Genomic DNA, 113,678 nt, shown 5'->3' on the forward strand with positions numbered 1-113,678 from the left:
GCGCCGTCGGCGAGAACGACGTGCTCATCGACATCGCCTACTCCGGCATCTGCCACTCCGACATCCACACGGTGCGCGGCGAATGGGGCAAGGTGCCGTACCCGCTCGCCCCCGGCCACGAGATCGTCGGAACCGTCGCCGAGGTCGGAAGCGGCGTCACCAAGCACAAGGTCGGCGACCGCGTCGGCGTCGGCTGCATGGTCAACTCCTGCCGCGAGTGCGACAACTGCAAGGCCGGCTCCGAGCAGTACTGCACCAACGGAAACGTCATGACCTACGGCGGCAAGGACCGCGACGGCAGCATCACGCAGGGCGGCTACGCCACCAACGTGGTCGTCGACGCCGACTTCGTGCTCAGCGTGCCCGAGAGCATCCCCTACGAGAAGGCCGCCCCGCTGCTCTGCGCCGGCGTCACCACCTACTCGCCCCTCGCGCACTGGCAGGCGGGCCCAGGCAAGAAGGTCGCCGTCGTCGGCATGGGCGGCCTCGGCCACATGGCCGTGAAGATCGCCGTCGCCATGGGCGCCGAGGTGACCGTGCTCTCGCAGACCCTCAGCAAGCAGGAAGACGGGCTGCGCTTCGGCGCGAAGCACTACTACGCGACGAGCGACGAGGCCACGTTCACCGAGCTGCGCAACACGTTCGACCTCATCATCAACACGGTCAGCGCGAACCTCGACATCGACCAGTACCTGAACCTGCTGACGCTCGACGGCACCATGGTCTACGTCGGCGCGCCGGCCCAGCCCATCCCCGTGACCGCGTTCACGCTGTTCAACAACCGCCGCTCGTTCGCGGGGTCGACGATCGGCAGCATCCGCGAGACGCAGGAGATGCTCGACTTCTGCGCCGAACACGACATCGCACCCGAGGTCGAGCTCATCGAGGCCACCCAGATCAACGAGGCCTACGAGCGAGTCCTGAAGTCGGACGTCCGCTACCGCTTCGTGATCGACGCGACGACCTTCTAGCGGCGGCGGGATTTCGGGGTGGGTTGCACGCATGCAGATGGGTTGCAATCCATCCCGAAGCGCGCAACCCATCCCGAGATACGCCAATCGGGTCGAAGCGTGGAACCCATCCCGGGGCTGGAAGTCGATTCGCGACCCGTCCGGCCTTGCGCGCACTGGTGTGTGCTGCTCGTCTCGGGATGGGAAAGTCGCTTCGTGCTGGATAACTCTCGGCAACGAAGTGAGTTCCCCAGCCCGAGACTCGTCGGGGGGAGTGCCGCCGCAGTTACGCGCGGGCGGGGACGTCGTGCCAGCGGCCGTCTTCGATGGAGGCCTCTGCGGCCTCGACGATCTGCGCGGCGACGAGCCCGTCGGCGACCGACGGCGCGACCTGCTTGCCGGTGACGACGCTCTCCAGGAAGCGGGCGGCCTCGATGGTCTTGAGGTCGTCGAAGCCCATGCCGGTTCCTCCGCCCGGCTGGAAGCGGTGGAACTCGCCGTGGCCGGGGGACATGTAGACGGTCGTGTAGCCGTACGGGTTCGACGAGTCGAGGCAGACCTCGAGCTCGTTGAGGCGCTGGAAGTCCCACCGCAGCGAGCCGCTCGTGCCGTACACCTCGAGGGCGTATTCGGCGCGCGGCCCGCGCATGATGCGGCTCGAGTCCATGATGCCGATGGCGCCGTTGTCGAAGCGCATGAGGAGGGCCGCGTAGTCCTCGTTCTCGACGGGCTTCAGCTCGCCGGTGCCCGGCGCTGATCGGTCGACGATGCCCGTGCCCGGCGCGGGGCGCTCGGTGATGAACGTCTCCGCCGTCGCCGACACGCTGCCGATGCGGCCGACGACGTGCTGCGCGAGGTCGAGGCCGTGCGAGAGCAGGTCGCCGAGCACGCCGGATCCGGCGCGTTCGCGTTCGAAGCGCCACGTGAGCGGGGCGAGGGCGTCGGATGAGTAGTCGGCGAGCAGTGCGCCGCGCACGTTCGTGACCCGGCCGATCGCGCCCTCTTCGATGAGCTGCTTCATGTGCGCGATCGCGGGGGCGTTGCGGTAGTTGAACCCGACGGCGGTGACGATGCCGGCTGCATCCACGGCGGATGCGATGCGCCGCGAGTCGGACGCGTAGCGCCCCATGGGCTTCTCGATCCAGAACGGCTTGCCGGCCTCGGCTGCCGCGATGGCCATCTCGGCGTGGAGGAAGTTGGGCGAGCAGATCGAGACGACGTCGACCTCGGGGTCGGCGAGCACTTCGTGGTAGTCGGCGACGGTGCGCTCGAACCCGAGGCGTTCCTCTGCTTGCGCGCGCGCTTCCGGCACGGGGTCGGCGGCGACCACGAGCCGGGTCTTGATGCCCAGCTCGGGGAAGTGGTCTGGCACGGCGCGGTAGGCGCGCGAGTGGAGGCGGCCCATCCAGCCGACGCTGATGAGGCCGACCCCGATGGTGCGGGGGCTGGTGGCGGTCTGGTCGGTCATGGGAACTCCTTTGTCCAGGTTGGAGCTGTCATATGTTCGGACAACGAGACATTTCTACTCTGTTCGCCCACGTCGTAGCTCTGCGTAACCTTGCGTTACCTGAAGGCGCCCAGTTTCGACGCACGCACGGCCGTCATGCTGGGTCGATGGTTTTCGCCGAGGGACAGACGTCAGCTGGGGCACCGGATCGAGTGGTCGTGCGGGGTGCCCGCGAGCACAATCTCCGCGGTGTGGACGTGGACATCCCGAGGAACGCGCTGGTCGCGTTCACGGGCGTCTCCGGTTCGGGGAAGAGCTCGCTTGCCTTCGGCACGCTGTACGCGGAGGCGCAGCGCCGCTACTTCGAGTCGGTCGCTCCGTACGCGCGCCGCCTCATGAACCAGGTCTCGCCGCCCGACGTCGACTCGGTCGAGGGGCTGCCCCCGGCGGTGGCGCTCCCGCAGCAGCGCGGTGGTGGCAGTGCGCGCTCGACGGTGGGGAGCACCTCCACGATCGCGAACGTCGTGCGGATGCTGTTCTCGAGGGTGGGCGAGTACCCGGCTGGCGCGCCGATGCTGCTCGCGGAGGACTTCTCGGCGAACACCGTGCAGGGCGCCTGCCCGAACTGCCATGGTCTCGGCCGCGTGTACGAGGTGCCGGAGTCGCTCATGGTCCCGGATGCCTCCGTGAGCATCCGGGATGGGGCGATCGCCGCCTGGCCGACGGCCTGGCACGGCAAGCAGCTGCGCGACAGCCTGGTCTCCCTCGGCTACGACATCGACATCCCGTGGCGCGAGGTCCCCGCCGAACAGCGCTCCTGGCTGCTGCACACGACCGAGAAGCCGCAGGTGCCGGTGTACACGGGCAGGACACCGGCGCAGGTTCGCGCGGCTGTCGCGGCGGGCGACGAGCCCTCGTACATGAGCACGTTCGTCGGCGTGAAGCGGTACGTGCTCGATACATTCGCGAACTCGAAGAGCGAGCGGATGCGCGAGAAGGCAGCCGCGTTCATGGAGAGCGTGGTCTGCCCCGACTGTCGCGGGACGAGGCTGAAGCCGGATGCGCTCGCGGTGACGTTCGAGGGGCACGACATCACCCAGATCGCGGCGATGCCGCTGCGCGAGCTCGCGACGCTCATGAACACGGTGCTGGGGCCCGAGTGGGAGCGCTCGCGGGGAGCAGTGCTGGCCCCCGAGCAGGTGCTCGCGGCCCGCCGTCTCGCCGGTGAGCTCGGCGCGCGCCTCGCGCCCCTGTCGGATCTGGGGCTCGGCTACCTCTCACTCGACCGGCAGACCGGCACGCTGTCCGGCGGCGAGCTCCAGCGGCTGCGCCTCGCGAACCAGCTCCTCGCCGGCTTGTTCGGCGTCGTGTTCGTGCTCGATGAGCCCTCGGCCGGCCTGCATCCCGCGGACACCGAGGCGCTCCTGGGGATCCTGCGCGGTCTCAGGGACCGCGGCAACACCGTCTTCTACGTGGAGCATTCGCTCGACGTCATCCGCGAGGCCGACTGGATCGTCGACATCGGCCCCGGGGCTGGCGCCTCGGGTGGGCGCATCGTCTACTCCGGCGACCTCGACGGGCTGAAGGGCGCCGAGGAATCGGTGACCCGTCGCTACCTGTTCGACAGCCCCGACTCACCGCGGCCGACGATCCGCGCGCCGCGGCCGCGTGACCAGCGGGTCGCCCTCGACGGGGTCGTGCGCAACAACATCCGGGGCCTCTCGGTGGAGTTCCCGCTCGGCTGCCTGACCGCGGTCACCGGCGTCTCGGGCTCGGGCAAGACGACGCTCGTCAACCAGGCGCTCCCCGACCTGCTGCGCGCGAGTCTCTCGAGCGAGGTCGGGGAGACGACCGCCGCCGACGAACCGGAGCGGGGCGACCCGATGCTCGCCGTCGAAGCGGCGGCGACACAGGGCCGAGCCGTCGGGCCAGCCGACCGCCTCAAGCGGATCGTGCAGGTCAGCCAGGCCCCCATCGGTCGCACCTCGCGCTCGAACGTCGCGACGTACACGGGACTGTTCGACCGCATCCGCTCGCTGTTCGCGTCGACGGACGAGGCGAGGCGACGCCGCTACAGCGCCAGCCGCTTCTCGTTCAATCTGCCGAGCGGCAGGTGCCCGACGTGCAAGGGCGAGGGCACGATGGAGGTCGAGCTGCTCTTCCTGCCCACGGTGCAGGCGCCATGTTCGACGTGCGGCGGCAGGCGCTACAACGCCGAGACGCTGGAGGTCGAGTTCGAGGGGTCCTCGATAGCCGACGTGCTGGACATGAGCGTCACCGCCGCGCGGGAGAAGTTCGCCGGTCGCGCCGACGTGCTCCAGCATCTGGACGCGCTCGCGGATGTGGGCCTCGGCTACGTGTCGCTCGGCCAGCCTGCGCCCGAGCTGTCGGGAGGGGAGGCGCAGCGGGTGAAGCTCGCCGCGGAGCTGCGTCGCGCGCAGCAGGGGGACACCCTCTACCTGCTCGACGAGCCGACGTCCGGGCTCCACCCCGCCGACTCCGATCGCCTGCTCGGGCACCTGCACGACCTCGTCGACCTGGGCAACACCGTCATCCTCGTCGAGCACGACATGCGAGTCGTCGCGGGGGCCGACTGGGTCGTGGACATGGGCCCCGGTGCAGGGGATGAGGGTGGCGAGATCGTCGCGCAGGGCACCCCGAAGGAGGTCGCCGCGGTCGAGGGCAGTGCAACGTCCGCGTACCTCAGGGCCGCGGTGGTGCGGCTCGTTGCGACCGGGGTGTGAGGGCGGCGCTGCCGGCCTCTGGCGTCAGCTCCGCGTCGAGTTCGCGGACCTCCGTCTTGAGGATGCGCATCGATTGCCCGACGCTCTTCGCGAGGGCCGGCAGCTTCGAGGCGCCGAAGATGAGCACGATGATGGCGAGCACGGCGATGCCGTGCCAGCCCGTGAGGTTCGCGAGCATGATGGTCGCCTTTCGTCGTGGGGTCTGCTTGGGGCCGCGGGCGGCTGAAGTGCTCCGCCTGATGGGATGCGCGGGGCTCAGCTGCCTGGGCCGCTCGAACCTCCGGAACCTCCGGAACCTCCGGGCCCGCCCGCGCCACCGCCTGACGGCGCGGCTCCCGCGGCCGGTGTGGTCGTCGTGTCGACGCGCACGGTGAGCGCGACGTCGTAGCCGCTTGTCGCGTCGCCCGTGACCGTCGCGAGTTGCAGCGCGCCGCCGTCGTCGCCGAAGACGTTGTCCGAGTCGAGGCTGACCTGCGCCAGATTCGACGCCGATCCTTCGTACCCGGAGAGCGCGTACACGGTCTTCGATGCGTACTCGGGCAGGGCGACCTGCGAGGTCGAGATGGCGCTCGTCGACTCGGTGATGTCGTCGATCGTGGGGTACACCTCGAAGTGGATGTGCGGCCAGCGGCCCGTGTAGCAGGCGGGGAAGATCGAGGTGAAGGTGACGCTCCCCGAGCTGTCGGCGATCTGCACGCCGCGCAGGAACGTCTCGTTCTCGATGCCCTCCGAGTACATGGAGTAGCCACCGGTCGCGTCGCAGTGCCAGACGTAGACGGCGACGCCTTCGAAGGGCCGGTCGCCGTTCGCCATGTCGAGCACCGTCAGGGTGAGCGTCATGGGCGCACCGGCGGCCGCGGTGCTGCTGCCGATGCTCGTGCGAATGTCGCTCCGCACGACGCCGGACTGCTCGAGCACATCCGCGCCGTTCGATCCGTCGCCCGGGTAGGGGCCGGCCGTCTCGTCGGGGATCTCGCTGGCGGGCAGGATGCCGGCCGTCGCGCTCGCGGTCGGGGAGGCGCTCGCGGTTGCTGCGGAAGTCGCCCCGGCGCTCGAGGCACCTGATCCCGTCGGCGCGCAGGCGGCGAGTGCGACCGTCCCGACTCCGACGCCGAAGATGCTGAGCAGTCCCCGCCGCGACATGAGCGTGCCGAGGTCGAACGCGACGCCCTGGTCGACGACCTCCTCGTCTGCGCGGTCGAGGAGCCTGCCCTCGTAGGCGGGGCCATCCGGCGTGAGGTCTGGTTCGGGGATCTTGCTCATGGTGGCTCTCCTGGTCTGTTTCACGGAACTCGGGACAGCCTCGGTTGCTCCCCAGGCAGGCGGCTATGGCGCAGCTAGGTGTGGCCTATGGCGCAGGTCCCAGCCCGAATGTCCGTGGCTCGTGCTTAGCTATGCGCACACTTCAGGGAAGACGTGAACGGGGGAGCGACGTGACCGAGCAGCTCGATGTCCGGGAACAGCGATCGGGCAGCACGGCGGCGCCGGGGCCAGCTGGTCTGCGGCGTGCGTCGAAGCTGCGGCAGTCCCTCCTGCGGCTCGGGTCTGGCGCGCTCACGAAGACCTACGACCTGTACCACCTGCATCCGGCCGTCTGGCGCTGGACCGCCCGCCACTATGCGCCTGCCATGGGTGACTTCGCGAAGTTCAACGCGTGGATGATCTGCCAGCGCGCGAACCTCGACGTGCCCGCCTACCAACGGTGGCTGCACGAGAACGACTTCAGGTTCCGGTGGTGGCAGCTCTCGAGCTACCCCGAGACGAACAAGGACGACTACGTCAAGCGGTACACGGAAGACGAGCGCTGCTGGGGCGGTGAGATCGACACGATCGGCACCGTGGTCGACGAATCGAGCGGGTCGAGCGGCTCGCCCTTCAACTGGATCCGCGGGCGGCACGAGCTCAAGACCATCCACAACAACGTGGCCGGGTACATCACACTGCTGTTCGGCACGAAGAAGCTCTTCGGCATCAACGCCTTCTCGATGGGGGCGTGGGCGACCGGCACCAACACCGGACACGCGCTCTCGAAGATCTCCATGGTCAAGAACACCGGCCCCGACATCGACAAGATCGTCGACACCATCCGCCACTTCGGGCCGAAGTACCAGTACCTCGTCAGCGCGTACCCGCCGTTCCTCAAGCACCTTCGCGACCGGCTCGACGGTGAGGAGTGGTTCGACTGGTCGAAGCACCGACTCAACGGCTTCGTCGGCGGCGAGGCGATGACGGAGGGGCTGCGCGACTACCTGGAAGAGCGCTTCGGGCGCGTCTACTCGGGCTACGGGGCGTCCGACCTCACGATCGGCATGGCGGGGGAGTCGGACGCGTGCGTCTGGCTTCGCCGCGCGATGTTCGCCGACGAGCGGCTGCGGCGGGCCCTCCTCGGCGAAGATGAGTCGCGCATCCCGATGGTCTTCCAGTACAACCCGCTCGAGACCTACCTCGAGACGAACGACGACGACGAGCTCGTCGTGACGCTGAACTCGTCTGCCGTGCTGAGCCCGAAGCTGCGCTACAACATCGGCGACGAGGCGAAGATCCTCTCGTTCCCCGAGGTGCGCGAGACCATCGCCGCGCTCGACCCGGCCCTGTCGAGGGCGTTCCACCGGGCGTTCGCGGTGCAGCGGATGAAGCTGCCCTTCCTCCTGCTCTTCGGCCGGAAGGACTCGACCATCTCCTACATGGGCGCCAACCTGTACCCGATCGACATCGAGAACGGGCTCTACCGCGACAACCCGCACGCCGCCGACATCGAGTCGTTCAAGCTCGGTCTGCTCGAGCTCGACGGACACGAGCAGCGGCCGGTTGTGCACCTCCAGCTGCGCGACGGAGCGACGCTGACGGACGACGAGATCGCGAGGCTCAGCGAGACGACCCGGCTCGGCATCGTCGAGCACCTGGCCACCGTCTCGCGCGACTTCGCGCAGTCGCTCGACGAGGACCCATCGACGGGAGACCTCCGCATCGAGGTGCACCCGTTCGGCACGGGGCCGTTCACCGGGGGCAACGCGAAGATCAAGAACGTCTACGTCGTCAAGAACGCCGAGTAGGCCGTGTTCACCACGGACTTCTCGAAGGCGCCCATCCAAGGACGGGCCGAGGCGCTGGTCATCGTCGAGGGGCGCAGCACCGACAGCGATGGCGCGATCTGGCGGCACCGCTTCCGCGACCGACGAGTCGTCGGCGAGCTCCTGCTCTTCGAGAGCGTCGGGCGAGCGCGAGAAGTTGCTGGCGCGCATCGCGGACGCACGAAGCTGCTGCTCGCTGAGACCCGCGGCTACTCGAACGGCATCTGGCGGGCCGATCCGGAGCCGCCGCCCGGCGAGATGGCGCACAACCCGCACTTCGCGCCCGTCTCCACCGAGCGCGCGCAGGGGCGCACGCCACCGCTCGTCGCGGAGCCCACGCGGAAGCCGAGGAAGCTGACCACTCCCATCCCACCGCCATCGCACACGATCTTCGACACTGCATCGATGTTCGTCGGTGCGACCCGATACACGACACCACTTGCCTGGGCCGTGACGGGGCGCCTCTGGGGCCAGATGACCGGCAAGATGCGACGGATGCCCGACTACTGCTGGCACGGCATCTACTGGGAAGCACCGTGGACGCTCGGGACCCTCGCGAACTTCTCGACGCGCGACGCCCTCATCCGCTTCGCGAGGATGCCCGAGCACCGCCACCTAATGCAGTGGATCGTGAAGGACACGAAGAACGCCAACGCCGGCTTCATTCGCCTCTTCGCGAGCGAGGAGGAACTGGCGAGCGTGGAAGGTGGCACGACGCAGGCGGCTGAGGGGGTGGGTTCTGGCGCGCGCGCCAACAGCGGCGATGGCGTCGGCGATGGCGACGGCGCCGCTGGCGGTGACGGTCGGGTGGACGCGGCCGATCGCCGGAACAGCGTCGTGACGGGCGGGGCCGCCCGGTCCGGTCCCCATCGCGGCATCGAGGTGAAGCGCGTGGAGTCGGAGCTCGAATTCCTGGAGTTCGTCGAGCTGCCGGGACGCGTGTCCGACCCGAGCCGCGAGGTGCCCGTCCTCGAGTCCACGCTCCGTTCCTGGTGGAAGGGCAAGGGGGCGCACGAGTCCACGGTCGAGCTGCTCATCGCCTACCGAGGCGGGGAGCCGGTGGCCCGCGCGGTCGCGCACACGAGCGACGCATTGGACGCGAAGCTCGACTCGAGTCTGCAGCTGTTCGGAGCCGTCGCGGCCGCCGACGCGGAGTCGCTCGGCGCGATCATCGCCGCCGTCGAGGAGCGCGCTGGGAAGGCCGGGCGGCGGGAACTGCTCGGCCCCGTCACGCTGCTCCCGAACCAGGTGGGCGGCGTGATCACGAGCGGCTTCAGCGAGCGGGGCTTCGTGGAGGGAGCCTGGAACCCCGACTGGGTGCCCGCCGCCTACGAAGGGCTCGGCTTCACAACCTGGAACGAGTCGGCGACCTGGATCGCACGCCTCGAACAAGGTCGCCTCGGGCAGATCGAGAGCGACGCCTTCACCGCGCCCACCGATGGGGAGCTCGCAGCCGCCGGCGTCGTCATCGAGCGGGCATCGCGGCTGCGGTTCCCGCGCGCCGTCGCGCGCCAGCGGAAGCTGGTCAACGCCGCGTTCGCCGAGCTGCCCTACTACACGCAGATCTCGCCGGCCCAGATGCGCGAGGCGACCAGCGGGCTCGTCGCCATCATCGATCCCAGCATCTGGGCGTTCGCCGTCGACGCGAAGACCCGCAAGCCACTCGGGTTCCTGCTCTGCGTCCCCGACGTCACGCGCATCGTGCAACGCTCCTCCGGTCGCATCGGGCCACGACAGCTGCTCGAGATCTGGCGGCAGAAGCGGGAGCCGAGGGAAGCCGTGCTCACCATCCAGGGCACCGTCCCCGAGGCGCGGGGCCGGGGCATCAGCACGCTCCTCGGTCGAACGGTCGGGGAGGCGCTCATCGAGGGCGGGTACACGGCGCTGCGCTCCACCTACATCGGACACGACAACCCAGCGTCAGCGCGGCAGCTCAGCCGGATGGGCGGCGACGCGCTGCACCACACGGTGTTCTACCGGAAACGAGTGGGCGGCATGCCCATCCCGCGCCCAAGCAACGAGGGGGAGCAGCGATGACCAGCATCCACACGCTGAACCGGATCATCGCCGACGCGGCGTCGGCGCCGTCGGCCCACAACACCCAGCCCTGGTCGCCGCGGATGATCGGCGACGGGGCGGCTCTCGAGCTCCGGGTCGCGCGCAAGCGGACCCTGCCGGCCTCGGACCCGACCGGGCGTGACACCCTGCTCGGGTTGGGCGCCTGGCTCGAGGCGTTCAGCGTCAGTGCCGCCGCGCACCGAGTGGACTTCGAAGTCGAGCTCCTGCCCGCGCTCGCCGACCCGGAGGCGATCGTGCACGCGAGGAGCGACGACCCCGTGCTCCGCATCCAGCTGCGCCAAGGCCGAGAAAGCACAGGCGACGGCACAGGGGACGGCACGGGCGACGGCACAGAGGGTGGCACCCCGAACGTGCGCACCACCGACGCCGACGGGCACGACGGCTCGACAGACGCGCCCGGCAGCCGACTCGCGCCTGCTGGCGCCGCGTCACCTGCGTCGTCAGGCGGCCCGGATTCCGACCGACACCTGCTGGCATCGCGGAAGACCGTGCGCAGTGGACTCGAGCCCGCGAAGGGACTCGTGCTCGAGCTCGCGAACGCGTTGCCTGCCTGGTTGCGGCTCGTGCCGGTCGACGCGGACGACCTGCGGCACTTCTCGGCGCTCGGCACCGCCGACACGGTGCGCGAACCCGGCGTTGCGCGCGAGCTGGCGCACTGGCTGCGACTGCACCCCTCGCATCCGCGGTACGACGTCGACGGGCTCAACGACCGCGTGCTCGGGGTTCCCGCGGTCGCCGCGCGGTTCGCGTCGGCGTTCACGCGGAACCGCCGCCTGCGGGAAGCTGCGGTGCGCGTCGTGACCCCCCGTCGGGGAGCTGTGGCGCCGCGCGCTGCTCGAGGTGCCGGTCTCGGCGGCGGGTGAGGACGCGCCCGCCGCGGCGACGGCCTTCGCTCTGGTCGCCGACACGAAACTGCTCGACATCGGATCGGGTGCGGAGGTGACCCGCGTGCTCAACTCCCCGCTCGGGCTGCCCCCAGAGCGGGTGCTCGAGGCCGGCCAGGCGCTCATGCGGCTGTGGCTGCTGGCCACGGCGCGCGGGGCGGCGTTCGCGCCAGCCTCCGAGATCATCGACTCGTCGCTCGCGCAGGGCGAGCTGCGCTACCGACTCGGGCTCTCGCGCCGCGACGTGCCGCTCTTCGTCACGCGGGTCGGCGTGCCCAGGGACCCGAACCCGCCGCGCGCGCCTCGACGCTGACCTGCACCTGCACCTGCACCTGCACCTGCGGCTGCGGCCGCGGAAAGCCGGGAGGCTGTTCAACCCGCGCGACGTCTGCTCAGCCCAGCCCGCGCATCCACTCGGCGATCAGGTCGACGCCGCGCGTGAACGCGGGGTCGCGGCGCCGGTTCAGGAAAGCGTGCGTACTGCCGGGCAGCACGCGGTACTCGGTGTCGACGCCCGCCGCAGCGAGCTCCCTCGCGAACAGGGAACCGGATGCGCGCATCGCGTCGCGGTCCGCGTCCACGACCAGCGACGGCGGCAACCCGGTGAGATCGTGCCCACCGGGAAACGCGTCGGGAAGCGACAGTACGTCCGCGCTGCCCGCATAGTTGAGGTTCATCGCGCCGATCAACCAGGGCGTGTGGACGTAGCGGCGGCTGCCGCGCAGACGACTCATCAGCTCGGGCGAGCGCTCCGGCAGCTCAGCGTGGAACGTGCCGTAGGCGAGGAAGAGCCCGCGCAGGGGAGACGCCCCAGCGCGCTCGTAACGGTACGCCGCGGCCGCCGCGAGGCACGCCCCGGCGCTCGCTCCGCCGAGCACGACCCCATCGTCGCTCCGGGCGCTGACCCAGTCGACGACCGCCATCGCGTCGTCGAGCGGGATCGGGAAGCGGACCTCCCGCCGGAGCTGACGGCCGGCGCCGGCGCTGCTCGGAACCGGCGCGCCCGCGCGTTCTGCCCGGTCCCGGCCGCCCAGGGGCACGAGTCGATAGTCGACGGTCGTCACCTCGAATCCCGCCCGAGCCAAGGCAAGAGCGACCTCGTGCGTCTCCGGCTGGTCGAGGCCGCCGGAGTAGAAGCCGCCACCGTGCAGCCAGACGACAGGGCGACGCGGTGAGCGCGCAGCACAGCCGTCGGCGGGGGCATAGGTCCGCACCGGAACCCGGCCGTGCGGTCCGGCAACGGCGGAGTTCGTCGCATCCACCCCGTGCGGTGCGGTCAGCGAGCGTCTCGGCATCCGCCCACGATACGGGCACACGCCCTAGGCTCTTCTGATGCACGAGCTACGCCTCTCCGAGGAAACCCAGCGCCGCGCCGTCGCGCTGAACGCGCGGCAAGCCTGGATCAGCCTCGCCTTCCTCGCACCGATCCTCCTGGCGCTCGTCGTGATCTTCTCGCTCCAGGACTTCTGGCTCGGTTTCGGCTACGGGGTGCTCGTCGTCGTGCTCGTGGGCGGGTCGCTGCCGTTGTCGATCTGGCTCGCGCGCTGGGCGATGCGGGAGACCTACATCCGGTTCGGCGACGGCTGGATCGAGCACAAGTGGATGTTCCGCACCCGCCGGTTCGCCGCGGCCGAGGCCGAGGCCACGAGCGTCGTCACGGTCGACCGCATGTCGTTCGGCGGCTTCTCGGGGGCTCCGACGCACCACCTCATCGTCACTGGTCGCGACCGTCGTCTGCTGATCCTCGTGGGGCAGATGTGGACCACCCAGCAGCTGTCGGCCATCATGCACGACCTCGCGAGCCGCGGGGTGCCGTGGATCTCCGTCCCCGAGCCGATCACCCCTCCGCAGCTGCGCGCCCGCGACCCGCGCCTCGTGCCCTGGTGGCAGGCGCATCCCGTCGCCTTCGCGCTGCTGATCGCCGGCGCCGTCTTCGTCCTCGCGATCATCCTCATCACCGTGCTGGCGTTCGTGGTCTTCACGGCGGTCATGGGCTGACCCGTCACTGGGCGCGGGTGGCCGGCCGGGCCGCCGCCTCGCCGAGGCAGCCGTGCCGCTGGGCGACGCCTGGGCGTGGCCGCCGCCCGGCGTCCTACGCTGAACTCGTGCGCTCCCTCACCCGTCTCACCGGCCTCGACCGGATTCAGGCGAGCAAGCGCGTGCCCGCATTGCAAGTCGCGAAGACAGCCATCGCCGCCGTCGGAGCATGGCTGCTGGCTGGCTGGCTCATCCCAGGTCCCCTGCCCGTGTTCGCGGCCGTCGCCGCGCTGCTCGTCGTGCAGCCGAGCGTCAACCAGTCGTTCGCGAAAGCCCTCGAGCGCAGCGCCGGAGTGGTCATCGGCGTCGCCGTCGCGAGCGCCATCTCGCTCGTCCTCGGCCCGCAGTCGTGGGTGATCCTCCTCGCGATCGTCGTCGCGATGCTCGTCGCGTGGCTGCTGCGCATGACCTCCACGACCAGCAACCAGGTCGCCATCAGCGCGATGCTCGTGCTGGCGCTCGGCGCATCCACCCCGGAGTACGCGCTCGACCGCATCCTCGAGACCCTCATCGGCGCCGCCTTCGGTCTCCTCATCAACGCCGTCATCCTGCCGCCCGTGCTCGTCGCCCCGGCCCAGCGCGACACGGCGATGCTCGGCAACGAGATCGCCGCGTCGCTCGAACGGCTCGCCGACGCCATCGAGCAGCCGCAGACCCCCGCGAGCCTCACCGAGCTGCTCATCAAGGCGCGTCTTCTCAGACCCATGGCGGGTGCCGCCGAGAACTCCATCGCCGACGGGCTCGAATCGCTCACCTTCAACCCGCGCAAGTCCAGGCATCACGAAGAACTCGTCGAATGCCAAGAGCTGCTCGACCGCTTCCGCCCCATCGTCACGCAGCTCACCGGCATGACCCGCGCCGTCGCCGAGCACTGGGAGCCGACGCTCGCCGAAGAGCCGCAGGCCATCGCCATCGCCGAGCAGCTGCGGCGGGCCGCGCACGACACGCGCATCCTGATCCCAAACGAACCGGGGGAGCCGCAGTCGTTCATCCTCGAACCTCCTGCGCTCACCGCGCCGCTCGTCGTCTCAGCACCGAAGGGCGGCAGCTGGGTGCTCATCGGCTCGCTCATCGAGGACCTGCGCCGCATCCACGAAGGGCTCACCGGCGAGGCGTAGGCGTGTCGTGCAGGGCGCTGTCCTGGCCCGAGTCGCCGCGTCCGCCCGCCTCTGCTGGCCACCCTCCGGGATGCGACGGCCCCGGATGCGCCCTTCGCGCCCGGCGAGCTCGCATCAACATGGAAGCCGACCACAGTCGCCCGCGCCGACGCAGCGCCGTGCCTCGCACGGCCTGTCCAACATCAGTGCACTATCGGCCCCTGAGTCGCGAAAACGTCGCCCGCAGCCCGAATCTGCACGCATGTTGGACATGCGTCGTTGGCCCACCGTCCCAAGCAGGCAATGCCAGTACCTGGCACGCCGGCCCCTCCCGGGCGCAGGCTGGAAGCGATCCAATGGAGGAACGGCGGCGGCCGGTGCTCCAGAGAAGGGCGGCGGGACCCGCCGCCGTCCCCGGAACCGCAACGAGAGGCACCCATGAAGGCAACGTTCATGTACGCAGCAGGCGACGTCCGAGTCGAGACCGTCGCCGACCCGACCATCCAGCAGCCGACCGACGCGATCGTCCGCGTCACGCAGGCGTGCATCTGCGGCTCGGACCTGCATCCGTACCACTCGATGCAGGCCAGCGAGCAGGGCTCCCCGATGGGCCACGAGCTCATCGGCATCGTCGAGGAGATCGGCGCCGCCGTCACAACCCTCAAGGTCGGCGACTTCGTCATCGCCCCGTTCGCGTTCCAGGACAACACGTGCGTGTTCTGCCGCGAGGGCGTGCAGACGTCGTGCATCCACGGCGGCTTCTACGGCAGCCCAGAGATCGGCGGCCTGCAAGCCGAGCTCGCACGCATCCCGCAGGCCGACGGAAGCCTGGTCGTCGTGCCCGGCGTCGACGCCGCCGCCCTCGGCCGCGGGGAGAACGCACAGCTCGCCGCGAGCCTCCTCACGCTCTCCGACGTGTACCTCACCGGCTACCACGCAGCCCACATGGGCCGTGTCGAGGCGGGCAAGACCGTCACCGTCATCGGTGACGGCGCCGTCGGACTCTCCGCGGTGCTCGCCGCCAAGCAGCTCGGCGCCGAGCGCATCATCCTCATGGGCCGTCACACCTCCCGCACCGACCTCGGCGTCGAGTTCGGCGCAACCGACGTCGTCGCCGAGCGCGGTGACGACGGCATCGGGAAGGTCATGGACCTCACGAACGGCGAGGGCAGCCACGTCGTCCTCGAGGCCGTCGGCCACATGCCCGCCTACGAGCAGGCCTACGGCATCGTCCGTCCCGGCGGCGTCATCTCGCGCGTCGGCGTGCCCCAGTACGAGGACGCACCCATCGGCTTCGGCTCGCTCTTCGGGAAGAACGTCACCCTCACCGGTGGGCCGGCCCCTGTGCGCGCCTACATGGAACCCGCGATCCAGCAGGTCCTGAACGGCGACATCAACCCGGGTCGCGTCTTCGACCGCACTATCGGCATCGACGAGGTGCCGGCCGGCTACGCCGCCATGGACGCGCGCGAAGCCCTCAAGGTGCTCGTCCAGATGTAGTCGGCCGCGGCCGTGCGCGCACCACCAGACGAGAGGAACAGAGTCATGACCACAGAACTCCAGCCAAAGAGCCCGACCATCAAGGGCCCAGCAGAGTGGTTCACCGGCGACGTCTTCTTCAACGCCTACTACGCGGGCACCGAGCCATCGCGTACCCGCCTCAACCTGGTCCGCTTCACCCCTGGTGCGCACACGGCCTGGCACCGCCACGCTGTCGGCCAGACGCTGCACGTCACCGAGGGCTACGGGTACGTGCAGTCGCGGGGCGAAGAGCTCATCGAGCTGCGGCCAGGCGACACCGTGTACACGCCAGCCGGCGAGTGGTACTGGCACGGCGCATCCGCCGACAACTTCATGTGCCACCTCGCGCTCTGGGAGGCGCCAGGGCCCGACTCCGACGAACCCGAGACGGTCTGGGGTGAGCTGCTGACGCCCGAGGAGTACCCGCAGGCCTAGCGGCTCAGGAGCAGCGACGAGGGGCAGCGATACCGCTGGCGCTAATGCTCTGTTGGCCGGACTTGGCCCCGCAAGAGTGAGCCAGACGCATCCGTGACCTTCGGTGGTGGGTGCTTCCGGCTCACACTTCCTGCTGGCACTCTTCCGGATTGGCGGGGCTGTGCGTCGCGTTCCGTCCCCGTAGGAGTGAGCCAGAAGCATCCGGAAGCAGCGACTCCGGATGCTTCTGGCTCACTCTCCTTGCCTGAGAGGGGGCGCCGGGCAGGAGGCGCGCCGCCACGTGCTCGCGCTACTGCTGCTGGTGGGTCAGCGAGACGCCTGCGGGGAGCTCCGTGGCAGCCCAGGACGCGAGCATCCGCAGCCCGTCCGCGCTCGGGCTGCCCTCCGCGGCCGTGTAGACGTTCATCGTCAGGCCCGGCTCGCTCGGCAGCGGCAGCGACTCGAAGTTCAACTCGAGCAGGCCGACGACCGGGTGGTTCAGGCGCTTCACGCCGCTGCGATGGAACTTCACGTCCTTCGCAGCCCACATCTCGCGGAAGAGCTCGCTCTGCGTCGACAGCTCACCGATGAGCTGGTGCAGCTTGGGGTCGTGCGGGTTGCGGCCCGCCTCCATACGCAACATGGATGCGGCGTCCGCGGCGATGCGGTCGAAGTCGACCCAGAAGTCACGGGCGGCGGGGTTCAGGTAGATGTACCTCGTCGTGTTCACCGGGCGGCGCGGGTCGTCGAAGACGGGGGAGTACAGTGCCCGACCGAGACGGTTGGCCGCGAGCACGTCGTGCCGGTCGTTGCGCACCCACGCCGGGGCCTCCGAGAAGGCGTCGAGCATCTGCCGGACCGCTGGACGCAGCTCCCCACCGGGCTGCTTCTTCGACGCTCGGCGCGACGGTGCGCTCGCCCTGGCGAGGTTGAAAAGATGCTCGCGCTCCGCCTCGTCGAGCTGCAGGGTCGAGGCGATCGCGTCGAGCACGCTCTCGGACGCACCGGAAAGGTTGCCGCGCTCGAGCCGCACGTAGTAGTCGACCGAGACGCCCGCGAGCATCGCGACCTCCTCGCGACGCAGCCCCGCGACTCGGCGATTCCCACCGTACGCCGGCAGGCCAGCCTGTTCGGGGGTGATCTTCGCCCGGCGGGAGCTGAGGAAGTCCTTCACCTGCTCGCGCACATCGTTCATGCGTCCAAGCTACGCCTGGCGGCGCTGCCAGGGGAGGTCCCGCGAGTACCTGTCACCCGTGCGAGTGAGGGCTTCCTCGTGAGTTGACAGCCAGGGTGACGTCAGGGGCATCGGGAGTACGGGAGGGTGGGATCTCCCGCTCACGTCACCTTCACTGTCACGACCGGAGAACGAGAGGCTGTGGGTGGGGCTGCCGAGGTTGGAGGCATCTCCAACCGAAGGCCCAGACGTCACAGCCTTCGCGAGCCGACAGCCAGGGTGACGTGGGTCTGCGTGCGGCCAGGTAGCTGCGCATGCCTTCGCTCACGTCACCTTGACTGTCAGCAGTATGGGAACGCAACAGTGCGTCAACTCGGCAGTGCGTGAACTCGGCAGTGCGTGAACTCGGCAGTATGGGAACTCAGCAGTGCGGGAACTCAGCAGCGACAACGAATCAGTGCGGGCCACATCGAACTGCGGCCCGCACTGCGAAAAGTGTCGCACTTGTGCGCACCGGTCGGCCCGTAGCTGTCAGGAGCGGGGCTGACGCGGAGCAGCCTCGTGGAGCTCTCGCCTACAAGGCACGCCCTGAACGTCAGTTCGCGGACGCCGACTGCCCGCGGCGTGCGACCTCGGCGATTTCCGCCGGGAAGGCGGCAGGCTCCCGGTCGAGGGGGAGCGTGTCGGGGTCGAGGGCTGCGTCCAGCGCGCCTTCGGCGTCTGCCTGCAAGGCTGCGAAGACGGGGTCGAGGTCGGGCTGACGGGGGCCACGCTCTGCGACGAGTTCGAGCGTCTTCCGGCTCGCCGCCGCAGCCGTCACGCTCTCGATGAGCACCCGCGCGATCTGCGAGCGGGCGACCGAGTCGTCCTCGGGCGAGCCAGTGCGCCGCGTATCGCCCCGCAGGAACAGCGGCTCGGGATGCGCGGCGGCGCTCTCGTCGAACCGCCCCGGACGCACGATCGTGTCGTCGCTGCCGCTCGCGCGCACGAGGCGCTCAGCGCGACGCTTCCAGTCGTGCGACTGCGAGGCCCGGTTGTAGCCGCTGTCGTGGACGGTCGCCCCGATCGAGGTCATAAGCGCGACACTGACGCGTCGCCCGGCAAGGGCCTCGAAGGTCGCGCGCACGATGCCGGAGTCGATGGCTTCCGCCTCAACGGCGGGGTGGCTGGCCAGCTTCCGGGACCAGACCGGTGCAGGCGCACGTTTCGGGCATGTGCTTGAGGTCTCGTCCCGGAAGCTGGACCCCCGCGGAGGAGCCAGCGCCGCGACCCGGGTTCAGACGCGCCCCGCCGCCGATCAGGCCTCGGGGATGGGCATGCCGTAGGCCTCGAGCGTCAGCGACTCGGGCTCGGGCCCGCGGCGCACCGCCTTGTCGAGCGCATCGATCTGGGCGACCTCGTCGGCGGTGAGCTCGAAGTCGAAGATGTCGAAGTTCTCGGCGATGCGGTGCGGCTTGACCGACTTGGGGATCACCGAGCGCCCCTCCTGCACGTGCCAGCGAAGCATGACCCGCGCCGGGCTCTTGCCGTGGGCTTCGGCGATGGCGCCGATGGTCGAGTCCTCGAGGGTGCTCCCGCCGTTGCCGTCGCGGTAGAACGTGATGCCGCCGATGGGCGACCAGGCCTGGTCGAGGATGCCGTGGCGCGCATCCGCGTCCTGCACGTCTCGCTGCTGGAAGTAGGGGTGCAGCTCGATCTGGTTGAGGGCTGGCGCGACGTCGGTCGCCTCCAGCAGCGCCGCGAGGTGGTCCGGCATGAAGTTGCTCACGCCGATCGCGCGCACCTTGCCGTCGGCCAGGAGGCGCTCGAGGGCACGGTAGGCGCCGATCGTCTTCTCCCAGGCGGTCGGGAGCGGCTGGTGGAGGATCAGGAGGTCGATCTGCTCGACGCCGAGCTTGGCGGCAGACTTCTCGAAGCCGTGAAGGGTCTCGTCGTAGCCGTAGTCGCTGATCCAGATCTTGGTCTCGATGAAGATCTCGTCGCGGGGGAGCCCGGATGCGGCGATCGCCTGCCCGACTTCCCGCTCGTTCCCGTAGGCGGCCGCCGTGTCGATGTGTCGGTAGCCGACGCGCAGCGCCTCGGCGACTGCGGCCGCCGTCTCCTCTGGTGCTGACTGGTACACGCCGAATCCGATGGTGGGCAGTTCGACGCCGTTGTTGAGGGTCAGGTTCGTGGTGCTCATGCCGAAACGCTACGCCGAGCGACCGGTGGGAGACAGGTTCTGTCAGTGCCCGTCAGCTGAATCGAAGTCGTTTCGAACAGCCGCAAATCTCCTCTTGCGCGAGGGGGCGCTCGTGCCTACACTTTCGGCAGGTGCACAAACGATCAGATCTATTTGCAACTTCGTGCACACCCCGACAAAGGAGTCAGAACATGCGGTCTAAGTCGCCGCTCGCCGCCCTCGCGGCCAGCACCGCCGAGCACAGCTCGGCGAACACGTCGGGAGGGAAGCCGGCATGGAAGTAATCACCTGGATCGCCGAGAACTTCATCGGCCTCTTCAATGCCTCCGCCGAGAGCCTCATGGGTCTCATCACCGGCATCCTCCCTCTGCTCCTCGTGCTGCTCACGGCAATGTACGCCGTCACCACGTGGATCGGTGAAGAGCGCGTCACGCGCGCCGTTCGCTGGGCAGGCAAGTACGCGATCACGCGCTACACGGTCATGCCGATCATCGCCGTGATCATGCTGACCAACCCCATGGCGTACACGTTCGGCCGCTTCCTCCCGGAGCGCTACAAGCCGGCCTTCTACGACTCCGCGGTGTCCTTCGTGCACCCCGTCACAGCGTTCCTCCCGCACGCCAACGCGGGTGAGCTGTTCGTCTGGACCGGCATCTCCGCAGGAGTCCTCTCCATCGCGCCCGACAAGTACGCGACCCTCGCCGCCCTCTACTTCATGGTCGGCATCGTCGTCATCTTCATCCGCGGCATAACCACGCAGTGGATCACGAAGGTGCTCATCAAGCGCGGCGGCCACGAGGCGACGTTCGCTCGCTTCGACGAGATGTACGCCGAGGGCCACCTCCAGGGCTCCAAGACCGAAGGTGGTGTCCTGTGAGCACAGACGCTGACAACACGAACGCAGGCACGGCCGACAACGGCGGAGCAGGAACGGCCGACTACAAGGGCGTCAAGGTCAACCGCGGTCGCGGTGGCTGGGGCGACGGCCTGACCCTCGTGCCGAACGCCGAGAAGAACATCGTCCTCTCGGTCACGGGCGGCGGCATCCACCCCGTCGCGCAGAAGATCGCGGAGCTCACGGGCGCCGAGGCGGTCGACGGCTTCAAGAACAACGTGCCAGACGCGAACGTGCTCTGCGCGGTCATCAACTGCGGCGGCACGGCGCGCATCGGCGTGTACCCGAAGAAGCGCATCCCGACCGTCGACGTGTACCCGGGTGAACCAGGCGGCCCGCTCGCCCAGTTCATCACCGAGGACATCTTCGTCTCCGACGTCGCGCCCCGCGACGTGATCTCGCTCGACGCCGACGCCACCGCGGCGGCCGGCGCTGCCGCCGCGCAGGAGAAGCCGGCGCAGAGCCCCGAGGAGATCGCGGCAAAGGCCAAGGCGGATGCGCGCGCCAGGGTCGCAGCTCAGGGAAGCGGATTCACGGGCTTCGTCGTGAAGTTCGGCAACGCCATCGGCTACTTCATCAACACGCTGCTCTCCTCGGGCCGCCAGGCGATCAAGCTGACGCTCAACACGATCCTGCCGTTCATGGCGTACGTGTCGCTCCTCATCGGAGTCGTCACGTACACGGGTGCTTCGGACTTCATCGCCAACGCGGTGTCGCCGCTCGCGTCGAACCCGATCGGCCTGATCCTGCTCGGCGTCATCACAGGCCTCCCGTTCCTGTCGCCGATCCTCGGCCCAGGTGCCGCGATCGCCCAGGTCGTCGGCGTGCTCATGGGCACGCAGATCGCCGCCGGTGCGCTGCCGGTGCAGTACGCGCTGCCGACGCTCTTCGCGGTCAACGGCCAGGTCGGCTGCGACTTCATCCCCGTCGGTCTCTCCCTCGGCGAGGCGGAGCCGGAGACGGTCGCGGTCGGTGTTCCCGCCGTGCTCTTCTCCAGGCAGATCACGTCGCCCCTCGCGGTCGTGCTCGCCTACTTCGCCTCCTTCCTCCTCGTCTAGGTGCTGCCGGGCGGGCCGCACGCCGGCCCGCCCGCGCATCCACTGAACCTGAACCAAGAAAGGGACCACAACGTGTCCACGACCATCTGGCAGTCAGAAATCGCCCGCATCGGACCCGACGCGAACGACATGTTCGAGGGCGGCGTCTACATCCTCTTCGGAGAACCCGTGCCGGACGCCCTCGCCGAGGTCAGCCTCGTGCACAAGGGGCACACGGGAGAGTTCGTGCCCGTTCAGGCGGGCGACGAGTTCGTGATCGGCGACGAGGCCGTGACCGTCACCGCGGTCGGCGACCTCGCCAACCCGAACCTGCAGGAGCTCGGCCACGTTGTGCTCTATCTGAACGCGGAAGACACCGCGCTCCTCCCCGGCGCCATCCAGGCGTCCGGCTCCCTCTCCACCCCCACCGAGGGCGCATTCGTCAGCGTGCGCCGGAACGAGGCCTAGATCATGGACTGGAGATTCCCCGCCGTCCTCGTGCTCGCACTCGTCGTGAGCATGCTCATGTCGGTCGTGCAGATGCGCGCCTACATGCGCCAGGTCAACGAGATCGCGAAGGCCAACGCGGGCAAGAACCTCAACCTCGTGAGCGGACGCGGCAAGGGCGCCTTCCGCGGCGCGATCGTCGTCCTGCTCGTCGACCCAACGACCCTCGAGGTCGTCGAGGCTCGCGCGCTCGTCGGCTTCAGCGTCTTCGGTCGCCTGAAGCCAGCCCCCGACCTCGAGGGGCCACTGAAGACGGTCTTCGACCGCGCGGCCGCCCGCCACAAGCACCTCGGAACCGCCGTGCGCCAGGCGATCAGCATGCTGCCCCACCAGGTGCGCGCGCAGGTCCCGCTGCCGCCCGCGAAGGGCAAGGCCAAGCGCGGTCAGCCGACCGCCATCAAGGGCGCGGCGCCGAAGCAATTCGCCGGCCTCTCCCGCGTCAGCAACTAGCCCGTACCAGCCACCAGGCCCACGAACCACGCACAAAAGGAACGCACATGAACTACACGCAGCGCCTCATCCAGCGCGAAGCCGAACTCGGCCGACCCATCCGCGTCGGCGTGGTGGGGGCAGGTCAGATGGGCTCAGGCCTCATCGCCCAGATCGAACGCGCCAAGGGCATGGAAGTCGCGGTCGTCGCCGACATCGCCGTCGAGCGCGGAGTGGATGCGTACACCCGGGCCGGCCGCACGGATGTGCAGGTCGAGAACGACCTCGCCGTCGTCGCCGAGCACATCGAGGCCCGCCGCCCCGTCGTCATCAACGACGGCCTCCTCATCCCGAAGCTGCCAGTGGACGTGGTCCTCGAGGTGTCCGGCGTCACCGAGATCGCCGCGCAGGTCGCCTACGCGTCGCTCCTCGGCAAGAAGGACGTCGCCCTCATGACCGTCGAGGCCGACGTGACCGTCGGCCTGTTCCTCGCGAGCATCGCCAACGCCGGCGAGCAGGTCTACACGATCTGCCGCGGCGACGAGCCCGTCGAAGCCCTCAAGCTCGTCGAGCACGCCACCGACCTCGGCCTCACCGTCGTCGCAGCGGGCAAGGGCAAGAACAACCCCAACCGCCCCACCGACGTGCCGGAAGACGTCATGGAAGAGGCGAAGGCGAAGAACATGAACCCGCGCATCCTGTGCGAGTTCACCGACGGCACCAAGACGCAGATCGAGATGGCGTCGCTGTCGAACGCCACCGGCTTCCCCGTCAACAAGCCGGGCATGCACGGCCCCGCCGCCGACATCGCGACCCTCGCGACGACCCTCATCCCCGTCGAGGACGGCGGCGTGCTCACCTCCACCCCAGCCGTCGAGTACACCGTCGAGGGTGACGTCGCACCAGGCGTCTTCGTCGTCGTGAAGTCGGAAGACGACGTGGTCACGCACGAGCTCGACTACCTGAAGCTCGGCAAGGGGCCCTACTACGCCCTCTACCGCCCCTACCACCTCGCATCCGTCGAGGCGATCCTCTCGATCAGCGAGGCCGTGCTCGAACGCCGCGCCGACTTCCAGACGATCACCTGGCGCACCGAGGTCGCCTCCAAGGCGAAGTTCGACCTCGCCGCCGGCACGAAGCTCGAGGGCATGGGCGGGCACCACGTGCACGGCTGGGCCGTCGACGCCGACGAGGCTCGCGCCAACAACTCCATCCCGATCGGCCTCATCTCCGGCGGCATCCTGAAGCGCGACATCAAGGCGGGCGAGATCGTCTCCTACGACGACGTCGAGCTCGACGAGACCCGCCCGCTCATCGCCATGCGCCGCCTGCAGGACTCGCTCGTCGCCGCCGGAGTCATCGGCGTCTGAGGGCCTCCTCATCCTGCCGCGCCGTTGCCGCTCGGTAGGATCATGTGAACCGGACCACCGGTGCCGCGCCCCGCGTGCGGTGCCGGAACGGCTCCCGAGCAGTGCGGACGCACAGTTCGGGAGCCGCGGTCGTCCAGGGCCTCGCCCGCACGCAACATCCACCGCCGCCGCCGCACCACGACGAAGGAGCAGACGGGATGCCAGCACCTCGCAACGCCGAGACCCTCGTCCGAGCAGCGCGCCTCTACTACCTCGACGGGCTCTCCCAGAGCGACGTCGCGAGCGCCCTCGGCGTCTCCCGCGCGAGCGTCTCCCGCATCCTCTCGGCAGCCCGCGACCAGGGCATCGTCGAGATCCGCATCCACGACCCGCACGTCGTCGGCCGCGTGAGCGAGCTCGAGCAGCAGATCGTGGATGCGTTCGGCGTCGGCGCCGCCGTCGTCGTCGCGAACCTCCCGGGACGGCATCCGCTCGACGTGGTGGCGGGTGCGGCGGCCGACTACTTCGCGGAACGAGTGCCATCCGTCGGCTCCGTGGGGCTCAGCTGGGGCAAGTCGATCGACGCGTTCGTCGAGCAGATCCACGTCGAGTCCACGGGGCGCGCGCTGACACTCTGCCCGCTGGTCGGCGGCATGCCCTTCGACTCCGGGCCCGCCGGAAACACCGCCCTCGAGCGCCTGTCGCAGAAATCGGGTGCGAAGGCGTTCCGCTTCGAATCGCCCGCCGTCGTCGAGTCGCCGCAGACCTGGGCCGCGCTCACCCGCGAGTCGTCGATCTCGTCCGCCATCAAGCGCGCGACGGATGTGCAGCTCGCGTTCGTCGGCATCGGCTCGTACGGCCTCCACGCGTCGCGCCACATCGTCTCCGCTATGCGCCTCAGCGACGACGAGCGCGCCGACCTCGACGCGCAGCAGCCGGTCGGCGACATCTGCGGTCGCTTCTTCGACGCATCCGGCCGCGCCCTCGGATCGCCCGTCTCCGAGCGCGTCATCGGCATCACCCTCGAACAGCTCGCCGCCATTCCCGAAGTCGTCGGCTTCGCGGCCGGCGCCGAGAAGGCCCCAGGAGTCGCAGGCTCGCTGCACACGGGCGCCCTCGACAGCGTCATCCTCGACGAAGACCTCGCCCGCGCCCTCGTGGACCTCGTCTAGCCGACCCGCTGCCGCTGCCGCGCTGCCGCTGCTGCGCTGCCGCTGCCGCGCTGCCGCTGCCGCGCTGCCGCTGCCGCTGCCGCGCTGCCGCTGCCGCGCTGCCGCTGCCGCGCTGCCGCTGCCGCTGCCGCTGCCGCGCTGCGCTGCCGCGCTGCCGCGCTGCCGCGCTGCCGCGCTGCCGCGCTGCCGCGCTGCCGCGCTGCGCACCACCGCTGCCGCGGGGGCGATCAGTGCTGGTGGCTGCGGTCCCGGGCTCGGTGCGAACGCTGCCAGGCAAATGGCCCCTTGCTGCGGCGTGGCTGCCATCACTGCCAGTGATGTGGCCCTTCTCGCGCGGGCTTTTGGGCCAGTTGGCTGGCAGCGCTCAACGCGCAGGCTGCGCAGTCGTGCGGAGTCGGGACTCGTGGCGGAGCCCAGGGCGCAGAGCGCAGAGCGCAGGGCCCAGAGCGCTGAGCGCTGAGCCCAGAGCCCAGAGCCCTGAGCGCGGAGCGCTCAGCCCAGAGCCCAGAGCCCAGAGCCCCGAGCCCAGAGCCCAGACCGCAGAGCCCGGAGCGCAGAACGGCAGAACCAAGAGCCCAGGACGTAGAACACCGCCGGCGACGTTGGCGGCGTTCAGGAGCGAGGAAGCCGGCGGCCTACTCGCCCATGACGACGACCTGGCACTTGCGCGCGCGGGCGCGTGTGCGGTCGAAATCGACGAAGTAGATGTAGCCGGTGACGCCGACGCCGAGCTTGCCGTCGATGACCGCGAACACCTCGCTCGACCCGAGGATCGTCGCCTTGATGTGCGCTTCCGCGTTGAGCAGCGCCGTCTTGTCGCCGCCGGGCAGGTACACCTCGGCATCCGGCCACGACTCCACGTCGGCGTAGTGCTCCGGCCCCGGGTACCGGTACTCGCCCTCGGGTGGCACGGCGGTCTGGTTCGGGGTGATGCGCTCGAGGACATCATCGAGGTCGGCCTGCAGGAACTCCGTGCCGTCCTCGAGGCGGTCGTGCACGAACTCCTCGAAGAACACGGCGCACGTCGTATGGGGCGAGATGACGGTGACCGTGCCGGTCGTGATGCCGCTCGCGGTGATCGCCTCCTTCACCTGCGCGGTGACATCGATGTAGCTGGGGGTGCCCCCGTGCGACTGCAGCTGGAGGGTGGTCTGGGTGACGGTCATCGGTGTTCCTTCGTGGTCGTGGATGCGCGTGCTTCGGCGCACGGACGGGTGTCAGTGGGGAGTTGGCCGGGGAATCGGCTGCCGCCGCTCAGGCGCCGGGTCGAAGCGCCTGGATGAACTCGGCGACGTCGCCTTCGACCTGCGCCGAGACGGCTTTCGCGACCTTGGGGAACAGGATCGTGTTGGGCTGCTCCGCGGCCCGGAGTGCCGCATCCAGTGCCGCCTTCGCCGCGTACGTGTAGTAGTTGATCTTGCGGACGCCGCGGGTGATGGACTGGTGGTACTCGTCGAGGCTGAGGCCGGAGCCGCCGTGCATGACGATGGGTACGCCTGTCGCGTCGCGCAGCTGCTCGATGAGCGCGTAGTTGAGCTTCGGCTCCTGGTGGTACATGCCGTGCACCGTGCCGAATGAGGCGGCGAGCGCGGTCACGCCGGTGCGCTCGACGAACTCCTTCGCCTGCGCTGGCTCGGTGTACAGGGTCTCGTCGGCGATGCCCTGGCTGGGGTCGCCGTTCTCGTTGCCGGTCATGACGCCGAGCTCGCCCTCGACGCCGACGCCGCGCGCCTTCGCGAGCTTCACGACTTCGGTCGTGCGGGTGACGTTCTCCTCGTAGGGGAGGGTGGATCCGTCGATCATGACCGAGTTGAACCCGATGTCGAGGCCGCGCGCGATGTAGTCGATGTCCTCGCCGTGGTCGACGTGCAGCACGAACGGCGCCTCGCTGCGGGTTGCGAGGGCCAACATGGCCGGGCCGATGTCGTCGATGGAGAGGGTGCTCTCGTGCACCTGCGCGTGCTGCAGGATGACGGGAACCCCGGCCTTCTCGGCGGCGGCGATCGTGCCGAGCAGCCCCTCGAAGTAGGGGGTGTTGACTGCCGCGATGGCGATGTTGTTCTTCTGTGCGTAGCGGAGCGCTTCGTCGAGTCCGATGAGCATGTGCGGGTCTCTTCTCTGAGGGAGCGGGCGTTAGTTGGCCGGGGCGGCTGTGGATGCGGCGGTACCCGTCGCTTGAGCGTCTCGGTGGTCGGCGAGCGCCTGGAACATCTCGGTGAGGATCTCGCGCCAGTCGGGGTGCTTGATGATGCCGCTCGTTCCGCCTGAGCAGTCCGCGCCCTGCTGCAGGACTCGCGTGATGTCGGCGCCGCGGCTGACGCCGGCTGCCTGCACGACGAGGATCGCCGGGTCGACGTTCTTCACGATCTGGGTCGTGCGCTCGATGTAGTCGCCCGCATCCATCTGCCCTGTGCCGATGTTGGCGGTGGGCTCGCAGATCATGCCGGACGGGTCGAGGTCGGCGACGGCTCGGCACTGGAGGTCGGAGTCGGCGCAGACGATGGTTGCAAGACCGACCTCTTCGCAACGGCGCATCGTCCGGTCGAGGTCGGCCAAGGTGAGGGGATGCTCGGCGTGGTTGAGCACGACGGCCTTGACTCCGGCTTCGGCGAGCCCCTCGGCGAGGATGTGCCCCATGCCGCGGCCTGGCACGATCGGGTCGACGTGCTGCGCGGTGACGCAGAGGTTCGTCGTCTCGGCCACGACTGACCGGAGGTCGATGTGCTGCGCGGTGAAGACGACGTCGATGTTGAAGTCTCCGGCCAGCTCGTCGGTGAGGTGGGCCAATCTCATGAGCTCGCTGCCCGTCAGGTAGGCCTTCGGGTTGACGATGAGAAACGGGCTCCGTACAGGGATGGGGACAGCCATTGTCAGTTGCTCCTAGCGGATGAATGCACAAAGTTGCACTATGAATCGTACGAACGTGCAGTGAGGTAAGTATCGCACCCGCGCAGAGCAACTGGCAAGGGCCGGATGCGGGGAGCGGATCCGGCCCCGCGCGCGTGCAGAAATCGTCCCAGGTGCCGCGAATAAGGTGGCATCCCACACCTGGACCAGGGAGCCCCCATGACTCGCGAACCCGTCTACTCATTTGCCATCGGGGTCGGTCGAACAGTGTTCGCAGCGCTGCGCGTTCGCCACACCGTTCGCGGTGGGCAGCACATCCCCGACACGGGCGGCGCGGTCATCGCGATGACCCACTTCGGCTACCTCGAGTTCGCACTCGTCGAATGCGCGACATGGCTGCACAACCGCCGCCGCATCCGCTTCATGGCGAAGCAGAGCGTCTTCGAGAAGCCAATCGTCGGCCGGCTCATGCGCAGCATGCGGCACATCCCCGTGAACATGAAGGCGGGTGGCGACGCCTTCGCCGAGGCCGCCGACGCCCTGCGCGACGGAGAGCTGATCGGAGTGTTCCCGGAAGCGGGCGTCAGCGCGTCGTTCACGATCCGCGACTTCAAGACCGGCGCCGTCCGACTCGCGGCCCAGGCCGGAGTGCCGGTCATCCCGGTGGCCGTATGGGGCGGGCACCGGCTGCTCACCAAGAACCGCAAGATCAGGATGAGGGAGCGCATCGGCATCCCCGTCCACTACTCCTTCGGCGCCCCCATCCACGTGGCCCCTGACGACGACCCCGCGGCCGCCACAGCTGCGTTGAAAACGACCATGGAGGAGCTGCTCGGGGAGCTGCAGGCGAGCTACCCCGAAGACGGCACCGGCAAGTGGTGGCAGCCGCGCGTGCTCGGCGGCACTGCGCCAACACCGGAGGAGGCCGCAGCGGCCGACGCCGCGCGCGACCTCAGGCGCGAGGCGGCCCGGGCCGCGCAGACCGCCCGGAAGTAGGACGCACGTCGGCAGTGCGTCGCAGTCGCGCGGCGAGATCGTCGCCGCGAAGGGCGGCAGGAGCGTGGCCAGCTTGCGTTATGGATGGGCGCTTCCAGCCCCGAAAGCCACGTCCGCGGGGCGTTCGTCACGGATGTCGGCCGAAGGACGAGGGCTACGGACGCTGGTGCGGCGGCGGCGATCTGCTCCTGGGCGGCAGCGGTGGTGCGGTTACCCGCGATCCGTGTCCAACATGAGTGCAGATTTGGCCCATCCGGGACAGAAACCGGGCCGAGGGCCAGATATCGCCCTCATGTTGGACAGTGATCGGCGGCACACGGAACCCGGTGCCAGACTTGGCGCATGAACCGTGAGCTTCCCGGAACCCTGATGAGCATCGGCGAGTTCTCGCGCTACTCGGGGCTGAGCGTGCGCATGCTTCGGCATTATGCGGAGCGGGGCGTGCTTGCGCCGGCCGAAGTCGACGAGTTCAGCGGATACCGACGCTACGCACCCGGGCAACTTCAAGATGCAGGACGGGTGCGGATGCTCCGTGACTCGGGCTGCGGTATCCCGGCGATCGCCGAGCTCCTGCCGCTCTTCGACTCGCCTGACATGCTTCGGCTTCGGCTGCAATCGCACCTCGACGAGCTGAAGGCAGAGGCGCGACGGGTGGCCGAGCAGCAGGCGCTCGCAGTGAACCTGCTTGGGGAGCTCGAGGCGCGAGCGCGGCGGCTGGACGTCGTCGAGCGCACGTTCCCGGCGTTGCGCGTGCTCTACCTGCGGCGGACCGTCGCCGACTACCCGTCTGAGGGGGCACTCTGGGTCAACTTCCGCGGCCCGGTCGCCGAGCTCACCTCCCACGACCCGGAGGCCTTCGGTGACCTGGGCGGTGCCACCTACTTCGACGACGAGTACCGCGATGCCGACGTCGAGATGGCGATCTGGCGCGAGTACCGCGGCGCCTCCGTACCCGATGGGTATGAGGTCGTCGAGCTTCCCGAGCAGCGCGTCGCGACGGTCACACATCGGGGCGGTTTCGAGACGATCAGCGAGGCGACTGCCACCGCGGGTGCCTGGATTGCCGATCAGCAGCGCACGAGAACCGGGCCGATCTTCAATGTCTACGTGCACGGCCCCGGCCGCGACCCAAACCCCGAGAACTGGGTCACCGAGGTGAACGTGCCGATCGCGGTGTGAGGTCTGCTTGGCGCGGCTTTCTCGTGAGCTGCCCAGAATGCTCGGGATGTGGCGTCGCCTTTTCGCCAATCGCCCCACAAGGTCGCGACTTGGCGCGCCATTCTTGCGAGTCGCGTCAGAGGGTTGCTATCACGGCGCCTTGACGCCCGTTTGAGGCGACTCGCGGCGCTGCGTGCGCGCACCCGCCGAGCGCATCGCTTGACTCTCACACTGTGTGAGACCTCACGATCGGTTCACCGGCGCACGAGGCCGGCTCCGCGGCGCAGGGGCGCGGCGGTGGATCCGAACGAGAGGACAACGACCATGTCGGACAACGTGAACTACTTCGAGATCGGCACCACCGATCCGGAGGCCGTGAAGGCCTTCTACGGCGACACCTTCGGCTGGACGTTCGGCTCGCTCGAGCCGGGTGGCTACGGGATGGTCGACGGCGCCGGCAACGGCGGCGGGCTCTGGGATTCGAACGCCGTCGGCGGGGGCAGCTGGGCGGTCTTCTACGTCGAGGTCGACCACATCGAGGCGAAGCTCGAGCAGGCGGCTGCCAACGGTGCGGAGACCGTCATCCCGCTAGTGGACAACGGCACCATCAAGTTCGCGCACCTGCGCGATCCGCTCGGCAACCGCTTCGGTGTCTGGGAGCGCAGAGCGCAGGGCTGAGCGGCGCGATCGTGCAAGGAGAACCCCGCCCGCGAGAGACTCGCGGGCGGGGTTCCGTCGGTGCTGAGACGAACCGAGGTTCGCCGATCAGGTGTCGTGTGTGACCGGGGCGTGCTCCGCTCGGCCGTCGTCGTGACCACCCGCCGGGTAGTCGGCGCGTTCCGGGTGCCGACGGAGCGCGATGACGGAGGCTGCGCATCCGCCCCACACGATCCCGATCGCGACGATGAGCATCGTGATGGCTTCTGGGGTCATCGGACCGTCTCCTTCTCGCGCAGCTCAGCCGACGTCGGCCAGGCGGTGAACTTGTCTGGGCTGTTGCGCCAGCGGATCAACGTCATGAGCGCGCTCGCGAGCAGCATGACGAGCACCGCGCCCCAGCCGAAGACGCCGATGTACCAGAGCGGGTACCCCTCGTAGCCGTCGACGATGAGCGTCCTGATCTGCTCGATGAGCATGTACGTGAGCACGACCGGCGCGATGATTCCGGTCAGCACGAGCCACCACTTGCCGACCTGGAACGTCGACACGGAGTTGAGATGCAGGCGCATCTCCTCGCCGCGGCGGGCGACCCAGATGACGCCGACGCAGGTTGCGATGGCGGACGCGATGATGCCGATGTTGTTCGTCCACATGTCGACCGTGTCCAGGGCGATGAGGCCCGTCGTCGTCGAGAAGAGGAGGATCGAGATGACGGCGCTCACGCTGCCGAGGATGACCGCCGCCTTGCGGGGCGACCAGCCGAACTTGTCCTGGAAGGCTGACGAGACGACCTGCAGGATCGACAGCAGGGACGTGAATCCCGCCATGACGAGCGACCCGAAGAACAGCGCCCCGAAGATCTGCCCCCCGGGCATCTCCGAGATGATGGCGGGGAAGGTCACGAACGACAGAATGGGGCCGGTCAGCCCCTCCAGCTCGCCCACCGCGACGTTCTGCTGGTGCGCCATGAATCCGAGCGTCGCGAAGACGCCGATGCCCGCCAGGATCTCGAACGACGAGTTCGAGAAGGCGACGACGAGTCCGGGTGACGTCATGTTCGAGCGACGGTTCCGGTAGGACGAGTAGGTGACCATGATGCCGTAGGCGATGGACAGCGAGAAGAAGATCTGGCTGTACGCGGCGATCCACACGCTCGGGTCGCCGAGCGCGACCCAGTCGGGCGTGAACAGCGCGTTGAGCCCATCCGCGGCACCGTCCAGGAAGAGCGCGCGGACCACGAGGATGAGGAACGAGATGAGCAGCAGCGGCAGGAAGATGAAGTTCGTGCGTTCGACACCCTTCGCGATACCCGCCGCGAGCACGAAGATCGTCACTCCCCAGACGGCGACGAGCGGGATCAGGACCGAGGGCACGAACTGCATCGAGACGCCGGGGTCGCTGAGCTGCAGGAAGTCACCGGTGAAGAACGCGGCCGGGTCGTCGCCCCAGCCGAGGTTGAACGAGAGCACGAAGAAGCTCAGCGCCCAGGCGATGATCGCCGTGTAGTACAGGCCGATCACGAAGCAGATGAACACCTGGAACCAGCCGAGGCTCTCCATCCACTTCGCGACGCGACGGAAGGCGGTCGGTGCGGCCCCGCGCATCCGGTGCCCGATCGCGTAGTCGAGGAAGAGGATCGGGATGCCCGCGGTGATGAGTGCGACGAGGTACGGGATGAGGAACGCGCCCCCGCCGTTCTCATACGCGACCCCAGGGAAGCGCCAGATATTGCCGAGGCCGACGGCGGAACCGATGGCGGCGAGGATGAACCCGGTCTGGCCGGTCCATTGCTCGCGAGGCTTGACCTCGGTTGTTGTGGATGTCGTCATTGAGAATCCCCCAAGAGCGTCGTGAGCGGGTGCGCCTGCGACGACAAGCGCTCTGCTTGCCCGACGAGCCTAGTGAATGCGAGGTGCACCTCGCATGCCTGGCATCGAATCGTGATTCGCGACGGGGCCGCGTCGGCCGAATGTCGGGCGTCAGCGCTCCAGGAGGTGGAGGCGGCTGACCATGCGGAACGCATCTGCGCGGCCCGCCGCGGCGGCGACGAACTCGTCGAACGCCGCATCCGCGTGGAAGTGCGCTTCGATGTCGTAGTCGACGAGCACGTCGACGGCGTTCACGAAGCGCTGCTGCGGGTCGCGACCGACGGATGCGAGCAGGGGCACGTCGAGCACGTGCCACGTGTCGAAGTCGCGCGCCCACTGCAGGTACTCGAGCGACGACGTCTTCACGACGAACAGCTCCGCGAACGTCGCCCACAGCTCGCGGCCGCGCACGGCCGTCACCTCAAAGGTGCGCCCGCCGAGGTCGAGCGACGTCGCCTCGGCCGGCGACGGCCGCTCGGATGCGGATGCGCTGGGCACGTGTCGCCACGAGCCGGTCGCGAATCCGCGGCGCTCGACCGTTTCGACTCGCGAGCGGCGGTAGTCGACCTCCCCCGGAAGCTCGACGACGTCGAGCTCACGCTCGATGACCTCGATGCCGGGTTCGAAGATGTGGTGGTAGACGGGGCTCGGGAGGAGACCCTGCGGCGGGTAGTTCGAGGTCGCGACGACCGTGATGTCGCGCTCGAGGGCGAAACGCAGCAGACCGGTGAGCAGCGTGGCATGCCCGGGGTCGTGCACATGGAACTCGTCGAACAGCAGCAGGCGAGCATCGCCGATGAGCTCTTCCACCGCATTCGAGAAGACGGCGTCCGAGCCCCGGTTCGCGAAGATGCGCGAGTGCAGCTCGTTGAAGAACGAGTGGAAGTGCACGCGCAGCTTCCGCTCCATCGGGACGGCATCGTAGAACGCGTCGAGGAGCCACGACTTGCCGCGGCCGGCTGGCCCCCAGAGATAGAGGCCACGGGGAGCATCGGACGCCTCTGCGACTGCGGTGGCGTGATCGGCGTTGGCGTCGGCATCCGCTTCGGCGCCGGCGACAGTCTCGCGCCCGACGATCTGCGCGCCGAGGCCTGCGAGCCGCACGGCGACCATCCGCTGCCCGTCGTCGAGCGCGAAGCCCGCGGACGTGGCTGACGCAAGGATGCTCGCGAAGACCTCGGCCGCCTCGACAGTTTCGGGATGGGTTTCTCGCTTCGGGACGGGAAACAACCCATCCCGAAGCGAGGAACCCATCCCGAGACTCACAGCGCGGCGGTCCTTAGGAGATCGCGGCCGCGACGGCGGCGGAGATCGGCGCGGAGTTCGGCCCGACGACGTCGCCAAAGCGCTTCGGCAACGTCGCGCCGCGCGCCTCGGAGAGCTCGGCGAGCGTGAACTCGAAGAGGCCCTGCACTTCGAGCTTCGCGTCGGCACCCATGCCGTCGCTCACGCCGACACGGGTGACGGGGAAGTCACGCGCCTCGCACATCGCCTGGAAGCGCACGTCGTCGTCGTGCGGGACGGAGACGAGGATGCGTCCCGCCGATTCGCTGAAGAGCGCGGTAGCCGCATCCACCCCCTCCTTCTGCATGAGGCCGTCGAGCACGATGCGCGCGCCGACGCCGAAGCGGGTCGACGACTCGACGATCGCCGCTGCGAGGCCACCCTCGGAGAGGTCGTGCGCCGAGGTGAGGAGGCCCTGCTGGCCGGCGCCGATGACGAGGTCGGCGAGCGCCTTCTCGCGCTCGAGGTTCACCTGCGGGGGCAGGCCGCCGAGGTGGCCGTGCACGACGTCCGCCCAGACGGAGCCGGACAGCTCTTCGAGGGTCGTGCCGAGGAGGTAGAGGTTGTCGCCCTCCTCCTGCCAGCCGGACGGGACGCGGCGGGCCACGTCGTCGATGAGGCCGAGCACCGCGACGACGGGCGTCGGGTGGATGGGCACATCACCGGTCTGGTTGTAGAACGACACGTTGCCGCCCGTGACGGGGATGCCCAGCTCGAGGCAGGCGTCGGCGAGGCCCTCGACGGCCTGCGCGAACTGCCACATGACCTCGGGGTTCTCGGGGCTGCCGAAGTTGAGGCAGTCGGAGACGGCGGCCGGGCGTGCGCCCGTGGCTGCGACGTTGCGGTAGGCCTCGGCGAGCGCGAGCTTGGCGCCGGCGGACGGGTCGAGCTGCGCGTAGCGGCCATTGGCGTCGAGGCTGATCGCGAACCCGAGCCCGGACTCCTCGTCGATGCGCACCATGCCCGCGTCCTCCGGCGTACCGAAGGCGGTGTTGCCGAGCACGTAGCGGTCGTACTGCTGCGTGATCCACTCGGGGTTCGCGAGGTTCGCGGACGAGATGAGGGCGAGCAGCTGCTCGCGGAGCTCCTCGCCCGACTGGGGGCGGGGGAGCGCGGATGCGGAGTCGGCCTGGAGCGCGTCGATCCACGTCGGGTAGGCGACGGGGCGGTCGTAGACGGGGCCGTCGATCGCGACGGTGCGCGGGTCGACGTTCACGATCTCGACGCCGCGCCAGTTGATCACGAGGCGACCGGTGTCGGTGACCTCGCCGAGCACGCTCGTCTCGACGTCCCACTTGTCGACGATCGCCATGAACGCGTCGAGCTTGTCTGGCGCCACGACCGCCATCATGCGCTCCTGGCTCTCCGACATGAGAATCTCCTCAGCCGTGAGGTTCGGGTCGCGCAGCAGCACCTTGTCGAGCTCGATGTACATGCCGCCGTCGCCGGCCGCTGCGAGCTCGCTGGTTGCGCAGGAGATGCCGGCGGCGCCGAGGTCCTGGATACCTTCGACGACCTTCTCGCGGAACAGCTCGAGGCAGCACTCGATGAGCACCTTCTCGGCGAACGGGTCGCCGACCTGGACTGCGGGGCGCTTCGTGGGGCCCTTCTCGTCGAACGAGTCGGAGGCGAGGATGGAGGCACCGCCGATGCCGTCGCCACCCGTGCGAGCACCGAACAGCACGACCTTGTTGCCGGCGCCGCGCGCGTTGGCGAGGTGCAGGTCCTCGTGGCGGAGCACGCCGACCGCGAGGGCGTTGACGAGCGGGTTCGCCTGGTAGACGCTGTCGAACCAGGTCTCGCCGCCGATGTTCGGCAGGCCGAGGCAGTTGCCGTAGAAGGAGATGCCGCTCGTGACGCCGTGCACGACCCGCGCAGTGTCGGCCTCGTCGATGGCGCCGAAGCGCAGCGCATCCATGACCGCGACCGGGCGGGCACCCATCGAGATGATGTCGCGGACGATGCCGCCGACGCCGGTCGCGGCGCCCTGGAACGGCTCGATGTAGGAGGGGTGGTTGTGCGACTCGACCTTGAAGGTCACCGCCCAGCCCTCGCCGGCGTCGATGACGCCAGCGTTCTCGCCCATGCCGACCATGAGGTTCTTCTTCATCTCGTCGGAGACCTTCTGGCCGAACTGGCGCAGGTAGTTCTTCGAGGACTTGTAGGAGCAGTGCTCCGACCACATGACCGAGTACATGGCCAGCTCGCCCGACGTGGGGCGGCGGCCGAGGATCTCGCGGATCTTGTCGTACTCGTCAGGCTTCAGCCCGAGGGCGCCGTACGGCTGCTCCTTCTCGGGAGTCGCCTTCGCGTTGTCGACGGTGTCCGGGACGTGGGTGGTCTGGCTGCTCACTGGCGAGGCTCCTTCTGGCGGCGCGATGCGGAGAAGTCGGGGCGTGTCCGCACCGGACGAGTCTACGGCGTCCGCGGGCGCCCGCGCGAAGGGCTGTGGATGGGCGCGGGGGCGGGTTCTGTCCGGCGCTGGCCACGCGCGCTCGCGAGGTCTGTTCGGGCGGAACCGCTCTGACCAAGATCAGTGCGATATCTGCCGTATCTGGCGTCTGGGGGTCTGAAACGGCCGATATCGCACTGATGTTGGACAGCCACGGGCGGCACCAGAGTTGACGCGCACGGGGTGCGGTGCCGACCGGCCCGGCGCGGGGCTGCTAGACCAGCCGCACGTCGCAGCCCGCCGCGCGAAGCGCCGCGACCTCAACAGGGTCTGCCTCTGCGCCCGTGATGACCGTCTCGAACTCGTCGAGGCCGCCGATGACACCGACGTGTGCTCGGCCGAGCTTGCTGGCGTCGGCGACCACGACAGAGCGGTCGGCGGTGCGCAGCATCGCGCGCTTGAGCTCGGACTCCGGCAGGTTCACGTTGGTGACGCCCGCGCCGACCTGCACACCCGTGCACCCGATGATGGCGAGGTCGGTGTGGATGCGCTCGAGCATCGCGGATGCGTACGGTGCGACAAGCGAGTGCTGCAGCGGGCGCAGGGTGCCGCCGGTCACGACGACCGTGAAGCGGGGGATGGCCGACTCGAGGGCGAGCGCGATGGACAGGCCGTTGGTGATGATGACGACGTCGTCGAGATCGTCCCGCGCGAGCAGGGCCTCGGCGACGGCCGTGGTGGTCGTCCCGACGTCGAGGAGCACGCTGGAGCCGCTCGTGACGAGGGCCGCCGCGGTGGTGCCGATGCGGCGCTTCTCGTCGGCGGCGCTCTGCTGGGCGGTCTCGAAGGAGGTCTCGAGGCCGGCGGGCCCGTGGCCGAAGATCGCACCGCCGTGGACCCGCCCGAGGATCCCCGCTCGCTCGAGCGCGGTGAGGTCCGAGCGAACCGTGACCTCCGAGACGCCGAGCTCGCGGCTCAGGTCCGCGACCCTGGCGAAGCCGGTACGTTTGACGAGCGCGACCACGTCGGCTCTGCGTGCCTCCGCGGGGCGGTCTGGGGTCGAGTCGTTGTTCACCACGATCTAGAGCTTACGCCTTCGCAAGCGGATTGACACTTGACTTTCGAAAACGAAAGTGGCGTAATCGGAGCGTGCACTCCCTCACCAACAACATCGTCAAGCGCGAGACGCTGCTCTCCGACGGTCGCGAGCTCATCTACTTCGACGACGCCGACACGACCCTCGACCCCGAGCGCGCGCTCGACAGTCGCATCCCCGCCGATCGTCCACCGGTCGCCGAGATGCGCCAGGACCCGCTCACCGGTGAGTGGATCTCGATCGCCGCGGCGCGCCAGAACCGCGTCATGCTGCCGCCCAAGCACCTCGACCCCCTGGCGCCATCGAGTCCGGCGAACCTCACCGAGGTGCCGAGCACCTACGACGTGGCCGTGTTCGAGAACAAGTCGCCATCGTTCGGCCCGACGCTCGCCGGCGACGGCTTCAGCCCCGAGGGCGAGCTCGAGGAGCTCGCATCCCTCGGCCTCGGCCGCACGAAGCCGTCGATCGGCCGGTGCGAGGTCGTCTGCTTCAGCCCGGAATCGGAGGGGTCGTTCGCGTCGCTCTCCCTCTCGCGCGCTCGCACGGTCGTCGAGGCATGGGCGGACCGCACCGCCGCGCTCTCGCAGCTGCCCGGCGTGCAGCAGGTCTTCCCGTTCGAGAACCGCGGCAAGGACATCGGCGTCACGCTGCACCACCCGCACGGCCAGATCTACTCGTACCCCTACGTCACGCCGCGCACCGCTGCGCTCATCCGCTCTGTCGAGAAGTACGGGCCGACGCTCTTCCAGGACATCCTCGACTTCGAGCAGGCCTCCGAACGGGTGCTCATCCGCGGCGAGCACGTCACGTTCTTCGTGCCGTTCGCCGCGCGGTGGCCACTCGAGGTGCACATGCTCCCGCACCGCCACGTCGCCGACCTCGCCGAGACGAAGCCGGAGGAGCGCGACGAGATCGCCCGCGAGTACCGCCGCGTGCTGCGCGCCCTCGACGCGATCTACGACACCCCGACCCCCTACATCGCCGCCTGGCACCAGGCGCCCGTCAACGTGCATCGGAATGACATCAGGCTCATGCTGCAGATCACCTCGCCTCGCCGCGCGGAGGACAAGCTCAAGTTCCTCGCCGGTTCCGAGTCGGCGATGGGCGCCTTCATCGGCGACGTCCCGCCGGAAGCAACGGCCGGTCTCCTGCGCGCGGCCCTCGCGAAGGTGGACGCGGCGTGACCCGGCCAGAGCTGGTGACGGCGGCGACGGATGCGTTCGCGCGCATCCACGGCGGTTCGCCGGACGGCCTCTGGTCGTCGCCGGGACGAGTGAACCTCATCGGCGAGCACACCGACTACAACGAGGGGTTCGTGTTCCCCTTCGCGATCAACCGGCACACGGTGGTCGCCGCGAGGCAACGTGATGACCGGCTCGTGCGGGTCTCGAGCGGACTGCGGGACGGTGTCGAAGAGATCGGGATCGACGATCTGGCGCCGGATGTGCTCGCAGGCTGGTCCGCGTACGCATTCGGGGTCATCTGGGCGGCAGGCCAGCTGGGCGCCGACCTCAGCGAGGTACTGGGACTGGACCTGCACGTCGAGTCGGACGTGCCGCTCGGAGCGGGACTGTCCTCATCCGCCGCCCTGGAGGGTGCCGTGGCTGTCGCGATCGACGAACTGTGGGGTCTTGGGCTGGACCGGCGCACGCTCGCCCGCGTCGGGCGCCTTGCCGAGAACGAGGCAGTCGGAGCTCCCACGGGGATCATGGACCAGTCGGCCGTCCTGCTCGGCCAGCGCGACTCGGGTGTGCTGCTCGACTGCCGCTCGCTCGAGTCGACGATCGTGCCGCTCGCGTTCGAAGCACAGGGGCTCGCGGTGCTTGTCATCGACACCCGCGTCGAGCATGCCCACGCCAACGGCGGCTACGCCGAACGGCGCGCGTCCTGCGAGCGCGGGGCTGCCGGCCTGGGCGTATCGTCGCTGCGCGATGTGTCCGTCGGCGACCTGGAGCGCGCCGAGCAGTTGCTCGACGAGGAGACCTTCCGCCGCGTTCGGCACATCGTCACCGAGAACGCCCGGGTGCTCGCCGTCGTGGATGCGCTCCGCGGCAGCGGCCCGCGCAGCATCGGCCCGCTGCTCGCCGAGTCGCACACATCGATGCGCGACGATTTCGAGATCTCCGTGCCGGAGCTCGACCTGGCCGTATCGACGGCCGTCGCTGCAGGGGCCATCGGCTCACGCATGACGGGCGGCGGCTTCGGGGGAGCGGCGATCGCGCTCGTGGAATGCGGCGAGCTTGCCTCGATCTCGCGCAGCATCCACGAGGCCTTTGCCGCCGCGGGGTTCACGGAGCCGGCGACGTTCGAGGTGCTCCCGTCCCAGGGCGCCGGCCGGACGTGACTCGCGCCGCGGCGCGGCCTGCTCTCTGCTGAGCTGCTTGGTCTCCGCCCAGCCGCTCGGCCCGCGCCCCGTGCCAGACCCCGGCCTCGCGCATCCGCTCCAAGTCCGGCGGATGCGCTTGCCACAGGTCTGCGCGCGTGCCGGGACTTCTCGGAGCAGACGTCGGGCTCGCGCATCCGCTCGCCGGAAAGCGGATGCGCGCGGCCCAGGTCTGCGGCTCGGGCGCCCGCTGCTACTCGCGCGGGGCGAGCGACACGATGAGGTCGGTGCGCAGATCGTCGGGGTTCATGTCGGGGTTCGGCTCGGTGACGTAGATCTCGACCATCGATCCGGGGGCGTCGCCCGAGTCCTGCACGTCCTGCATGAGGCGACCCCACGATTCGCCGAGGCCGTCGAACGAGCCGAGGTGCGTGGCGCCGGCCGCCGGACCGGCGGGCAACCACGAATTCTGGATGGCGATGTCGCCGACGATGATCTTCTCCCGCACCGACTCCGAGACGGGGAAGCCGATCTCCACATCGAAGGTCTGCGATGGGTCGCCGTGGTAGACCGCCAGCGCGGGCCCCGCCGGATGCACCTTGTCGGCGCCGATCGCGGCCCCCATCGCCTGGAACGTCGTGTCGAAGAGCGTGCGCAGGTCGCCCATGCTGACGTTGTCGTAGCGCGCGACCGCGAGGGGGACGGCGGCCAGCTCGAAGCGCTCGACGCCCTGACGGGGCGATTCGGGAAGCGGAAGTGTCTCTGGCATGGTGTCCTCCTCGACGTCCCGCGCAGGCGGGGGCAGATGCTTGACGCCAACCTAGGGCAAGCAGCCGTGTGCGAACGCCAGGTTCGGCGTACTCGCGGGAACTTCTCCACAGGGACCGAAGCTCGACGCGCTCGGTGCGCGGCCGAGGCGCTACGATCGCGCAGGTGGCGCGCCGGCGCAGGAGACGGTCGGTGGATGCGCCACCTGAACCACGAGAGACACGAGCTGCGCATGGACACCGTCGAGAACACCGGCATCGACACCGGGGCGACGCAGAAGCGGCCCCTCGCGCGGGCACTCACGGCCCGGCACATCCGCTTCATGGCGCTCGGCTCGGCGATCGGAACCGGCCTCTTCTACGGCTCGTCCGCCGCGATCCAGGCAGCAGGCCCCGCCGTGCTGCTCGCCTACATGATCGCGGGCGCCGCCGTCTTCATGGTGATGCGGGCGCTCGGCGAGATGACCGTGCGTCACCCGGTGACGGGGTCGTTCGGGCAGTTCGCGAACCGCTACCTCGGCGCGCGCTGGGGCTTCATCACGGGTTGGACGTACGCGTTCGAGATGATCGTCGTCGCGATCGCCGACGTCACCGCCTTCGGCGTCTACATGGGCTTCTGGTACCCGGACGTGGCCCGCTGGGTCTGGATCGTGGCTGTCATCCTCTTCATCGCCGCCATTAACCTGCTGGGCGTGCGCGCGTTCGGGGAGCTCGAGTTCTGGCTCGCCCTCGTGAAGGTCACGGCGATCATCGCGATGATCGCCGGCGGCATCGCGATCATCATCTTCGGCTTCAGCAACCAGTCACCGGACGCATCCGGCATCGGCGCGCTCTTCAACCCCGCGACCGGCGGATTCTTCCCGATGGGCGTCGAGGGCCTCATCGCCTCCTTCGCGATCGTGGTCTTCGCGTTCGGCGGCATCGAGATCATCGGCATCACGGCGGGTGAAGCGCAGGACCCGAAGCGCGTCATCCCGAAGGCCATCAACAGCGTGCCGCTGCGCATCCTCCTCTTCTACGTGGGCGCGCTCGCGGTCATCATGATGCTCGCGCCGTGGAACACGATCACGGGAGACGCGAGCCCGTTCGTCTCGATCTTCGACGGCCTCGGGATCCCCGCGGCCCCGCACATCCTGAACTTCGTGGTCATCACGGCGGCACTCTCGGCCATCAACTCGGACGTGTTCGGGGCCGGCCGCATGATCTACGGCCTCGCCGAACAGGGGCAGGCGCCGCGCGTGTTCCTGCGCGTCTCGAGGAACGGAGTGCCGTGGGCGACGGTCGCGCTGATGGTCGCGGCGCTCGCGGTCGGCGCGTGGATGAACGCGGTGATCCCCGAGGACGTGTTCCTCGTGATCGCGTCCATCGCGACGTTCGCGACGGTGTGGGTGTGGATCATGATCGTCTGCTCGCACATCGCGATGAAGCGGGACATCGCGCGCGGCGGGCGCAGCGCATCCGAGTTCCCCGTGCCGCTGTGGCCCTACGCCTCGTGGGCGACCCTCGGGTTCCTCGTGTTCGTGCTCGGGGTGCTCGGCTGGTTCGAGAACACGCGTGTCGCCCTCGTGGTCGGAGCCGTCTGGTTGGCGCTGCTGCTCGTCGCCTACCAGTTCGCCGTCGGCACGGCCGGCAAGCGCCGCGCCGACCTCGTCGACGAGACGCGAGCAGTGGAGGTGCAGGCCGGCGGGCCTACGCCGCAAGTCAAGGGCACCCCGCGCAACTGACCCGCCCCGATACGATGGGGGCGCACACTCCCGGCACGACAGACGACTGAGGCGCCAGATCTTGCAATTCATCTCAACACGCGGCGGCACGCTCGGCGCATACTCCGACGTTCTTCTCGAGGGCCTCGCCCCAAACGGCGGGCTCGCCGTTCCGGAGCTGCTGCCGCAGTTCACGAACGACGACCTCGAGCGGTGGCGGCCGCTCGACTACGCGGGCCTCGCGACCGAGGTGCTCGCGCTGTTCGCGACCGACATCCCGCGCGACGACCTCGAGCAGCTGACGGCGCACGCGTATGGCGGGGGACGCTTCGCCTCCGAGGACGTCGTGCCGCTGCAGAAGCTGGACGCGCAGCTCACGCTCGTGGGCCTGTCCGAGGGGCCGACGCTCGCGTTCAAGGACATGGCCATGCAGTACCTGGGCCAGACGCTCGACTACGTGCTCGCCAAACGCGACCGCGTGCTCAACGTGCTCGGCGCGACCTCTGGCGACACCGGCTCGGCCGCGGAGCACGCGCTGCGCGGACGCGAGCGCGTCTCCGTCTTCATGCTCTCCCCGCAGGGCCGCATGAGCGCGTTCCAGCGCGCGCAGATGTACTCGCTGCAGGACGAGAACGTGCACAACATCGCCGTCAAGGGCGTCTTCGACGACTGCCAGAACCTCGTGAAGCGCCTCGCGGAGGACATCGACTTCAAGCGCGGCAACAACATCGGCGCCGTCAACTCCATCAACTTCGGTCGCATCTCGGCCCAGATCGCCTACTACGTGTGGGCGTGGCTGCGGGCGACCGACGAGCTGTCGGCGGATGCTCGAGACGGCTTCGAGGTGTCGTTCGCGGTGCCGTCCGGCAACTTCGGCAACATCCTCTCCGGCCTGTACGCGAAGCTCATGGGCCTGCCCGTTCGCAAGCTCGTGCTCGCCGTCAACGAGAACAACGTGCTCGACGAGTTCTTCCGCACGGGCTTCTACCGCCCGCGCAACGCCGAGAACACGCTTGCCACGTCGAGCCCGTCGATGGATGTGTCGCGCGCGTCGAACCTTGAGCGCTTCGTGTTCGAGCTCCTCGGTCGCGACGGCGGACGCACGGCGGCCGCGTGGAGCGAGCTGGCCGAGACGGGCGAGATCGACCTGTCGGTGGCGCAGCACACGTTCGAGCCGCTCTTCGGCATCGTCAGCGGAACGAGCACCCACGCCGACCGTCTCGCGACGATCCGCGGCGTGCACGACGCATCCGGTGTCACCATCGACCCGCACACGGCCGACGGCGTGAAGGTCGCGCGTGAGCACCTCGAGGACGGCGTCCCCATGCTCGTGCTCGAGACCGCGAAGCCGCAGAAGTTCGCCGACACGATCTCCGAGGCGCTCGGCTCGCCCGTCGACGTGGATGCAGAGACGCAGGCTCTCCTCGACGCCCCCCAGCGGGTCGTCGAGCTCGACGACGACGAGCAGCTCCTGCGCGACTTCATCGCGGAGCGCGTGCTCCGCTAGCCGCTTCATCCGCCGGCGCGCAGCCGGCCGCAAACATGCGAGAGATGCATGCTTCTGTTGCCGGGAGCCTGCATCTCTCGCATGTCTGTCTCGGGGTCGACTGATGGCGTAGGCCGGCGGCAGCAAACGTGGGGCAGATGCATGCTTCTGTTGCCGGGAGCCTGCATCTCTCGCATGTCTAAGCCGGACTATGCCGGGACTCGCCTTCGGCGCGGGCACCTACTTGTAGTGATGCTCCCCGCGGGCTGCCTTCTCGACGACGTCCTGGATGCGCGCGGCCCGGATGGCTGGCGTCTTGATGCCGGTGATGCGGAAGATGACCTGGAAGCGCTCCTGCTTCTTCATCGCCTCGAAGAAGGCGAGGGCGGCTGGGTTCGCGTCGAGTGCCGCCTGCAGGTCGGCCGGAACAACCGCGTCCTTGACTCGGTAGGCGGCGTCCCAACGGCCGTCGGCCTTCGCCCGCTCGATCTCCGCGAGGCCGCCCGGCTGCATGCGCCCCTCCTCGATGAGGCGGGCAACGTGCCCGACGTTGATCTGCGACCACGGGCTGTTCTTCCGCCGTGGAGTGAACGCCTGCAGCGTGTAGTCGTCGTCGAACCGCGCCGACTGGCCGTCGATCCACCCGTAGCAGAGCGCCTCCTCGAGCGCCTCCTGCCAGGTGATGCCCGGCGCCTTCGAGAGCTTCTTGCGCAGCTTCAGCCGCACGCCGCCGTCGTCTGGGCTTGCCGCGAGGAACGCCTCCCACTGCTCGAGCGTGAAGTCGTGGATGGGTTTGTCGGCAAAGCTCACCATGCCGTCATCCTAGGAGGCCGTCGGTCCGGCTGGCGCTGTCCAACTTCCGTGATGGATGCGCTCCACCGACCACCGGGAACGCATCCTGGCCCGTTTCATCACGCAAATCGGTCAGGGCCCGCGCCCAGCAGAGAGCTGAGCACGGGCCATGATCGTCGGCCCAAGCCGCCGAGGTGCCGAGGCCTCGCCTACCCGGCGATGAAGCTCATGAGCAGCCGCACGGAGAGCGCGAGTACCGCGGCCAGGCCGAGGACGCCGAACGCGTTCTGCCACCACTTGTTGCGCATCTCGCCCATGAGGGAGCGGCGGTTCGCCATGACGATGATGAGCGCGGCCAGGATGGGCGCGACGAGGATGGTGAGGGCCTGGGCGAGCACGATGAGCTCGACGGGCGAGGTCTGGAAGATGAGCGTCACTGCCAGGCCGAAGGCGAGGATGAAGCCGCTGGTGACGCGGGCCGTGATGGTGTTCGCGGATGCGCCCCTGCCGAACGCGTCGGACAGCATCGTGCCGCCGGCGATCGCGTTGGGGATCATGGAGGAGAACGCTGCTCCCGCGAACCCGAGGGCGAAGATGAAGCCGCCGACGGGGCCCGCGAGCGGTTCGAAGATCGCCGCCAGACCGGTGATCGAGGTCGCGGTCTCTGCAGTCTTGCCGAGTGCGCCCGCCGCGACGACGATGACGAGGCCCGTCATGATGCCTGGGGCGATGATGCCGGGGATCGTGTCGACGAGCGTGACGTCGCGGTAGTCCTCCTCCGTGCGGCCGCGCTCCTTCGTGCCGTACGAGGTGTAGAAGGCGGCGTTGATGGAGAAGTTCGTGCCGACGAGCGCGACGATGAGCAGCCAGGAGCCTTCTGGTGCGGTCGGGATGAGCCCGCGGCCCGCCTCCGCCCAGTCGGGGTTCACGACGAACGCGCTCACGACGAAGCAGATCGCCATGAGGGCGACGATGCCGATGAGCACCTTCTCGATGACGTTGTAGATGCTGCGGATGAACAGCACGGCCGCGACGCCGAGGGTGCAGATGGCGGTCCACATGACGGGCGACGAGCCCTCGACGAGCATCGACAGTCCGAGGCCGGAGCCGACCGCGTTGCCGACGGAGAAGCAGAGCGTGATGAGGAAGACGCCGACGCCGGCGACGACCCCGAGCGGCTTGCCCAGGTGGTCCTTGATGGAGGCGATGAGCGATACCGGCGACTTGATGCCGAGGCGCACGCTCATGTCGGTGAGGAAGATCATGAGCACCGTCGAGACGGCGATGACCCAGATGAGCGTGTACTGGTACGAGCTTCCCGCCTGGACGGCGGTGGTGAGGTTGCCAGGCCCGAACTGCCAGGCGCCCGCGACGAAGGCGGGGCCGATGAGCGCCAGCTGCTGCCAGAAGCGGCGGCGAGTGCGGCGGGATTCGACGATCGTGCGGACTGCTTCGGTCGAGATGCGTGCGTGGCCGGTGCCCGGCGTCGAGTGGAGGCGGGTGTCGCCCATGGGGGTCTCCTTCGTGGAGTGCGGCTGGTCGGATGCGGGGCATCCGGCCGCGAAGTCGTCATTGACTTGGGGGTCGCGCAGGTTGGGGGAACCGGCGGGACCGGTGCCGCTTCCGTGGTGTGCGTGGCGGCGTGTGTCGTCGATCGTCGAGCAGTCGACGTCAAGCGTATGGGGCAGCGACGCTGTTGTCGCCGCCCCTCTCTGCTAGGAGGCGACCGTCACGCGGTCGAGCCCTGCGAGGGCGAACGCTTCCGCGATCTCGCGGTCCGCGCCGTCCGCGAGTGGCAGGAGCGGGGTGCGGACGGTGGCGTGGTCGAGGATGCCGCGGTGCACGAGACCCCACTTGAGGGCGACCGTGCCCTCCATGTGGGAGCCGCGGTGGTACACGTTCTTCGTGACGGGAAGCAGGCGCTCGTGGATCTCGTGCGCCCGGTCGTAGTCGTGCGCCTTGCCGGCCTCGATGAGCTCGACGAGCGCCTCGGGGGCGATGTTGCCGTAGCCGACGAGCAGGCCGTCGACATCGAACATCGTGGGCAGCAGGTACTCGTCGTGGCAGGAGAGGATCTGCAGCTCAGGGTAGGCGGCACGGAGCGCGGGGATCTCGGTGTACCAGCGGCGCATGTTGCGCACGCCGTTCTTCGTCGCGAAGACACCCTCCTGGCCGGCGATCTCGAGCTGCGTGTCGAGGTTGTAGCTGGCCTTCGTGTTGTCGGGGTACTGGAAGAGGATCAGTGGCAGTCCGCTCTCCTCGTAGATGTCCCGGTACCGCGTCTGGGGCGCGCCGTCCTGGTAGCCGAAGCGCAGCCACCCGTGGGACGGGTACACGAGGCCGGCGGACGCGCCGGCATCCACTGCCCGCTTGGCTTCCTCGGCGGCGACGGCGTTGCCCTCCTGGGTGATGCCGGCGACGATCGGGATGCGGGAGTCGACCGATTCGCGGAAGGCCGTGATGACCTTGGCCTGCTCGGTCTGCGTGAGGAACGTGCCCTCGCCGGCGTGGCCGAGGACGACGAGGCTCTTGACGCCGTCGACGGAGCCGAGCCAGGACCCGAGGCGCTGGATGGCGTCGTAGTCGACGGCGCCGTCCTCGGTGAAGGGGGTGACGGGGGCGGGGGAGAGGCCGCGGAGATCGATCGACATCTTGTCTTCCTTTGCTCATCGTTGAGGTGGTGGGTCCCGGGCGTTGCGAGCTGGCGTAGCTTTTGCTTCTGCTTGTGCCGGGTTGCAAACGTTTGCGGGAACGATTGCAAGTCTTGATGCAAACGTTCCCGGTGTCAACCCCCGAATCCTGGGATTCCTGCCGGAGGGGCGGCAGCGACCGGGATACACTCCTCCGCATGAGGCGAAACGACAGTGCTGTTGCCCCCGCAGCGGGCGAGCGCCGAGTCGTGACCCTCAAGGAAGTCGCCGCCGAAGCCGGCGTCAGCATCTCGACGGTCAGCCGCATCCTCGACGAGCGCACCGCGCAGTCGCAGTCGGCGACCGCCGTGCGCGTCCGCGAGATCGCCAACGAGCTCGGCTACCGGCGCAACGTCTTCGCGTCCCAGCTCCGCCGCGGCTCGACGAGCACGATCGGAGTGCTCGTCCCGCGCCTCAGCGACACGGTCATGGCGCTCATGTACGAGGCGATCGAGCGCGCGGCGGCCGCACGCGGCTACGTCGCCGTCGTGGCGACCACCGGCGACGACGCCGAAGGCGAGCAGCGCGCCGCACAGGTGCTGCTCGACCGCAACGTGGATGCGCTCATCATCGCCTCGTCTCGACGCGTCGACTCCTTCCCGCAGTCGCTGCAGGAATCCGGCATCCCGCTCGCGCTCGTCCTGCGCACCGACGGCGTGAGCCCGTCCTCGCTCGGCGACGACGAAGTCGGCGGCTACCTCGCCGTGCGCCACCTCATCGACCTCGGCCACCGCGACATCGCGCTCGTCACCGGCCCCGACTTCACCTCGAGTGCGCGCGACCGCCTCGCCGGGGCGCTGCGTGCTGCTCGCGAGGCCGGCATAGAGATCCCGCCGCACCGCATCGCCGGCGACGGGTTCCGCATCGAACACGGCGCCGCCGCGGCCGAGCGCATCCTCGACGGGGCCGACACCCCGCCGACCGCGATCTTCGCCGCGAACGACAACCTCGCCCTCGGCGTCATGGCCGCCTCGCACCGCCACGGCCTGCGCATCGGCACCGACCTCGCGCTTGTGGGCTACAACGACGTCCCCCTCGCCGAGGCGCTGCCCGTGCCGCTCACCTCGGTGCGCACGTCGTTCGACCAGATCGCCACGACCGCGCTCGAGCTGCTGCTGACTCCCGGCGCCGGACCCGTCATCCGGCGCGCGATGCCGACGCTCATCCCGCGCGCGTCCAGCTGTCCGCCGTCGCGCTGACCGCGGCGCCGTTGCCCCGCCGCGGCTGCCGATTGCGCCCGCCCCTGTCCAACATCAGTGCGATATGGCGACATTCTGCCCGTAAGGCCGTCGTTCGCGCGACTTCTGCACTGATGTTGGCCAGGTCCGCCGCTCGGCGGCTGGGTCGACCGGCGCTCCGGGGCTTCGTGCCTGGTGCTCGCGCCCGTGCTCTGGCCCCGCCCTCTGTGGCCAACTTCCGTGATGGATGCGCGCCCGTGGCGTTCGTGGTGCCGTACGAATGCGTTTTGTCCCGCAGCTTGGCCAGGTGAACGTCGCTACTCGTCGAGGAGGTCGAGGAGCGTGCGGATGATCGCCTCGCGCTCCCCGTCGCTCGGCAGGAGCTTCGCGGCCTCGGGGAGGCTCTCGCGTGACTCGCTCACGAACGACGTCGAATGGTAGAGGCCGTCGCCGAGGAGCTTGGTCATGTGGGCGACGAGTGGACTGCCGGTCGACTCGAGGATCGCGTCGTGCCACGAGCGCTCGAGTTCGAGCACGGCGCGGGTGGCGCTCTGGTTGCCGTTGCGGGAGAGGTTCATGACGGCGAGCCAGGCGGTGTCGAGCTCGTCGCCCACGGAGCTGCTCATCTCGATGAAGTGGCGGACGGTCGTAGCCGCGTCGCCTTGCAGCTGGTCCGCGCTTGTCCGTGCCATGCCGGTGAAGCGCTCGATGAGCGCATCCGCCAGCGCCTCCTTCGAGGGGAAGTGGTAGATGAGCCCGCCCTTGGAGACGCCCGCGATGCGGGCGACGGCGTCGAGGGTGGTCGCGGCGACGCCCACGGTGGTCAGGGACTCCTCGTAGGCGTCGAGGATCTTCTCTCTGGCGGAGGTCATGGCCGACATCCTACAGTTGCCAACTGTACCGGCTGGTCGGTATAGTCCTCTTTCATGACCACACTGATCGAACAGCGCGCAGGCCGGAAGGAGTGGCTCGGCCTCGCGGTGCTGATGCTCCCCGTCCTCCTCGTGTCGATCGACAACACGGTCCTGAGCTTCGCCCTTCCCTACATCGCGCTCGACCTCCAGCCGAGCGCCGCGATGCAGCTCTGGATCATCGACATCTACCCGCTTGTGCTCGCGGGCCTCCTCGTCACGATGGGCTCCTTCGGCGACCGCATCGGCCGCCGCAAGTTGCTGCTCATCGGCTCGACGGGCTTCGCGCTCGTCTCTGTGCTCGCGGCCTTCTCCGTCTCTGCCGAGATGCTGCTCCTCTCGCGCCTGCTGCTCGGTGTCTTCGGCGCCATGATCATGCCGTGCACGCTCTCGCTGCTCCGCGGCATGTTCCACGACCGCGCCCAGCGCCGCCTCGCCATCGCCATCTGGGCGACGGGCTTCTCCGCGGGCACCGCCATCGGGCCGATCGTCGGCGGCGTGCTCCTCGAGCACTTCCACTGGGGCTCCGTCTTCCTCATCGCGGTGCCGTTCCTGCTGCCGCTCCTCATCTTCGCGCCGCTGCTCGTCACCGAGTCGCGCGACCCGAACCCTGGCCCCATCGACGTGCCAGCGATCCTGCTCTCCATGGCTGCGCTCGCGCCCGTCGTCTTCGCCATCAAGCACACGGCGACCGACGGTCTCGACCTCATCTCGGTGGGCTCGCTCCTGGTCGGACTCCTGTCGGGGTGGCTGTTCGTGCGTCGACTCCTGAAGCAGGAGAACCCGATCCTCGACATGCGCCTGTTCGCGGTGCCCGCCTTCACCGGCTCGGTGCTCGTGAACCTCGTGAGCGTCGTCGCGCTGGTGGGTCTGCTCTTCTTCCTCTCGCAGCACCTCCAGCTCATCCTCGGACTCACGCCGCTGCAGGCTGGCCTCATGCTGCTCCCCGGAACGGTCATGATGATCGTCGCCGGCCTTCTCATCGTGCGAGTCGTGCGCCGCGTGAAGGTGCATATCGCTATGGCGTTCGGCCTCGGCCTCGCGTTTCTCGCCTACCTGTCGCTGGCGATCACGGGCGGCTCGGCTCCGCTGTGGATGCTCGTGGCCGCGTTCACGCTGCTCGCGGCGGGAATCGCGATCGCTGAGACGCTCTCGAACGACGTCATCATCGCGAGCGTCCCTCCCGCGAAGGCTGGCGCGGCGTCTGCTGTCTCGGAGACGGCGTACGAGGTGGGCGCGGTGCTCGGCACGAGCGTTCTCGGTGGCGTCCTGACGGCAAGCTACCGTTCCGGGATGGTCGTCCCGGACGGCGTGACGGCGGAGCAGGCGGATGCGGCGCGTGAGACCCTCGCCGGTGCCGTGAACGTCTCGAACGAGCTCGAAGCCGGTGGCATGGCGTCGCAGGCGCAGACCCTCCTCGACTCGGCCTTCCATGCCTTCGACGCGGGCAGCACGGTCACCTCGGCAGTCGGCGCTGTGCTGATGGTCGGCGCGATCTTCCTCGCGCTCCGCATGGTCAGCAAGACGCCCGCGTAGTCGGCGTCGCCGGCAGCTGTCGCTCGCATCGCGCGGACCCTCGGTGGGTCGTAGGGCTGTGCTGCCAGTCAGGGTGACGTGAGCCCCGAACCGGGGGTCGGGCTCCAGATTCGGAGCCCCACGTCACCTTGACCGGCAGCGCGTGCGTGGCAGACCGACCCACATCGTCGCTCGTCAGAAATCGCGCGAGACACCGCGACCCGGTACTGTCGCTGTCGAGCCGTCTTCCAACGCAGGAATCCGCTTCTGCACTGAATACGTTCCGCAGTGGGTGGGCTACTCGACCGTGATGGCTGTTTGCGTGTATTGCCACACCCAGAGGAGAACCAACGCATGAAGATCGGACTGCTGACCAGCGGCGGCGACTGCCCAGGACTCAACGCTGTCATTCGTGGCAGCGTGCTCCACGGCATCAAGACCTATGACAACGAGTTCGTGGGCTTCCGCGACGGCTGGCGTGGCGTCATCGAGGGCGACGTCATGGATCTTCCTCGCACGAAGGTGCGTGGCCTCGCGAAGCAGGGCGGCACGATCCTCGGCACCTCGCGCACGAACCCGTTCGACGGCCCCAACGGTGGCCCCGAGAACATCGCCGTCATGATGGAGCGCCACTCGGTGGATGCGCTCATCGCGATCGGCGGAGAGGGCACGCTGGCAGGCGCGAAGCGTCTCGCCGACGCCGGCATCCCTGTCGTCGGCGTGCCGAAGACCATCGACAACGACCTGCAGGCCACGGACTACACGTTCGGCTTCGACACGGCCGTGCAGATCGCGACCGACGCCATGGACCGCCTCCGCACGACCGGTGAGTCGCACCACCGCGTCATGGTGGCCGAGGTCATGGGCCGCAATGTCGGCTGGATCGCGCTGCACTCCGGCATGGCGGCTGGCGCTCACGCGGTGCTCATCCCCGAGCAGAAGGTGCCGATGACGCAGGTCGCCGAGTGGGTCTCCGAGGTGCACCAGCGTGGGCGCTCGCCGCTCGTCGTGGTCGCCGAGGGCTTCATCCCCGAGGGCATGGACGAGGTGCTCTCGCAGGGCACCGAGGTCTCCGGCCGGCCGCTGCTCGGCGGAGTCGGCGACTACGTGACCGCCGAGCTCGAGAAGCTCACGGGCATCGAGACGCGCAACACGACGCTCGGCCACATCCAGCGTGGTGGCGCGCCGACCGGGTTCGACCGCGTGCTCGCGACCCGCTTCGGCCAGTACGCCGTCGACATGGTCAACGGCAAGCAGTGGGGCAACATGGTCGCGCTGCGCGGCACCGAGATGCAGACCGTGGCCTTCGAGGAGGCCCTCGACGGTCTCAAGACCGTCCCCCAGGACCGGTGGGACCAGGCGAAGATCTTCTTCGGCCGCTAGGCCGTCGGGTCGCTGACCCGAGATGCATGAAGAGGGCGGATGCAGGCGCATCCGCCCTCTTCGTGGTCGCGCAGGGTGCTCAGTGGGCGCCGGTGGGTCCGACGAGGGCGCCGCTGAGGGAGCCGGTCAGGATGACGACGGCGAGCACGATGACGGCCGCGCCCATGGTGATCGGCCGGTCCACGAACCAGCGGACGATGCGCTGCAGCGAGAAGCCCTTGGGCGGTGCGTCTCGCCAGCCGCCCTCGAGGGCGCCGCGGCGCTCAGCCCACCAGTCGTAGACGAGCGTCGCGAACGGCGGGATGGCCGCGAACCAGCCGAGGCCGAACATCCACCACGGCCAGCGCTGGTTGACGCCGACGAACGCCGTCACGACGAGGTAGACCATGAACATGGCGCCGTGCAGGGATCCGCCGACCGACACGAGCAGGTCGGTGGTCTGCGTGACGTACTTGAGGAACATGCCGGTGAGCAGCAGGGCCCACGTGATGGCCTCGCCGATCGACACGGCCCGCAGCAGGACTCGCGGCGTGAGGCGTCGGCCGTCGGAGGGGGTCGTCGATCCGGTCGCCGTGGCCTGCGCCGTGCGCCCGGCCGTCGTGCTCGCTTCTGACACCGTCTAGACGCGGGCGAGCAGCGCCTCGACGGCGCTGCGGAAGATCGGGAGGCCGTCGAGGCCGGAGGCCATGTGGGTCGCCGTGTCCGGCCCGAAGCCGAGCTCGACCGCGTGCTCGGGGTGCGGCATGAGGCCGACGACGTTGCCGCGCTCGTTCGTGAGGCCCGCGATGTTGTTGCGTGAGCCGTTCGGGTTGACGTCCACGTAGCGGAACGCGACCTGGCCCTCGCCCTCGATGCGCGCGAGCGTCTCGTCGTCGGCGATGAATCCGCCCTCGCCGTTCTTCAGCGGGATGGTGATCTCGGCGTTCTTCTCGTACGCGTTGGTCCATACGGTGTCGTTGTTCTCGACGCGCAGCACCTGGTCGCGGCAGACGAACTTGCCGTGGTCGTTGCGGATGAGCCCACCGGGCAGCAGGTGCGCCTCGGTCAGCATCTGGAAGCCGTTGCAGATGCCGAGCACGGGGAGGCCGGTGTTGGCGGCCGTGATGACCTCGGCCATGATCGGGGAGTGGCTCGCGATCGCGCCTGCGCGAAGGTAGTCGCCGTAGCTGAAGCCGCCGGGGAGGATGATGGCGTCGACGCCGTGCAGGTCGTGCTCGCCGTGCCACAGGGCGACGGCTTCGCCGCCCGCGAGGCGCACGGCGCGCTGCGCGTCGCGGTCGTCGAGCGAGCCCGGGAACGTGATGACGCCGACGCGGGGGCTCATGAAGCGGAGCCCTTCGACTGGACCTCGGCCGCGATGACCGATGCGAGGGACGCCTCGGTGTCGGCTCCGGCGACGTCGTCGATCTCGTCGGCGTCTTCCGCCGTCTCGGTGCCGTCTGGCAGCACGTCGATCGAGATGACGTCCTCGATGACCCCGTTGGCGAGCAGCTCGTCGGCGACCTGCGAGATCTCCTCCATGAGCTCTGCCGTGACCTCGCGGTCAGTGGTGATCTCGAAGCGCTTGCCCACGCGCACGTCGTGCAGGTGGTCCTTGCCGAGGCGCGAGAGGGCACCGGCGACGGCCTTGCCCTGCGGGTCGAGGAGTTCCTGCTTTGGCATGACGATGACGACGATCTTGGGCATCGGGAGCGGCTCCGATCGGTGGAGGAAAGAGACGCCCCCAGCTTACCGTCAGGCGCGGATGCGCGAGGCTCGTCCAGAATGTCGGTGCACACGCATAGCCTTGACCAACATTCGCGGCCGCTGGCATCCCCGCCGGCCGCATCGCTGACATCTTGGGAGCATCCATGCGCGACAAGCTCAAGCGCCTCTTCAGCGGCGACAAGCGGGTGGGGCGTCCCACGCCAGTGCTGCCCGCGCCCTCCGCGTCCTCCGTCGCTGCCCAGCTTGCGGCGCAGTCGTCGCCGCCCATCGAGCACCTCGATGCTCCGGCGCGAGATGAGGTCATGGTCGGCGGCAATGCGGTCCAGGCGTACGCGCCAGACGACGGCGAGGGTCGCGGACGTCGCCCCACGAGCGTCGGCGTCATGTGGACGGACCAGCTGGGTCGCGTCGCGACTCGCGCGCTGCAGGGGCTCGTCATCGTCGCTGCTGCGACCCTGCTCATCTTCGCCGGGCTGCAGGTCACGATCGTCGTCATCCCGGTGCTGCTGGCGCTCATCGTGTCGGCCGCCGCGTGGCCGATCATCCGATTCCTCACGTCGAAGAGATGGCCGCCGGCGCTCGCGACCATCACCGTGCTGCTGGCCATCATCGTCTTCCTCGGCGGGGCGCTCACGATGGTCGTGCTGCTCGTGCGCAACCAGTGGTCGGAGCTGTCGGAGCAGGCGGTTCAGGGCTTCAACCAGGCCATCGAGTGGGTGAACGCGACGTTCCCGATCACGATCGACCAGGACCAGATCAACGAGTGGATCGGGCAGGCTCAGGACTTCATCTTCACGAGCCAGTTCGGCAACGCGGCCGCGACCGGGCTCACTGCTGGCATCTCCGGCGTCACCACGTTCATCACGAGCGGCGTGCTCTTCGTCGTCATCCTGTTCTTCTTCATGAAAGACGGGCCGCTCATCTGGGGGTTCCTCACGAAGCCGCTCAAGGGCGCGAACAAGCGCCGCGCGCGACTCATGGGGTCCCGTGCGGTGGAGGTCATGGGCGGGTACGTGCGAGGCACGGTCATCGTGGCGCTCGTGGATGCGGTGTTCATCGGCATCGGGCTCGCCATCGTCGGCGTGCCGCTCGCGTTCCCACTCGCGGTGCTCGTGTTCATCCTCGCGTTCATCCCGATCGTGGGAGCGACACTGGCCGGCATCCTCGCGGCGCTCGTCGCGCTCGTCACGAACGGGCTCGTCCCCGCCATCGTGGTCGTCGGCATCGTCGTGCTCGTCAATCAGCTCGAGGGCAACTTCCTCCAGCCGGTCGTGCTCGGCAAGTCGCTCAAGCTGCACGAGCTCGTCGTGCTCATCGCGCTGACGGTCGGCACGATCCTGGGAGGCATCGTCGGCACTCTGCTGGCCGTGCCCGTCGCAGCGGTCAGCTGGGCGCTCATCCGCGCCTGGTACGAGCCCCTCGAGAAGCTGCAGGAAGACGACGCCCTGCCTGATGACATGCGAACGAGGCTGCCCTGGCGCAAGAACCTCGACGAAGACGATGCCCCGGCCGGCGCCGCCTCAGGTGCCAAGGGCTCGAGCATCGACGTCTGATGTTCGAGCGGCTGACCCGGGGCGCTCGGGAGAAGGGGGTGCTGGCTGAACTCAGCTCGGCGAGCATCGCTGTGACGGTCCTCGTCGGCGTCTGGACGCTGTACACGGTCGCGGACATCTCGCAGTTCCCGTACGACGCGTCCACGTGGTCGTATGTCGGCATGGGTGCACCAGCGCTCCTCGGCATCTGGCTGAGCGTCGAGCTGCTGGGCCCGCAGACCAAGCAGCCGTTCCTCGGTCGCTTCATGGTCCGAACCCTCGTCGTGGGTCCGCTCCTCTTCACGGCGGCGCTGCTGGTCGGCGCAGTGCTCCTGGTGGTGCTCACGCTCACCGGCGGCATCGTGCCGGTCCTCAACGAGGCGAGCAGTCCGGTCGCCGAAGTGCTGCTCAACGTCTTCCTCACGTGGCTCATCGGCATCGCCGCCGTGATGCTCGGGGCTCTTGTCGGTCTCGTCTTCATCGTGCTGCCGGTCCTCTCCTGGAGGGACCCGGCCAGAGCCGCCGAGATCAATGGCGAGGAGGTGCCGAAGGGCAGGCTCGCACAGGCGCGGATCGTGCGTCTCACCTTCTCTGGCATGCTCATGCTGGTCTTCCTCGCGCCAGCGTTGTGGGTCGCCGGCGAAGACAACGCTCGTGCCGACAGTGCTCCGGAAGCGTTCGTCAACGTGTGGCGCGCAGTGGTCGAGTTCGAGCCGTCATGGTGGGACCGCTACCTCTACGACGTCCTCTGGGTGCTCGGGATGCTGAGTGCACTGCTGCTCGTGGCGTCCGTCGTCGCGGTCATCATCCTGCAGCGTCCGAAGAAGGGCATGTCACGCGTGGAGCGTGCGACGTATCGAGGCGGCAAGTAGCGGCACGTGCCCGGAGGTCTCCGGCCCGGCTCCGCAACCCTTCAGTCGCGCATCCACTTGTGCTAATGTCAGGACATAGGCGGCGGTGTGCTGATGCCGAGGCGGACTCGAGGGCGAGCTTCTGCGTCGGTGCTGGCGCACGAGACTCGATGTCCCGAAACCTCGGGTTCGCGTCTGCCGCGGCGCCGGCGAACCCGGCCCACAGCCACCGATGAGGAGACCAGCATGACCCTGCTCGACACCGTGCCTTCCAACGACAACGGCACGCCAGCGACGAAGCTCGCGCCCCTCGCCTGGGCCGCGCAGAACACGAAGACCGCGTTGTGGAACGACTCGGCGGACCCCGATGAGCTCACGAAGTCCATCGAGTTCGGGGCTGTCGGTGCGACCTGCAACCCGGTCATCGCGTTCGCGGCCATCAAGAAGCGCCCGGACGTCTGGGGTCCGCGCATCACCGAGATCGCCGCCCAGAACCCGACGTGGGGCGAGTCGGAGATCGGCTGGCAGGCTGTTCGCGACCTGTCCATCGACGCGGCTCGACTCCTCGAGGCGGAGTTCGAGCGAAGCGGTGGGCGGAACGGCCGCCTCTCCATCCAGACCGACCCGCGCCTGCACCGCAACGCCGCAGCCCTCGCCGACCAGGCCGAGGAGTTCTCCAAGCTCGCGAAGAACATCATCGTCAAGATCCCCGCAACGAAGACGGGCATCGAGGCGATGGAGGAGGCCGCCTACCGCGGTGTCAGCATCAATGCGACCCTCAGCTTCACCGTGCCGCAGGCTGTTGCCGTCGGCGCCGCGCTCGAGCGTGCCCTCGACCGCCGTGCGGCCGATGGCCTCCCCGAGCAGGAGTTCGGCCACGTCGTGACGATCATGGGTGGGCGTCTCGACGACTGGCTCAAGAAGTGGACGACCGCGAACCGCATCCTCGTCACCCCCGGCATCCTGGAGTGGGCAGGAGTTGCTGCGCTCAAGCGCGCGCACGCCGTGTTCCAGGAGCGCGGCTACCGCAGCCGCGTGCTGTCGGCGGCCTTCCGCAACCAGCTGCAGTGGTCCGAGCTCGTCGGCGGCGACGTCGTCGTCTCGCCGCCCTTCGACTGGCAGGCCCGCATCAACGAGAACAACATCGCCGTCTCCGAGCGCATCCACGTGCCCGTCGACGCCGCGATCCTCGAGGAGCTGGGCACGCTCAGCGAGTTCCGTCGCGCCTACGAGGTCGAAGGCATGGCGCCGGAGGAGTTCGAGAACTTCGGCGCGGCACGCAACACGCTCCGTCAGTTCCTCGACGCGGATGCGCAGCTCGACGCGCTGGTGCGCGAGATCCTGGTGCCAGCCGCGTAGGGCATCCACGGCGGCTCTCCGCCACCATCCGCTTCCTGAACTGAGCTCGGCCGCGCCGCGTCGCGACACCCGGAGCGCGCCGAGCTCATTTCGCCTGCTGCTCAATCAGCGTGGCGGCGCAGGGGAGGGTCCGTAGTTTTCTCGCGAGGAGAACCGACGGGCTCTCCCCTTTCGCGTGCGTGCGCACGTCAGTGCGCTGGGGTCCCGCGATGGGCGGCTGGAAGCACGACGTCGTCGATGATGCCGATCAGGAAGTCGCGATCCGGAGACTGGCGCAGGATGAGCGTGCGGAACGCGGCCATGGCTGGCGCGATCATGCTCAGGGTGTCGAGGTTCACGTCTGCGGCGATCTCGCCGCGCGTGATCGCTCGCTCGAAGATGACGCGGTTCGCGGCTGCACGGGGAGCGACGATCGCCGCTTGCGCGGCGGCGGCCATCTCCGGGTCGCGCGCGATCATCGACACGACGCCGGTCATGACGTTGAGCTTGCGCTCGGCGTCGCGGATGTTCGGGGGGCGAACCAGGGCGATGAGGTCGCCCCGCAGGGTGCCCGTGTCGGGGAGCGCGTCGAGGTCGAGGTCCTTCGATTTCATGCAGGCCACCGCATCGAGCACGAGGTTCGATTTCGAGGCCCAGCGACGGTACAGCGTGGCCTTGCCCGCCTTCGCCCGGGTCGCCACCATGTCGATCGTCATGCCCTCGTACCCCGTCTCGGCGAGCACGTCCAGTGCGGCCTCGAGGATGTCGGTGTCGCGCGTGTGGTCGCGCTTGCGTCCGAGCCGTGGCTTCGCTTCGCCGTCGGAATGACCCGATGCTGCTGCCGTCGCTGCCTCGTCTGGTGTCGCCGGCGCTTCGGGGGAGCTGTCGGCGAGGTCTGTCTTCGTCATCGAAACCGCCTCTCGTCGTTGCACAGACTAGCCGTGCACATTACGGAACTGAGTGTATCCGAAACCGCTCAGTCTCGGATATGGTGATGCGCATGTCTGAATCCTCTGCACTCGCGACGGACCGCCGCCGCTGGTTGACGCTGGTCGTCGTCGGCCTCGCCCAGCTGATGGTCGTGCTCGACGCGACCGTCGTCAACATCGCCTTGCCGTCCGCGCAAGCAGACCTCGGCTTCTCCGATGGCCAGCGGCAGTGGATCGTCACGGCCTACTCGCTCGCCTTCGGCAGCCTCCTGCTCCTCGGCGGTCGTCTGTCCGACCTCATGGGGCGCAAGCGCACGTTCGTCATCGGGCTCATCGGCTTCGCGGTCGCCTCCGCCCTCGGTGGCGCTGCCCCGTCCTTCGAGCTGCTCGTCGCGGCGCGCGCCCTGCAGGGCGTCTTCGGCGCACTGCTCGCGCCGACGGCCCTCGCCGTCCTCACGACGACCTTCACGATCCCCAAGGAGCGCGCCAGGGCGTTCGGCGTCTTCGGTGCGATCGCTGGCGCGGGTGGAGCTGTCGGGCTGCTCCTCGGTGGCGTGCTCACCGAGGCGTTCGACTGGCGCTGGAACCTCTACATCAACGTCGCGATCGCTGCCGTCGCGCTGGTCGGCGCCTTCGTCTTCGTGCCGTCGATCGCCCGCACGGGTCCACGCCCCAAGCTCGACATCCCCGGAACGCTGCTCGTCTCCGCCGGCCTCTTCGCGCTTGTCTACGGCTTCTCGCACGCCGAGACCGACGGATGGGGTGCGCCGCTCACGTGGGGCATGCTCGCCGGCTCAGTGGTGTTCCTCGCGGCGTTCGTGCTCTGGCAGACCCGCGCCGGGCATCCGCTGCTGCCGCTGCACATCGTCCGCGACCGCAACCGTGGCGCCGCCTACCTGTCGGTCATGATCGCGGGTGCCGGCATGTTCGGCATCTTCCTGTTCGTCACCTACTACCTGCAGCTGACGCTCGGCTACTCGCCCATCCAGACGGGGCTCGCGTTCCTGCCCATGATCGCGATGCTCGTGCTCGCCGCACAGCTGGGCACGAACATCTTCGTGCCCCGCTTCGGCCCGAAGATCCTCGTGCCGATCGGCATGACGATCGCCGCGAGCGGCATGGTCCTGCTCACATTCCTGGACGCGACGAGCTCGTACGCGGCGCACGTCATGCCGCCGCTGATGATGATCGGATTCGCGATGGGCACGATCATGCCGGCATCCATGCAGACGGCAACGCTCGGCGTCGACCGCGAGTTCGCGGGGGTCGCGTCGGCGATGGTCAACACCAGTCAGCAGGTTGGGGGCTCGGTGGGTACCGCGCTGCTCAACACGCTCGCCGCGACGGCCGCCACCGACTATCTGCTCGAGCATGGCCGGGATGCTGTCGGCGACGCCATGATCGCCAGCTACGCCGCCGCCTACTGGTGGGGTGGAGGCTTCTTCGCCCTCGGGGCCATCGTCTCCGCGTTGCTGTTCCGACGCCGGAACCAGGGGCTCTCACTCAGCCGGGAGATCGAGGCGGAAGACGCCGCAGAGCCGGCCCTTTCGCACTAGTCCCTCCGGCTCCGGGTGCGCGCCTCGAGCGAGCACGGTCCGCGCGCACCCGGCGCATGCTCAGGTGTCTCAGGTCACCGCTCCTCGAGGTCGACGAGACGCACCTTGCCGACCACCGGCGCATCCAGTTCGAGCCCTTCGGCTTCGCGCACGGCCTTCTTGATGGGCAGGATGTAGGCGTCGTCGCTCGGGAAGATCGACGTGCGCCAGGTGGAGCCCCCGACCGTCGCTTCCACCCGCACCGAGCCGAAGCCGTGCGTGAAGCGCTCCGTGGCGGCCGCGATCCTGTCGGACGCGTCCTCGCTGAGGCTCACGAACGTCCACAGCTCACGCCGCTTGTCCCATCTCCACAGCGGATTCGAGAACGAGAACTCCATGCGACCATGATCGCGCACGAGAGCGGCCGCGGCGAGGCCCCGGCGCGAAGGGCTAGTGCCCGCCGCCCGGCAGCACGTCGCGCATCCGCTGCAGGCGGGTCTCGCTCTCGGCGTTCAAGCCGATGACCTCCACGGTCGTGCCGTGCCTCTCGTACTTCTCGATGACGGCATCGAGCGCGGCGACGGTCGACGCATCCCAGACGTGCGCCGCGCTCAGGTCGATGACCACCCGCGCCGGGTCGGACGCGTAGTCGAACTGCGCGTACAGGTCGTTCGAGGAGGCGAAGAACAGCTGGCCCGTCACCGCGTACGAGGCGAGCGCGCCGTCATCCGACAGGGTCCGCCGCACGTCGACGACGTGCGCGACACGACGCGCGAAGAGCAGCACGGCGCACAGCACGCCGGCTCCGACGCCGATCGCGAGGTTGTGTGTCGCGACCGTCGCGACCACCGTCACGAGCATGACCGCCGTCTCGCTGAGCGGCATCCCGCGCAGCGTCGACGGGCGGATCGAGTGCCAGTCGAACGTCGCCCAGCACACGAAGATCATGACGGCGACCAGCGCGGCCATCGGGATGAGCGCCACCACGTCGCCCAGCAGCACCACGAGCAGCAGGAGGAAGACCCCGGCGAGGAACGTCGAGATGCGAGTCCGAGCACCCGACGCCTTCACGTTGATCATCGTCTGCCCGATCATCGCGCACCCGCCCATGCCGCCGAACAACGCGGTGATGACGTTCGCGGCGCCCTGCCCCCACGCTTCGCGGGTCTTGCTCGAACGGGTGTCCGTGATGTCGTCGACCAGCTTCGCCGTCATGAGCGACTCGAGCAGCCCGACGAATGCCATGGCGAGCGCAAACGGGAAGATGACCTGCAGCGTCTCGAACGTGAGCGGCACATCCGGCACGAAGAATCCGGGCAGGGTGCTCGGCAGCTCGCCCTTGTCGCCAACCGTCGGAACGCTGAGCGACGCGAGCACCGTGATGAGCGTCAGCACGACGATCGCCACGAGCGGGGCAGGCACGACCGTCGTCAGCCGAGGCAAACCGAACACGATGACAAGCGCGAGCAGAGTCAGCGGATACACGAGCCACGGGACCCCGAGCAGCTCCGGCACCTGCGCCAGGAACACGAGGATCGCGAGCGCGTTCACGAACCCGACCATCACCTGGCGGGGGATGAACCGCATGAGCTTCGCGACCCCGACCACGGCGAGCAGCACCTGCAGCACACCGGCGAGGAGCACCGCCGCGATCAGGTAGTCGAGGCCGTGCGAGGCCATGAGGGGTGCGATGACGAGAGCCACAGCACCGGTCGCCGCCGAGATCATGGCGGGTCGGCCGCCCAGGATGGCGATCGAGACCGCCATCGTGAACGAGGCGAAGAGGCCCACCCGCGGGTCAACGCCCGCGATGACCGAGAAGGCGATCGCCTCCGGAATCAGCGCGAGCGCCACGACCAGGCCACCGAGCACCTCCACCTTGAGCAGGCGAGGGGAGCGCAGCGTGCGCAGCACCGACTGCCGCTCCTCGGGCGAGATGGCGACCGGTGCGGCCGACGCCGGTGCGGATGCGGGGGAGGAGGGCACGGCGGGTCCAGTCTCGAGGGTGAGGAAGCAGGAAGACCCGCGCGTCCAAGAGGGGCAGCGGAATTCCAGGGCGGTGTTGAGGTCGTTGAGACCGCGGAATGACGACCATAGGTCCGCTGCGCGCGCCGAGCAAGGGCGCGCTCGTCCGCACGGGAGCGGCCTGGCCGTCGAGGCTCGGGCTAGGCGCCGACTCCGAGGCGGTCGAAGAGCTCCGCGTACCGGGCCTGGGTGCGCTCGATGATCCCGGACGGAAGCGCGGGCGGCTCACCCTGCTTGTCCCAGTTCGAGGACAGCCAGTCGCGGACGATCTGCTTGTCGAACGACGACAGCCGCTGCTTCAGGGGCAGCGCCGTGTCGGCGTACAGCTTCGCGTCCCAGTAGCGTGACGAGTCGCTCGTGAGCACCTCGTCGCCGAGCGTGATCTCACCGTTGGCGGGATTGCGTCCGAACTCGAACTTCGTGTCGGCCAGGATCACGCCGCGCTGCTCGGCGATCGCCGACGCTTCGCGGAACACGCGCAGCGACCGGTCACGCAGGGCGACTGCATCGTCGAGACCCACGAGCTCGATCATCTTCTCGAAGCTGATGTTCTCGTCGTGCTCGCCCTGGGGCGCCTTGTAGGCCGGAGTGAAGATCGGCGCCGGAAGTCGGTCGCCGTCCTCAAGACCCGTCGGCAGTGCGATTCCGCACACGGTGCCGTGCTCGCGGTACTCGATGAGCCCCGAACCGGTCAGATAGCCGCGCACGACGCACTCGACGGGGAACATCTCGAGACGCACGACGCGCATCGACCGCGCCGCCACGTCGGCCGGGAGGCGGGCATCCCACCCCGACGGCTCGCGCAGGTGGTTCGGCACTGCAATGCGGTCGAACCACCACCGGCTCAGAGCCGTGAGACGAGCGCCCTTCCCGGGAATGCCGGGCGACAGGATGTGGTCGAATGCGCTCACGCGGTCGCTCGCGACCACGAGCAGCACACGGTCATCGACCGGTGATTCGTACACGTCGCGCACCTTGCCGGACGAGACGTGCGACCACCCTTCGAGCGTGGGAGTCAGCGCGGCGCCGGTCACGACTGCTGCTCGCGGGCCGCGAGCTCGGCGATGTCTGCGCGGTACTGCGCGCCGTCGACGTGGATGCGCGAGAGCCCCTGGTACGCGAACGCCCGAGCCTCGGCGATGGTCGCGCCCGTGCCGACGACATTGAGGATGCGGCCTCCGCTCGTCACGAGCGTGTCATCGTCCCGCTGGGTCGTGGCCGCCTGCAGCACCTTCACGTTCGGCTCGGCCAGCGCATCCTGCACACCTGTGATGGTGCGGCCCGACTGGACGTCCTCCGGGTAGCCCTCGCTCGCGAGCACGATCGTGACCGCCGCGTTGGCGGCGATCGCGAGCTCCTCCGGCAGGTGCCCGAGGGTGCCGGTCGCCGACGCGTACAGCAGCTCGGAGAGCGGCTGGCCGAGGCGCTCGAGCACGGCCTGCGTCTCGGGGTCACCGAAGCGCGCGTTGAACTCGATGACGCGGATGCCGGCGCTCGTCACGATGAGTCCGCAGTAGAGGAGCCCCGCGAACGGCGTTCCGGACGCGCGCATCTCGTCGACGACGGGCTTCGCGACCTGGTCGACGATGAGCTTCGAGAAGGCACGCTCGCCACCGAAGCGGTCGCCGAGGAACGGGACCGGCGTATACGCGCCCATGCCGCCCGTGTTCGGGCCACCGTCACCGGCGAGGAGGCGCTTGAAGTCCTGCGCGGGCGGGAGGGCGCGGACGTTGACCCCATCCGAGAAGACGAACTGCGACACTTCCTGGCCGTCGAGGAACTCCTCGACCAGCACGGGGCCGGCCGCGAGCCAGTGCTCGGCGTGGATGAGCGCGTCCTCGCGGCTCTCCGTCACCATGACGCCCTTGCCGGACGCGAGGCCGTCGGCCTTCACGACGTACGGAGCGCCGAACTCGTCGATCGCCGCCGCAGCCTCGTCGAGCGTCGTCGCGAGGCGCGCACCGCCCGTCGGCACACCGGCGCGGGACATGACGTCCTTCGCGAAGGTCTTCGAACCCTCGATCTCGGCGGCGGCCTTCGACGGACCGAAGACGGGGATGCCCGCGTCGCGCAGCGCGTCGGCGACACCCGCGACGAGCGGCGCCTCCGGGCCGATGACCACGAGGTCGAAGCCCTCGTCCTTCGCGAACTCCGTCACGAGGGACGGGTTGTTCACGTCGAGCCTGATCACCTCAGACTCGGCGGCGATACCCGGGTTGCCCGGGGCCGTGACGATCGAGTGTGCGCGCTCGCTGTGGAGAGCGGCAACAATTGCGTGCTCGCGGGCACCGGATCCGAGGACGAGAATTCTCACCGCACCAGCCTAACCGGGGACGACGGCTCCCGCTCCCGCGTGAACGCAGATGACCGGCCGGCGACACCCACGGCGCTTCTCTCGGCGTCTCGTCGCGCACCGGTCGCCAGGTTCGGTGACTGCGTCCCCGGATCACGGCGTCGGCGGAGCGAAAACGCCGAAGAGCCACCGAAGTTGGCAGCCCGCCCCGGCGAGGTGCGTCGCTCACCGACTCCGTGGGTGCGGCTGGAGCACAATGAGGACGTGCCGAAACCCCGAATCGCTGACGCCGCTGGCCTCGGAGCCATCACCGCCTGGTCCGAAGCTCGCGCCCAAGGGCGCCCGACCCCTCGCGCCGATGCCGCGACTGCCGTCCGTTACACCCTGCAGGCCCTCGAGGACCGCGCGCCTGGAGCGAGCGTCGAGGTGCGCGTCCCGCCGTTCGGGGCCGTGCAATGCGTCGAGGGCCCGGGCCACACGAGGGGCACACCGCCGAACGTCATCGAGCTCGACGCCGACACCTGGCTCGAGCTGGCAACGGGCCGGACCTCATGGCGGGAGGCCTTCGACGCGAACCGCGTGCGCGCCTCCGGGACCCGCGCCGACGTCTCGGCCTGGCTGCCGCTCGTGCGCCGCTGAGGGCCTCGTGCCGCGACTGGGCCGCCAGCTCGGCCACCGCGCATCCTGCGCGCACTCACCGGGAACTGCGCGACAATGGATGCATGCTCCGCGAGAACGAACCCACGCCGCCGCGACCTGAAGGTGGTGCCGAACCGACGGCTGACCGCACGGTCCAAGCCGGCGGCGAGCTGGACGGCTACGAGGCCGAGTTCGCCGAGCTCATCGACGAAGACGAGGATGACGGCGTCCGGGAGATGGACGCGAAGGTGCACCGGGTCCCTCGCATGAGCAGCTTCCTGGTGCTCGGTGCCATCGTCGGCGTGGTGCTCGTGACGATCCTCACGTTCGCGTTCCCTCCCAACGAGGCGTTCACTCGCATCCAGGTGTTCGCGTTCCTCCTCGCATTCACGGTGCCCGTCACGCTTGCACTCGGCGGGCTCGCCGGGTACATCGCGGGTCGGGTCTCCGCGAAGCAGTCGGTCGACGCGCGTCTCATTCGCGCCGACGAGCTCGAGAACCGCAGCTAACCCCCGCACGGCCGCGGCAACCGTGGCCGTGCGCGCGCCTCCCTCCGGATCTGACTGGTGTTCACGGACCCAGTTCGTCGCGTCGTGACGATTCGAGGCGGGGGGTGTTGCCACTCAAGGTGACGTAGGACTGAAAATGCGGGCGGTGCGGCGGCGACGCTCCCCACGTCACCCTGACTGTCAGCAAATGCTGTCAGGTCCCGGTCCGAGCCAGGTGCGGAAGAGCGCGAGGACCTCTCGGTTCGCTCAGTCGTCGAGGCCGCGTGCGCGGAGCGCGTCTGACATGGCGTCGGCCCGGCGCAGCGCTCGCACGACGAGCGGCACGGCGAAGGCGCGGGGGCTGGCACGGCGTCCGCGTGCGTACTGCGCCTGCCTCGCGGTCTCTGCGAGCTCGGCGATGAGCGGCACCGCCCGCACGCCGAGTGCGAGCTGCAATGCGATTCGGTCGGGGTCCACGCCGACGCGTCGGAGCGGCCGGAGCAGCCACACGATGGCGTCGATCATGTCGCTCGTGCGGGTTGTGAGGCTGACGAGGGTGGCCGCGAGAAGCAGCGCGACGATGGATCCGACGACCCCCACGGCACGGGAGAGGTCGGCGCTCCACCACTGGAAGGCGAAGATGCCGATGAGGAAGATCCAGGTCGGGCGCACGCCACGCCAGGCGTAGCGCAGGCTCAGGCGCGCGAGCGCGAACCCGAGCAGGGCAGTCGCGACCGCGATGCCGGCGGCGAGCGGCGACGCGATCGCGAGCACCGCTGCGCCGGCGGCGACGAGCGCGAGCAGCTTCGCCCCTGCCGGCAGCCGGTGGACGACGGATGCCCCCGGCACGTAGACCGCGAGCGGCGACGAGCGGTCAGCCACGGGCTGTGCCCGGCGAGAGCGGGTGCCCCACAGCGCGCCCTTCGCCGTCGAGGCGGGCGTCCCAGAACCCCGTCTGCCGGGATGCGGGCCTCACAGTGCCCCATCCGCATCGATGGCGGCCCGGTACGCGGCGATGGCATCCGACGGCGACCCGTCGAAATGGATGCGCCCGTCGTGCACCACGAGCGCGCGATCGAACGTGCGGAGTAGGTCGAGGTCGTGCGTCACGAGGACCACCTGCTGCGGCAGGCGCGCGATGCGGGCCGCGATGGCGCGCGAGTTGCGCAGGTCGAGGAGGGTCGTGGGCTCGTCGAGGACGAGGATGCTCGGCTCGGTCACGAGGACCGCCGCGAGGGCGAGCAGCTGCTTCTGCCCGCCGGAGAGGAGATGCGCGGGGTGGTCGGCGCGGTCGGCGAGCCCGACCTGCTCGAGCGCGTCGGCCGTCCGTGCGGCGATCTCTGCCTTGCTGAGGCCCCGCCGCCCGAGACCGAAGGCGACGTCCTCGCCGACGGTCGGCATGATGATCTGCGAGTCGGGGTCGGTGAAGCAGAACCCCACGCGCCGTCGGACCTCTCGCCCGTCCCGCTTCGTGTCGAAGCCGTCGACGGACACCGTTCCGCTCGTGGGGAGCAGCAGCCCGTTGAGGAGTCTCGCGAGGCTCGACTTGCCTGAGCCGTTGGCGCCGATGATCCCGATGCGCTGCTCGCAGAGCACGACCGAGATGTCGTCGAGCACCCACCGCAGTTGGGCGCCGTCGCCGAACGCGACGCTCACGCCGTGCAGCTCGATCATGCGCAGCCCCCGTTCATCGGGCGGGCGTGAGGGGATGCGGGAGCCGAGCGGTCACGCATCCACGGCCGGTGCCGACGCCGGACTGGGCGCGGCCTTCCGCCGGTGCCGACGACCGGAGATGAGCCCCGGGTACGCCTTGTGGACGCCGCGCGCGATGAGCGCCGCGATGACCGCCTTCGCCAGGTCGCCCGGCAGGAAGGCGAGCGCAGAGAGCGCCGCGGCGCCGACGCCGATCTTGGCCATGAGGGCGACGCCGATGATGCCGGGAACGTAGAGCACGAACACACCCCCGACCACGGTCGCAAGGATGCCGGGCAGAAGGCGGAACGGGGTCCCGAAGCGTTCGACGAGCCATCCGACGGCGAAGGCCGCGATGGGGAAGCCGATGAAGTAGCCGACAGTGGGGCTCGCGAGCACCGCCAGCCCGCCCCGGCCGCCGGCGAGCAGCGGGAGCCCCGCGAGCACGAGCACGTTGAAGAGCAGCATCGCGGAGAACCCGCGCTTCGACCCGAGTACTGCGCCCGCGAGCATCACGCCCAGCGTCTGCAACGTGATCGGCACCCCGGGGCCGGGGATCGTGATCGCCGGCACCACGCCGAGGGCCGCCACGATGCCCGCGAACACGGCGATCTGCGTCAGGTCCCGGGTTCGGTTGCGGGGTGCGAGGGGTGCGTCGGTCATGCGAGGACTCTACCGGCGCCCCGCCCTGGCGCCCGCCCCGCGCCCGGCGTCTCGCGTCCCGCGACACATGTGGAAAACGCATGCTCGTTTCGCAACGAGCATGCGTTTCCCAGATGTCTGGCCCCGTCGGGCGGCAAGGATGCGCGGGCGCGGGCGCGGGCGCGGGCGCGGCCTGCAGCGTGCCGCCGTGCTGGCTAGCTCTTCGTGTTGAGCTCGAGCCAGGCGAGGTACTCGGGGGTGACGGTTCCGGTGACGTAGGTGCCGTCGAAGCAGCTCATGTCGAGCTCCTTCACGTTCGAGCCCTCGGTGATGGCCGTGAACAGGTCGCTGACCTCCTGGTAGACGAGGCGGTCTGCGCTGATGACCGACGCGATCTCCTCGATCGAGCGGCCGGATGCGACGAGCTCGCCGCGCGATGGCATGTTGATGCCGTACACGTGCGGGTAGCGGACCGGGGGAGCGGCGGAGGCGAACGTCACCGAGTTGGCGCCGGCCTGCCGGGCCATCTCGACGATCTCCTTCGAGGTCGTGCCGCGCACGATGGAGTCGTCGACGAGCAGCACGTTCTTGCCGCGGAACTCGGTTGGGAGCGCGTTGAGCTTCTGGCGCACCGACTTCTTGCGCACCTTCTGCCCAGGCATGATGAACGTGCGGCCCACGTAGCGGTTCTTGTAGAAGCCCTCGCGGTAGTCGATGCCGAGGGTCTTCGCCATCTCCATCGCCGTGGGGCGGCCCGAGTCCGGGATGGGCATGACCACGTCGATGTCGCCGGCGCTGATGCTGCGCTCGACGTTCGCGGCGAGGGTCTTCCCCATGCGCAGGCGCGATTCGTAGATGGAGATGCCGTTCATGACGGAGTCGGGGCGCGCGAGGTACACGTACTCGAACGAGCAGGGCACGAGGCGCGGGTTCACGGCGCACTGGCGTGAGAACAGCTCGCCGCCCATGGAGATGAAGATGGCCTCGCCGGGCTCGACGTCGCGGACCAGGTCGTAGCCGCCCGACTCGAGCACGAGCGACTCGGACGCGACGACCCACTCGTCGCGGCCGTGCTCGTCGTCGCGGCGACCGAGGACGAGGGGGCGGATGCCGAACGGGTCGCGGAAGGCGAGCAGCCCGTATCCGGAGATGAGGGCGACGGATGCGTACGAGCCCTCGACCCGGTCGTGCAGGCGGGAGATCGAGTCGAACAGGTCGTCCGGGGTGAGGTCGTCGCCGTTGATGCCGTGCTGCAGCTCGTTCGCGAGGACGTTGAGCAGCAGCTCGGTGTCGCTCGACGAGTTCAGGTGGCGGCGGTCGACGTTGAAGAGCTCCTTGCGCAGCTCTCGCGTGTTGGTGAGGTTGCCGTTGTGCACGAGGACGATGCCGTACGGCGCGTTCACGTAGAACGGCTGCACCTCGTCGTCGCTCTTCGCGCTGCCAGCCGTCGCGTAGCGGACGTGGCCGAGGCCGACGTTGCCGAGCAGGTTGCGCATGTCACGGGTGCGGTAGCCCTCGCGGACCTGCCCCTTGACCTTCGCGATGTGGAACGTGTCCCCGTCAGCCGTCGCGATGCCGGACGAATCCTGGCCGCGATGCTGCAGGAGCAGGAGGGAATCGTAGATCTGTTGGTTGACGGGACTGGTCGAGACGTGACCAACAATGCCGCACACGCTGGGGGAGCTCCAAGCACAGGTAAGCGCGCCCGTGAGGGCCCGATTTCAAGGAGGCCCACGAGGGGCCCTGAACGATGTTTCGATTTTGTCACAGCTGGCGGGTCCGCGCGCACCAGCGTGGGAAGGGTTCGCTTCCGGCGTCACCCTCGCGGCGGGCTAGGCTGTTGGGCGCATCCCCCCGAGGAAAGGGCATCCCTGTGTCAGGCAACGACCTCTACGCCGCCGCTGGCGTCGACACCCGCGCGGGCGACACCGCCGTCGAGCTCATGAAGCGCGCCGTCCAGGCGACCCACGGACCAGAAGTGCTCGGCGGCGTCGGCGGATTCGCGGGCCTCTTCGACGCGTCGCGTCTGACGTCGTTCACGAAGCCCATCCTCGCCACGTCGACGGACGGCGTCGGTACGAAGGTCGCGATCGCGCAGGCCATCGACAAGCACGACACCATCGGCCAGGACCTCGTGGCGATGGTCGTCGACGACATCATCGTCGTGGGCGCGGAGCCCCTCTTCATGACCGACTACATCGCCTGCGGCCGCGTGGTGCCTGAGCGCATCGCCTCGATCGTCGAGGGCATCGCGAAGGCGTGCGCCGAGACCGGCACCGCGCTGACCGGCGGCGAGACGGCAGAGCACCCCGGCCTTCTCGGGCCAGACGATTACGACGTGGCAGGTGCCGCAGTCGGCGTCGTCGAGGCCGACCGGATGCTCGGACCAGAGCGCGTGCAGCACGGCGACGTCGTCATCTCGATCGCGTCGAGCGGCCTCCACTCGAACGGCTACTCGCTGGTTCGCCGCATCATCGCCGACCAGGGTCTCGCCTTCACGGACACCTCAGCAGAGCTGGGCGGGGTCGTCGGCGAAGTGCTCCTCGAGCCGACGCGCCTCTACACCGGCCCGCTCGTCCGTCTTCTTGCCGAGCCAGCGCTCGACGGCGCCGTGCACGCCTTCAGCCACGTCACCGGCGGCGGCATCGCCGCGAACCTCGCCCGCGTCCTCCCGCAGGGAGCGTGGATCGAGCTCGACCGCGGCGCCTGGTCCCCGAACGACATCTTCGTCGTCCTCTCGGGCTTCGCCGGCACCGACCTCGAGTCGACGGAAGGCACCTGGAACCTCGGCATCGGCATGTTCGCGGTCGTCGACGCGCAGCGTGCATCCGCGGTCGTCGAGTGGCTCGAGGCCGCTGGCCTCCCCTCCTGGGTCGCCGGCACCATCTCGACCGAGGCCCGCGACTTCGACGGCTTCGAGCAGGGCGCCAAGGGCGTCGACGGCGGCGCCGTGCGTCTCGTCGGCAGCTACGCCGGCTAGCAGGACGGGAGTCGCCGCTTCTCTCGGACGCGCGAGGTGGCGCGGGCACGGGCACGGGCACGGGCACGCTGGTCTTCGCGCGGCCTGACCAACATCAGTGCGATAAACGTGCTTCGAGGGCGTTTCGGCGCTCTCGGGCCCGATATTGCACTGATGTTGGACAGGCGTTCGCGCAACGTCGAAGCGGCGCCCGGAAGATCCGCGCCCACCTGGCCAAGGTCCGTGATGAAACGGCCGGGTTCGCGCGTTGCGGCGTCTCCGGCGCTCATCGATCCCGGAAGTCGGACAGGCGTCCGTGATGGCTGCGCTCAGCCGCGGCGCCCGCCGCCCGACTACTCGGCGGCGAACGCCGCCGCGATGTCCTCGCTCGTGGCCTCGTTGGCGAGGAGGGCGGCGAGCAGGATGCGCGCCTGCCCGGCGCGCAGGACCGCCGCGTGAATGGCGCCGACGACCGCGAGGTCGTGCCCGCCCCCGCCTCCGCCGTAGCTGGCCTTGAGGACGCCGAAGGGCACCCGGCTGGACACGACGAGCGGGATGTCGGACGCCTGGCATTCCCATGCGGCGGAGACGATGCTCTGGCTGGCGTTGCCGGAGCCGAGGCCGACGAGCACGATGCCCTGCACGCCGGCTTCGAGGCTCGCGTGCAGGTGCGTGGCGTCGCCGCCCGGCATGACGGCGACGGTGTCGACGCGCATTCCGGTGACCGGCGCCGGCAGATGCAGCCGGCGGGCGGGCCTGTCGGTGACGCTCCGGAACGCATCCGCCCGGTCTGCGGATGCCTTCGTGAGGCCCCACGCCTTGAGCAGTCGGCCGCCGAACGCGACGAGCACGCCTCGCCCGCGATTGGCGGGGTCGAGCGCGGCGGCGAGGGCTGCGGCGACGTTCGCGGGACCGTCCGGCGCCTCAGACTCGGCGGTGAACTGCGAACCGGTGAAGATGACGGGCTTCGAGCTCTTGAGCTGCAGGTCGGTGAGCAGCGACGACTCCTCCATGGAGTCGGTGCCGTGCAGCACGATGACGGCGCTGACCTCGTCATCCTCAACCTGGCGGCGCACCTCGTCGCTGATGGACTGCATGTCGCCGAGGGTGAGGCTCGACGAGTCGACGGCCATGAGGTTCACGGGCCGCAGGCGGGCGCCGGGCGCGTCTGCCCCTGCGAGCAGCGCATCCGCGCCGAGACTGGGCGTCGTCGCCCCCGAGGCGGTTGTCGTGCTGGCGATGGTGCCGCCCGTCGCGATGACGGCGATGAGGGGAAGAGGCGCAGTGGTCGTCACGGTCACATGTCTACCCGGTTTCGCTGGGGCGTGCGCTGGGGACGGCTTCGCCGACGTCGCCGAGATCCAATCGAGATGCGCGGCGCGAGTCGAGGGAACACGGGTGCTTTCCCGTGCGTTGGGCACGTAACACAGAGTTAATTCGCGCCTTCCGGGAAGCGCGTCCCGAATTCATGGGGCACATTCCTAAGATGGCCGCACATCACTGATGTTCTGGCTACCGCCGAAGATAGGGAAACCCCAATGCAGAAGACACGCCTGATCACTGGAGGCATCGCCGCGCTCGCAGCGATCGGTCTCCTCTCAGCCTGCTCGAACCCGACCGCCCCCGACGCTGGAACGGACGAGGGAGCAGCGTCCGGCGACACCATCGTCGTCTCCTCGGCGAACTTCCCGGAGTCGGAGATCATCGGCAACCTGTACGCGGAAGCGCTCAAGGATGCCGGCTTCACCGTCGAGACGCAGTTCAACATCGGCTCGCGCGAGGCGTACATCCCGGCGCTGTCGGACGGATCGATCGACCTGATCCCCGACTACACCGGCAACCTGCTCATCTTCCTCGACCCCGAGGCGGACACGGCGGACGCGGAGACCATCAACACGGGTCTCACCGCGGCACTCGAGGCGGAGGGCCTCACGGGCCTCACCCCGGCCGAGGCCGAGGACAAGGACGCGGTCGTCGTCACGAAGGAGACCGCTGAGAAGTGGAACCTGACGACCATCGCCGACCTCGCCGCGCACAACGCCGAGATCACCTACGGTGCCCCGGCGGAGTTCCAGGAGCGCCCCCAGGGCCTGCCCGGCCTGAAGGCGAACTACGGCGTCGAGCCCAGCGCCTTCACCCCCATCGCCGACGGTGGCGGACCGGCAACGGTCGACGCGCTCGTCAGCGGACAGGTGCAGGTGGCGAACATCTTCACCACGTCGCCCGCGATCGTCGAGAACGACCTGGTCGTGCTCGAGGACCCGAAGAACAACTTCCCGGCGCAGCAGGTCGTCCCTGTCGGCAACACCGAGAAGCTCACCCCCGAGGTCGCTGAGGTCATCGACGCCATCTCGGCGCAGCTGACCACTGAGGAGCTCATCGCGCTGAACACGCGCGTCTCGGGCGAGGAGAAGGTCGAGCCGACCAAGGCCGCGACCGACTGGCTCACCGAGAAGGGCCTCCTCGGCGCGTAAGCACCGGGGCACCCGCTCGACCGCCCGGAGGGTGGATGCGTCCGGCCACGCGCCGTCCGCATCCACACCTCCTGGCAGCACCACCAGGCACGACCGCCGAACCCACCTCCCCCGCTTTCTTCACCCCTCCAGTTCCAAGATCCACCAGAAGCGAGTTCCGGATGCAGCAGCACGCAGACGCCGAGCAGCGGCCGCAAGTGCGCCCCACGATGCGCCCCAACAGGCGTGCCGCGCAGGCGAAGCGCTCGGTCACGGACGGGTCGTCCGCTGGCGTCAACGCGCTCGCGGGGACCAGCGCGGACGCGTCGCTGCCGCTCTCGAGCTTCGTCATCGGCCGCGACCGCATGACGCCGCGCATCCTGGAGCGGCTGGCGGTCACGGTCGGCCACCTCGACATCGACCCGCACGTCCGGGTCCGGCTCGCGGAGGCCCGCGGCGTCATCGAGAGCGTCATGGCGCGCGGCGAGCCCGCGTACGGCGTGAATCGCGGCCTCGGCCCGCTGCGCGACCAGGAGATTCCCGAGGAGCTGCAGCACGCGTTCCAGCTGTTCGTCCTCGCGTCCCACGACGCGGCGGTCGGCAGGAACCTCACCCCGATCGAGGCTCGCTCCGTCATGCTCGCGCGCCTCGCCGTCATGGCGCAGGGCAATTCGGGTGCGACGACGTCGCTCTTCGAGGGGCTGCGCTGCCTCCTCGAGTGCGGCGTGACCCCCGCCATCCCGTCAGAGGGCTCTGTCGGCGCGGCGGACCTCTCCATGCTCGCGGCGATCGGCAACGTGCTCGTCGGCCGCGGCCGGGTGCTCGACGAGACGGGCACGCAGACCGTCCCCGCTCGCGAGGCGCTCGCGACGGCAGGGCTCGTCCCGCTCGAGCTCGCCGCGAAGGACGGCCTCGCCCTCGTCGGCGCGAACGCCGCCTCGGTGGGCATCGCCGCCCTCACCTCCGTGCGACTCGACCGCTTCACCGCCTCAGCGGACCTCGTCGTCGCCCACACCTTCGATGCCCTCAACGGCAGCGTCAAGGGCTTCCAGGAGAAGGTCGTCGCGGCGCGACCCCACCCCGGTCAGATCCGCGCCGCCGCCCGCTTCCGCTCGCTCCTCGGCTCGAGTCGCGCCTACGGCCCCGCCACGGCAGGCTCACTGCAGGACCCCCTCTCCATGCGCACCGTCCCGCAGGTGCACGGCACGCTCATCGAGCAGGCGGATGTGCTGCGCGAGTCGGTCACGGTCGAGCTGAACGCGCGCAGCGAGAACCCGTACATCGACGTCGACAACGACGTCATCATCTCCAACGGCAACTTCTCGACGATCCAGATGGCGATCACCGCCGACTCGGTCCGCCTCCTCCTCGCGCACTTCGGCATCATGAGCGAGCGGCGCTGCTCCCTCATGATCAGGCGCCTCCGCTCCGAGCGCTCGCTTGTCGAGCAGGTGCTGTCGATCGACGACGCCGAGCATCCCTTCGTGCCCGTCATCCTCGCGAACACGGCCTCGTCGCTCATGGCGCGACTCCAGCAGCTCGCGGCGCCCGTCTCGCACCTCGGCGGGGTCGTCGGCGACGGCGTCGAAGACCACAACGCGCAGGGCTACCTCGCCGTGCGCCTCCTCGAGGACAGCCTGGAGGCCGCCGAGCGGCTCCTCGCCATCGAGGCGCTGCTCGCGGTCGGTGTGGGCGTCGCAGCCCCCGCGCCCTCCATGAAGGACCGCGCACCGCTCGTGGTGCAGCTCTCGAAGCGCATCCGTGAGACGCTCGCCCTCAACGACCCCGCCATCATGACCTCTCAGCGAATCGACCGCGTGCGCGCCGACATCGCCGAGCTGAGCGAGCACGTGCAGGACGCGTGAGCCGTCGGCTCTCGCACCAAGATCACCCCGTCCCCAGCCAAGGAGCAGCATGATCACCTTCGAGAGCGTCACCAAGACGTATCCGGACGGCACCACCGCGGTCAACGACCTCAGCCTCGACATCGAGGAAGGCTCCTTCACGGCGTTCGTCGGCCCCAGCGGATGCGGCAAGACGACGTCGATGCGCATGATCAACAAGATGATCGACGCATCGAGCGGCCGCATCACGGTCGCGGGCAAGGACGTCGCGGATGTGCCCTCGACGCAGCTGCGCCTCGGCATCGGCTACGTCATCCAGAACGCGGGACTCTTCCCGCATCGGACCGTGCTCGACAACGTCGCGACCGTGCTCCGGCTCAAGGGCGTGCCCGCGAAGGAGGCCCGCGCCAAGGCGATGGACGCCATCGAGCGGGTTCGCCTCCGCCCCGAGCTCGTGCACCGCTACCCCGCCGACCTGTCGGGCGGCCAGCAGCAGCGTGTGGGCGTGGCCCGCGCGCTCGCGGCCGACCCGCCCATCCTGCTCATGGACGAGCCGTTCAGCGCCGTCGACCCGGTCGTGCGTGACGAGCTGCAGCAGGAGATGATCCGCCTGCAGCGCGAGCTGAAGAAGACGATCGTGTTCGTGACGCACGACATCGACGAGGCCCTCATCCTCGGCGACAAGATCGCCGTCTTCGGCCCTGGCGGCGTGCTGCACCAGTACGCGGCGGCCGAGGAGGTCATGACGCGGCCGGCGAACACGTTCGTGTCCAGCATGATCTCGAAGGACCGCGGCTACCGCGCCCTCACGTTCCGGGATGCCGCGCTCACCGCGGAGCCCCTCGCCGAGCCGGTCGCCGGCATCATCAGCCTCGACCCCCACAACTCCGAGTGGTCGCTCGCCGTCGACGACAACGGCCGCCCCGACGCCTGGCTGCACCGCGCGAGCTCGCTGCGCGTCCCCGTCGGCGCGGTCGTCACCCTCGACGACAACCTGCGCCGGTCGCTGGATGCGGTGCTCGCCTCCCCGGCGGGCCTGGCCGTCGTCGTCGACGAGGCCGGCGTCGCCGCCGGCGTCGTGCGCGGCGAGACGGTGTTCGCGCGCGTCGCCGACTCGAGCGGCGACCGGTCATGAACTGGCTCATCGCGAACTGGGACACCGTCTGGCCCATCATCATCCAGCACGCGCTGCTCTCCGTCGTGCCGACGGTCCTCGGCCTCGTCATCGCGCTGCCGCTCGGGATGCTCCTCGTCGGGCGCCCCCGGGGTCGCGCGGCCGCCATCGTCGTCGCGAGCATCGTGTTCACGATCCCGTCCCTGGCGCTGTTCGTGGTCATCCCCTCGATCGTCGGCACGCCCATCATCAGCCCCCTCAACGTGGTCATCGCGCTGACGCTCTACTCGACGGCGCTCCTCATCCGCACCGTGCTCGAGTCGCTCGACGCCGTGCCCGCCGACGTCAAGGACGCGTCGAGCGCCATCGGCTTCTCGGCGATCAAACGGGTCATCGAGGTCGAGCTGCCCCTCGCCATCCCCGTGCTCGTCGCCGGCCTCAGGGTCGTCGCCGTCACCAACGTCTCGCTCGTCTCGGTCGGCGCCGTCATCGGCGTCGGCGGCCTCGGTCAGCTCTTCACCGCCGGCTTCCAGCGCGACTACCCAGACCAGATCTTCGCGGGCATCATCACGATCCTCGTCCTCGCGTTCATCTTCGACCGCATCATCGCCCTCATCGGCGTCGCGACCACGCCGTGGCTTCGCAGCGGTCGCGTGAAGGCCAAGCGCGCGTCGAAGCGCGCACCCAGCGAGCGCACGGAGACCGCCATGCTCGACACCGTCATCGGACTCGATTCTCCGGAAAAGAAGGCAAACGTCTGATGTTCAACGAGATGCTGTCCTACTTCCTCGACCCGGCCAACTGGGTCGGCTCCGCGAGCATTCCGGCCCGCGTCGGCGAGCACCTCTGGTACTCGCTGCTCGCCGTCGCACTCGCGGCCGTCATCGCGTTCCCGCTCGGCCTCGTCATCGGCCACACCGGCAAGGGCACGACCTTCATCGTCGCCACCGCCAACGTGCTCCGGGCGCTCCCCAGCCTTGGCCTCATGACGCTGCTCGTGCTGCTCATGGGCCTCGGCCTGTTCCCGCCCGTGATCGCGCTGGTCATCCTCGCCGTGCCGCCGCTCCTCGCGGGCGTCTACTCGGGTGTCGCCAACGTGAGCCGCGCGACCGTGGATGCCGCACGAGCCATGGGCATGACCGAGTGGCAGATCGTGTGGCAGGTCGAACTGCCCAACGCCATGCCGCTCATCGTCGCCGGCCTCCGCAGCGCGGTGCTGCAGGTCATCGCAACCGCGACCATCGCGGCCTACGTCAACCTCGGCGGCCTCGGACGCTACATCTTCGACGGCCTCGCCGTCACCGACTACGGGCGGGTACTCGTCGGCGCGATTCTGGTGACCGGGCTCGCGCTGGTCGTCGATGGCATCCTCGCGCTGCTCGGGCGCCTCGTCGTCCCCGGCCGCAAGAAGCGGGGTCCGAAGGGTTCCGGGTCGGGTTCCAGGCCGGGCTCGAGCGCCGGTGCCGTCTCCGGTGCGACCGTCGCATCCACGAGCGTCGCCACGACCAGCGCGTAGCTGTCCGGTCGGAGTCTGCGCGGGTGCCCTGGCCTGCGCGGATTCCCTGGCCTGCGCTGGCTCCCCGGTCGCCGGCCCGGCCGGCCTGCGCTGGCTCCCCGGTCGCCGGCATCCCAGCCTGCGCTGGCACCCCGGTCGCCGGCATCCCAGGGGCCGGCGCGCGCACCCGCCCCGCAGCTCGATCGCTGCCAGCCAGGTGGCCCTTCTGGATGCTCCAGAAGGGCCACCTGGCTGGCGGCGTTTGCGTTGGCTCGGGGCTCAAGGGCCATTCGGCTGGCAGCGATTGAGGCGCGGGTCGCGCTCAGTTAGCGTTCGCCTCGGCGCACACGGGCGGAGCGGACCCCGTCGACGTGGCGGCTGCTCGGCGGCGAGGACGTGTTGACGCGGCGGCTACTCGGCGGAGCGAAGCTCGTCGACGGGGGGACACTCGGTGGGACGGTCCCCGTCGACGCGGCGGTCATTCCGCGGCGAGGACCTCGTCGACGGGGCGGTACTCGAGGCCGAGGGCCGTCGCGACACCGCGGTTGGTGATGTGCCCGCCGTGCACGTTGAGGCCGAGCGCGAGCGCCGGGTTCTCCTGCATGGCGCGCTTCCACCCCTTGTCGGCGATGGCGGTCACGTACGGCAGCGTCGCGTTCGTGAGCGCGCGCGTCGAGGTCTCCGGCACGGCGCCAGGCATGTTGGCGACGCAGTAGTAGATCGAGTTGTGCACGGGGAACGTCGGGTCGTCGTGGGTCGTCGGGTGGGAGCCCTCGAAGCATCCGCCCTGGTCGATGGCGATGTCGACGAGCACCGACCCGTGCTTCATGCCGGCGACCATCTCGTCGGTCACGAGCTTCGGTGCGGCGGCACCGGGGATGAGGACGGACCCGACGACGAGGTCGGCCTCGGCGAGCTGCGCCGCGATCTCGTACGCGGATGACGCGCGCGTCTGGATCTTGCCCTGGAACTGCACCTCGAGCTCCCGGAGCCGGGGGATGTTGAGGTCGATGATGGTGACGTCGGCGCCCATGCCGACGGCGTTCGCGGCCGCATGCTCGCCGGCGACGCCGCCGCCGATGACGACGACCTTCGCCTTCGGCGTTCCGGGGACGCCGCCGAGCAGCATGCCTCGCCCGCCGGCGGCCTTCATGAGGTGGTACGCGCCGACCTGGGTCGCGAGGCGGCCAGCGACCTCGCTCATGGGGGTGAGCAGCGGCAGTGAGCGGTTCGTCAGCTGCACCGTCTCGTAGGCGATCGCGGTCGTGCCTGCGCCGGCGAGCGCCTCCGCCTGCGCCCGGTCGGCGGCGAGGTGCAGGTAGGTGAAGAGCACGAGGTCTGGCCGCATGTGGCGGTACTCGGAGGCGACGGGCTCCTTGACCTTGAGGAGCAGCTCTGCGCGCGCCCACACCTCGTCGGCGGTCGCGAGGATACGTGCACCGGCGGCCTCGTAGGCGTCGTCGGTGATGGCGGAGCCCAGCCCGGCGCCCGACTCGATGAGCACCTCGTGGCCGTGCCGCACGAGTTCGTGCACTCCGGCGGGCGTGATGGCGACGCGGTTCTCGTTGTTCTTGATCTCGGCAGGGATCCCGATGCGCATGATGACCTCTTTGTGTTCGTGCTGATTCGGTGCTGTTCTTCGGAAATCATGTGCAGAAAGTGTTTCGAACGGATTGAGAGCCGCAGGAATCACGGTTTTTGGGCCAGTATTGGTAGAAATCTGTGATCGAAGGGGACGCGCATGGCTGGAACACCGAAGGAACTTCGGGGCGTGGATGCCGGGTTGCTGGACGACGTCGACCGTCGGCTCGTGGATCTGCTGCAGGCGAACTCACGCCAGTCGAACACGCAGCTCGCGAATGCCGTTGGCATCGCGCAGTCGACGTGCATCGCGCGCGTGCGCTCGCTCGTCGATCGGGGCATCATCACGCGCTTCACCGCCGATGTCGGGCTGCCGCAGCTTGGCCTCGCCCTCCAGGCCCTGATCAGCGTCAACATCCGCTCCGGGCAGCGTCAGGAGCTCGCCCACTTCGCAGATGAGATGCGGGGCCTGCCCGAGGTGGTGCAGATCTTCTTCCTCGGCGGTTCGGAGGACTTCATCGTGCACGTGGCCGTGCGCGACTCGAACGATGTCCGTGAGTTCGTGGTGGCGAACCTCTCGACGCACCCGGCAGTCGCGTCCACGCGCACGAGCATCGTCTTCGACCACCACCGCATCCGCTGAACTGATCTGCCTGCCTGCCCAGAGCTCAGGCACAGACGTTGGGGTTGCGCATGCTCGGCGCAGCTATTGCCTGCCGAAGCCCCAGGTCTGCAGCCAGCAGGTTCTTCACCTTCTCTGCCCGCCTCGCCTCCGCCACGCCACCTGCATCCGGACTTCATCCCGTGATCTAAGAACGCACTAGTCGAAACCGCCGTTGCGTTCTTATTCTGTGTGCATGGAGCCAGCAGCGCAGCCGCAGGAAGACCTCGTCGCGACCCTCATCGTGCGCGGGAGGATCCGGGATGCGCGCGGCGTCTGGGGGCCCGGCGAGGTGTGGGCCGCGGGGCCCCGAATCGTTGCGGTGCACACCGGCGCGTCTCGCTCCCCGGCACCCGCAGGTGCCAGGCTGGTCGATGTCGGAGACTCCTACGTGCTGCCCGGTGTCGTGGATGCGCACGTGCACTCGCTCTCGCACGGCGGCGAGGGCATCGCCGCGTCGACGAGGGCCGCGGCCGCGGGAGGCGTGACGACGATCGTGGAGATGCCGTACGACGGCACCGGCCCCATCAACAGCCTGGACAGGCTGCGCGCGAAGCAGGATCTCGCGAACGACGAGGCGCACATCGACGTCGCGCTCCTCGGCACCCTCGCGCCAGGGGGCGGGTGGCGCGCGGCCGGCGAGCTCGCCGAGGCGGGGGCCGTCGGCTTCAAGGTCTCCCTCTTCCACACGCACGAGACGCGCTTCCCCCGCATCGACGACCGTGAGCTGCTGAGCGTCATGGCCGCGGTCCGGGACGCTGGCCGCACCCTCTGCACGCACGCGGAGAACAACGAGATCATCCAGTCGCTCCTCCGGGAGGAACGGGCGGCGGGCAGCACCGACCCGCAGTCGCACTCGCGGTCGCGTCCGCCGGTCTCGGAGACGCTCGGCGTGCTGACGGCGCTCGAGGTCGCCGCGAACACCGGCGCCCGCCTGCACGTCTGCCACCTGTCGCTGCCGCGCAGCGTCGACCTCGTCGAGTGGTACCGCTCGCAGGGCGCAGACGTCACGCTCGAGACGTGCCCGCACTACCTGACCTTCACTGAGGACGATCTCGAGACGCAGCGCGGGCACCTCAAGATCAACCCGCCGCTGCGCGATGCCGCCGCACGTGAGGGCCTGTGGGACCGCATCGGGCGTGGCGCCGTGAGCGTCGTCAGCTCCGACCACGCGCCGTGGTCGCGCGAGCTGAAGGAGCACGACGTGATGCTCGACAACAGCTCGGGTGCTCCCGGCGTGCAGACGCTCGTCGCCGCGACGCTCGGCGGGGCGCTGCGTCGCGACGCGTCCGAGGCGCTGCTGTCGCAGGCGGTGGATGCGCTCACCATCGCGCCAGCGCGCCGGTACGGTCTCGACGCGCGCAAGGGCTCGCTCGAGGTGGGCAAGGACGCGGACATCGTCGTGTTCACGCCGGGCGACGTATCCATCGAGCTCGAGCGGATGCTCTCGAACGCCGGCTGGACGCCGTACGAGGGCATGTCGCCGGGTGGCAGCGTGACGCACACGTTCTCCCGTGGTGAGCTGGTCTACTCCGACACCGCGGGGCTGCTCGCGGGCGCTGGCCGGGGAGAGGTCCTGGTCTGATCATGAGCGACCTGCGACCGAAGGCGGACCCGAACGGGCGACCCATCTCAGGGGGAGCCGCCGCATCCGGCGGTGGGAGCGGCACCGGTGGAGCGGCGTACAAGTCGCTGCACCGTGGCCTCGAGATCCTGCAGCTCATCCAGGGCCGCGGGCGCCTGAAGATCTCCGAGATCAGCAGCGAGCTCGGCATGCCCCTCTCGACCGTCTACCGCTACGTGACGGTGCTGCGGGATGCGGGGTTCGCGATCGAGATCGACGGGTACCTCATGCCGTCGAGTCGTCTCGCGGAGAGCGATGACGCCTCGCCGCACCTCGTGCGCTACGCGGCCCCCGTGCTTCGGCGCCTCCGCGAGCTCACCGGCATGACCGCGATTCTCGCCGTGCGGGTGCACATCACCGCCGTGTGCCTGGAGGTGTCGTACGCGCATCCGCAGCATCGCATCCCGTTCGGACGCGGCAAGGTGCGCAGCCTCTACGCGGGTGCCACGGCGCTGCCGCTGCTGGCGTACGCGCCGAAGAAGGTCGTCCGAGAGCTGCTGTCCGGCGGTCTGCGCGCGTACACGACGGCGACCATGAGTCCAGAGATGATCGAGCCGTACCTGCGTCAGGTGCGCGCCGAGGGGCACGCCGTCTCGTACGGGCAGATCACCCCTGGCATGGTCGGCATCGGCGTTCCCGTCTTCGCGGGCGGCCGCGTGCTGTGCTCACTGTCGCTTGTCGGTGACGAGCGGCAGACTGGGGCACTGGATGAGCGCATCGCGCTCCTCAAGCAGGGAGCCACGGAGCTCGCCGCGAAACTGCCATCGAACGTCGACCTCGAAGTCTGGAGCGATCAGAGTGCCTGAATCAGCCGCGACCCCCGCGAACAGCCAGACCCGCGTGGGCGGCGAGACGTCCACGAACGGTGGGACGCCGCCGCCGGCATCCGCGCCCCTCGCCAGCCCCATCCTCGCCCGCGGCACCCAGCCCATCACGGCGCAGCGCGGCACGAAGCTGCGGGCCAGGAACTGGCGGGCCGAGGGTCTGCTTCGCATGTTCGAGAACGTGCTCGAGGTCGGCGAGAACGCGGCGGAGCTCATCGTCTACGCATCGCTCGGCAAGGCCGCCCGCAACTGGGACGAGGCCTGCCGCATCGTCACCTCGCTGCTCGAGCTTGACGAGGCGGAGACGCTCATCCTGCAGACGGGCGCCGCAGTCGGCGTCATGTCGACGAAGCGCGACTCGCCCATGGTGCTGTCCGCCGTCAACAACACGGTCGGCAACTGGGCGACCAGCGACCGCTTCTACGAGCGGTACCGCGCCGGCCAGACCATCTGGGGCGGCCTGACCGCCGCGGCCTGGCAGTACATCGGCCGCCAGGGTGTGCTGCAGGGCACGTACGAGCTGCTGCGCGAGGTGCTCGTCCAGCACTACGACGCGACGGCAGAGGGCAGGTGGATGCTCACGGCGGGCCTCGGCGGGATGGGGTCGGCCCAGCCGATCTCTGCTCGCATCCTCGGCCTCTCGTCGCTGACCGTGGAGATCGACCAGGTCAAGATCGACCGCGCGCTCGCGGTGGGCGGCATCGACGTGCAAGCGCCGACTCTCGACGACGCGCTCGCGCTGATCGAGGCGGCGCGCGCCGAGGGGATCCCGGCGGCGGTCGCGCTGCACGCCAACGCGGCGGCCGTGTTCACCGAGCTCGCATCCCGCGGCGTCACGCCGGACATCGTCACCGACCAGACCGCCGCGCACGACGCGCGGTACGGCTACGTGCCCCTCGAGTACACGCTCGACGCGTGGATCTCGGCCCGCGAGACGGAGCCGGAGCGCGTCGAGGCGCTCGCACGCGCATCCATGGCGCAGCAGGTCGAGGCCATGCTCACGTTGCAGGAACGCGGATCGGTCGCGTTCGAGAACGGCAACAACCTGCGCGTGAAGGCGCTCGAGCACCTGGGGGAGGGCGAGACCGCCCGGGTCAACCGCATCCCCGGCTTCATGGAGGCGTACCTGCGGCCGCTCTTCGCTCGCGGCATCGGCCCGTTCAGGTGGGTGTGCCTGTCGGGCGACGTCGACGACCAGCTGACGATGGATGCGCTCGCCTCGTCGCTCTTCCCCGACCGCCCCGAGGTCGCCGAGTGGCTGGCGCTCGCGGGCGTGCATGTGCCGCAGCAGGGGCTGCCGGCCCGGTCGTGCTGGCTCGGCCACGGCGAGCGCTCGCGCCTCGCGCAGGCCGCGAACGAGCTCGTCGCCGACGGACGCCTCACAGCTCCCGTGCTCTTCAGCCGCGACCACCTCGACTCGGCTGGCATGACGCATCCGCGCATCGGCACGGAGGGCATGCGAGACGGCTCGGACGGGGTCACCGACTGGCCGCTGCTCGACGCCATGCTGCTCTCGACCGCGGGTGCCGACCTCGTCGCCATCCACTCTGGCGGCGGCGGCTACACGGGGTGGATGCAGTCGGCTGGCGTGTCGATCGTCGCCGACGGCAGACCGGAGACCCTCGAACGGCTCCGCCTCGCCCTCGACCTCGACACGGGCCTCGGCGTCATCCGCCACGCGGCCGCGGGGTACGAGGAGGCGAGCGTCGCCATCGCGCGCGGAGGCGAGACGGGGGATGCGCCCATCGCGGCCCTCGGGCTCGCCGCGCACAGCGCATCCGCTGGGCCAGCCACGCCCGCCCCGGAACCCCAAGCACTCTCAGCCAGCTCTGACACCGACCCCGAAGGGAACGCTCGTGCGTGAACTCACCCAGGAAGACGCCATCCACGGAGTGCTCGGGGGCGGTGTGCTCGCGTGCGGTGGCGGCGGGTGGAAGCACCACGGCGAGCTCATGGGTCGCATGGCGACCGAGCTGAACCGGCCGGTGCTCGCGAGCATCGACGAGCTGCCGGAGGACAGCTGGGTGGCGACGGTCACGGCTATCGGCGCCCCGGCGGCGAAGAACTGGGAGATCCGGCCGGTCGACTACGTGCACGCGCTGCAGGAGCTCATCAGGGCGACGGATGTGCCCATCGCGGCCGTCATGACCGCCCAGAACGGCTACTCGACGACCCTCAACGGGTGGATCCAGTCGTCGGTGCTCGGCGTGAAGGTGCTCGACGTGGCCGGTGACGTGCGTGCGCATCCGACCGGCAAGCTCGGCTCGCTCGGCCTCGCCGAACGCGAGGGGTACGTGGCGACGCAGGTCGTGTCTGGCGGCAACCGCGCCCTCCACGGGCACTTCCTCTCGGTGAACACAGGCACGATCAACACGTGCGACGACGTGCTGCGCGACATCTCGGTGCGCACGGGCGGCTTCATCGCGGCCGCCCGCAACCCGGTCGAGCTGAGCTATGTGCGCGAGCACGCCGCGCACGGCTCGATCTCGCTGGCCCTCGACCTCGGGCGCGACATGGCCGCCGCGCTGCGCAAGCGGGGCGCCGGCAAGCAGGAGGCGTTCGTGCAGGCCGTGGTCGAGCGCCTCGGCGGCACCGTCGTGTCACGCGGCCCGCTCGGCTTCGAGGTGCTGACCGAGACCCACGGCGGCTGGGACCACGGCACGTTCCGCATCGGCGACTTCACGGTGCCGTACCTCAACGAGTACATGGCCATCGAGTCGGGCGGCGAGCGCATCGCGACCTACCCGGACACGATCATCATCCTCGACGCCAAGCTCGGCGAGGCCGTCGCGGTCAAGGACGCCTACGAGGGCGAGGAGGTCGTGCTCGTCTCGGTGCCCGCATCTGCGCTGCCCGTGTCGTCGTCGGCCATCGACGAGACCGGGCTCGCGGAGATCGAGCGGATCATGGGCATCGACTTCCTGAAGTACCGCGACTCGGGTCTCGTCGGCGGGACGGTCGGCTATGTCAGCTGACACCGCGGATGCGCTGCTCGGCGCCGTCGACCCGTCCAGTCTCCGGCCCGACCAGCAGCGGGTCCTCGCCGACCTGACCGAGCTCGCCGGGCTCGTCGAGAGCGCCGAGCCGGGCTTCTCGCGCCGCGTGTTCTCCGACGCGTACCGCGCGGGGCGCGAGTGGGTGCGAGACCGGATGCGCGCGGCGGGCCTCGAGGCGCACATCGACCCGGCAGGCAACGTCGTCGGCGTGCTGCGCGGCGCGAACTCGGCGCTCAAGCCCCTCATGACCGGGTCGCACACCGACACCGTGCACGCGGGCGGACGCTACGACGGCATCGTCGGCGTGCTCGGCGGCATCGAGGTCGCGAGGCGGCTCCGCGAGGAGGGCATCACCCTCGCGCGAGACCTGTACGTCGTCGACTTCCTCGGCGAGGAGGCGAACTCGTTCGGCGTCTCCTGCATCGGGTCGCGGTCGATCGCCGGACTCCTGCTGCCAGAGCATCTCGAGCGCACCAACGGCGACTCGGCGCTGCGGCTCGGCGACGCCATGACAGGCTTCGGCCTCGACACCGGCGGCGCGCTCGGCCAGGCCTGGGCGCCCGGCTCGCTGCACGCCTACCTCGAACTGCACATCGAGCAGGGCCCGCAGCTCGAGCGCAGCGGCAAACAGATCGGCGTCGTCACGGCGATCGCCGGCATCGAGCGGCTCATGGCCGCCTTCTCCGGCCGCGCCGACCACGCAGGCACCATGCCCATGCAAGGCCGGCAGGACGCGCTCATCGCGGCCGCCGAGGCGATCCTCACGATCGAGCGAGAAGCGTGCGGCGCCCCCATCCACGGAGTGTCGACGACCGGCCGCATCGAGTCGTCACCCGGATCCTTCAACATCGTTCCAGACGAGGCGCGCATCTGGGCGGAGATGCGCAGCGTGGATGCGTCGTGGCTGCACGGCGCGAAGCGTCGCGTCGCCGAGGACATCGCGGCGGGCGCCGCCCTGCGCGGCGTCGAGACCGCCATCGAGTGGCTCAACGACCAGGATCCGGTCGCGGCAGACCCCGACGTGCAGCGCCTCCTCGGTGACGCAGCCGACGCGCTCGGCTACACGTGGGAGGCGGTGCCCTCCGGTGCAGGCCACGACGCCGCGCACCTCGCCCACCTCGGACCGATGGGCATGATCTTCGTGCCATCCGTCGGCGGGCGCAGCCACGTTCCCGAGGAGTTCACGGAGGCAGACGACATCACCGTCGGCATCCACGTGCTCGCGACAGCACTTGTCGCCGCCGACCGCAGCGAGCGCCCCCTCGTCGCGAGCTGAGCCCGCGGCCCTCGCCGAAGTCTCGGGATGGAAACTTCGCTTCGTTGCGGGAAGTTCCCCAGTACGAAGTGAGTTCGCCAGCCCGAATCCTTGGGCGCTGCCTCAGACCCCACCTTGGGCCCCACCTCCGGCCCTACCTCCGCTTCGGGATGGCTTGCAACCCATCTGCGTGCGTGCATCCCATCCCGAGACTCACGGAGTCCACGCCGAAACGCACGGAATCCGCGCCGGGACGCACGCAACCCACCCCGAGACCGCTCGGACGGCGTCGAGTCGGGCGAAAGTCCAGGCTCGGCCCCCAGGCTTGGCAGTCGGATGCACGTGCATCCGCTCACAGACAACTGATGCGGAAGCGGGGAACACCATGGCGACGTTTGTGCTCATCCACGGTGGAGGATCGTCGAGCTGGGACTGGCACCTCGTCGTGCCGAAACTCGAGGAGGCGGGGCATCGCGCGGTCGCCGTCGACCTGCCGGTCGAGGAGCCGGGCCTGTCGCTCGTCGACTATGCCGATTCGGTGTCGGCGCAGCTCGACGAGGCGAGGGGCGACAGCTCCGACGGCGACGGGCAGGGCGAGCAGCTGGTCATCGTGGGCCATTCGCTTGGCGGCTTCACGGCCGCGCTCGTGGCTGAGCGCCTGGACGCCGACGGGCTCGTGTACGTCGCCGGGATGATCCCGAAGCCGGGGGAGACGATGCAGGAGTGGTGGGATGCCACGGGCCATAGCGCGCTCGGTGTCGATTCCGAGGACGAGCTCGTCTTCTACAACCTGGTCCCAGACGACCTGGTCGTCGATGCGAAGGCGCACGTCCGCGAGGAGACGGGGTCGTGGATGGATGCGCCGTGGCCCGGAGTGGGCCGGGAGACGCCGACGGGGTTCATCGCCGCCGAGGACGACCTGTTCTTCCCGCTCGAGTTCGCGAAGCAGCATGCGCGCGACCGCGCCGGGGTCGAGGCGGTTGTCGTGCCGGGTGGTCACTACGTCGCCATCGGCGCGCCGGACCCGCTGGCGAAGGCGCTCGCGGAGTTTGCTGACGGCCTCTGACCTCGAGGGTCGGTACGCTCGTCGGATGCAGCAGCTCACCGAGGCCCAGATTCGGGATGCGTTCGTGAACGCCTCGCGCAAGGAGGTCAGCGACGTGACCCTGCCGCCCGGCTTCCACGATGTCGACTGGGAGAGGCGCGACTACCTGGGCTGGACGGACCCGAAGCTGGGGCGTCGCGCCTACGCGGTGGTCCCCGTCGACGGCGAGCTCGTCGGGATCGTGTTCGAGCGGGCGCGCAAGCTGCCGACGCGTCGGGCGATGTGCTCGTGGTGTGAGGACGTGACGCTGCCGAACGACGTCGTGTTCTACAGCGCGAAGCGCACGGGGGAAGCCGGTCGGCGCGGCGACACCGTCGGGACGCTCGTCTGCGCTGCGTTCGAGTGCTCGGCGAATGTGCGCCGCCTGCCCCCGTCCGCGTATATCGGCTACGACCGGGATGCGGCGCGCGAGCAGCGGAAGGAGAACCTGCGGACGCGCGCGGCGAGTTTCGCGCGCAACCTGCGCGACGGGGTCTGATCCTCGTCGCGGAGCAGGTGCGTCTCGATCCGGTCACTCCCTCCTTCCGGAGGTGGCGAGTGTCGGTGGCATGGTCCATCGTGGATTCCACGACAGCCACTCGACGAGGAGCGACCTGTGAGCCACGACGCGAAGAACAGCGGATCAGCACTCCGCGACCCCGAACTCCCACCTGTAGCGGTGGAGGATCTCGACCCAGACGCTGAGAAGCCGAGGTGGACGCCGGCGAAAGTCGCCCTCTGGGTTGGCATCGGACTCCTGGGCGGGCTGGCCTGGACGATGCTCGCGATCGTCCGCGGCGAGACGGTCAACGCGATCTGGTTCGTGTTCGCCGCCGTCTGCACCTACCTCATCGCCTACCGCTTCTACTCGAAGCTCATCGAGCGCAAGCTCACGCGTCCCGATGACCGCCGCGCCACACCCGCCGAGTACAAGGCGAACGGTAAGGACTTCGTTCCGACCGACCGGCGCGTGCTGTACGGCCACCACTTCGCCGCGATCGCCGGTGCCGGTCCTCTGGTCGGGCCGGTGCTCGCCGCGCAGATGGGATACCTGCCAGGCACCGTGTGGATCATCGTCGGCGTCGTCCTGGCGGGGGCTGTGCAGGACTACCTCGTGCTGTTCTTCTCCACCCGTCGCGGTGGGCGCTCGCTGGGGCAGATGGCGCGTGACGAGCTCGGCGTGATCGGCGGCATCGCGGCGCAGATCGCGACGCTCGTCATCATGATCATCATCGTCGCGATCCTCGCGCTGGTCGTGGTCAACGCGCTCGGCGAGAGCCCGTGGGGTGTCTTCAGCGTTTCCATGACCATCCCGATCGCCCTGTTCATGGGGCTCTACCTGCGCTATCTGCGCCCGGGCAAGATCACTGAGATCTCCATCATCGGGTTCGTGCTGCTCATGTTCGCGATCGTCGCCGGCGGCTGGATCGCCGACACCGAGTGGGGCACGCAGATCTTCACGCTCGACCGCACGACCATCGCCTGGGGCATCATCATCTACGGGTTCGTCGCGGCCGTGCTCCCCGTCTGGCTGCTGCTCGCTCCCCGCGACTACCTCTCGACGTTCATGAAGATCGGCGTCATCGTGATGCTCGCCGGCGCGATCGTGGTCGTGCGACCCGAGATCGAGGTCCCTGCGTTCAGCGAGTTCGCGAGCCGCGTCGACGGCCCGGTCTTCTCCGGTTCGCTCTTCCCGTTCCTCTTCGTGACGATCGCGTGCGGCGCCCTCTCCGGGTTCCACGCGCTCATCGCATCCGGAACCACCCCGAAGCTCGTCGAGAAGGAGAAGCAGACCCGCTTCATCGGCTACGGCGGCATGCTCATGGAGTCGTTCGTCGCCATCATGGCGCTCGTCGCGGCGCTCTCCATCGACCGGGGCATCTACTTCGCCATGAACTCGTCGGCGGCCGCGACGGGCGGCACCATCGAGGGCGCCGTCGCCTTCGTCAACTCGCTCGGGCTCACTGGCGTCAACCTGTCGCCGGACGCGCTCTCTACGATGGCGACGAACGTCGGCGAGGAGAGCATCGTGTCCCGCACGGGCGGCGCGCCGACCCTCGCCGTCGGGCTCGCGCAGATCATGCAGCAGTTCATCGGCGGCGTCGGCATGATGAGCTTCTGGTACCACTTCGCGATCATGTTCGAGGCGCTCTTCATCCTCACCGCCGTCGACGCCGGCACCCGAGTCGCCCGCTTCATGCTGCAGGATGCGATCGGCAACTTCGTGCCGAAGTTCCGCGACCCCGACTGGAGGCTCGGCGCCTGGATCGCCACCGCCGTCATGGTGGCGGGCTGGGGCGCGATCCTCATCATGGGCGTCACCGACCCGTTGGGCGGCATCAATACGCTCTTCCCGCTGTTCGGCATCGCCAATCAGCTGCTCGCCGCCATCGCGCTGGCGATCTGCCTCACGATCGTCGCCAAGAAGGGCCTGTTCAAGTGGATGTGGATCGTCGCGCTCCCGCTGGCGTTCGTCGCGGTCGTCACGATCACGGCGTCTGCGTTCAAGATCTTCTCGCCGGTCCCCGCCGTCGGGTATTGGGCGCAGAACGCAGCCTTCCGGGACGCGCTTGCGGCTGGCGAGACGAGCTTCGGCAACGCGAAGACCGTCGAGGCCATGGAGGCGGTCGTGCGCAACACGACCGTGCAGGGGTCGCTGTCGATCCTGTTCGTGACGCTGTCGATCATCGTCATCGTCGCCGCGCTCGTCCGCACCTTCCGCGCGGTGCGGGGCGACCTCGGTCAGAGCACGGAGGACCCGGCGACGCCGTCTCGCCTGTACGCCCCAGCTGGGTTCCTGCCGACGAAGACCGAGCGCGAGTTGCAGCGCCAGTGGGACGCGGTCCCCGCCGACAAGCGCCCCGACCTCGTGAGGCACTGACGTGACGAACCCCCCGAACTCCGGGATGCGCCTGGCTGTGGCCACAGTCGGGCGCGTCCTGCGGGCGGTCCGCTGGTACGTGACATCGATGATGGGCGACAACGCCTACGAGGTGTACGTCGCGCACCAGCGCCGCGCGCATCCGGGCGTCGAGCCGATGGGCGAGCGCGCGTTCTGGAGGGAGCGCACCGACGAGCAGGACAGAAACCCGCAGGGACGCTGCTGCTGAGGGGGCCTACAGGCCCGCGACACCCTTCGCCGCGCGGTGCGCGATCACCAGGCTCGAGATGACGCCCGCCAGCGTCGCGACGACGGCGAGGGCGAGCGAGACGAGGTACGGCGCGACCGTTCCGGCGGAGAGCACGGACACGACCGCGAAGACCATGCCGGCCCCAGCTCCCGTGTTCGCGGGCCGAAGCGCAGCTTCGTGTCCAGCGCGCCAAGCCTCATCGGAGGAGCGGGTCGCCGCCGTCCGCAGCCCCGCATACCCCCAGCGGTCGAGTCGGCCGTCCGCACCCCAGCGAACCGTGAGCATGCTCACGAGGTTGCCGACGATGAGGATGACCGCCACAGCGATGGCAGCGGGAAAGCTCGGTGGCTGGAGTTCGATCACTGGGGGTTTCGGGTTCGGCTCAGAGGCAGACGGCGACTGCGGGGCTCGGGGGAGCCGTGCGCAGACGCCTACGCGCGCTTCTGCTCGTAGCCGCTCGCGTCGTCGTCGTCTTCGTCGGCGTCATCATCGTCGAGGTACTCGGACCACTTCGAGAGGATGTCGTCGGCTGGTTCTTCAGTCACTGGCTGCGTCACCGGATAGCTCGAGGAGCCACCGGACAGTTCACGTGCCAGCGCGTCATAGTTCGTCTCATGTACGGAGTACTTGAGCTCACGGGCGACCTTGGTGTGCTTCGCCTTTTGACGGCCACGCCCCATGCGTAACCCCCTTATAAATCGGGCCGGGCAGGAATGGCCACCCGGTCGCAAGTCGTTAACGAAAATCTGACGCTCACATTACCACGGCGGCCGAGCTAATCTTCGGTGCGCCGACCCGGCCACGTCACCCTGCGTCTCTAGACTGACCCCTACCGGACGGAAGCTCGTCGACCGCCCGAGTGACCGCACAGGTGCGCCCCCAGCGCCTCGACAGGAAGCCGGACGTGCTCAGCGTGAAGACCGACATCGACCTCGTCGTCATCGGCGCGGGCGTGCCAGGTGTGACCGTCGCCGCGACGCTCGCCGAGATGGGTCTGCGTCCGCTGCGGGACTTCGTGGTCTTCGATGCAGAGCCCCAGCCCGGCGGGTCGTGGGGACGCGGCTGGGATTTCCAGACGGTCGGTCACACGCCGCTCCTCACGGGGCCTCCCGGGTTGTCCGAGCTGGGTATCCGGCTGAGCGACCAGGATCCCGAGGCCATCGTCCGCGACATCATGCCGCCGCTCATGCGCCGGTACGAGGACGCCTACGACCTGTACGTGGCGCGGCCCGTTCGCGTGCTGAGGGTCGAGGCGATGCGTCGGTCCCCGCATCTGACGGTGCACATCCAGGTGCGTGATCGTCCGCCCCGGACCATCACGACGCGGTACGTCATCAACGCGACGGGCGACTGGTCGTCGCCGTTCGTGCCCTGGTATCCGGGCGCACTGGACTTCGCCGGCGAGCAATTGCCATCCGCCCACATCGAGTCGTTGGCCGGATTCGCGGGGAAACGCGTCATGGTCGTCGGTGGCGGCCGTTCTGCTGTCACGATCCTGCGCGAGCTCGAGCCGATCGCGGCGGCGACCGCGTGGTCGACACGACGCGAGCCCGACTTCCATGAGCTCCCGCGCCTCACGCTGCCGTCCCGCACCGACTCGCGGCAGCGTGAGATGGATGCGCGCCACGAGGCGGAGTTCGTGCGCTTCGTCGAGCGCGGGGAGCGCCTCCCGAGCGAGGTCAGCGTCCGAGGCATCCCGCTCTCGAGGGGGACGCTCGCCGCGATCCGCCGCGGGCTGCTCGTGTCCCGCGGGCCGCTCGCGAGCATCCAGCCGGACGGCGTGACGCTCGCGAGCGGCGACCGATTCGAGGCGGACGCGATCATCTGGGCGACGGGCAGTCGTCCCACGATGCGGCACCTCGCGCCCCTGCAGCTGCGCGAGCAGGGAGGCATGGCTCGCCTCCGCGACGGATGGAGCCGCCGCGACAACCGTGTGGCGCTCCTGGGCTACGGCACGAACCGTCGCAACCCCGTCGCGGCTCGGCTCGACGCCGAACGCCTCGCCGAGGGCGTGTTCGACCGCCTCGGCGAGACCCCCGCCGACGTCAAGTAGGGCCTGCACGGCGGCCCGTGCCCCAGCGCTACCCGCGGTGCGGCGAGGCGAGCACCGAGGTCACCACGGGGCGGGTGCCGATCAGGGCCAGCCAGACGGCGCCGAACCCGAGCGCGAAGCACAGCGCCATCGTGAGCATCGCGAGTGGCGCGACGATCAGCGATGCGCCGACGATCGGCAGCACCAGGGCGACCGCCGCGCCTGCCCCGCCGAGGGCGGCGAGCAGCAGGGGCGCCCAGACCTGTGCCCGTTGCGCCTTCTCGAAGACCCTGCGCGGCATGCCTGTGCGGTCGAGGGAGATGAGCAGCTTGCGCTCGTCGAGGATCGCGGCGGCCTGCGAGACCCCCACGGTGCACGCCAGCATGAGGAAGGCGATGAACAGCGTCAGGAAGACGCCCGTCCGGAGGTCGGTCATGAGCGTGAGGTCCTCCGCTGAGACGCCCTCGGTGCCGCCAACCATGTCCAGCAGCGCGAGTCCGCTGCCGCTGATGACGGCGACGAACGCGATCATCGCAATACCGGACACGCTCCGCCAGGCCACGCCGGGCGCCTCTGCGAGGCGGCGTCCAGCGATGAGGCGAGCCGGCGTCTTCGCGCGCTTCGCCATCTGCCGGCCGATCAGCCCGACGAGCGGGGAGCCGATGAGGTTGATGGCGAGCATCCCGATCGCGAACGGCACGAACAGGGCGAGGACGATGCCGACGATGCCGAGCGCCGAGACGAACCCCTGGGCCATGCCGACGAGGCCGAGCGCGACGAGCAGCGCTACGGCGCCGCCGGCGAGTGCGAGCCACTTCACCCGAGGCGCCTTGTCGCGCTTGCGCACGCCGAGGGGTGTGACGCGTACGGCGGCGAGTCCGGCGAAGGAACTCGCGGCTGCGAGCACGGCGATGCCCGCGGCGGTCGCGGCGAGGATCGGGAACCCGACCCACAGGGACGCGGCTCCGACGGCCCCGCCGTAGAAATGCAGCATCCCGACGAGAGGGAGCAGCGCCGCGTAGAGCGCCGTCCCGGCCAGGATGCCCACGACGGCGATGAGCGTCGCCTCGGCGACCGCGAGCACCGTCACGACGGTCGTGGACGCGCCGAGCAGTCTCAGCGTCGCGAGCCGGTCGTCGCGTCGCCTCGCGGAGAGACGCGCGGCGGCGACGCCGAGCGTCAGCAGCGGCACGGCCAGCAGGGTGAGCGCGAAGATGGCGAAGAAGCCGTGCGACTGCATGCCGGCCGGCGGGTTGAAGAGCATGATGGTGCCGCCGACCACGATCAGCGTGAGGGCCGTTACGACGGCGAACGCCACGGCGGGGAGGGCGACCGCGGCGATGCCGACCGTGTCGGGCCGGGTGAGCATCCGCAGGAGCGTGAGCACCGGGACGCGTCCGGTGCCGCGAGGCGCAGGGCCTGGGATGCGCGGCGCTTGAGCGGCCGCTGAGCCGACGGCTGGCTTCGCGTCGGCCGACGGGAGCGTGTCGGCGGTGGGGTCGAGGAAGCCCGCCCCTTGCGCGGCGGTCATGCGCGGGCCGCCGAGTCGTCGAGGATGCGGCCGTCGCGCATCCGCACCGTGCGGTCGCAGCGGGCCGCGACCTCTGGGTCGTGCGTGACGACGACCAGGCTGCGACCGGCGCGCGAGGTCGCGGCCAGCAGCGCCGTCATGACGTCGGAACTCGTTGCCGAGTCGAGTGCACCCGTCGGTTCGTCGGCGAACACGATGCGGGCACCCGTGACCTGGGCGCGGGCGATCGCGACGCGCTGCGCCTGCCCGCCGGACAGCTCGCCGATGCGACGCGACTCCATGCCGCGGAGGCCCATAGCCGCGAGCCACTCGCCGGCGGCGTGCTCGGCGCGCTTGCGTTCGATGCCGCACAGCATCGCCGCGAGGGCGACGTTCTCGAGTGCGGTGAGCTCGGGGAGGAGCATCCCCTCCTGGAACACGAAGCCGAACTCGGTGCGGCGCAGGTCGGTGCGCTGCGCCTCCGACATGTCCGTCATCTCACGCCTGCCGCCGTCGCCGTGCAGCTCGATGCTGCCAGAGTCCGGCGTGATGATGCCGGCCAGGCTGTGCAGCAGCGTCGTCTTACCGGAGCCGGAAGCGCCCATGATCGCGAGCGCCTCGCCCGCCCGCACCGCGATGCTCACGCCTGCGAGCGCGACCGTCGCACCGTAGGTCTTGGTGAGCGCGTGTGCCGCGAGCACGGCGCCGGGCTGGTGGGCGCCGGCGGTGGGGTGAGCGCCCGGATACGGCTGGTGGGCTGCCCTGTCGAGACCGGGCTGCGCGTACCGGGTCTGCTCTGCGGACTGCTGCCGCGTGTTCTGCTGCGGCGCTGCTGGTGTCTGGAAGCCTGGGTGAGAAGTCATGGTTCCAAGGTGCTTGCAAGGGTGGCCGTGCCTCGACCGTCTGCGGGCTCATCCGCCCCCTCCTGGAGGAGGGCATTCCGGGATGCGCGTCATCCGCCAGGATGACCTCCTGCGTCATGCCACCGGTGAGGTCACTGCCAGGCGAGGGCGCCGAGGCCCAGGCTGACGCCGAGCAGCTGGCCGACCGTCACGCCGATCAGAGCCGCGAACACTCCCCAGAGCATCTGAACGACCACGATGATCGCGGTCTTGCCGAGCTTCCTCGCGCTGAGCGCGTTCGACGCGTCGAGCATCGCGGAGCTCCAGGAGCTCAATCCCCCGCAGAAGCCCGAGATGACGATCATCGACGCGACCGTCGGGAGCGGCAGCAGTCCCGCCGCGAACCCGGCGATCAGCGATGCGACCACGTTCACGATCATGAGACGCCACTCTGGGGCCACGCGGCGGGGGAGCCCAGCTTCAGCCGTCGCCGCAGAGCCGGGCCCCACGACGGCCGTGCGGGGGGTGGTGCCGCGCGGCCAGCCCTCGACCGCGACGTAGCGGATGCAGGCCCCGACACCGCCGGCGAAGGCGACCGCCAGGATGAAGAGGACGTCCATCAGCTCGCTCCACCCATCGCCGGCGGCGGAGCGATGCGGCGGCCGAGCGCCCGCCCCAGGATGATCGCGAGGACCCCGCCGAGTGTGCCGAGCACGAACGCGGCGATGGCCCACGCGGACGTGGAGAAGACGAGCGCCAGCGCCAGTGCGATGAGCGAGAACGTCGTGAAGCCTCCGCAGAAGCCAGGGCCGAGGGCAGCACGCCACGCGGCGCGCTGCGCAGGCCAGTGGGCACCCGCCACGATGCCGAGAGCCAGCGACCCCGCGAGGTTGGCGATGAGGGCGGCCACGATGTCTGCATCGAGCACGTGCACGCTCCCGGCTGACAGCTCGACGAGGTTCGCGGAGCCCTGCTGCATCGTCGCGGTCGAGACGACCGAGCCGAGCCACACCCGAGCGAGCGTGCCGAGGGCTCCGCCGAGGAACACGGCGAGGAGGAGTCGGGCTGGCGTTCGCACGCGGCAACCGTACTCCCGGGCCGAGAGCGGCGCCAGCCCGTGTCCGCGGGTCCCGCCCGCTGGCCAACTTCGGTGACTCACGGCGGCTCCCGGCGCCGAATCGTGCCAGAACCCGCGTCTCGTCACCGAAGCTGGACGGGTGAGGTGGCAGTCCTCCGTGCCGTCGGCGCGGGTTGCCGGGGTCGCTCCGGGCGCGAGTCGCCGCGGGTCGCCGGGGCCGCCGGGGACGCGACGGACGCCGGAGGGCCGCCTCCCGTTTCGGGAAGCGGCCCGCCGGCGTCCGTGATTCAGGCGCCTGGCGCGTCCCTCTCGTCGCGAGCCCCGAGAGCATGCGAGATGCGCTCGCGGACTCGTTCGAGCTCCTGGTCGAGGAACGTCACGATCCCGGGTGACAGGTGCTGGGCGCTCTGCGCGGCGCGGAGCTCTTGCCGAAGCTCGTGCCTGAACCTGTTGAGCACGAGGTCCGCCTGGGACATGGCCTCGAGCTGCTCACGACCGGCGTCACGCCGCGGGTTGCTCGCGGAACTCGTGTGCCCGGTTCTCGGAGCCTCACTCGTGCTGCTGCCGCTGTCGTCGTTCCAGACGTGCGAGCTGGTCGCCGATGCCCAGGTGTCGAACCTGCCGTGCGTGCGGTGCCCTGAGCTCGATGCACCGGGCGCAGCTGGTGCACCGGGGGCCTCGGGCGTCGGCGGAGCCTGTGGCGGGTCCTGCGGGCGAGGCTCGCCGGACGCCGTCGTGCCGTCGGTGGATCCAGGCGCGGAGGATCCCGGAGGCGTCGTGCCCGGGGTGGAGATCGGGGCTTCGCGGGGGTCGTTCCAGCCCTTCGCCGCGCCGGCGAAGAACCCGCGGGCAGATGCCGCTCCCGCTGCGCCCGCGCTTGCCGCCTTCTCGAAGCCAGAACGTGCGTCCGGCCCGAGTTCTTGGGCGAGGCGCGCGAACTCGGCGCGGAGCTCTTCGCGTGCGCTGGCGAGGCCGTGCCGGACGTCGGCGGCGAGTCGGCGTACGGACGAGTCGACGTCCTGCTCGATGGAGGCGAGCTCGTCGCGTCTCGAGTCGAGTTCGCGGCGCCCAGCTTCGGTGATGCGATAGACGCTCTTGCGGCCGTCGTTGTGCTTGGTGACGAGGCCTTCCTCTTCGAGCTTCGCGAGGCGCGGGTAGATGGTGCCGGCACTCGGCGAGTAGGTGCCGTCGAAGCGCTCGGAGAGCGCCTGGATGAGCTCGTAGCCGTGGCGTGGCTGGTCCTCGAGGAGGCTCAGCAGGTAGAGGCGGAGGTGCCCGTGGGCGAAGACTGGCGGGGTCACTCGGTGCCTCCCGGCGTGTTGGTGTCTGGTTCTGCGCTGGCGTCGACCTCGATGTTGCCGCCCGGTTCGGGGTCGGCCCCCGCGGCTGCGCGGTCGCCTGCACCTGTGCCGCCGGTCGTGGTCGGGGGTGCGAGGCGGGCGTCGATGCGTTCGTCGAAGTCGGCGGGGGCATCGCCTGCTCGCGGGGTGCGCGTGGAGAGCATGACGGAGACTCGGCCGGTGACGGTGCTGATGCGCACGTCGGTGACCTCGCCTTCGACGGGCTCCGAGCGGTAGGTGGTTCCGCGAAGCGGCTCGACGTGGAGGCCGTCGAGCTGCACGGAGGAGCCCACGGTGGAGACCTGGTAGCTGGGGTGCGTGTCGCCGGGGAGGCGCACTGTCGTGGCGCCGCTCACGGACTTGGTGGCGATGAGACTCGGCGAGCCGGACGTGACGTCGACGATCGTGGCGCCCGAGACGGTGCTGCCGTCGAAGCTCGCGAGGGGGCCTGTCGCGGTGACGTCACCGGATGCCGTCTTGACGACGGCCTGCCCCGCGTGGCCGCGCACGCTGATCTCGCCGCCGATCGAGTTGAGGTGCAGCTCGCCGCGGGTCGCGTCGAGGAACTGCTCGCCGCCGACGGTGTTGACGTCGATGCGTCCGTCGATGCCGGCGACGAGCACTTCGGAGCTCACGCCGAGGATGTCGACGTCGACACCTGCCGGGACGAGCACGCTCACGACGACGGTCGGCTGGTTCCAGAGCGTCTTCGCGGATGTCTGCACGTCGGTCCACGACAGCTGGGGGTGGTCGATGAGGAGCTGGTCTCCGTCGATGGCGATCTTGAGGTCGCGTCCGGTGATGGCGGACACCTCGATGCGGGTGCTCGGCTCGTTGTGCGCGAGCACGCTGATGGCGCCGCCTGCGAGTCTCGCGCGAACGCTGCGGACGGTCTGCACGTCGATGACGCGGGGCCCGTCGACGATCCACTGTTCAATGGCCATGGCTGCTCCTCGGAGGTCGTGAAGATGCGCTGCCGGGGTTCCGCGCGGCACCTGCGAGTCAAGTTATATCGCGAGTCTGGACGTTCGCGCTATAGCTCGATGGTCGCGGCTGTGTGCGGGGTCGTGTGCGTCATACTGGTGCGGTCCGGCAGCCCCGACGGATGCAGACGGAGGGAGCGCGACGACATGACGCAGGATCTGACATGGGTGTCGGTACTCGCCGCTCTCGTCGCCGGTGGCCTGCTGTCCTTCACCGCCGTGCACCGAACGCGGGCGGAGCCGCGCCGGTTGAGCAACGGCGTGTGGATCGTCGCGGCGGGTGTGATCTCGCTCGCCGCGGTCTCCGGCATCGACGGGCAGGTCTCTCGGCTCGTCGCCGCCCTCACCTGGCTGCCGCTCCTCCTGTCGCCGCTGCTCCTGTTGGTCCTGATCGTGCTGCTCGTCGTCAACGGTGCTCGCATGGTGCGGCGGGAGGGGCGCTCGCTCGGCAACCTGCTCTCTCTTGTGCTGGCGTTGCTGCTGACCGCCCTGGCCGCCCTGCCGTTCGCGGCTTTCCTCGCGGGAAGTGACGTGTTTCTCGCCGTCGCATTGTTCTTCGCGCTCGGCGCCGCCTACCTCGGGGCGGCGTTCGTGCTGTTTCTGGGGTACTCGTGGTTCTACGGACGGCTCGTCCGCGGGGCGGTGGGCTCCTGGGTCGTCGTGCTCGGCTCAGGGCTGTCCGGGGGTCGCCGTGTGCCGCCGCTCCTCGCCGCGCGCATTCGTGCGGGGCTGGATGCGGCGGATCGTGTCGGGGCGAGTCTCGTCGTCATGTCTGGCGGCCAGGGGAGTGATGAGGCGCTGGCCGAGGGGCACGCCATGCGCGAGTGGGCGCTCGACCCCGTCAACGTGCATGGCCGCCGCGCCACCGTCGAGACCGCACCCGCGGTGGCGGGCCCGCGCATCCTGAGCGAGGAGAAGTCGACGAACACCGAGGAGAACCTGCGGTTCACGATGGCGATCCTCGAGCGTGAGGGCGTGACGGGACCGGGGATCATCGCCACGAGCAACTACCACGCGATGCGAGCGGCGATGCTGGCGCGCGAGCTCGGCATCGACGCGCAGGCCGTGCAGGCGCCCGTCGCCCGCTACTACTGGCCGAGCGCGATCCTCCGCGAGTTCGCGGCGATCCTCAGACGGTATCTGCTGCTCAACCTCCTGGCCGGGCTCCTGTTCGCGCTGCCGCTGCCGCTGCTCAGCCTCTGGGTGGCGTTCGGGGCGAGCTGACCTGGGCGCGCGATGAGCCCGCCCCGGCGCATCGGCGCACCGCATGGCGCTCCCCGACACGAACTCTCGTGAACTCTTTCCCGTCGAACCTGCAATACCTGTTGTGAGCACTGACACCCAGATCATCGAACGCTCGCGGCGTGAACCCGCGGCATTCGCGGAATTGTACGACCGGCACAGCCGGCTCGTGCACCGGTATGCCGCGCGAAGAACGAACGAGCAGATCGCCGACGACGTCATGTCGGAGACGTTCCTCGTCGCCTTCGAGCAGCGCGTCCGCTTCGACACGTCAAGAGGCGAGGTGCGGGCCTGGCTGCTCGGCATCGCGACGACGCTGCTCAAGAAGCATCGCCGCGTCGAGGCGCGCGAATGGCGCAGCTTCACGGCGTCTGACGCCGCCGCGCTGGCCGAGCACCGCGACTTCACTCCAGATGCTGAGGCCCGCCTGGATGCGGGCGCGCGCATGCGAAGCCTCGGTTCCGCGGTCGCCTCGCTCTCCAAAGGAGACCGGGACGCGCGGCTCCTCTACGCGCTGGGGGACCTCGACTACGAGGGTGTCGCGGCGGCGCTCGGCATTCCGGTCGGGACCGTCCGCTCACGCCTGAATCGCGCGCGGAGGAAGCTCCAGCGCGCCACTGAACTGCAGGAGAGCCGGCGCGCGAACGCGAAGGCCGCACACGGATTGGAGACACGCGATGGACGAGATCGAACTGCTGCGCCGAGTGCGCGCTGACCAGGCCGAGCCGAGCCGAGCGGCCGTCGAGAGCGGACGGGACGCCCTCGTCGAGCGAGCGAGATCCGCCGGCGGCGCCGCGACAGTCGGGCCGAGGGCGCGCAAGCGGATACGGGTCGGGTGGTCGTTGTTGACGGCCATCACGGTTGGCGCGGTCGCGACCGCGGTCATCGTCACCGGCGGGTTCTCGAACGACACCGGACCTGCAGCTCCTCCTCCTGCCGCGGCCGCGGTGCTACAGGATGCGGCGGAAGCTGCCATCGCCACGCGCGACCCCGTTGTGCAACCTGGGCAGTACCTGCGCATCGAGACCCAGGCCGTCTACAGCTCCACGGCCCTGCTCAGCGACACCGAGGCGGTGAGCTGGCTCGAGGGCACCCACGATGTGCTCTACGTGCCTGCGAACCGCGACGAGGACTGGGTCCTCGAGAAGTCCGCGCGCGAGGTCGTCGAGACGTTCGGTGCGGAGTCGGAGCGGCTCGCGGAAGAGCAAGCCGCGTCCGGCATGCAGGGTCCGGGGTTCGTCGATGAGCTGCTGCGGGCACCGGGAGGCACGTTCTACGGCATGCCGGCGACGGAGGACATCTACGACTTCGAGTCCCTCCCTCGTGACCCCGCGGCCATGTACGCGCACATCACCGCTGCCAACGCGGACCACGGAGGCAATCCGGACGCGCGGGCCCTCGTCTTCATCGCAGACCTGCTTCGGAGCGGGCCCGTGCCCGCGGACATCAGGGCCGCGCTCTTCGGCGCTGCTGCACTTGTCCCGAGCATCACGATCACCGACCAGGATGCGCGACAGGGTGGACGCAGCGGCGTCGCGATCGGCATCGAGCAGGCCGGCACCGGCAACAGCCAGGAGATCGTCATCGACCCGGACACCGGGGAGTTGATCGGCGAGCGGCAGGTCCAGAACGACGGACTCGGTGGGATCCCTCCGGGGACGACGGTCGGCTCGACGACGGTGACCACAACGGTCGTGGACGACGCGCCCGCGGGCGGAACCCAGGGTGGGGCGCTCGGGGACTTTTGCGAACACGATCCGGCCACGGGGGCCATCACCTGCACCTGACCCGAGCGCCTGATCGTCTGATCGTCTGATCGTCTGATCGCTTCCCGGACCACGGATTCGGGAAGCGCTCAGCGGGGTTCCGGGGACTGTCGGTGGTGCGTGCAAGACTGGCCGAGTGCACAAACTCGCTGAGATGAGCTTGAGAAACCGCGCGCTGATCGCCCTTGTGACGCTCTCCGTGCTCCTCTTCGGTGGCCTGTCGATGACCTCGCTCAAGCAGGAACTGATTCCATCGGTCTCCCTGCCCATCGTTTCGGTCGTCACGAGCTACCCGGGTGCCTCACCCGAGATCGTCGACGAGGACGTGTCTCGCCTCGTCGAGACGTCGCTCCAGGGGCTTCAGGGGCTCTCGTCGACCCAGGTCACCTCCAGCGCGAACCTCTCGTCCGTGACGGTCGAATTCGAGTACGGCACCGACACGGTCTACGCAGAGCAGCGCATCCAGCAGGCCCTCAACCGCATCGAGAGCCAACTCCCCGAGGGCACCGAGACGACCGTGCTCAGCGGGTCGATCGACGACTTCCCGGTCATCCAGATCGCGGCCACGGGCGGCACCAACACCGAAGAGCTCGCCGCGAGCCTCGAGAGCTCGACCGTGCCAGGCCTGACCGAACTCGACGGGGTCCGCGAAGCGGCGGTCAGCGGCGCACCGGTCTCCCGCATCGAGATCACCCCAGACCAGGCGGCGCTCGCGGGGGCAGGAGCCAGCATCCAGAGCATCCGCGACACGCTCGACGCCGCCGGCACGCTCATCCCCATCGGCCAGATCACCGAGGGCGAAGACGCCCTCACCGTGCAGGCCGGGACGCTGCTGGACAACGTCGACGCCATCGCCGCCCTTCCGCTGAGCGGCGCGACCCCTGCCACGACAACCCTCGGCGACGTCGCCACGCTCGAGCTCGGACCGGAACCCGCGAGCTCCATCTCCCGCGTCAACGGCGAAGACGCCCTCACTGTCTCCGTCACGAAGCTCGCCAACGCCAACACCGTCGAGGTCTCCCAGGCAGTCCGCGATGCGCTGCCCGCGCTCCAGGCATCCATCGGCGGGGGAGCGACCCTGCAGATCGTGTTCGACCAGGCCCCCTTCATCCAGCAGTCCATCGACACACTCGTCGTCGAAGGACTCCTGGGTCTCGTCTTCGCCGTCATCGTCATCTTCGTGTTCCTGCTGTCGTTCCGCGCGACGCTCGTGACCGCGATCTCCATCCCGACCTCGCTGCTCGTCACGTTCATCGGCTTGCAAGCCGCCGAGTACTCCCTCAACATCCTCACGCTCGGGGCGCTCACCATCGCGATCGGTCGAGTCGTCGACGACTCCATCGTCGTCATCGAGAACATCAAGCGACACATGGCGATGCACCCAGGCGCCAGCCTGCGGGGCAGCGAGCGAGTGCGGGTCATCTCGGAAGCGGTCCGTGAAGTGGCCACCGCCGTCACGAGCGCCACCATCGCGACCGTCGCCGTCTACCTCCCCATCGCGTTCGTCGGCGACATCTCCGGCGAGCTCTTCCGGCCGTTCGCGCTCACGAGCGTCATCGCGCTGCTCGCGTCGCTGCTGGTCTCCCTCACCATCGTGCCCGTGCTCGCCTACTGGATGCTCGGCGGACGGCACCTCAAACGTCCCGCCCGCGTCGGCACGGCGGAGACCTGGTCAGGCAACGCCAACGGCGACGCCAACGGCAACGGCACCGAGCCCGGCGACGCGTCCACGCGTCCGGAGCCGAGCAGAGAACGCGAGCATGTGCTCGCCAGTGAAACCGCACCCGCCACCGGCGGCGTCGCCATGCAGGACTCGACGACGGCCACCGAGACGGAGGCTGCAGGCAGCGACAGCACCGTCGAGGCCGTCCGCGTGCGCCCGCGCCGCGAACGCGCGCAGCGCGACGCCGGAAGGTTCGCGCCCCTCGGTCTGCGCAGCGACGACGAAGAGCTCCACCCGCGCCGAGCCCGCCGCCGCCAGGCAGAACAGGAAGCAGGCGTCGCCGGTCGTGCAGAGCACGGCCCCGACTCCGAGCTCGCGACCACGCACGAAGAATCAAGCTGGCTGCAGCGCGGCTACGAACCGGTACTGGGGTGGACCCTCCGTCGCCCCTTCATCACCCTCGGCGCGGCCGTCCTCATCCTCATCCTCACGGGCGCCCTCGCTCCCCTCATGAAGACCAACTTCCTCGGCAACACCGGCAGCAACAGCTTCACGGTGACGCAGGCCCTCGAACCCAACCTCACGCTCGCCGCCTCCGGAGAGGCCGCCTCGCAAGTGGAAGACATCCTGCGGGCCAAGCCAGGCGTCGAGACCGTGCAGCTGACGATCGGCGGAGGCGGCGCGGCCTCGCTCTTCACTGGCGGCGGCGCCTCGCGCGCCAGCTTCTCCGTGACCACGTCGACGGACGCTGACGCAGACGCGATCCAGGCGGAACTGCGCGAAGAACTCGACGCCCTCCCCGAGGAAGCCGGCGAGATCTCCGTCGGCGGGGGCGGAAGCGCCGGGTTCTCAAGCGCCATCAGCGTCGACCTCACGGCTCCAGACGCGGAAACGCTCCGCGAGGCGAGCGACCAGGTCGTCGCCACCCTCAGCGGCGTCGAAGAACTCGGGGAAATCACGAGCGACCTCGATGAGACCCGCCCCTTCGTGCAGATGGACATCGACCAGGCGACCGCCGCCCAATACGGGCTCAGCCAGACCGCCATCGGCGGCATCGTCGCCCAGCAGCTCCAGCCCACCCCCGTCGGCTCCCTCACCGTCGACGGCTCCAGCGTGCAGGTCGTGCTGCTCGGGGCGGAACCGCCCGCCAACATCGACGCGCTTCGCGCCACGAGCATCCCGACCGCGCTCGGCCCCGTCCCGCTCACCACGCTCGCGACGGTCGAGATCGTCGACGGACCAGTCTCCATCTCGTCAGAACGAGGCGTACCCCTCGCCTCCGTCACCGTCGTCCCAACCGACGACAACCTGAGCTCCGCAAACGCACTCATCACCGAGCAGCTCGACTCGCTGACGCTCCCAGAAGGCGCGACGGCCGTGCTCGGCGGCGTCAGCTCAGACCAGGCCGCAGCCTTCCAGCAGCTCGGGCTCGCGCTGCTCGCCGCCATCCTCATCGTCTACATCGTCATGGTGGCGACCTTCAAGAGCCTCCTCCAGCCGCTGCTGCTCCTCGTCTCGGTGCCCTTCGCCGCGACCGGAGCCATCCTGCTGCAGCTCGCGAGCGGCGTTCCCCTCGGCGTCGCATCGCTCATCGGCGTGCTCATGCTCATCGGCGTGGTCGTCACGAACGCCATCGTGCTCATCGACCTCGTCAACCAGTTCAGGGAGCGCGGACTCGCCGTTCGCGACGCGATCCTCGCCGGCGGCGCCCGCCGAGTCCGGCCCATCGTCATGACCGCCCTCGCGACGATGCTCGCCCTCACGCCCATGGCGTTGGGCATCACCGGCCACGGCGGGTTCATCTCGCAGCCCCTCGCCCTCGTCGTCATCGGAGGACTCCTCTCCTCCACCGTCCTGACGCTCCTCGTGCTCCCCGCGCTCTACACGGTGGTCGAAGGCCCACTCGAGCGGCGCCGCGCTCGTCGTGACGCGCGCATCGACGAAGAACTGGCCGCCAACGACGTCGACTGACCCGTCGCGCGCTCGAACCCCACGGATGTCCTCGAGCCGTCGCGGGCAGAGGTTCCCGCGAGAGTTTCAGATGCCCCACGTTGTCGTCTGGTCACAGCGGGCGTCGTGAGCTAGCCTGGCAAGTTGGGCATGCGCCGAATTCTGTGTGAGCAGCGTGCCAGATCTGGAGAAGGCACACATGCCCAAGCGCAAAGCCAAGGGCGGGTTCAAGCCCGCGAGCAACTACATCCCCAAGGACTCCGCGGGCCGCGGCGAGCGACCCGCCCGCGCCGGCGGAGGTGCCGGCCCCGGCGGCAACCCACGCTGGGCCAGCGAGAATCGCCGAGACGGGGCTGCCGGAGATGACCGTCGCGGAGGCTCCGCTGGACGCGATGACCGGCGCGGAAGCTCCGCTGGACGCGACGACCGACGCGGCTCAGGCGCGGCGAGCAGCGGCGAGCGCGGCGCCTTCCGCGGAGACGACCGCCGGTCCGGCGGAACTCGGGCGGGCGGCGACGACCGCCGCGGAGGCTATGCCGGGCGCGGAGACGACCGCCGAGGCGGTTCCGGCAGCAACACCCGCCCAGGTGACGACCGTCGGAGCGCCGGCCGAGGCTCGGATGACCGTCGGGGCGGCTACAGCGACCGCAGCGACGACCGACGTGGCGGCTACGACGCGTCCGGCCGCACCGACTCCTTCGACCGCGACCGCGACCGCAGCGGCTCGCGCGGCTCAGACCAGAGCCGCCCCCGCGGCGACGACCGCTACAGCACCCGCCGAGGAGCACCCGCGCGCGGAGCGGCATCAGCGCGCGGCGGCGCTCGCGGGCGCGACGGGCAGTTCTCCGATCGCAACGAGCGCATCGATCGTCACCACCACGACGCGCTCCGCCAGTCGCATGGGCGTCAGCCGGCGGCCGGCTCGCGCGGCGACCGCAGCGCCAAGCACTTCGACCCCACGGCACGCGGCGCGAACCAGCCGCAGCGCGGGGCGATCCAGGACTACCGCAGCCACAGCCAGTCTGCCGCGGGCCGCGCCCCCTCTCACGACGAGGACCGCGTGCTCGAGCGTCTCGCCCCGACCGCGGTCGGCGCGAAGAACGCCGACGGCCTGAGCTTCGGCGACCTCGGCCTCGGCGCCAACATCGTCGACGCGCTCGCCGAACTCGGCGCGCCGAGCCCGTTCCCCATCCAGGCATCGACGATCCCGGATGCGATCCAGGGACGCGACGTGCTCGGCCGTGGCCGCACCGGCAGCGGCAAGACGATCGCATTCGGTGCAGCCCTCGTGCAGCGGCTCAGCGTCGCCCGCGGCCGCGATGCCGACGCCAGCAAGCGCAAGATCGGGCGCGCACCCCGCGCCCTGATCGTCGCGCCGACCCGTGAGCTCGCCCTGCAGATCGACCGCACCATCCAGCCGATCGCCCGCAGCGTCGGCCTCTTCACGACGCAGGTGTACGGAGGCGTGCCGCAGCAGCGTCAGGTCACGGCCCTCGGGCGCGGCGTCGACATCGTCATCGGAACCCCCGGCCGCATCGAGGACCTGGAGCGCCAGGGCTTCCTGCGGCTCGACCAGGTCGAGATCACGGTGCTCGACGAAGCCGACCAGATGTGCGACCTCGGGTTCCTGGAGCCCGTGCAGCGCATCCTGCGCATGACCATGCCAGGCGGGCAGCGGCTGCTGTTCTCGGCGACGCTCGACGCGGCCGTGCAGCGGCTCGTGACGGAGTTCCTCAAGAAGCCCTCCGTGCACGAGGTTGCCGGCGAGGAAGAGCAGCACACGGACATCGACCACAGCGTCCTCGTCGTCGAGCGAGACGACAAGCGCGCCGTCATCGAGCAGCTCGCCGGCTCCGGTGGGCGCGTGCTCATCTTCACCAAGACGCGCGTCGCGGCCGAGGGGCTCGCGACCGAGCTGTCGATGGCCGGCGTGCCCGCGGCGGCGCTCCACGGCGACCTCACGCAGGGGCGTCGCACGCACAACCTGCGCCTGCTCACGAGCGGCAAGGTCAACGTGCTCGTCGCGACCGACGTCGCCGCGCGCGGCATCCACGTCGATGACATCCGTCTCGTGATCCAGTCGGACATGCCAGAGGAGTACAAGTCGTACCTCCACCGCTCCGGCCGGACGGGTCGCGCCGGACAGCGCGGCACGGTTGTCACCGTCATCCCGAAGCAGCGCCGCCGCCGCATGTCCGAGCTGCTCGAGCGGGCCGAGATCGACGCGCCCATGATCCCGGCACGCCCGGGCGGCGCCGAGCTCGACGCCTTCATGGCGTACGCAGACTAGGCGACCGGCGCGAGCTGATCGGCCGATGCCCCTCCGGACGAGGACACCCTTCGTCCCGAGGGGCATCGTCGTTCGCTCCCGCACCCGAAACGTGGATGATCGCCGCGTAGCGTTGGACGCATGAGCGAACAGCAGGCGAACGACCCGCGGGCGCGGGCAGACCAGGCAAGCGCGGGCGAGGACGTCGCGGCCGACGGCGAAGGCTCCGGCGGTGAGAGCGCGGGCCACGAGAGCGCGGCGCGCATCAGCACCGAGCAGCTCGCCAACGAGCGTGCGAACGGCGACGGCAACCTCTTCCCCGACGCGGGCTCGCTCTTCGAGCCGGAGCCCGTCGACACTCCGCAGGAGCTCGAGGCTGAAGTCGAGGAAGCGGAGAAGCACGACAAGCGCTTCGCGACCGGGCCGGATGAGTGGGGCGTGGCCGAGAGCAACTTCGGACAGAACACGAGCGAGTAGCTGCGCCGGCATCTGCGCCGCGCGCGGCGACGGAGCCGCCCCGCGTGTTGATCTCGGGATGGGTTTCGCGCCTCGGGATGGGTTGCAACTCATCCGGAGACGCGGAACCCATCTCGAGACACGTGTGGTGAGGTCTGCGCCGGGTGAGCGAGACGGTTCGGGCGGACAACCGCGTTGGCTCGGGCAGGTCGCGTGGGCTCGGGCAGGGGCGCGAGACCGGCCGCGTCAGCTCAGGATGTCGGGTGCGAGCAGCGCCGCGGCGGTCGCGACCCACGCGATCGGCATCAGCGCCCAGTCAGCCGCGTCGGTGCGGAGGATGTGGCGCTCGGTGCGCGTCGGGGCGAAGCCGAACGCGCGTGCATCCATCGAGAGCGCGACCCGGTCGGCGTGCCTCAGCGCGCCAGCGAGCAGAGGAATGGCGGCGTCGAGCTGCGAGCGCAGCCAGGCGATCGGTCCCCGACCACGATCGACGCCACGCACGCGCCGGGCGGCTCGGATCACCTCGAGTTCAGACCGGAACCTCGGCACGAACCTGAACGCGGCCATCGCCGCGTAGCCGAAGCGGTAGGGCACGTGCAGGTGCTGCACCAGCGAGCGCACGAAGTCGTCGCCCGCCGTGGCGATTCCGCCGACCAGGGACAGCAGCACGATCGCGACGAGGCGTAGCGCGGTGCCGAGTCCGGTGGCCCAGGCGGCCACCGTGAAGGGCCGGCCGGCGAGCTCGAAGATCGTCGCCGTGCCGTCGAGCGCGAGCGCGGCGAGCAGGGGAGCGGCGCCCGATGTCTCGCCGTCCGCCGTCGGGTCGACCCAGGCGCCGAGGGTCACCGAGAGGACCGCCACCACGACCGGCACCCCCACGATCAGCAGCAGGGCAGTTCGAGCAGACATGCGCGCCCCGCTCAGAATGGCGATGCCGCAGAGCACGATCAGCAGCGCCGGGCTGAAGGGATCGCGCACCACGAACATCGCGATGATCGCGGGCAACGTCGCGGCGATCTTCACGAGCGGCGTCCGCCGGTGCAGCCAGGGCAGTCGGTCGGCTCGCGACCGTGCGACGGTGGGGCGCGAGACGAGCGCGTTGCCTGCGCTCACGACGCACCGTGCAGGGTCGGCGAGGACCGGCGCGCGAGCTCAGCTTCGAGCTGGGAGACCGACGTGATGCGGCGCAGCCAGGGGTGACTGGCCACGTCCGCCAGCGCCCGCGCGAGCGGCGGCAGGCCGAGGCCCGCTGCCTCGAGCGCACCGGAGGACACGACCTCGCTGACGTCGCCGTGCGCGGCGACCACGCCACCCTCGAGAACCAGAAGGTGCGTCGCGAGTTCCGTCACGAGCTGCAGGTCGTGCGTCGCGAGCACCAGCGTGGCACCGTCTCGGTGCAGCTCCCTGAGCATGGCGACCAGTTCGTCGGCGCGCGACTTGTCCTGCCCGAAGGTCGGCTCGTCGAGCACCAGCACGTCGGCGCCGTCGAGGAGGGCCGCGGCTACCGTGAGCCTCCGCTTCTGGCCGCCTGACAGGAGGAACGGGTGCCGGTCGGCGTGCTCGGCGAGCCCGAAGCGCTCGAGCATCTCGTCGACCCGGCTCCGTGCATCCGCCGTCCCTCGCCCGAGCTCGAACGCCAGCTCGTCGCGCACGGTGGGCGTGAGGAACTGGTGCTCCGGGTTCTGGAAGACGTAGCCGACGCGGGCGCGGAGGGCCCCGGCTCGCATCCGGGACGTGTCCTGCCCGTCGAGCAGAACGGTGCCGCGCGGCGCGCGACGCACACCCGCGAGGGCCTGCAGCAGGGTCGACTTGCCTGCCCCGTTGTGCCCGACGACGGCCGTGATCGTCCCGGGCTCGATGCTCAGGGAAACCGGGCCGAGCACCCGTGTTCGGCCGCGGGTGACGGTGAGCCCGCGCATGTCGAGGCGATGGGAAGCCGGTTGCGTGCCGGACTTCTCGGGGGACGCGGCCGACTTCGGTGACAGTCGGGGGGTCGCAGGGGTGAGCGCGGCTGATTCGGCGCGATCAGTCACCGAAGTTGGCCGCAGACCGATGCGTGGGTCGGGCGACGTCGGCGGGGGCGCGTGCTCGGGGCGCCTCGCGTGATCGGGCCGGTGCGTGCGCTCAGGCGGGCGCGCGTGCTCAAGGCGCTGCGTGAGGTCGCGGCCGAGCAGCGGCAGCGGTGCCGCGCCCAGGTCCCAACCGGCGTGGGTGAAGACTGCCGCCGCCTCGTGGGCGACGGGGAACCAGACGCCGAGTTCGCGAAGCCTGCCGGCGTGCTGCCCGAAGATCTCTCGGGGCGGGCCGTCCAGCACCAGCCGACCCGCGGAGTCGAGCACGATGACACGGGTGGCGATCGTGAGCGCCTCATCGAGGTCGTGCTCGATGAGCAGCAGGCCGTGCGTGCCCGCGCGCACGAGCTCCCCGAGCGCCAGGTAGATGGCGTGCTTCGCGGTCTGGTCGAGGTTCGCAGTGGGCTCGTCGAGCACAAGCAGCGGCGAGTCCATCGCGAGGGCGCTCGCGATCGCGAGTCGCTGTCTTCCCCCGCCGGAGAGGACGTCGGGGGAGTCGTCTCGCCGCTGCCACAGTCCGAGCTGGGCGAGCGCCGCTTCGGCTCGCGTCTCGATCTCCGGAACGGGCAGGCCCAGGTTCTCGGGCCCGAAGGCGACCTCGTCGAAGACCTGGCCGGTCACGATCTGCGCGTCCGCATCCTGGAAGACCATGGCGACGTGCTGGCTGGCGGCGGCGACTCCGAGATCCGCGACATCACGCCAGGTGGTGTCGGCCTCCGGCCCTCGTCCGCCGTCCGAGAGCAGCACGTTCCCGGTCACGTCTGCCCCCAGGGACTGCGGGATGAGCCCGTTCAGCGCCCTCGCGAGCGTCGACTTGCCGCACCCGGACGGGCCGAGGAGCAGCACCGCCTCGCCGCGAGAGATCGAGAACGAGACGTCGTCGGGCCGCGGAGCCGCAGCATCGAAGTGGGTGACGGAGAGACGTTCGACCCGCAGGAGCGGGGACGTCACCTGGGTGCTCTGCGGTCTTCCGCGAGCCGCAGGTCACGGCCGATGCCCGCGCGCTCGAGCTGCTTCGCGAGCCAGACCGCGAGCATCGTGCAGAGCGGAGGCGAGACGAGGAAGCTGCCGATGAGGAGCACCGTGCCGAGCGCGTCGTACCCGCCGCCGTCGAGGATGCGGAACGCCGCGGCGGTCATGATGAGGCCAGCGAAGGTCGAGCCGACGAGGAAGAGCCAGGCGGACCAGCGGCGGAAGCGCGTGATCAGGAATGGCAGCTCCTGCAGGATGCCGATGCCGACGCCGATGAGGAACGCGCCGAACGCGATCGGCTGGAATGGGCTCGCGACGAGCCCGGCGAGGGCCGAGGTGATGAGGCCGACCCACGGACGACGGAACAGCGCTTGCGCCAGCGCTCCAGGAATGAAGTACAGGCCGATCGTGAGCCCGTACACGAGTGGGAGGAGGTTCGAGACGGCGCCGCCGATATAGGCGTTGACGGTGAACACGACTCCGCCCGCGACTCCGATCGCGGCACAGCTCATGAGCAGACGAGTGCTGACGTTTCTCATTGGGCTCCACGCCTTCCCTCAGCGGGACACGATCCCGCTAAGGTCACGGGCTGGTGCAAGTCTACAAACTGTAGAGCGACGCGCGCGACAGGCCGTCGAGCTTGATAGCCTGGAGGCTCGCGGAGATCTGGGTGACGTTCCCCACGGTAGATCCGCGTCAAGAATTGGAGCAGCACAATGCCAGGAACTCGCACTCGAGCACGGGGTGAGCTCGAACTCGTCGTGCTGCGGCTCCTGTGGACCGCAGACGAACCGCTCACGGCCCGTGAGATCCAGGACCGCTTCCCGGGCCGAGTTCCCGCGTCCACGACCATCCTCACCGCCCTCGACCGCCTCCGGGCGAAGGGTGACGTGACCCGTGTCGGGCACGAGCAGCGCGGCATCCGCTTCGCGGCGACGCAGACCGAGGCCGAGCACGCCTCCAGGGCCATGCTGAATGCGCTGAAGACGATCGATGGCCGCGAGGCCGCGCTCCTGAAGTTCGCGGGCAACCTCGACGCCCGCGACGCGGACCTCCTTCGCGCGGCCCTCCAGCACTCGCCTGTCTCGGCTTCCGAGCCCGCATCGGCCAGCTAGCCGGAGCCGGACCGGGTTCCACCATGGCTCCAAGCGGGCGTCCGGGGTTCCTCCCCGGACGCGAGTGATCCGAAGTGTGGATCATCCCTGCGCTCGTGTGTCTCGCGTTCGCGGTCTTCACGATGCTCGCGGCACCGTCGCTCCTCACTCGAGGGACCTGGCAGGTGCAGCATCCGCAGCTGGCTCTGGGGCTGTGGCACGGTGCCGTCGTCGGCGGTTCGCTTGCGCTGCTCGCGGCCGTCGCGCTGTCGGTCGTCGCCGTGCTCACCTGGGAGCATGACGAGGGCAGCTGGCTCAGTGGCTTCGAGATCGCGCTCGCCTCGGTCGTCGCGAGCGTCGGCCTGATCGCCATGTTCGGCTGGGGGTTCATCGTCACGCGACGTTCCGGGCGCGCTCTGGCCGACGGGAGGCGTGCGAACGATGAGCTGCGGGATGCTGCGCGCGTGCTGTCCTACCGGGATGAGCGCATCGGCGGGGCCCTCGTGCGCTTCGTCGAGTCCCCGGCGCCGCACGCGCTCGCGGCGGCTGGCCCCGCTCCGGTGGTCATCGTGTCGAGCGGGCTCGAGCAGCTCCTGACGCGTGAGCAGCTGGAAGCGGTCGTCGCCCACGAGCGCTGCCACCTGGTCAGGTTCCACGCCCTCGCCCAGCGGCTCGCAGAGGTCAACGAGGCGTGCCTGCCGCGGTACACGGGTGCGAAGAACCTGTCGCGGGCGACGGCTCTGCTCATCGAGCTGATCGCGGATGACGCCGGTGCGAAGGCGGTGGGCGCGGATGCGCTCGCCGGGGCGCTGCGGGCGCTGGCGAGTGCGGGCGCTGGGTCGGACGACGACGTGCTGCGCCAGCGGGCGAGGAGACTCCACGCTCGTCCGGGAGGCATCAGCTCGACGTGGCAGGCTTGATGCATGCCTGATCCCACTCCGTTCGAAGAACCGCGCCCGGGCTACGACGTGCCGCGAGAAGCAGAGCCCGAGCGGTCGCTGACCCCGGCGCGCGTGTCGAGGCTTCGGCGGCTGACGATCCTCCTCGCGGTCATGGTCGCGGCCGGTGCGCTCGCGAACTGGCAGCAGGAATCCGAGTTCCGGTCGGCGAGCGTGCTGAGCGTCGTGGTCTCGCTCGTCGTCATCGTCGTCGGCTACGGCGCGATCTGGAAGATCCTCGGATCGTCGAAGCGGAAGCGGGCGGAGGGCGCTCGGACTGCGGGCAGCATCCTCTCCGTGCTCGCGGTCACGGGGCTTCTGCTGACAGGTGTGCTCGCGATCACGGGAGCGAGTGCGAATGGCGCGGTGCAGCTGGTCGTCGGCCTCGGCACGGCGATCGTCGGCGCCATCTGGCTGCACGCGGCCTGGCGCCGTCTCCCCGCCGAGCCGACCGGCCTGCTCGACTGATGCGCGCGCGTGCCCCACGACGCACGCGCGTTGAATGTCGGGGGCTGCGCCTAGCCTTGAGCACATGATCTCGTCACCGCGCGGCAGCGATCTCTGGCAGCGACTCCAGGGGCTCGATGCCGAGCATCCGTCCGACTGGCAGCGTCCTGGTCCGTCCCGGCGTGCGCTGCGCACCGATGTCATCGTCGCGATCGTCGCGGTCGGCCTCATGGTGTTCTCGAACTGGGCCGTGCTCGAGCTGCGCAAGGGGACCGACCCGTCTGAGGTCGGTGG

The 113,678-nt window shown here is 69.6% G+C and carries 103 protein-coding genes and 1 pseudogene (2 of these 104 only partly in view); 59 read left to right on the forward strand and 45 right to left on the reverse strand.

What is annotated here, in order from left to right; genetic code table 11:
- Positions 1–971, forward strand: the 3' portion of a protein-coding gene (locus F8O03_RS00855) for an NAD(P)-dependent alcohol dehydrogenase (RefSeq protein ID WP_151421984.1). 70 nt of this gene lie to the left of the window's left edge; the window shows 971 of its 1,041 coding nt (coding positions 71–1,041); its start codon lies off the left edge, out of view; it ends in the stop codon at positions 969–971.
- Between the two features lie 265 nt (positions 972–1,236).
- On the opposite strand, the gene F8O03_RS00860 is transcribed toward F8O03_RS00855, so the two are convergent.
- Positions 1,237–2,418, reverse strand: coding sequence for a Gfo/Idh/MocA family protein (locus F8O03_RS00860; RefSeq protein ID WP_151421985.1), 1,182 nt, complete (start codon positions 2,416–2,418; stop codon positions 1,237–1,239).
- Positions 2,419–2,564: 146 nt separating this feature from the next.
- Here F8O03_RS00860 and F8O03_RS00865 point away from each other — a divergent pair, with 146 nt between their 5' ends.
- Complete coding sequence (locus F8O03_RS00865) at positions 2,565–5,141, forward strand: excinuclease ABC subunit UvrA (protein ID WP_151421986.1); 2,577 nt, start codon at positions 2,565–2,567, stop codon at positions 5,139–5,141.
- Here F8O03_RS00865 and F8O03_RS00870 read toward each other — a convergent pair.
- A complete protein-coding gene (locus F8O03_RS00870) occupies positions 5,101–5,319 on the reverse strand; it encodes a twin-arginine translocase TatA/TatE family subunit (protein WP_151421987.1) in 219 nt (72 codons plus the stop codon). The genes F8O03_RS00865 and F8O03_RS00870 overlap by 41 nt on opposite strands.
- A 77-nt stretch (positions 5,320–5,396) precedes the next feature.
- A complete protein-coding gene (locus F8O03_RS00875) occupies positions 5,397–6,404 on the reverse strand; it encodes an intradiol ring-cleavage dioxygenase (RefSeq protein ID WP_151421988.1) in 1,008 nt (335 codons plus the stop codon).
- A 170-nt stretch (positions 6,405–6,574) separates the two neighbouring features.
- Between F8O03_RS00875 and F8O03_RS00880 the strand changes: the two genes are divergently transcribed.
- The 4 genes from F8O03_RS00880 to F8O03_RS00895 are packed head-to-tail and all read left to right on the forward strand — an operon-like array spanning position 6,575 to position 11,488.
- Positions 6,575–8,194 (forward strand): phenylacetate--CoA ligase family protein, encoded by a 1,620-nt coding sequence (locus F8O03_RS00880; protein WP_244295775.1) that lies wholly within the window; start codon positions 6,575–6,577, stop codon positions 8,192–8,194.
- Positions 8,195–8,197: 3 nt separating this feature from the next.
- Entirely contained in the window at positions 8,198–10,249 is a 2,052-nt protein-coding gene (locus tag F8O03_RS00885; RefSeq protein WP_151421989.1) for a hypothetical protein, read from the forward strand.
- Entirely contained in the window at positions 10,246–11,154 is a 909-nt protein-coding gene (locus F8O03_RS00890; RefSeq protein ID WP_151421990.1) for a hypothetical protein, read from the forward strand. The genes F8O03_RS00885 and F8O03_RS00890 overlap by 4 nt, the downstream gene beginning before the upstream one ends.
- The gene (locus tag F8O03_RS00895) at positions 11,132–11,488 is read left to right on the forward strand and encodes a nitroreductase family protein (protein WP_151421991.1); all 357 of its coding nucleotides are present in this window, start codon (positions 11,132–11,134) and stop codon (positions 11,486–11,488) included. Before F8O03_RS00890 ends, F8O03_RS00895 begins: the two co-directional genes overlap by 23 nt.
- A 79-nt stretch (positions 11,489–11,567) precedes the next feature.
- On the opposite strand, the gene F8O03_RS00900 is transcribed toward F8O03_RS00895, so the two are convergent.
- Positions 11,568–12,470 (reverse strand): alpha/beta hydrolase, encoded by a 903-nt coding sequence (locus F8O03_RS00900; protein ID WP_151421992.1) that lies wholly within the window; start codon positions 12,468–12,470, stop codon positions 11,568–11,570.
- 37 nt (positions 12,471–12,507) lie between these two features.
- On the opposite strand from F8O03_RS00900, the gene F8O03_RS00905 reads away from it, so the two are divergent.
- From F8O03_RS00905 to F8O03_RS00920, 4 genes are all read left to right on the forward strand, one after another.
- Complete coding sequence (locus F8O03_RS00905) at positions 12,508–13,173, forward strand: hypothetical protein (RefSeq protein ID WP_151421993.1); 666 nt, start codon at positions 12,508–12,510, stop codon at positions 13,171–13,173.
- A 107-nt stretch (positions 13,174–13,280) separates the two neighbouring features.
- Positions 13,281–14,330: an FUSC family protein gene (locus tag F8O03_RS00910; protein ID WP_208851767.1), complete on the forward strand. Its 1,050-nt coding sequence runs from the start codon at positions 13,281–13,283 to the stop codon at positions 14,328–14,330.
- 417 nt (positions 14,331–14,747) lie between these two features.
- On the forward strand, positions 14,748–15,809 hold the full coding sequence (locus F8O03_RS00915) for a zinc-binding dehydrogenase (RefSeq protein WP_208851768.1): 1,062 nt from the start codon (positions 14,748–14,750) through the stop codon (positions 15,807–15,809).
- 45 nt (positions 15,810–15,854) lie between these two features.
- Positions 15,855–16,265, forward strand: coding sequence for a (R)-mandelonitrile lyase (locus tag F8O03_RS00920; protein WP_151421994.1), 411 nt, complete (start codon positions 15,855–15,857; stop codon positions 16,263–16,265).
- A 289-nt stretch (positions 16,266–16,554) separates the two neighbouring features.
- Here F8O03_RS00920 and F8O03_RS00925 read toward each other — a convergent pair whose 3' ends face one another.
- The 3 genes from F8O03_RS00925 to F8O03_RS00935 all read right to left on the reverse strand — a co-directional run bounded on the left by F8O03_RS00925 (position 16,555) and on the right by F8O03_RS00935 (position 19,600).
- Positions 16,555–17,439, reverse strand: a complete 885-nt coding sequence (locus F8O03_RS00925; RefSeq protein ID WP_151421995.1) for a helix-turn-helix transcriptional regulator — start codon at positions 17,437–17,439, stop codon at positions 16,555–16,557.
- Between the two features lie 574 nt (positions 17,440–18,013).
- Positions 18,014–18,544, reverse strand: a complete 531-nt coding sequence (locus F8O03_RS00930) for an NAD(P)H-binding protein (RefSeq protein WP_167516427.1) — start codon at positions 18,542–18,544, stop codon at positions 18,014–18,016.
- Positions 18,545–18,715: 171 nt separating this feature from the next.
- Complete coding sequence (locus F8O03_RS00935) at positions 18,716–19,600, reverse strand: aldo/keto reductase (protein ID WP_151421997.1); 885 nt, start codon at positions 19,598–19,600, stop codon at positions 18,716–18,718.
- 274 nt (positions 19,601–19,874) lie between these two features.
- Here F8O03_RS00935 and srlA point away from each other — a divergent pair, with 274 nt between their 5' ends.
- From srlA to F8O03_RS00965, 6 genes are all read left to right on the forward strand, one after another.
- Complete coding sequence (gene srlA / locus F8O03_RS00940) at positions 19,875–20,477, forward strand: PTS glucitol/sorbitol transporter subunit IIC (RefSeq protein ID WP_104251554.1); 603 nt, start codon at positions 19,875–19,877, stop codon at positions 20,475–20,477.
- Entirely contained in the window at positions 20,474–21,553 is a 1,080-nt protein-coding gene (srlE, locus tag F8O03_RS00945) for a PTS glucitol/sorbitol transporter subunit IIB (RefSeq protein WP_104251555.1), read from the forward strand. Before srlA ends, srlE begins: the two co-directional genes overlap by 4 nt.
- Positions 21,554–21,625: 72 nt before the next feature.
- Positions 21,626–22,000 (forward strand): PTS glucitol/sorbitol transporter subunit IIA, encoded by a 375-nt coding sequence (locus tag F8O03_RS00950; protein WP_151421998.1) that lies wholly within the window; start codon positions 21,626–21,628, stop codon positions 21,998–22,000.
- A gap of 3 nt (positions 22,001–22,003) precedes the next feature.
- Positions 22,004–22,489, forward strand: a complete 486-nt coding sequence (locus tag F8O03_RS00955) for a transcriptional regulator GutM (RefSeq protein WP_151421999.1) — start codon at positions 22,004–22,006, stop codon at positions 22,487–22,489.
- Positions 22,490–22,536: 47 nt separating this feature from the next.
- On the forward strand, positions 22,537–23,838 hold the full coding sequence (locus F8O03_RS00960) for an NAD(P)H-dependent oxidoreductase (RefSeq protein ID WP_104251558.1): 1,302 nt from the start codon (positions 22,537–22,539) through the stop codon (positions 23,836–23,838).
- A 197-nt stretch (positions 23,839–24,035) separates the two neighbouring features.
- On the forward strand, positions 24,036–24,989 hold the full coding sequence (locus F8O03_RS00965) for a sugar-binding transcriptional regulator (protein ID WP_151422000.1): 954 nt from the start codon (positions 24,036–24,038) through the stop codon (positions 24,987–24,989).
- Positions 24,990–25,624: 635 nt separating this feature from the next.
- Here F8O03_RS00965 and F8O03_RS00975 read toward each other — a convergent pair.
- From F8O03_RS00975 to F8O03_RS00985, 3 genes are all read right to left on the reverse strand, one after another.
- Positions 25,625–26,155, reverse strand: coding sequence for a YjbQ family protein (locus F8O03_RS00975; RefSeq protein ID WP_151422002.1), 531 nt, complete (start codon positions 26,153–26,155; stop codon positions 25,625–25,627).
- Positions 26,156–26,243: 88 nt separating this feature from the next.
- Positions 26,244–27,092, reverse strand: coding sequence for a class II fructose-bisphosphate aldolase (locus F8O03_RS00980; protein ID WP_151422003.1), 849 nt, complete (start codon positions 27,090–27,092; stop codon positions 26,244–26,246).
- A 30-nt stretch (positions 27,093–27,122) separates the two neighbouring features.
- Entirely contained in the window at positions 27,123–27,857 is a 735-nt protein-coding gene (locus F8O03_RS00985; RefSeq protein WP_151422004.1) for a triose-phosphate isomerase, read from the reverse strand.
- Between the two features lie 198 nt (positions 27,858–28,055).
- Between F8O03_RS00985 and F8O03_RS00990 the strand changes: the two genes are divergently transcribed.
- From F8O03_RS00990 to F8O03_RS01000, 3 genes are all read left to right on the forward strand, one after another.
- The gene (locus F8O03_RS00990) at positions 28,056–28,832 is read left to right on the forward strand and encodes a lysophospholipid acyltransferase family protein (protein WP_151422005.1); all 777 of its coding nucleotides are present in this window, start codon (positions 28,056–28,058) and stop codon (positions 28,830–28,832) included.
- A 342-nt stretch (positions 28,833–29,174) separates the two neighbouring features.
- Positions 29,175–30,011, forward strand: a complete 837-nt coding sequence (locus F8O03_RS00995) for a MerR family transcriptional regulator (protein ID WP_151422006.1) — start codon at positions 29,175–29,177, stop codon at positions 30,009–30,011.
- Between the two features lie 303 nt (positions 30,012–30,314).
- On the forward strand, positions 30,315–30,668 hold the full coding sequence (locus F8O03_RS01000; RefSeq protein WP_151422007.1) for a VOC family protein: 354 nt from the start codon (positions 30,315–30,317) through the stop codon (positions 30,666–30,668).
- An 87-nt stretch (positions 30,669–30,755) separates the two neighbouring features.
- Here F8O03_RS01000 and F8O03_RS01005 read toward each other — a convergent pair whose 3' ends face one another.
- From F8O03_RS01005 to F8O03_RS01025, 5 genes are all read right to left on the reverse strand, one after another.
- Positions 30,756–30,923, reverse strand: a complete 168-nt coding sequence (locus F8O03_RS01005) for a methionine/alanine import family NSS transporter small subunit (protein WP_104251566.1) — start codon at positions 30,921–30,923, stop codon at positions 30,756–30,758.
- The gene (locus F8O03_RS01010) at positions 30,920–32,479 is read right to left on the reverse strand and encodes a sodium-dependent transporter (protein WP_104251567.1); all 1,560 of its coding nucleotides are present in this window, start codon (positions 32,477–32,479) and stop codon (positions 30,920–30,922) included. The genes F8O03_RS01005 and F8O03_RS01010 overlap by 4 nt, the downstream gene beginning before the upstream one ends.
- A 150-nt stretch (positions 32,480–32,629) precedes the next feature.
- On the reverse strand, positions 32,630–33,784 hold the full coding sequence (gene zapE, locus F8O03_RS01015; RefSeq protein ID WP_244295778.1) for a cell division protein ZapE: 1,155 nt from the start codon (positions 33,782–33,784) through the stop codon (positions 32,630–32,632).
- A gap of 13 nt (positions 33,785–33,797) precedes the next feature.
- A complete protein-coding gene (gene purL / locus F8O03_RS01020; RefSeq protein WP_151422008.1) occupies positions 33,798–36,155 on the reverse strand; it encodes a phosphoribosylformylglycinamidine synthase subunit PurL in 2,358 nt (785 codons plus the stop codon).
- A 313-nt stretch (positions 36,156–36,468) separates the two neighbouring features.
- A complete protein-coding gene (locus tag F8O03_RS01025; RefSeq protein WP_244295781.1) occupies positions 36,469–37,272 on the reverse strand; it encodes a DeoR/GlpR family DNA-binding transcription regulator in 804 nt (267 codons plus the stop codon).
- Between the two features lie 71 nt (positions 37,273–37,343).
- On the opposite strand from F8O03_RS01025, the gene galT reads away from it, so the two are divergent.
- Positions 37,344–38,474, forward strand: coding sequence for a galactose-1-phosphate uridylyltransferase (galT, locus tag F8O03_RS01030; protein ID WP_244295784.1), 1,131 nt, complete (start codon positions 37,344–37,346; stop codon positions 38,472–38,474).
- 14 nt (positions 38,475–38,488) lie between these two features.
- Complete coding sequence (galK, locus tag F8O03_RS01035) at positions 38,489–39,634, forward strand: galactokinase (RefSeq protein ID WP_151423057.1); 1,146 nt, start codon at positions 38,489–38,491, stop codon at positions 39,632–39,634.
- A gap of 232 nt (positions 39,635–39,866) precedes the next feature.
- Here galK and F8O03_RS01040 read toward each other — a convergent pair whose 3' ends face one another.
- Entirely contained in the window at positions 39,867–40,382 is a 516-nt protein-coding gene (locus F8O03_RS01040; RefSeq protein WP_151422009.1) for a GyrI-like domain-containing protein, read from the reverse strand.
- A gap of 231 nt (positions 40,383–40,613) precedes the next feature.
- On the opposite strand from F8O03_RS01040, the gene F8O03_RS01045 reads away from it, so the two are divergent.
- Both F8O03_RS01045 and thrC read left to right on the forward strand, forming a co-directional pair.
- Complete coding sequence (locus tag F8O03_RS01045) at positions 40,614–42,104, forward strand: amino acid permease (protein WP_151423058.1); 1,491 nt, start codon at positions 40,614–40,616, stop codon at positions 42,102–42,104.
- Positions 42,105–42,165: 61 nt separating this feature from the next.
- Positions 42,166–43,590 (forward strand): threonine synthase, encoded by a 1,425-nt coding sequence (thrC, locus tag F8O03_RS01050; protein ID WP_151422010.1) that lies wholly within the window; start codon positions 42,166–42,168, stop codon positions 43,588–43,590.
- Between the two features lie 219 nt (positions 43,591–43,809).
- On the opposite strand, the gene F8O03_RS01055 is transcribed toward thrC, so the two are convergent.
- From F8O03_RS01055 to F8O03_RS01065, 3 genes are all read right to left on the reverse strand, one after another.
- Positions 43,810–44,382: a YdeI/OmpD-associated family protein gene (locus F8O03_RS01055; protein ID WP_151422011.1), complete on the reverse strand. Its 573-nt coding sequence runs from the start codon at positions 44,380–44,382 to the stop codon at positions 43,810–43,812.
- Positions 44,383–44,570: 188 nt separating this feature from the next.
- A complete protein-coding gene (locus tag F8O03_RS01060; protein ID WP_151422012.1) occupies positions 44,571–45,872 on the reverse strand; it encodes an Nramp family divalent metal transporter in 1,302 nt (433 codons plus the stop codon).
- Positions 45,873–46,076: 204 nt separating this feature from the next.
- Positions 46,077–47,012: a dihydrodipicolinate synthase family protein gene (locus F8O03_RS01065; RefSeq protein ID WP_104286726.1), complete on the reverse strand. Its 936-nt coding sequence runs from the start codon at positions 47,010–47,012 to the stop codon at positions 46,077–46,079.
- A 197-nt stretch (positions 47,013–47,209) separates the two neighbouring features.
- Between F8O03_RS01065 and F8O03_RS01070 the strand changes: the two genes are divergently transcribed.
- Entirely contained in the window at positions 47,210–48,250 is a 1,041-nt protein-coding gene (locus F8O03_RS01070; protein ID WP_151422013.1) for a LacI family DNA-binding transcriptional regulator, read from the forward strand.
- Between the two features lie 296 nt (positions 48,251–48,546).
- Here the strand turns inward: F8O03_RS01070 and F8O03_RS01075 are convergent, their stop codons facing one another.
- Entirely contained in the window at positions 48,547–49,101 is a 555-nt protein-coding gene (locus F8O03_RS01075; RefSeq protein ID WP_104251578.1) for a TetR/AcrR family transcriptional regulator, read from the reverse strand.
- A gap of 54 nt (positions 49,102–49,155) precedes the next feature.
- On the opposite strand from F8O03_RS01075, the gene F8O03_RS01080 reads away from it, so the two are divergent.
- A complete protein-coding gene (locus F8O03_RS01080; protein WP_151422014.1) occupies positions 49,156–50,676 on the forward strand; it encodes an MFS transporter in 1,521 nt (506 codons plus the stop codon).
- 333 nt (positions 50,677–51,009) lie between these two features.
- The gene (locus tag F8O03_RS01085; RefSeq protein WP_104251579.1) at positions 51,010–52,038 is read left to right on the forward strand and encodes an ATP-dependent 6-phosphofructokinase; all 1,029 of its coding nucleotides are present in this window, start codon (positions 51,010–51,012) and stop codon (positions 52,036–52,038) included.
- A 79-nt stretch (positions 52,039–52,117) separates the two neighbouring features.
- Here the strand turns inward: F8O03_RS01085 and F8O03_RS01090 are convergent, their stop codons facing one another.
- The 3 genes from F8O03_RS01090 to purS are packed head-to-tail and all read right to left on the reverse strand — an operon-like array spanning position 52,118 to position 53,724.
- Entirely contained in the window at positions 52,118–52,654 is a 537-nt protein-coding gene (locus tag F8O03_RS01090; protein WP_151422015.1) for a DUF3817 domain-containing protein, read from the reverse strand.
- 3 nt (positions 52,655–52,657) lie between these two features.
- Positions 52,658–53,362: a phosphoribosylformylglycinamidine synthase subunit PurQ gene (purQ, locus tag F8O03_RS01095; protein ID WP_151422016.1), complete on the reverse strand. Its 705-nt coding sequence runs from the start codon at positions 53,360–53,362 to the stop codon at positions 52,658–52,660.
- Complete coding sequence (purS, locus tag F8O03_RS01100) at positions 53,359–53,724, reverse strand: phosphoribosylformylglycinamidine synthase subunit PurS (RefSeq protein WP_151422017.1); 366 nt, start codon at positions 53,722–53,724, stop codon at positions 53,359–53,361. The genes purQ and purS overlap by 4 nt, the downstream gene beginning before the upstream one ends.
- Positions 53,725–53,888: 164 nt before the next feature.
- Here purS and F8O03_RS01105 point away from each other — a divergent pair, with 164 nt between their 5' ends.
- From F8O03_RS01105 to F8O03_RS01115, 3 genes are all read left to right on the forward strand, one after another.
- Positions 53,889–55,298: an AI-2E family transporter gene (locus F8O03_RS01105; RefSeq protein WP_244295788.1), complete on the forward strand. Its 1,410-nt coding sequence runs from the start codon at positions 53,889–53,891 to the stop codon at positions 55,296–55,298.
- On the forward strand, positions 55,298–56,149 hold the full coding sequence (locus F8O03_RS01110) for a hypothetical protein (RefSeq protein ID WP_151422018.1): 852 nt from the start codon (positions 55,298–55,300) through the stop codon (positions 56,147–56,149). Before F8O03_RS01105 ends, F8O03_RS01110 begins: the two co-directional genes overlap by 1 nt.
- Positions 56,150–56,374: 225 nt before the next feature.
- Positions 56,375–57,487 (forward strand): transaldolase family protein, encoded by a 1,113-nt coding sequence (locus F8O03_RS01115; protein ID WP_151422019.1) that lies wholly within the window; start codon positions 56,375–56,377, stop codon positions 57,485–57,487.
- Positions 57,488–57,675: 188 nt separating this feature from the next.
- On the opposite strand, the gene F8O03_RS01120 is transcribed toward F8O03_RS01115, so the two are convergent.
- Positions 57,676–58,374, reverse strand: coding sequence for a TetR/AcrR family transcriptional regulator (locus F8O03_RS01120; RefSeq protein ID WP_151422020.1), 699 nt, complete (start codon positions 58,372–58,374; stop codon positions 57,676–57,678).
- A 92-nt stretch (positions 58,375–58,466) separates the two neighbouring features.
- Here F8O03_RS01120 and F8O03_RS01125 point away from each other — a divergent pair, with 92 nt between their 5' ends.
- Positions 58,467–59,951, forward strand: coding sequence for an MFS transporter (locus F8O03_RS01125; protein ID WP_244295792.1), 1,485 nt, complete (start codon positions 58,467–58,469; stop codon positions 59,949–59,951).
- Positions 59,952–60,025: 74 nt separating this feature from the next.
- Here F8O03_RS01125 and F8O03_RS01130 read toward each other — a convergent pair whose 3' ends face one another.
- From F8O03_RS01130 to purD, 4 genes are all read right to left on the reverse strand, one after another.
- A complete protein-coding gene (locus tag F8O03_RS01130) occupies positions 60,026–60,328 on the reverse strand; it encodes a DUF1905 domain-containing protein (protein WP_151422022.1) in 303 nt (100 codons plus the stop codon).
- A 52-nt stretch (positions 60,329–60,380) separates the two neighbouring features.
- The gene (locus tag F8O03_RS01135) at positions 60,381–61,916 is read right to left on the reverse strand and encodes a SulP family inorganic anion transporter (RefSeq protein ID WP_244295796.1); all 1,536 of its coding nucleotides are present in this window, start codon (positions 61,914–61,916) and stop codon (positions 60,381–60,383) included.
- A 179-nt stretch (positions 61,917–62,095) separates the two neighbouring features.
- The gene (locus tag F8O03_RS01140; RefSeq protein ID WP_151422023.1) at positions 62,096–62,989 is read right to left on the reverse strand and encodes a phosphoribosylaminoimidazolesuccinocarboxamide synthase; all 894 of its coding nucleotides are present in this window, start codon (positions 62,987–62,989) and stop codon (positions 62,096–62,098) included.
- Positions 62,986–64,269 (reverse strand): phosphoribosylamine--glycine ligase, encoded by a 1,284-nt coding sequence (gene purD, locus F8O03_RS01145; protein WP_151422024.1) that lies wholly within the window; start codon positions 64,267–64,269, stop codon positions 62,986–62,988. The genes F8O03_RS01140 and purD overlap by 4 nt, the downstream gene beginning before the upstream one ends.
- 243 nt (positions 64,270–64,512) lie before the next feature.
- On the opposite strand from purD, the gene F8O03_RS01150 reads away from it, so the two are divergent.
- Both F8O03_RS01150 and F8O03_RS01155 read left to right on the forward strand, forming a co-directional pair.
- Positions 64,513–64,887, forward strand: a complete 375-nt coding sequence (locus tag F8O03_RS01150) for a sterol carrier family protein (RefSeq protein WP_104251589.1) — start codon at positions 64,513–64,515, stop codon at positions 64,885–64,887.
- An 83-nt stretch (positions 64,888–64,970) separates the two neighbouring features.
- The gene (locus F8O03_RS01155) at positions 64,971–65,396 is read left to right on the forward strand and encodes a hypothetical protein (protein WP_151422025.1); all 426 of its coding nucleotides are present in this window, start codon (positions 64,971–64,973) and stop codon (positions 65,394–65,396) included.
- 246 nt (positions 65,397–65,642) lie between these two features.
- Here the strand turns inward: F8O03_RS01155 and F8O03_RS01160 are convergent, their stop codons facing one another.
- The 4 genes from F8O03_RS01160 to purF form a co-directional block, all read right to left on the reverse strand.
- Positions 65,643–66,257: an energy-coupling factor transporter transmembrane component T family protein gene (locus tag F8O03_RS01160; protein WP_151422026.1), complete on the reverse strand. Its 615-nt coding sequence runs from the start codon at positions 66,255–66,257 to the stop codon at positions 65,643–65,645.
- A gap of 90 nt (positions 66,258–66,347) precedes the next feature.
- A complete protein-coding gene (locus F8O03_RS01165; RefSeq protein WP_151422027.1) occupies positions 66,348–67,049 on the reverse strand; it encodes an energy-coupling factor ABC transporter ATP-binding protein in 702 nt (233 codons plus the stop codon).
- 51 nt (positions 67,050–67,100) lie between these two features.
- A complete protein-coding gene (locus F8O03_RS01170) occupies positions 67,101–67,730 on the reverse strand; it encodes a biotin transporter BioY (protein WP_151422028.1) in 630 nt (209 codons plus the stop codon).
- Between the two features lie 194 nt (positions 67,731–67,924).
- On the reverse strand, positions 67,925–69,382 hold the full coding sequence (purF, locus tag F8O03_RS01175) for an amidophosphoribosyltransferase (protein ID WP_151422029.1): 1,458 nt from the start codon (positions 69,380–69,382) through the stop codon (positions 67,925–67,927).
- Positions 69,383–69,576: 194 nt separating this feature from the next.
- On the opposite strand from purF, the gene purM reads away from it, so the two are divergent.
- Positions 69,577–70,689 carry a phosphoribosylformylglycinamidine cyclo-ligase gene (gene purM / locus F8O03_RS01180; protein ID WP_425280946.1) on the forward strand — a complete coding sequence of 371 codons (1,113 nt, stop codon included), beginning with the start codon at positions 69,577–69,579 and terminating at the stop codon, positions 70,687–70,689.
- Positions 70,690–71,021: 332 nt separating this feature from the next.
- Here the strand turns inward: purM and F8O03_RS01185 are convergent, their stop codons facing one another.
- Entirely contained in the window at positions 71,022–71,963 is a 942-nt protein-coding gene (locus tag F8O03_RS01185) for an asparaginase domain-containing protein (RefSeq protein WP_244295803.1), read from the reverse strand.
- Positions 71,964–72,206: 243 nt separating this feature from the next.
- Here F8O03_RS01185 and F8O03_RS01190 point away from each other — a divergent pair, with 243 nt between their 5' ends.
- The 5 genes from F8O03_RS01190 (at position 72,207) to F8O03_RS01210 (ending at position 77,595) form a co-directional block, all read left to right on the forward strand.
- Entirely contained in the window at positions 72,207–73,142 is a 936-nt protein-coding gene (locus F8O03_RS01190) for an ABC transporter substrate-binding protein (RefSeq protein ID WP_151422031.1), read from the forward strand.
- 161 nt (positions 73,143–73,303) lie between these two features.
- Complete coding sequence (locus F8O03_RS01195) at positions 73,304–74,986, forward strand: aromatic amino acid ammonia-lyase (protein WP_167516428.1); 1,683 nt, start codon at positions 73,304–73,306, stop codon at positions 74,984–74,986.
- A 49-nt stretch (positions 74,987–75,035) separates the two neighbouring features.
- Positions 75,036–76,100: an ABC transporter ATP-binding protein gene (locus F8O03_RS01200; protein WP_151422033.1), complete on the forward strand. Its 1,065-nt coding sequence runs from the start codon at positions 75,036–75,038 to the stop codon at positions 76,098–76,100.
- Positions 76,097–76,840, forward strand: a complete 744-nt coding sequence (locus tag F8O03_RS01205) for an ABC transporter permease (protein ID WP_151422034.1) — start codon at positions 76,097–76,099, stop codon at positions 76,838–76,840. The genes F8O03_RS01200 and F8O03_RS01205 overlap by 4 nt, the downstream gene beginning before the upstream one ends.
- The gene (locus F8O03_RS01210) at positions 76,840–77,595 is read left to right on the forward strand and encodes an ABC transporter permease (RefSeq protein WP_151422035.1); all 756 of its coding nucleotides are present in this window, start codon (positions 76,840–76,842) and stop codon (positions 77,593–77,595) included. Before F8O03_RS01205 ends, F8O03_RS01210 begins: the two co-directional genes overlap by 1 nt.
- A 457-nt stretch (positions 77,596–78,052) precedes the next feature.
- On the opposite strand, the gene ald is transcribed toward F8O03_RS01210, so the two are convergent.
- Positions 78,053–79,174, reverse strand: a complete 1,122-nt coding sequence (ald, locus tag F8O03_RS01215; protein ID WP_151422036.1) for an alanine dehydrogenase — start codon at positions 79,172–79,174, stop codon at positions 78,053–78,055.
- A gap of 141 nt (positions 79,175–79,315) precedes the next feature.
- Between ald and F8O03_RS01220 the strand changes: the two genes are divergently transcribed.
- From F8O03_RS01220 to F8O03_RS01265, 10 genes are all read left to right on the forward strand, one after another.
- Positions 79,316–79,798 (forward strand): Lrp/AsnC family transcriptional regulator, encoded by a 483-nt coding sequence (locus F8O03_RS01220; protein ID WP_151422037.1) that lies wholly within the window; start codon positions 79,316–79,318, stop codon positions 79,796–79,798.
- A 214-nt stretch (positions 79,799–80,012) separates the two neighbouring features.
- Positions 80,013–81,401, forward strand: a complete 1,389-nt coding sequence (locus F8O03_RS01225; protein WP_151422038.1) for a dihydroorotase — start codon at positions 80,013–80,015, stop codon at positions 81,399–81,401.
- A gap of 2 nt (positions 81,402–81,403) precedes the next feature.
- On the forward strand, positions 81,404–82,246 hold the full coding sequence (locus F8O03_RS01230) for an IclR family transcriptional regulator (protein WP_104251604.1): 843 nt from the start codon (positions 81,404–81,406) through the stop codon (positions 82,244–82,246).
- The gene (locus F8O03_RS01235) at positions 82,239–84,128 is read left to right on the forward strand and encodes a urocanate hydratase (protein WP_208851770.1); all 1,890 of its coding nucleotides are present in this window, start codon (positions 82,239–82,241) and stop codon (positions 84,126–84,128) included. The genes F8O03_RS01230 and F8O03_RS01235 overlap by 8 nt, the downstream gene beginning before the upstream one ends.
- Positions 84,121–85,239, forward strand: a complete 1,119-nt coding sequence (locus F8O03_RS01240; RefSeq protein WP_151422040.1) for an S-methyl thiohydantoin desulfurase domain-containing protein — start codon at positions 84,121–84,123, stop codon at positions 85,237–85,239. The genes F8O03_RS01235 and F8O03_RS01240 overlap by 8 nt, the downstream gene beginning before the upstream one ends.
- Positions 85,229–86,536 (forward strand): M20 family metallo-hydrolase, encoded by a 1,308-nt coding sequence (locus F8O03_RS01245; RefSeq protein ID WP_151422041.1) that lies wholly within the window; start codon positions 85,229–85,231, stop codon positions 86,534–86,536. Before F8O03_RS01240 ends, F8O03_RS01245 begins: the two co-directional genes overlap by 11 nt.
- Positions 86,537–86,900: 364 nt before the next feature.
- On the forward strand, positions 86,901–87,581 hold the full coding sequence (locus F8O03_RS01250) for an alpha/beta fold hydrolase (protein ID WP_151422042.1): 681 nt from the start codon (positions 86,901–86,903) through the stop codon (positions 87,579–87,581).
- A gap of 25 nt (positions 87,582–87,606) precedes the next feature.
- Positions 87,607–88,098, forward strand: a complete 492-nt coding sequence (locus F8O03_RS01255) for an FBP domain-containing protein (RefSeq protein WP_104251609.1) — start codon at positions 87,607–87,609, stop codon at positions 88,096–88,098.
- A 117-nt stretch (positions 88,099–88,215) separates the two neighbouring features.
- Entirely contained in the window at positions 88,216–90,480 is a 2,265-nt protein-coding gene (locus F8O03_RS01260) for a carbon starvation CstA family protein (protein WP_151422043.1), read from the forward strand.
- Between the two features lie 25 nt (positions 90,481–90,505).
- Positions 90,506–90,709 (forward strand): YbdD/YjiX family protein, encoded by a 204-nt coding sequence (locus F8O03_RS01265; protein WP_104251611.1) that lies wholly within the window; start codon positions 90,506–90,508, stop codon positions 90,707–90,709.
- 6 nt (positions 90,710–90,715) lie between these two features.
- On the opposite strand, the gene F8O03_RS01270 is transcribed toward F8O03_RS01265, so the two are convergent.
- Both F8O03_RS01270 and F8O03_RS18560 read right to left on the reverse strand, forming a co-directional pair.
- A complete protein-coding gene (locus tag F8O03_RS01270) occupies positions 90,716–91,093 on the reverse strand; it encodes an SdpI family protein (protein ID WP_104251612.1) in 378 nt (125 codons plus the stop codon).
- A 185-nt stretch (positions 91,094–91,278) separates the two neighbouring features.
- Positions 91,279–91,410 (reverse strand): annotated as a pseudogene (locus F8O03_RS18560) (DUF3073 domain-containing protein); the annotation flags it as partial.
- A gap of 179 nt (positions 91,411–91,589) precedes the next feature.
- Here F8O03_RS18560 and F8O03_RS01280 point away from each other — a divergent pair.
- On the forward strand, positions 91,590–92,783 hold the full coding sequence (locus F8O03_RS01280; RefSeq protein WP_104251614.1) for a flavin-containing monooxygenase: 1,194 nt from the start codon (positions 91,590–91,592) through the stop codon (positions 92,781–92,783).
- A 28-nt stretch (positions 92,784–92,811) separates the two neighbouring features.
- On the opposite strand, the gene F8O03_RS01285 is transcribed toward F8O03_RS01280, so the two are convergent.
- From F8O03_RS01285 to F8O03_RS01310, 6 genes are all read right to left on the reverse strand, one after another.
- The gene (locus F8O03_RS01285; RefSeq protein ID WP_151422045.1) at positions 92,812–94,293 is read right to left on the reverse strand and encodes an ABC transporter permease family protein; all 1,482 of its coding nucleotides are present in this window, start codon (positions 94,291–94,293) and stop codon (positions 92,812–92,814) included.
- On the reverse strand, positions 94,290–95,135 hold the full coding sequence (locus tag F8O03_RS01290; protein WP_151422046.1) for an ABC transporter ATP-binding protein: 846 nt from the start codon (positions 95,133–95,135) through the stop codon (positions 94,290–94,292). Before F8O03_RS01290 ends, F8O03_RS01285 begins: the two co-directional genes overlap by 4 nt.
- A 131-nt stretch (positions 95,136–95,266) precedes the next feature.
- Positions 95,267–95,734, reverse strand: coding sequence for a fluoride efflux transporter FluC (locus F8O03_RS01295; RefSeq protein ID WP_151422047.1), 468 nt, complete (start codon positions 95,732–95,734; stop codon positions 95,267–95,269).
- Complete coding sequence (locus F8O03_RS17955) at positions 95,734–96,192, reverse strand: fluoride efflux transporter FluC (RefSeq protein ID WP_167516429.1); 459 nt, start codon at positions 96,190–96,192, stop codon at positions 95,734–95,736. Before F8O03_RS17955 ends, F8O03_RS01295 begins: the two co-directional genes overlap by 1 nt.
- Before the next feature lie 287 nt (positions 96,193–96,479).
- Positions 96,480–97,493, reverse strand: a complete 1,014-nt coding sequence (locus tag F8O03_RS18565; RefSeq protein WP_151422049.1) for a PadR family transcriptional regulator — start codon at positions 97,491–97,493, stop codon at positions 96,480–96,482.
- Complete coding sequence (locus tag F8O03_RS01310) at positions 97,490–98,476, reverse strand: DUF4097 family beta strand repeat-containing protein (RefSeq protein WP_151422050.1); 987 nt, start codon at positions 98,474–98,476, stop codon at positions 97,490–97,492. Before F8O03_RS01310 ends, F8O03_RS18565 begins: the two co-directional genes overlap by 4 nt.
- A 186-nt stretch (positions 98,477–98,662) precedes the next feature.
- Here F8O03_RS01310 and F8O03_RS01315 point away from each other — a divergent pair, with 186 nt between their 5' ends.
- The 6 genes from F8O03_RS01315 to F8O03_RS01340 all read left to right on the forward strand — a co-directional run bounded on the left by F8O03_RS01315 (position 98,663) and on the right by F8O03_RS01340 (position 107,882).
- Complete coding sequence (locus F8O03_RS01315; protein WP_167516430.1) at positions 98,663–99,739, forward strand: YdcF family protein; 1,077 nt, start codon at positions 98,663–98,665, stop codon at positions 99,737–99,739.
- Positions 99,740–99,842: 103 nt separating this feature from the next.
- The gene (locus F8O03_RS01320) at positions 99,843–100,472 is read left to right on the forward strand and encodes an RNA polymerase sigma factor (RefSeq protein WP_208851771.1); all 630 of its coding nucleotides are present in this window, start codon (positions 99,843–99,845) and stop codon (positions 100,470–100,472) included.
- Positions 100,435–101,544 (forward strand): CU044_5270 family protein, encoded by a 1,110-nt coding sequence (locus F8O03_RS01325; RefSeq protein ID WP_151422053.1) that lies wholly within the window; start codon positions 100,435–100,437, stop codon positions 101,542–101,544. The genes F8O03_RS01320 and F8O03_RS01325 overlap by 38 nt, the downstream gene beginning before the upstream one ends.
- 133 nt (positions 101,545–101,677) lie before the next feature.
- Positions 101,678–105,157 carry an efflux RND transporter permease subunit gene (locus F8O03_RS01330; RefSeq protein WP_151422054.1) on the forward strand — a complete coding sequence of 1,160 codons (3,480 nt, stop codon included), beginning with the start codon at positions 101,678–101,680 and terminating at the stop codon, positions 105,155–105,157.
- 178 nt (positions 105,158–105,335) lie between these two features.
- Positions 105,336–107,426 (forward strand): DEAD/DEAH box helicase, encoded by a 2,091-nt coding sequence (locus tag F8O03_RS01335; RefSeq protein ID WP_151422055.1) that lies wholly within the window; start codon positions 105,336–105,338, stop codon positions 107,424–107,426.
- Positions 107,427–107,546: 120 nt separating this feature from the next.
- A complete protein-coding gene (locus F8O03_RS01340) occupies positions 107,547–107,882 on the forward strand; it encodes a hypothetical protein (protein WP_151422056.1) in 336 nt (111 codons plus the stop codon).
- A gap of 225 nt (positions 107,883–108,107) precedes the next feature.
- On the opposite strand, the gene F8O03_RS01345 is transcribed toward F8O03_RS01340, so the two are convergent.
- From F8O03_RS01345 to F8O03_RS01355, 3 genes are read right to left on the reverse strand one after another with little or no spacing between them, the layout of a single operon-like run.
- Positions 108,108–108,974 (reverse strand): energy-coupling factor transporter transmembrane component T family protein, encoded by an 867-nt coding sequence (locus tag F8O03_RS01345; protein WP_151422057.1) that lies wholly within the window; start codon positions 108,972–108,974, stop codon positions 108,108–108,110.
- Complete coding sequence (locus tag F8O03_RS01350; protein ID WP_151422058.1) at positions 108,971–110,884, reverse strand: ABC transporter ATP-binding protein; 1,914 nt, start codon at positions 110,882–110,884, stop codon at positions 108,971–108,973. Before F8O03_RS01350 ends, F8O03_RS01345 begins: the two co-directional genes overlap by 4 nt.
- Positions 110,881–111,444 carry an ECF transporter S component gene (locus F8O03_RS01355; RefSeq protein WP_146079043.1) on the reverse strand — a complete coding sequence of 188 codons (564 nt, stop codon included), beginning with the start codon at positions 111,442–111,444 and terminating at the stop codon, positions 110,881–110,883. The genes F8O03_RS01350 and F8O03_RS01355 overlap by 4 nt, the downstream gene beginning before the upstream one ends.
- Positions 111,445–111,621: 177 nt before the next feature.
- On the opposite strand from F8O03_RS01355, the gene F8O03_RS01360 reads away from it, so the two are divergent.
- The 4 genes from F8O03_RS01360 to F8O03_RS01375 all read left to right on the forward strand — a co-directional run.
- Positions 111,622–112,020, forward strand: a complete 399-nt coding sequence (locus tag F8O03_RS01360; RefSeq protein ID WP_104310426.1) for a BlaI/MecI/CopY family transcriptional regulator — start codon at positions 111,622–111,624, stop codon at positions 112,018–112,020.
- Between the two features lie 74 nt (positions 112,021–112,094).
- The gene (locus F8O03_RS01365; protein WP_104251635.1) at positions 112,095–112,919 is read left to right on the forward strand and encodes a M48 family metalloprotease; all 825 of its coding nucleotides are present in this window, start codon (positions 112,095–112,097) and stop codon (positions 112,917–112,919) included.
- 3 nt (positions 112,920–112,922) lie between these two features.
- Positions 112,923–113,405, forward strand: coding sequence for a hypothetical protein (locus F8O03_RS01370; protein WP_151422059.1), 483 nt, complete (start codon positions 112,923–112,925; stop codon positions 113,403–113,405).
- Between the two features lie 64 nt (positions 113,406–113,469).
- Positions 113,470–113,678 carry the 5' end (the start) of a sensor histidine kinase gene (locus F8O03_RS01375; RefSeq protein ID WP_151422060.1) on the forward strand. 1,234 nt of this gene lie beyond the right edge of the window, so only the first 209 of its 1,443 coding nucleotides appear in the window; its start codon is at positions 113,470–113,472; its stop codon lies off the right edge, out of view.

The sequence above is a fragment of the Pseudoclavibacter terrae genome, from assembly GCF_008831075.1.
GTDB classification, from domain to species: Bacteria; Actinomycetota; Actinomycetes; order Actinomycetales; family Microbacteriaceae; genus Pseudoclavibacter; species Pseudoclavibacter terrae.

Excerpts from the sequence above, each read along its gene's own strand:
- F8O03_RS00860 (WP_151421985.1), bottom strand. The coding sequence starts at position 2,418 with ATGACCGACCAGACCGCCACCAGCCCCCGCACCATCGGGGTCGGCCTC.
- F8O03_RS00865 (WP_151421986.1), top strand. The coding sequence starts at position 2,565 with ATGGTTTTCGCCGAGGGACAGACGTCAGCTGGGGCACCGGATCGAGTG.
- F8O03_RS00870 (WP_151421987.1), bottom strand. The coding sequence starts at position 5,319 with ATGCTCGCGAACCTCACGGGCTGGCACGGCATCGCCGTGCTCGCCATC.
- F8O03_RS00875 (WP_151421988.1), bottom strand. The coding sequence starts at position 6,404 with ATGAGCAAGATCCCCGAACCAGACCTCACGCCGGATGGCCCCGCCTAC.
- F8O03_RS00890 (WP_151421990.1), top strand. The coding sequence starts at position 10,246 with ATGACCAGCATCCACACGCTGAACCGGATCATCGCCGACGCGGCGTCG.
- F8O03_RS00900 (WP_151421992.1), bottom strand. The coding sequence starts at position 12,470 with ATGCCGAGACGCTCGCTGACCGCACCGCACGGGGTGGATGCGACGAAC.
- F8O03_RS00905 (WP_151421993.1), top strand. The coding sequence starts at position 12,508 with ATGCACGAGCTACGCCTCTCCGAGGAAACCCAGCGCCGCGCCGTCGCG.
- F8O03_RS00915 (WP_208851768.1), top strand. The coding sequence starts at position 14,748 with ATGAAGGCAACGTTCATGTACGCAGCAGGCGACGTCCGAGTCGAGACC.
- F8O03_RS00920 (WP_151421994.1), top strand. The coding sequence starts at position 15,855 with ATGACCACAGAACTCCAGCCAAAGAGCCCGACCATCAAGGGCCCAGCA.
- F8O03_RS00925 (WP_151421995.1), bottom strand. The coding sequence starts at position 17,439 with ATGAACGATGTGCGCGAGCAGGTGAAGGACTTCCTCAGCTCCCGCCGG.
- F8O03_RS00935 (WP_151421997.1), bottom strand. The coding sequence starts at position 19,600 with ATGAGCACCACGAACCTGACCCTCAACAACGGCGTCGAACTGCCCACC.
- srlA (WP_104251554.1), top strand. The coding sequence starts at position 19,875 with ATGGAAGTAATCACCTGGATCGCCGAGAACTTCATCGGCCTCTTCAAT.
- F8O03_RS00955 (WP_151421999.1), top strand. The coding sequence starts at position 22,004 with ATGGACTGGAGATTCCCCGCCGTCCTCGTGCTCGCACTCGTCGTGAGC.
- F8O03_RS00960 (WP_104251558.1), top strand. The coding sequence starts at position 22,537 with ATGAACTACACGCAGCGCCTCATCCAGCGCGAAGCCGAACTCGGCCGA.
- F8O03_RS00965 (WP_151422000.1), top strand. The coding sequence starts at position 24,036 with ATGCCAGCACCTCGCAACGCCGAGACCCTCGTCCGAGCAGCGCGCCTC.
- F8O03_RS00975 (WP_151422002.1), bottom strand. The coding sequence starts at position 26,155 with ATGACCGTCACCCAGACCACCCTCCAGCTGCAGTCGCACGGGGGCACC.
- F8O03_RS00980 (WP_151422003.1), bottom strand. The coding sequence starts at position 27,092 with ATGCTCATCGGACTCGACGAAGCGCTCCGCTACGCACAGAAGAACAAC.
- F8O03_RS00985 (WP_151422004.1), bottom strand. The coding sequence starts at position 27,857 with ATGGCTGTCCCCATCCCTGTACGGAGCCCGTTTCTCATCGTCAACCCG.
- F8O03_RS00990 (WP_151422005.1), top strand. The coding sequence starts at position 28,056 with ATGACTCGCGAACCCGTCTACTCATTTGCCATCGGGGTCGGTCGAACA.
- F8O03_RS00995 (WP_151422006.1), top strand. The coding sequence starts at position 29,175 with ATGAACCGTGAGCTTCCCGGAACCCTGATGAGCATCGGCGAGTTCTCG.
- F8O03_RS01000 (WP_151422007.1), top strand. The coding sequence starts at position 30,315 with ATGTCGGACAACGTGAACTACTTCGAGATCGGCACCACCGATCCGGAG.
- F8O03_RS01005 (WP_104251566.1), bottom strand. The coding sequence starts at position 30,923 with ATGACCCCAGAAGCCATCACGATGCTCATCGTCGCGATCGGGATCGTG.
- F8O03_RS01010 (WP_104251567.1), bottom strand. The coding sequence starts at position 32,479 with ATGACGACATCCACAACAACCGAGGTCAAGCCTCGCGAGCAATGGACC.
- F8O03_RS01040 (WP_151422009.1), bottom strand. The coding sequence starts at position 40,382 with ATGCCAGAGACACTTCCGCTTCCCGAATCGCCCCGTCAGGGCGTCGAG.
- F8O03_RS01045 (WP_151423058.1), top strand. The coding sequence starts at position 40,614 with ATGGACACCGTCGAGAACACCGGCATCGACACCGGGGCGACGCAGAAG.
- F8O03_RS01055 (WP_151422011.1), bottom strand. The coding sequence starts at position 44,382 with ATGGTGAGCTTTGCCGACAAACCCATCCACGACTTCACGCTCGAGCAG.
- F8O03_RS01060 (WP_151422012.1), bottom strand. The coding sequence starts at position 45,872 with ATGGGCGACACCCGCCTCCACTCGACGCCGGGCACCGGCCACGCACGC.
- F8O03_RS01065 (WP_104286726.1), bottom strand. The coding sequence starts at position 47,012 with ATGTCGATCGATCTCCGCGGCCTCTCCCCCGCCCCCGTCACCCCCTTC.
- F8O03_RS01070 (WP_151422013.1), top strand. The coding sequence starts at position 47,210 with ATGAGGCGAAACGACAGTGCTGTTGCCCCCGCAGCGGGCGAGCGCCGA.
- F8O03_RS01075 (WP_104251578.1), bottom strand. The coding sequence starts at position 49,101 with ATGACCTCCGCCAGAGAGAAGATCCTCGACGCCTACGAGGAGTCCCTG.
- F8O03_RS01080 (WP_151422014.1), top strand. The coding sequence starts at position 49,156 with ATGACCACACTGATCGAACAGCGCGCAGGCCGGAAGGAGTGGCTCGGC.
- F8O03_RS01085 (WP_104251579.1), top strand. The coding sequence starts at position 51,010 with ATGAAGATCGGACTGCTGACCAGCGGCGGCGACTGCCCAGGACTCAAC.
- purQ (WP_151422016.1), bottom strand. The coding sequence starts at position 53,362 with ATGAGCCCCCGCGTCGGCGTCATCACGTTCCCGGGCTCGCTCGACGAC.
- purS (WP_151422017.1), bottom strand. The coding sequence starts at position 53,724 with ATGCCCAAGATCGTCGTCATCGTCATGCCAAAGCAGGAACTCCTCGAC.
- F8O03_RS01105 (WP_244295788.1), top strand. The coding sequence starts at position 53,889 with ATGCGCGACAAGCTCAAGCGCCTCTTCAGCGGCGACAAGCGGGTGGGG.
- F8O03_RS01110 (WP_151422018.1), top strand. The coding sequence starts at position 55,298 with ATGTTCGAGCGGCTGACCCGGGGCGCTCGGGAGAAGGGGGTGCTGGCT.
- F8O03_RS01115 (WP_151422019.1), top strand. The coding sequence starts at position 56,375 with ATGACCCTGCTCGACACCGTGCCTTCCAACGACAACGGCACGCCAGCG.
- F8O03_RS01120 (WP_151422020.1), bottom strand. The coding sequence starts at position 58,374 with ATGACGAAGACAGACCTCGCCGACAGCTCCCCCGAAGCGCCGGCGACA.
- F8O03_RS01125 (WP_244295792.1), top strand. The coding sequence starts at position 58,467 with ATGTCTGAATCCTCTGCACTCGCGACGGACCGCCGCCGCTGGTTGACG.
- F8O03_RS01130 (WP_151422022.1), bottom strand. The coding sequence starts at position 60,328 with ATGGAGTTCTCGTTCTCGAATCCGCTGTGGAGATGGGACAAGCGGCGT.
- F8O03_RS01155 (WP_151422025.1), top strand. The coding sequence starts at position 64,971 with ATGCTCCGCGAGAACGAACCCACGCCGCCGCGACCTGAAGGTGGTGCC.
- F8O03_RS01165 (WP_151422027.1), bottom strand. The coding sequence starts at position 67,049 with ATGATCGAGCTGCACGGCGTGAGCGTCGCGTTCGGCGACGGCGCCCAA.
- F8O03_RS01170 (WP_151422028.1), bottom strand. The coding sequence starts at position 67,730 with ATGACCGACGCACCCCTCGCACCCCGCAACCGAACCCGGGACCTGACG.
- F8O03_RS01190 (WP_151422031.1), top strand. The coding sequence starts at position 72,207 with ATGCAGAAGACACGCCTGATCACTGGAGGCATCGCCGCGCTCGCAGCG.
- F8O03_RS01195 (WP_167516428.1), top strand. The coding sequence starts at position 73,304 with ATGCAGCAGCACGCAGACGCCGAGCAGCGGCCGCAAGTGCGCCCCACG.
- F8O03_RS01200 (WP_151422033.1), top strand. The coding sequence starts at position 75,036 with ATGATCACCTTCGAGAGCGTCACCAAGACGTATCCGGACGGCACCACC.
- F8O03_RS01205 (WP_151422034.1), top strand. The coding sequence starts at position 76,097 with ATGAACTGGCTCATCGCGAACTGGGACACCGTCTGGCCCATCATCATC.
- F8O03_RS01210 (WP_151422035.1), top strand. The coding sequence starts at position 76,840 with ATGTTCAACGAGATGCTGTCCTACTTCCTCGACCCGGCCAACTGGGTC.
- ald (WP_151422036.1), bottom strand. The coding sequence starts at position 79,174 with ATGCGCATCGGGATCCCTGCCGAGATCAAGAACAACGAGAACCGCGTC.
- F8O03_RS01220 (WP_151422037.1), top strand. The coding sequence starts at position 79,316 with ATGGCTGGAACACCGAAGGAACTTCGGGGCGTGGATGCCGGGTTGCTG.
- F8O03_RS01225 (WP_151422038.1), top strand. The coding sequence starts at position 80,013 with ATGGAGCCAGCAGCGCAGCCGCAGGAAGACCTCGTCGCGACCCTCATC.
- F8O03_RS01230 (WP_104251604.1), top strand. The coding sequence starts at position 81,404 with ATGAGCGACCTGCGACCGAAGGCGGACCCGAACGGGCGACCCATCTCA.
- F8O03_RS01245 (WP_151422041.1), top strand. The coding sequence starts at position 85,229 with ATGTCAGCTGACACCGCGGATGCGCTGCTCGGCGCCGTCGACCCGTCC.
- F8O03_RS01250 (WP_151422042.1), top strand. The coding sequence starts at position 86,901 with ATGGCGACGTTTGTGCTCATCCACGGTGGAGGATCGTCGAGCTGGGAC.
- F8O03_RS01255 (WP_104251609.1), top strand. The coding sequence starts at position 87,607 with ATGCAGCAGCTCACCGAGGCCCAGATTCGGGATGCGTTCGTGAACGCC.
- F8O03_RS01265 (WP_104251611.1), top strand. The coding sequence starts at position 90,506 with ATGCGCCTGGCTGTGGCCACAGTCGGGCGCGTCCTGCGGGCGGTCCGC.
- F8O03_RS01285 (WP_151422045.1), bottom strand. The coding sequence starts at position 94,293 with ATGACCGCCGCGCAAGGGGCGGGCTTCCTCGACCCCACCGCCGACACG.
- F8O03_RS01290 (WP_151422046.1), bottom strand. The coding sequence starts at position 95,135 with ATGACTTCTCACCCAGGCTTCCAGACACCAGCAGCGCCGCAGCAGAAC.
- F8O03_RS01295 (WP_151422047.1), bottom strand. The coding sequence starts at position 95,734 with ATGGACGTCCTCTTCATCCTGGCGGTCGCCTTCGCCGGCGGTGTCGGG.
- F8O03_RS01310 (WP_151422050.1), bottom strand. The coding sequence starts at position 98,476 with ATGGCCATTGAACAGTGGATCGTCGACGGGCCCCGCGTCATCGACGTG.
- F8O03_RS01315 (WP_167516430.1), top strand. The coding sequence starts at position 98,663 with ATGACGCAGGATCTGACATGGGTGTCGGTACTCGCCGCTCTCGTCGCC.
- F8O03_RS01325 (WP_151422053.1), top strand. The coding sequence starts at position 100,435 with ATGGACGAGATCGAACTGCTGCGCCGAGTGCGCGCTGACCAGGCCGAG.
- F8O03_RS01330 (WP_151422054.1), top strand. The coding sequence starts at position 101,678 with ATGAGCTTGAGAAACCGCGCGCTGATCGCCCTTGTGACGCTCTCCGTG.
- F8O03_RS01335 (WP_151422055.1), top strand. The coding sequence starts at position 105,336 with ATGCCCAAGCGCAAAGCCAAGGGCGGGTTCAAGCCCGCGAGCAACTAC.
- F8O03_RS01340 (WP_151422056.1), top strand. The coding sequence starts at position 107,547 with ATGAGCGAACAGCAGGCGAACGACCCGCGGGCGCGGGCAGACCAGGCA.
- F8O03_RS01355 (WP_146079043.1), bottom strand. The coding sequence starts at position 111,444 with ATGAGAAACGTCAGCACTCGTCTGCTCATGAGCTGTGCCGCGATCGGA.
- F8O03_RS01360 (WP_104310426.1), top strand. The coding sequence starts at position 111,622 with ATGCCAGGAACTCGCACTCGAGCACGGGGTGAGCTCGAACTCGTCGTG.
- F8O03_RS01370 (WP_151422059.1), top strand. The coding sequence starts at position 112,923 with ATGCCTGATCCCACTCCGTTCGAAGAACCGCGCCCGGGCTACGACGTG.